Here is a 115,343-nt window from a genome sequence, read left to right as displayed (position 1 = left end):
TTATTGATAAGCGTTCAACATATGATGAGTACCTTGAAAATGATGAAATGGCTAGAAAGCGTACAGTATATAACACTGCTGCTGACGAAGAAGAGGATGACTGATCCTCACGCCATCAATATAGTAACCACGTAAATATCAGCCAGGCTGATATAAATATATTCAACCCATTTAAGGAGGAGCATATTATGCAGGAATTTAGTCCGGTAAAAGAGGGAAAGGTCAGAGAGATCTACGACATCGGGGAAAATCTCATCATGGTAGCAACTGATAGAATTTCAGCGTTTGATGTCATTCTTAAAAACAAAGTTGTTAAAAAAGGTGCAGTTCTTACGCAGATGTCCAAGTTTTGGTTTGATTTTACAAAGGATATCGTAAACAATCACATGATCAGCGTTGATGTGGCTGACATGCCAGAGTATTTTAGAGCCCCAGAATTTACTGGTAACAGTATGCTTTGCAAAAAGCTTACAATGATTCCTGTTGAATGTATTGTTCGTGGTTATATTACAGGAAGTGGCTGGAAGAGCTATGTAGAAAACGGAACAGTCTGTGGTATCAAGCTTCCAGAAGGTCTCAAGGAATGTGGTAAGCTTCCTGAACCAATCTACACTCCTAGCACAAAGGCAGAGATCGGTGATCACGATGAGAACATCGATTTTGACAGAAGCGTTGAAGTACTTGAGAAAGCTTTCCCAGGTCACGGACTTGATTACGCTACAAAGATCAGAGATTATACTATCGCTCTTTACAAAAAATGTGCAGACTACGCTCTCACTCGCGGCATCATTATCGCTGATACAAAGTTCGAGTTTGGTGTAGATGAGAATGGTGAAGTAGTTCTTGCAGATGAAATGCTCACACCTGACAGCTCAAGATTCTGGCCAGTTGAAGGATATGAAGAAGGTCATGATCAGCCATCATTTGATAAGCAGTTCGTTCGAAACTACTTAAAGGCTAATCCAGATTGTGATTACAATCTTCCACAGGATGTAATCGACAAGACTATTGCTAAGTATCTTGAAGCATACAAGCTTCTTACAGGCAAGGAACTTGCATAATTTATCAAACAAAACAGAGGCGCTTTAGCAAATGCTAAAGCGCCTCTTTTATTATTCAATTCATATTATTTATTTAAAGAACTCCATATCTGAACTTAACTTATCAGCGATACTCTTAAGGGAATTAGCTGATCCAGCAAGTGTTGTAACTGTAGCAGAAAGCTCCTGCATTGATGCTCCTGTCTCCTCTGAAGAAGCTGCATTTTCTTCTGAAATAGCTGAAAGAGAACTCATAGCATCTGATACAACGTTCTTGGCACTTACACAGGTTCCTGCATCTGTCTCGATACTCTTTACACTTGATACTGTAGAAGTAATATCTCCGATCATAGCATTTACACTCTGTACTGTATTTCCAAGAACTGACTGCTGTTCGTCATTACCCTTCTTAACATCAGCTGCCATCTGAACTGCTGACTGTGACTCAGCCAAAAGAACATCCATCTCTTTTCTGATATCATCAGCCATCTGTCTTGAGTCTTCTGCAAGTTTTCCAATCTCACCAGCAACAACTGCGAATCCCTTTCCAGCTTCTCCTGCTCTAGCAGCCTCAATAGAAGCATTAAGCGAAAGGAGGTTTGTCTGTGTTGCAATTGATGTGATACCTTCAACCTTCTCATTGATATTCTCAACAGCCTTACTTGTTGCTCCGATTTTTTCAGTGATCTGAACGATATTCTCGCTCATAGCCTCTGAACTTCTCTGGAGATCTGCAAGAGACTGTGCAGATTCTGTACTAACTTCCTGCATTCTAGCTGCAAGATTTGAAAGATCATCTGTGCTGGACTGTACGTTACCAGTAGCTACATCAATATCACCAACAGATTCTGTAACACTCTGAATCTCATCAGCCTGCTGTGTAGCACCAGATGCAATTTCCTGTACTGCATTTGATACATCATCTGCAGTCTGTGATATCTGACTAGCTGCATCTGCAAGTTCTTCAGAAGAATTATGTACTGAAACTGCGGATTCTTTGATATTTGTTACTATTCCACTAAGTACATCCAAAACAGAATTTGTATTTGCGATCATCTCGCCAAACTCGTCTTTTCTATTCTGGAACTTTTCAATCGATACGAACTCACCGCTTGCCAAATGGCTAAGAGCACCATTGATCTCATGGATAGGTCCTGTAAAGGAGTTAGCCATTGCAAAGGATGCAATTACAGCTACGATTGCCATGATAATAGCAAGTCCAACACCAATATTTGCACTTCTCTTAGCAGATGCAAGTGTCTTGTCATAATTTGAAGATACTACTACGATCCATCCAGTAGTTGGTTCCTGCCGATATGATACGATCTGTTTATCAGAGCCCTTACCTGTTACATAAGTACCTGAACTACTACTCTGAGCCATCTTAAAGAAGTCTCTGTCACTTCTATCATCTGGTTCATCCTCTGAACTTATCTCATAATCAGAATGAGCAATTACGATACCAGATTTATCTGTAATGAACGCTCTTTGGTCATTACCAATATTTTCCTTAAGAAGCTTGTGTAATACAGAAAGATCATAACTTCTCTGTACTACACCAATTGGTGTTGAATAACCATAATCATAAACAGGAACAGCAGGAATAATGATTCTTGAACCTGTAGCTTTTGATACGAGGATATCTGAAATATAATCTTTTCCCTTCATCGCTTCCTGGAAATACTCTCTCTCATGAATATCAGAAAGCTTATTTCCATCATCTCTTACTAACTGCTGACCTGTAGAATCAGATATAACAAGAGCATTTCCATCATTATATGGAGCATTTACCTTCTGAAGGAAAGCAATCATTTCGCTTTCATTTCTGGTAGACGGATTCTTAACGTATTCAATAGTATAAGGAGTTTCAGCCACAGCATCTAAAGTTCTGAGCATCTGGTTGATCTCTTCCATAAATGCCCCTTCTACGATTGCGCACTGCTTTGAATTAGTTGTCTCAGCATCTTCAAGGCCTTTGCTGATGGAACTATTAAAATTAATAATCATTGTAATTATAAGTGGTATTGTAACGACTAATACCATTACCAAAACAAGTTTCGCTTTAACACTGTTTAAACCGAAATTCTTTGTATTGTTAGTCTTAGGTTCCTTTTTTCCCATATCGTTTATTCTCCTTAAATAATATGAATAAAACTTTTTAGATTGTTCTAGAAACTAGGCATTTATAATTATACTCCACCGCACTGTAAATGTGCGTTTTTTCGTGTATGCTTAATAAAAATTTAATGAATAATCGTACATTTTATCACTTTGCACCTGTGCTAATCCTCAGCAGAACCTTTTTTTATGAATAAAAATACCGTCACTATTTTCATAGTGACGGTATCTGAATTGTTTTGGATTAAGTTGACCTATTTTAATCTTTAAAGAACTGAATATCTTGATTGAGCTTATCAGCAATTGACTTAAGACTGGTTGCTGATTCAGCAAGTGTTGTAACTGTTGCTGAAAGTTCCTGCATAGATGCTCCTGTCTCTTCTGAAGAAGCTGCATTTTCTTCTGATATAGCTGAAAGAGCACTCATAGTATCTACTACTGCATTCTTGGAAGTTTCACATGTATCAGCACCTTCTGAAATAAGCTGAACACCTCCTACAGTACTTCCGATATTAGCAAGCATTCCATTTACTGCCTGGAGTGTTTCGCCAAGGGCTACCTGCTGGTCATTATTACCCTGCTTAACATCCTCTGCTGCTCCAACAGCTGCCTTACTCTGTTCAAGAAGAACATCCATCTCTTTTCTGATGTCATCAGCCATCTGCTTGGAATCTTCTGCAAGCTTTCCAATCTCTTCAGCTACAACTGCAAATCCCTTACCAGCTTCACCAGCTCTTGCAGCCTCGATTGAAGCATTAAGTGAAAGAAGGTTTGTCTGTGTTGCAATTGATGTAATGCCTTCTACCTTATCACTGATATTGTTAACAGCTTCCTGTGTTGACTGAATTGTCTTTGAGATCTCATCGATCTTTTCTGTCATCTCAGCTGAAGAATCCTGAAGTGAAGCAAGTGATTTACTTGAAACCTCTGATGCTTCCTTCATCTGATTTGCAAGATTTGAAAGGCTTCCTGTCGAACTCTGAACATCACCAACCGCATCACCGATCCTGCCAACATTTTCAGATGCATGCTGAATCTCTTCTGCCTGCTGTGTTGCACCAGATGCAATTTCCTGAACTGCATTTGATACATCTTCTGCTGTCTGTGAGATCTGATTTGCCATATCTGAAAGGTCTTCAGATGACATGCCAACTTCATTTGCTGAAGCTTTGATATTTGAAACAATTTCATTGAGTGTTTTTATTACTGAGTTCGTATCCTTTGAAATCTCACCGAATTCATCTTTTCTTGCATCATGCTTTTCAACAAGTGAAAATCTACCATCTGCAAGATCTCTTAATGAATTACCTACTGCCTTTATTGGTTCTGTAAAGCTCTTTGCCATCATAAATGAAATTGCAATAGCGACTCCAAGAAGTACAACTCCAACGATGACAACAATAAGAGCCGCGCTCCTTGCTGACGCAAGAACTATTTTGTCATTAGTTGCTGTACAGATGCAATAGCCTGACTGAAGCTCTTTTTCATAGGCAACGTATGCATTATAACCTCTACCTGTATCTACGTAGTAAAAGCCCCTATCAAGACCTGAAGTCATGAACTCTGAATTAGCTCTGCTCTCTTCTTCATGAGCGCCTTCGCCGATCTCATACTGAGCGTGTGCTGCAATTGTTCCTTCTCTATCTACAAGGAACGCATCCTCTGATTCTGCTGCAAGCATTTTATGGAAATTGTTTAGATCATAGTTTCTTTGAACGATGCCGATTATCTTATCGCCATCTTTGATTGGACATGCAAAAGTAATGATACGTTTTCCGGTTGTCTTACTAACCTGAACGTTAGACACAAATAGCTCTCCAGCCATTGCTTTTTTGAAATACTCTCTCTCTGATACATCTACAAGATCGCCTTTTGCTCGTGCAATCTGTTTGCCATCAGCCCCTGTAATAACTGTTGTATCGCCATCTGCCATAACCTCATCGCACTCAGCAAGTGTTGCAAGAATAGCGTCCTCAGGAATACCGGCTTCACCCTTTACATAATTGATGATAGTAGGATTACCAGCTATGCTCCTAACCATGTTCATATTCGCATCATAAACACCTTTGAAATTATCTTCGATGTATCTTGCCTGCCATTCCAGCGCTGTTTGAGCATCTGCCAATGCCTTATTTGTAGATGTGATGTAACTTACTATCACTGCAACCGTAAGCGGTATTGCAGCTACAAGTACCATTATTGCGATGAGCTTAGTCTTGATACTGTTTTTAAAGCTTACCCCCCTTTCCTTTTTTGTCCCTTTTTGAGCCTCGTTATGAGCCATTTTTGTCCCCTCCATGTGTGTGTTTTGAGTTGAGTTGCTATGATCATTTAGAGTTTAACCGATTAACAACTTTAATATTATTATCGCCTTTTTTTCTAAAATAGTTTATATTCCATTTGAATTATTTCTAAAATAAATATAAACTATTTCTAAAAAAGCTATAAAAGGACGTCCCTACCTATGAGAAGGTACGGAGACGTCCTTTTTTTGATTTCTTTATAATACTTTAAAGAAGAATATACTTATGCTTTGAAGAATTCCATATCCTTATTGAGTTTCTCAGCAATATCTTTAAGATTGTTTGCAGATCCAGCAAGTGTTGTAACTGTTGCAGAAAGCTCCTGCATTGAAGCTCCTGTTTCCTCTGAAGAAGCAGCATTTTCTTCTGAGATTGCTGAAAGAGCACTCATTGTATCTACTACTGCGTTCTTGGATGTTTCGCAGGTATCAGCGCCTTCTGAAATCTGCTGAACACCGCCTACTGTACTACTGATATTTGTAAGCATTCCGTTGACTGCATCAAGAGTTTCACCAAGAGCAATCTGCTGATCGCTATTACCCTTCTTGACTTCATCAGCCGCTGCAACTGCTGCTTCAGACTGTTCAAGAAGTACCTCCATTTCTTTTCTGATATCATCTGCCATGTCCTTAGAGTCATCAGCAAGCTTGCCAATCTCTTCAGCAACAACGGCAAATCCCTTACCTGCTTCACCAGCTCTTGCAGCCTCAATGCTAGCATTAAGAGAAAGAAGGTTAGTCTGTGTTGCGATAGATGTGATACCTTCTACCTTTTCACTGATAGTATTAACAGCGTCCTTAGTAGCCTGAATAGTACTAGCGATATCATCAATCTTAGCTGTCATCTCTGCAGAGGATTCCTGAAGAGATGTAAGCGATTTACTTGATACTTCAGAAGCTTCCTTCATCTTGCCCGCAAGATCAGAAAGACTACCTGTAGAATTCTGAACATCTCCTACTGCCTCGCCAATCTTTCCTACATTCTCAGAAGCCTGCTGAATCTCATCAGCCTGCTGAGTAGCACCAGATGCGATTTCCTGAACAGCATTAGATACATCTTCTGCAGTCTGTGAAATCTGATTAGCCATATCTGACAGCTCTTCTGATGAATTGCCTACATCACTGGCTGAACGTTTTATGCTGGTAACAATATCATCCAGCTTCTGGATAACTGAATTAGTAGCCTTTGAAATAGCTCCAAATTCATCTTTTCTGGCGTCATATTTTTCTACCATTACAAATCTACCATCTGACAAGGCCACAAGAGAATCGCTAACAGCTTTAACTGGATCTGTATAGCTCTTTGCCATGATAAGAGAAATAATAACTGCAACAATGACCAATACAACTCCTATAATGACTACTATCATTGCAGAACGGATTGCCTCAGCCATGATATCAGATTCCTTCTGAGACACAGCAACAAAATATCCTGTTGTTGGCTCTTTGAACCATGTAGTATATGTCTTTTCACCATTATAGTCCTGCTCAAACATTCCAGAAGTATCAGTTGAAGTCATAAATGGATATGAACTTAAGTCATATTCTTCTTCTGGAGAGATCTCAAACTGTGCATGTGCTGCCATCATACCGTTATAGTCAGCAATGTATGCATCAGATACGTTTTCTGCAAGGAATTTGTGAAGGTTATTAAGATCAAAGCTTCGCTGGATAGTGCCTATAATAGATCCATCTTCTCCATAAATAGGTACGCATATAATGGTAATTCTGTTTCCGGCTGCCTTACTAACAACTACGTTTGATACTGCTGGTTTACCAGTAGATATAGCCTGCTGGAAATATGCTCTATCAGAAATATTAGTAGGATCTTTTCTATCAGTTCTAATGAGCTGATCACCAGAAGTTATAGACAAAATGGTACTTTTATTATCATCATTTATCTTTTCATTTATGGCATCCATGTGAGCCAGCATAACCTCTGTAGGAATTGGTTGCTCAGGTGAACCATAGGTCTGAATATAATTGATCGTACTAGGCGCAGTGGCAAAAGTTTCAAGCGCTATCAGATTTTCCATGACTGTTTCTGCAAACTTTGTCTCTACATACTTTCCTGTTACATTCAGATTATTAAGCGCGTCATTCTTTGCCTTTGAAGTTGAAGTATTATAACTGATAATAACTGCAATGATCAAAGGCACAGCAGCAACCAAGATCATAATTCCAATAAGTTTGGTCTTAATGCTGTCTTTAAAGCTTATCTGGCCACTACTTGCTTTTACCTTTTTTTCTTTCTTTGCCATCTTCTACCTCCAAATTTATACCAAACAAGACAACAACTGCATAAATATAAATAACTAATTATTCAACTTTATTATCATTATTATACTATTTGCATATTCTGTTTTTCGATATAAAATAGTCACTTTATAAACTTTTAATGATTGATATCTACTATGTTTTATTAACTTTTCTAATGCAGGTTCCGATAGAGATATCAAAGGAGACAAGCATGTATAATCTTTCAAAAAAAATAAAGCACCGTCACTGAGGCAGGATCCCGGTGGCGGTGCTTTTTATAATATTGAATAAAAATAAATAATTAATTTTACTTTAAATAATTAATTCAAAGCTTTTTTTATGGCTCCAAGGAGTTCACTATACTCTTCAAAAGCAGGAAGTTCCGGATTATCAGCTTTGATCTTATCTGTTGACTTAAATAAGAATCCGGCCTTACTAGCCTTTATCATAGCAAGATCATTGTAGCTGTCTCCACTTGCGATAGTATCATATCCAATAGACTGAAGAGCTTTAACTGTTGTAAGCTTTGAATTTTCAATTCGCATTTTAAAGCCTGTGATCTCGCCGCTTTCTGCTACTTCAAGCGAATTACAGAATATAGTAGGCCATCCAAGCTTCTCCATAAGTGGAGTTGCAAATTGAGTAAATGTATCGCTAATGATGATCACCTGAGTCATGCTTCTAAGTTCATCCAAAAACTCTTTTGCTCCAGGAAGTGGATCGATCTTGGCGATAGTCTCCTGAATCTCCTTAAGTCCAAGACCATGCTCTTTTAAGATTCCAAGTCTCCATCTCATGAGCTTGTCATAGTCAGGCTCATCACGTGTTGTCTTTTTAAGTTCAGGAATTCCTGAAGCCTCAGAAAAAGCGATCCAGATTTCTGGTACAAGTACCCCTTCAAGGTCTAAACATACTATATTCATAAATCTTCCTCTCAAATCTCTACCTTAGGCAATGTAGCAAAACTCTTGTTAAGCTCATCATCTGTAGGAATATAATCTGTCATTTCTCCGTCATTGAACTTCTGATAAGCAACCATATCAAAATAGCCTGTTCCAGTAAGTCCAAAGAGGATTGTCTTTTCTTCGCCTGTTTCTTTGCACTTTAATGCTTCATCTATAGCAGCTCTGATAGCATGGCTGCTCTCTGGAGCTGGAAGGATACCTTCAACTCTTGCAAACTGCTCAGCAGCCTCAAATACTGCTGTCTGCTCAACAGATCTGGCTTCCATGTATCCATCGTGATAAAGCTGTGAAAGGATTGGGCTCATGCCGTGATAGCGAAGTCCTCCTGCATGATTTGCTGAAGGAATAAAGTTGCTTCCAAGTGTGTACATCTTGGCAAGAGGACATACCATTCCAGTATCGCAGAAGTCATATGCAAATTTACCTCTTGTAAAGCTTGGACAACTTGCCGGCTCAACAGCTATGATCCTGTAGTCCTTCTCTCCTCTAAGTTTCTCACCCATAAATGGAGAAATAAGTCCACCAAGGTTTGATCCGCCGCCGGCACATCCAATGATGATATCTGGAGTAACTCCATATTTATCAAGTGCAGCCTTAGCCTCAAGTCCAATAACAGTCTGATGTAAAAGAACCTGATTAAGAACGCTGCCAAGTACATATCTGTAGCCATCTGTCTTGGTTGCAACCTCTACAGCTTCAGAAATTGCACATCCAAGACTTCCTGTAGTTCCAGGATGCTCTGCATTTATCTTTTTACCGATCTCCGTTTCCATTGATGGTGAAGGTGTAACACTAGCACCATAAGTACGCATAACCTCACGTCTAAATGGCTTCTGCTCATAGGATACCTTTACCATGTATACCTTACAATCAATTCCAAGATAAGCTGATGCCATAGAAAGAGCTGTGCCCCACTGACCTGCACCAGTCTCAGTCGTAACGCCCTTAAGGCCCTGCTTCTTGGCATAATATGCCTGAACAATAGCTGAATTAAGCTTGTGGCTTCCGCTTGTATTGTTTCCCTCAAATTTGTAATATATCTTGGCTGGTGTTCCAAGAGCCTTCTCCAGACAGTAAGCCCTAACAAGCGGCGCTGGTCTGTACATCTTGTAAAAATCTCGGATCTCCTGTGGAATATCGATATAAGCAGTTGTGTCATCAAGTTCCTGCTTGATAAGCTCGTCGCAGAAAACTGGGCGCAGATCCTCAAATCCCATAGGCTGTAATGTAGCAGGATTTAAAAGAGGAGCTGGCTTATTCTTCATATCAGCTCTTACGTTATACCACTGCTTAGGGATCTCATCCTCGCTTAAATATATTTTATAAGGAATGCTTTTTTCACTCATGTTCCCCTCCTCCAATACATGTAAGAATTAATAGCACTTCAATACATTAAAGCACAAAACTTTCATAAGGTCAACCTTGATCATTGGTGCAAGCGGCCTTAATTGGGCCAAGCAATTCCTCAGGTACAAAGAGCTTTCCAAAGCCTACTCCAAGATCTATCTTTTTCTTGTTGGCACCATGGAAGTCAGAGCCACCGCTCACAAGAAGATCATACTTAGCCGCAAGCTCTTTTATCTGGCGCTCTTCCCCAGCTGTGTAAGTTGAATAGATTGCTTCTATTCCCTTAAGTCCAGCGTTTTTGAGCCTTACTACAAGCTTTTCTAACTTCTCATCACTCATATGATACAAGACAGGATGAGCCAAAACAGGAACTCCGCCAACCTTTAATATGCATTCAATAGCCTGCTCAGGACTTATCTTTTCTCTAGGAACGTAGTACTTGCAATGATCTCCAATGAATCTATCAAAAACCTCTTCCTTGCTCTTTGCAAATCCCTTATCCATTATAAGTCTGGCAAAATGAGCTCTTGTAACAACTGCCCCATTTGCAAACGCTGAGAGTTCTTCATAGTTTATAGGTATCCCTGCTTCATTTGTAAGTTTTTCACACATCTTTTTATTTCTGACAGTTCTTGAATCCACAAAATCTGTAAGACTATCAACAAATTCTTTATTGTGATGATCTATGTAAAGACCTACTATATGGACATCTTTGCCCTCATTTACTGTTGAAAACTCAATTCCTGGAATAACCTCCATGTCATCATAAGTTTTCCTGCAATAATCTATTGCCTCATCCAGACCCTTTACTGTGTCATGGTCAGTAAGGGCAATTGCTGCAAGATTCTTTTCATGGGCGTAATCTATCAGTTCTTTTACTGAATAAGTTCCATCGGAACAGGTGGAATGCGTGTGAAGATCAATAGCTCTCATTTTGCCTCCTTAAGATCCATATTTACTATCACATTTTACTATTATCTTTAGCAAAAAAGTAGCCTGTAATAGTGCTATATGATATACTGATATGGTGCTATTTAGTACGATATGTGGCATGACAGGTGCCTTTGAATATTTTTATACAAGTAGAGGTCGAAATGAAAAAGTATATCAAGATTGCAAGATTAGATCATTGGATCAAACAGTTTTTTATTATGCCTGGTGTAGCAGTTGCTCTTCTTTTGACCGAGCACAGCCTTACAGATATTAGTCTTTTCAATCTTTTCTTTGGTTTCTTTGGTACATGCTTTATAGCCAGTGCCAATTACGTTATCAATGAATGGCTGGATGCTCCTTTTGACAAATTCCATCCTGTCAAAAAGAACAGACCTGTTGTTACAGAGAATATGCAGCTTAAGTGGGTATTAGTAGAGTATGCGATCTTCATCGTATTTGGTCTATTTTTCTCATACCTTGTAAATAAGCTCTTTTTATACACATCGATCGTCCTTTTGGTCATGGGTGTTATCTATAACGTTAAGCCTATCCGCAGCAAGGACATCGTTTATTTTGATGTTATTTCTGAGTCTATCAATAACATGCTAAGACTCCTTATGGGATGGTTCATTGTAACTTCTGATTCCATTCCACCTTCAAGCATCCTTCTGGGATATTGGATGGCTGGAGCTTATCTCATGGCTACCAAGCGTTTTGCAGAATACAGAATGATCGGTAATCCAGAGACCGCTGGTCTCTACCGCAAATCTTTTGTCAAATACACAGAAAAGAAGCTCCTTGCATCTTCTATCTTTTATGCTCTGGCTTCTACCTTCTGCCTTGGTGTTTTCCTTGTAAAATACCGAATTGAGTATTTGCTCTGCATTCCATTTGTTTTTCTTCTCTTTGCTTACTACTCAGCTATGTCACTTGATAATGACTCTGCTGCTCAGAAGCCTGAGAAACTCTACAAAGAAAAGAAACTCATGCTCCTTGTACTTCTTATAATCGTATTGTTTATAATCTGTACATTCTTCAATTTTGATTTCTTAAAGCCACTTACATCAAATGCTCTGATTAAGCTTGAGGTCTGACAACATGCGCATTCTGAACTTTTGTAAAAAGAACTTAATATTCATCTGGTGTTTAGTAACAAGCTTTACTATCTTACTTTTCACCAGCAGATCATCATTCTTTTTCCCATATAACAACTGGGATGATGCCAACAGCTATTTCACCATGGGCAAAGGACTGATGAATCACATGGTAATCTATAGGGACCTTTACGATCAGAAAGGTCCTTTTCTTTATCTGCTTTATGGCATCTGCTATCTTATCAGTAATAACAGTTTTAAGGGCGTATTTCTTTTTGAGATAATCGCTGCCACTATTTTTCTTTACTATTCATTTATGATCATAAAACGCCACTGCGATATTAAGATCACCTATATGCTGATTCCTGTTCTTGCGGCAGGAGTATATTCATCAAAGAGCTTTTATTGGGGCGGTGCTGCTGAAGAGTTTTGCATGCCAATGTTCGCCTATAGCCTGTATATTCTTAATAAGTTTTTATATCCAGTTTCTGGGGATAAAAAGATATCAGAAAACACCAAAGAGATTTTTATAGTAGGACTTCTTACTGGAATCACTTCACTTATCAAGTACACCATGCTTGGTTTTTACTTTGCTTTTGGAGTTATTGTGCTGATCCTGATCATTTATAGAGAAGGCTTTGTTAAAGCAATTAAGCCTGCGCTAATCTACTTCCTTGGTATAGTGATCCCATTTATTCCATGGTTCATATTCTTTGGAGTTAATGGCGCATTGGATGATTGGTACCGCTGCTATATCTTTAATAACCTGTTCTTTTATAGCAACATAACAGGCGATAAGATCACTCTTTCAGCTAAGCTTTATAAACTATGCAAGCTGCAGTACTGGTTATTTATCGATAACTTTGAATACTTCCTGTATATTGCTGTCGGCTTTGTAGCTAATCTTTTCACTGAAAAGATCGTACTAAGAAAGATAATGTATCCATTCATGTACTTATGTACTTTTATGTTTATATTCTATGGTGGAGGAACTCTTCCATACTATTCAATTCCACTAATGCCATTTTCGATCATTGGATTTATAGCCATTGGAAAACTACTCAAAAAAATATCTGAACATTATTTAAATGAACACTTCTGGTACAATATTGGAATACTTGCGCTTATCTTCAGCGTAGTATTTGCCAAGAACAACTCCCAGAGCACAAACTACCTTTTCACTGATAAAGATAATTTCTGGCTTACAGAAGCAGCTTCTCACATAGAAGAAGCACCAAACACTACTCTCCTAAACGTCGGAGCCCTGGATGTTGGTCTCTACACAATCACAGGTATAGTGCCAACCTGCGAATACTTCCAAACTAACGGTATCGCACTTCCCACAATGTTCTCCGAACAAGAACGCTACATCAAGGAAGGCCTTACAACCTACGTTATCTCAAGCGAAGGTGAACCAGAACACATCTACGACAACTACGACCTCATCTACCACACCGCCTTCTACGACAACGGCTACGACCAATCCTACTATCTCTACAAACACAGATAGACTTTTAATAAGGCAAATTTTTAGGCTGTAAAGTTTTGGATTTGAGCGATTTCAAAAAAACGAAACTTTACAGCAAAAATGGCAACAAAGAAGCCACCAAAAGTTTAAATAGCGTCCTCTATGAAAGGAGCTAGGCCATCATGGTCATTGTCATCCTTGGTGATCACATCGGCCTTTGATTTGACAAGGTCTGTGGCATTGGCCATAGCAATGCCGCATCCCGCAGCCTCGATCATTGAAATATCGTTCTGCTCATCACCAGCTGCAAAGGTGTTCTCAATGGGCACATTCAAGTATTCTGCAAGTCTCTTAACTGCGCTTCCCTTTCCTGCTTCTGATGGAAAGATCTCAAGGTAATAAGGATTTGAATAAAGAAGTGTCAACCTGTCTCCAACCATTTCCTTAAGTGCCTCTCTAAAACGCTCCTGTTTGTCATGGTCATGGAGCTCAATGGCGATCATCTTGGAAGGAGGTGTGGATATTTCCTTCATGATATCGTCAGTAACTATAAGAGGAGTTTTGATGACCCTTCTATAGTACTCCATGCATTCCCCATTTCTTTTGCTGACAATATGTGTTTCATTATAGGTATGACAGTGAACATCATACTTCTCAGAAAGCTCTATTATCTGTGGCACCAGTTCAAGAGGCACACCTGTCTTGTAGACATATCTGCCCTGATCAACGCTATAAATTTCAGTTCCATTAGAACCGCATAAAAAACTGCCCTTAAAGTTTAGCTGCAGACCATCATAGACAGCCTTGGCACTGTCTATAGCTCGGCCTGTATTTATGCAGAAATAATTTCCTGCATCAGTAAACCTTTTAAGGGCATCCATAGTCCTTTGAGATATTTTCTTGTCTCTGGTCAAAAGGGTTCCATCAAGATCAAAGAAAAATATCTTCTTTTTAGTTTTGTCCATTTTATCCCTCAACGATCAGATATCTGCCATCACCAACATCAAATACTTCGTCAGCTTCAAGCACGTTTGATCCTTCTGTATCAATTCCAGCTTCTTCAAAATACTCCTCAACTTCATCAGCCCCATCAACGACTACAGCCATGCAGTCCTCGAGGAATGCCTCTGCCTCTTCCATATTCTCTGCTACGTTCTCTGGAAAAAGCTGCCCCTGATTCTCTAAAAAGCATCTCAAAACCGCTTCATCATACTCGTGCATAACAAACCTCCAAACTTACAGTAAATTTAATTCTTTCATTTCCTTATAGAGTCTGGCAATTGGAAGTCCTACCACATTGTAATAATCTCCAACAAGACCTTTGATAAAGATTGCGAACCTGCCCTGTACTGCATAGGCACCAGCCTTATCATCAGATTCCCCGGTGTTGACATAGGCCTGTATTTCAGCATCTGTCATAGGCTCTACTTCAACCTTAGTCTCCTCATAAAAGGTGTGGCTAAAGTTTTCACCATCCTTTTGATAAAAAATAGTTACGCCTGTATATACTTCGTGGGAATTACCCTGAAGCATCTTTACCATGGAAACCGCTTCATCTCTATCTTTAGGCTTGCCCAGTACTCTATGATTAAATGATACAATGGTGTCCGCGCCTATTACAATAGAGACCTCTGACTTATCCGTTAAGATTTTGTGAAAAATCTCTGAAGCTTTTTGAAATGACAATTCCTTTACAATATCACAGGGCTCGCTGCATTTAGTCTTTTCCTCTGATACCGCAGGTATTATCTCAAATTCAGGAACTACCTGCTTTAATAGTTCCTTGCGCCTTGGTGATCCTGACGCTAAAACGTAACGCATATTTAAATCCTCTTTCTTTATGTATTATGAGTCTCTGGAACAAAGACTCTTGTGTTCTGAGTTGTAGGAAGCTTGGCCTTCTCTGTTGCTTCTAATCCAAATATCAGCTGAGAATTTATATCTTCACCAAACTCATCATTAGTGATCTTACTAAATTTTCCCTCAGCATCCATGATATGAGCTTTCTTGTTGTCCTTAAGTTCCACATCAAGAATATGCCATATCTTTTTCCTGAGCTTATCGTTTTCAATCGGGAAAAGAATCTCCACTCTTCGCTCAAGATTTCTAGGCATCCAGTCAGCACTGCTTGCATAGTACTCAGGACTTCCCCCATTTTCAAAATAGAAGATCCTGCTGTGCTCAAGAAAGTTACCAACAATGGATCTTACAGTTATGTTTTCTGAGACTCCGGGAACCCCTGCCCTAAGACAGCATATACCTCTGACAATAAGATCTATCTTGACGCCTGCATTACTTGCTCTGTACAAAGCTGCAATTACATCCTTGTGACAGATTGAATTCATCTTGGCTATGATCCTTGCCGGTTCTCCTGCAAGAGCGTGCTCCTCTTCTCTCTTAATAAGGTCAAGTATCCTATCCTTGAGCCACAATGGAGCAATTGACAGCTTATTCCATCCAAGAGGCTCAGAATATCCGGAAAGCATATTAAATACAGCAGTTGCATCTTCACCAAATGCTGGAGCACAGGTAAAGAGGCCTACATCAGTATACTGCTTGGCTGTGGAATCATTGTAGTTACCTGTTGCCAGGTGAACATATCTTTTTATTCCATCTTCTTCTCTTCTGACTACAAGAGTGATCTTGCAGTGAGTCTTAAGGCCCACAAGACCGTAGATAACATGGCAACCAGCTTTCTCAAGCATCTTTGCCCATACGATATTATTCTCTTCATCAAATCTTGCCTTTAACTCAACGAGAACTGTTACCTGCTTGCCATTGTCAGCAGCCTTAGCAAGGGCTGCAATGATAGGTGAATTACCACTAACTCTGTAAAGAGTCTGCTTAATAGCAAGTACATCAGGATCAACAGCAGCTCTTTCTACGAACTTAACTACATTTTCAAAGGTCTCATAAGGATGATGCATAAGAACATCACCTTTTCTGATCACTTCAAAAATATCCTTATCGTTATTAAACTCCGGTACTGCAGCTGGAGCTTTATATCTGTGTTCCTTGAGATGATCAAAGCCTTCAAGCTTGTACATCTTCATAAGGAAAGTAAGATCAAGAGGACCGTTTATGGTATAGATCTCATTTTTTTCAACTCCAAGGTCTTCTGCAATAAGATTAAGGAGCTTAGGATCCATTCCTTCATTTACTTCAAGTCTTATAGCCTGGCCCCACTGACGAAGTTTTATCTGTTTCTCGATCTCTTTTAACAGATCCTCTGCTTCATCTTCATCGATTGAAAGATCCGCATTTCTACCAACTCTGTAAGGAGCTGTTGTTAAAATGTCATAGTTAAGAAAAAGCTTATCCATGTTGTCCTGAATAACCTTTTCAAGAAGAACGATTTTTCTTACCTCGTCTTTTTCCTCATCATAAGGAATCTCGATGATCCTTGGAAGAACGTCCGGCACCTGAACTGTGGCAAAATCAACTCCGTCCTTTCCCTCTTTCTTTTTAAGGAGCGCTCCGATATTAAGAGACTTATTTCTGATAAGTGGAAATGGTCTTGAAGAATCAACAGCCATAGGCGTCAAAACAGGATATACATATTCATCAAAATACCTGCTGACATAATCTGCATCCTTGCCACGAAGTTCACTTGGCTCACAGATTTTAAGTCCGTTATCTAAAAGAAGTGGCAAAAGCTGATTATTGTATATCTCGTACTGCCTGTCTACAAACTTATGCAAATTCTTTAAAACAGCACTTAACTGTTCAGTTGCAGTCATACCTGCAATATCAAGTTTTCTATAATCAGCATTTATCATATCTATAAGTGACGCAACTCTGACCATAAAAAACTCATCCAGGTTACTGGCTGTTATGCTAAGAAACTTAAGTCTTTCAAATAAAGGATTGCTCTTGTCTACCGCTTCTGACAGCACTCTTTCATTAAATGAAATCCAGCTAAGTTCTCTGTTTATGTACAATTTTGGATCATCAAAGTTTTGTTTTTTTGCTTCTTTGTTTTTCCTCATATACGACCTCATTTATAGTGAATCTTAATATATCTTTTTCTGACGGATAACCGGTTTTATCGCAAATACTTCTTCAAAGAAGTTTGCTCTGTTAGTAAAGAGCCCTTTCTCCATTGTAATATCATCTGAAGTATCAACCTTTATTATAAGCTCCTTGCCTTTGATGCTGACATCGACATCCTTAAACTTTTGTTTGTGAGTTCTATCAAGGCCGTTGGCTACTCGTATGATGGCTGTGAGCTTGGCAACCCTCAGATAATCTTCTCTTGAAAAGCCATCAAAGTACTGACTTCCTGTATTGAAATATTCAAAGTCTTCATGATTAAATCTGACTACATTGGCAACGATAGCTCTTTCTATATGGGAAAGACCGATGATCTCCGTAGACATTATTATGTTGTAGGAGCAGTCTCCAAGATACACAAGACTGATATATTTGCCGCAGTCATGAAGAATAGTTGCAATATTTAAAAGAAGCCTGTCTCTCTTAGTGAGGCCATGCAGCTCTTTCGTATTATCAAAAATGTTAAGTGCGATGCTCTGAAGAGTCTCTCTTCTTGATCTGCTTCCCAGAAATCTCTTAGAGATATTCTCAGAACAAGCAATGATGTCCTGTTCGAAATCGTGTGATGACTGAATATATTTCTTTTTCTCAGCGTACTCATAGGCTATTCCATCGCAAAGTGTAACGCCGGGAGCCCAGATATTCTCTGCCTTGGTCATATCAAGAATACATTTGATAAGAAGGCCTGATACATACAAAAGTGGCACATTATCCTCAGGAATATTGAGCTTTTTAGCTACTTCAATGTCGCTCATGGTAGCATATTTTTCAATAAATTTATTGTACTCTTCCTTGGTAGCAAATCCTTCCTTGCCGTTACCAATGCCCATTCTCTGCATGATAGGTGAAACATAGTCATCAATGATGACAATGTTCTCGATCTTTTTATCCTTGACATGCATCTTAGCAAAAACCGAAAGCTGAGAATTTACAAGCTCTGGCACAAGGTCGCTACACTTTGATCTGGTGGCCTGAACCAGTCTCATGGTTGAAAAAAGACGAAGCACACCCATTTTCAGATTCTGGGTGGCAAAAAGTCTTCCCTTTTCAAATAAAGAAATCTGGATACTTCCACCGCCTATATCTACGATGGCTGTAGGTCTTTTGATTATCTTCTCAAAATGATCATGCTTTAAGGCAATTGATTTGTAGTCCAAAAATCTCTGTTCTGAATTACTAAGAACATCAAAATGTATTCCGGTTCTCTGCTCTAAAAGGTCTCTTACAATCAAGATGTCGTTGGTCTCTCTGACCGCACTGGTGCCATAGGCCTGATAGTGAGTAACCCCGTAGCCCTTCATTATCTTTTTGAATTCACCAAATATCCTGATCATCTCATCCACATGATGACTTGAGATCCTTCCGGAAGCATATGTCTCACTTCCAAGATCCATCCTGTGTCTGACATGATCAAGCTCACGTACTCCGTTCTTCATTGACAGCTCAAAGATCTTGAGCGCTATCTCATAAGAACCAACGTCAATTGCTGCAAATATTTCACCACCCATAAGATACCCCTGTGTTTTTAATAGTTCCCTAAGATTCTAAGTAACTTAGCTTCTTCTCTAAGACCTCTAAGCGCATTCTTGACTGCGCTATCTGAAAGATTACCTTCAAAATCAATAAAGAATCTGTATTCCCAGTTCCTGTCCTCTATTGGTCTTGACTCGATCTTGGTCATATTAAGTCCATTATAGATAAAATGTGACATCAGATGATACAGTGCTCCTGTTTCATGAGGGATTTCCATACAGATGCTGATCTTTGATGCACTCTTTAAAAATACCTTCTGATTAGTAACGATGATAAACCTTGTTGAATTTGAATCAGCCTGGTTTACGCCTTCCTCTATAACTTCAAGGCCATAAACATCAGCAGCTCTTTTGCTTGCTATAGCAGCCTGTGACTTATCACCATCTTCTGCTACTTTCTTGGCTGCAAATGCGTTGTTCTTCATACTGATCTGACTGATATTACTGTGATCAGACAAAAACTTTGCGCTCTGCATAAGTGACTGAGGATGTGAATAAACAGTCTTGATATCCTCAAGCGTTGCTCCTGAAACTCCCATGAGGCAATGCTTAATCTCGATTATCTGCTCTCCAACAATGTAGTGCTCATATTCTGCAAGAAGATCATATATCTCGCTCACAACACCTGCTGTGGAATTCTCAATAGGAAGAACTGCGTAGTCGCAGCTGCCATCCTCCAATACAGCCATGGCATCTCTAAATGTTTCAACTGCGATACTGTTGACATCTTCTCCAAAAAATCTTTTCATGGCTTCTTCAGAATAAGAACCTGCTGCGCCCTGAAAGCATACTCTTGAATTTGCTTTATCTATAGAATCTATCTCAATAAATGGAAGCTTACCTGAAGCTCCTGCTTCTGTGAGTTTTTGATACTGGAGTTTTCTGCTCATGGACATAAGCTGTGAAAAGAGCTCTTTTACCCCGACCTTGTTAAACTCGGAAGTTGTCATATCCTGTACTGCCTGAAGCTTAACCTCTTCTCTTTCTCTGTCAAAAACCTTTTTTCCGGTAGCTATCTTATAATCAGCAACCTGTGAAGCAATATCCATTCTCTTTTCAAAAAGCTCCACTATCTGCTTGTCAACTATGTCAATTTCTGACCTTAGATCTTTTAAATCCATACCATCCTCCGCGTTTTTCATTAATAAGAGTTTAGAACAAATACCGCTTGATAGCAAGAAATAACGCGCCTATAATAGTATTAGTAAATTCGCGGGGGAACATATGAAAAAAGGATATATATTTATTAGTTTTATTTTACTCATACTTGCAGGAGCTTTTATAGCTTTCCACATCTACAGAAATATTATCCCTATGTCTCCTTATGACACTGGCAATTCTGCCGGCAATCTCCACAATTATGGATTAGTCTTTGAAATGGGTGACAAAGTTTATTTTGCCAATCCTTATGATAGTAACTGTCTCTATTCCATGGATCCTGACGGAACACATTCAAAGAGACTTACAAATATGGGCGTCAAATATATAAGCGGTGCTAACGATATCCTTTATTTTTACATGGATTCCAGCAACACATCAGGTCAGGTCACTGGCCTTGGTTCTGCTACCAATCAATATGGTGTGTATAGATTAAATACCAAAACAGGGGATCTTAAGTGTCTTGCAAGAGAGATGTGCGGCGAGGTTCAGCTTTGCGGCGAATATCTCTATTATCAGGTCAAGACTGATGGAGGATATCTCGAAAAGATAAAGGTCAACAAGACAGATAAAAAGGTCGTTTATGATGAAATGGCTTCTCCAGTTTGCTACGACAACGGCATTATCTTCTACTCCGGTGTTACCAAGGATCACAGCATCCATATGCTCTATACTCAAAACGGTGATTACACAAGGGACTTCCTTACTGGCTACTACTTCTTCCCTGTTGTAAAAAATGGATATATCTATTTCATGAATGGCGAATCTAACTACAGCTTGTGGCGTGCCAGCCTCCTTACAGGCATTCCTGAGCTTGTTACATCAGATAGAATCGACTTCTATACTATGGATGAAAGATACATCTACTACGCATACTCTAGTGAAACTAATCCAGCTCTGAAGAGATGCAATCTTGATGGCAGTGATCCAGTTATTTTATTTAACGGAATCGTAAACAGTCTCAACACAACTTCAAAAGAACTGTATTTTAAAGTTTACGGAAACGATGAAATGATGTATCATATGCCTTTGGATGGATCACGTCCTGCAGAAGTATTTTTACCGCAGTAATAATCCAAACATAAAATTATATATATAAGAGGAGATTGTATGAATAGTTTGCGTCACATGATGAACCCTCTGGACTTCACAGTTGATGAGCTAGAGGACCTCTTCGATGTTGCCAAAGATATCGAAGAAAACATGGATGCCTACTCCCACAAATGTGATGGGAAAATAATGGCTACATGTTTCTATGAACCCAGTACCAGAACGAGGCTCAGTTTTGAAACAGCAATGTTAAGGCTTGGTGGCAAATGTTTAGGTTTTGCCGATGCCAGCAACTCATCAGCAGCCAAGGGAGAAAGTGTTGCTGATACAATTCGTGTTATTTCTTGCTTTGCAGATATTTGTGCAATGCGTCATCCAAAAGAAGGTGCTCCAATGGTCGCAGCTTCTAAGTCTTCTATTCCAGTAATCAATGCAGGTGATGGTGGTCATCAGCACCCCACACAAACTCTTACAGACTTACTCACTATCAGATCTTTATATGGTAAGCTTGGTGATTTCACCATTGGCCTTTGTGGCGATCTTAAATTTGGTCGAACAGTTCATTCTCTTATAAATGCTCTTACCCGTTACACCGGGATTCATTTTATTTTCATTTCCCCAAAGGAATTAAAAGTTCCTGATTACATCACAGAAATGCTTGATTCTAAAGGCATTACATATGAAGAAGTTATTAAACTTGAAGACGTTATGCCACGTCTTGACTTCCTATACATGACACGTGTACAGAAAGAAAGATTCTTCAATGAAGAAGATTACATCAGACTCAAGAACTTCTATATCCTTGATAAAGCCAAGATGGAACTTGCCAAGGAAAAGATGTACATTCTTCATCCACTTCCAAGAGTTAATGAAATTTCTGTTGAAATTGATAATGATCCAAGAGCTGCATACTTCAAGCAGGTTCAATACGGACTGTATGTACGTATGGCGCTTATCTTAACTCTCCTTGATATGACAGATGCCCACATGAATGAGGGGCTTCTTAGAAAATTTTGATCAGCACATTAAGAAAAGAGGTTATTCATGTTAAATATTGGAAAAATTGAAGAAGGCTTTGTTCTTGATCATATTCAGGCTGGTAAGGGAATGCAGATATATCGTCACCTTGGTCTTGATAAGCTTGATTCAACAGTTGCTATCATCAAAAATGCAAAAAGTAAGGTAATGGGCAAAAAAGACATCCTTAAAGTTGAATGTGATATTGATACTCTTGATCTTGATATCCTTGCCTTTATCGATCACAACATTACAGTCAATGTTATCAAGGCTGGAGAGATAATTGAAAAAAGAGCTTTAGTGCTTCCTAAAGAGATCACAGGAGTGATCAAGTGTCACAACCCAAGATGCATCTCTTCTATCGAGCAGGAGCTCCCTCAGATTTTCTATCTGGCCGACGAGAAAAAAGAAATCTATCGTTGCAAATACTGCGATGAGAAGTACTCTGAAGGTGCAGGAAATAAGGAATAAATAAAATGGACCTAGGGGACGGGGTTAGTGGTTCAAAAAATGAACCACTAACCCCGTCCCCTAGGTCCAAAATTTTTTTATTTAAAGAAGCATGCATCACCAAAAGAGAAAAATCTATAACGTTCCTTGATTGCTTCTTCATAAGCGTTTAAAACATGCTCTCTTCCAGCAAGAGCTGAAACAAGCATAACAAGCGTTGATTCTGGTAAATGGAAGTTTGTAATGAGCTGGTCTAAAACCTTAAACTTATAACCAGGGTAGATGAAGATTGATGTATCTCCACTACATTCTGATAAGTGACCATTCTCATCTGCTGCGCTTTCAATGGTTCTGCAGCTTGTAGTTCCTACGCAGATGACTCTGTGACCCTCAGCCTTGGCTTTGTTGATCTTATCAGCAGCTTCCTGAGTTACCTGATACCATTCTGTATGCATGTGATGTTCTTTTACATTATCCACTTTTACAGGTCTGAATGTACCAAGTCCTACGTGAAGAGTTACAAAGGCCATATCTACGCCCTTTGCCTTAATATCTTCAAGAAGCTTTTCTGTAAAGTGAAGTCCTGCTGTAGGAGCTGCAGCTGAGCCCTCGAACTTGGCATATACAGTCTGATACATGTTCTTGTCCTGAAGCTTGTGTGTAATATATGGAGGAAGTGGCATTTCTCCAAGCTTATCAAGTACTTCTTCCCAAATACCATCATAATAGAATTTAACGAGACGGTTACCCTCTTCTACTATGTCCAGTATCTCAGCTTTTAATATACCCCCGCCAAAAGATACTCTGGCTCCCGGTCTAAGCTTTTTACCAGGCTTAACTAAAGTTTCCCATACATCAGCTTCTTTTCTCCTTAACAGAAGGATCTCTACGGCAGCGCCTGTTCCTTCCTTCTCTCCAAGAAGTCTTGCAGGAATAACCTTTGTATTATTCAGAACCAGGCAATCACCTGGCTCTAAATAATTTATGATCTCATTAAATTTATGATGTTCTAATTCTCCAGTATTTTTGTCTACCACAAGGAGTCTGCACTCGTCCCTCTTTTCCATAGGGTCCTGTGCAATAAGCTCCTCAGGGAGATCAAAATAATAATCTGAAGTTGATAATCCTAATTCTGACATTTAATTACTCGTTTCTAAAATCAATGTTCTGAAGGAATGCTACGTAACCTCTAAGTGCTTCATAAAGGTCAGCCTTGTCGATTACTTCCCATGGTGCATGCATGTTAAGAACTGCTACACCAGCGTCGATAACATTCATTCCGTAAAGTGCAAGGATGTAAGCGATTGTTCCGCCGCCACCTACGTCAACCTTACCAAGTTCTGCTGTCTGGTATACAATACCTTCTTTATCAAGAGCACGTCTGATCTCAGCAATGAACTCAGCGTTAGCATCATTTGATCCGCTCTTACCTCTAGCACCTGTGAACTTGTTAAATACAAGACCTTCGCCAAGGAAAGATGCGTTCTTCTTCTCGAAGCATGATGCATATGAAGGATCAAAGCCAGCACTTACGTCAGATGAAAGCATGCATGAATTAGCAAGACATCTTCTAAGTGCAAGATCATTAAATCCTTCCTTTGTAAGAGCCATGAGCTCTGCTACTGCATTCTCAAAGAATCTGCTGCGCATACCAGTTGCACCAACTGATCCGATCTCTTCCTTATCAACAAGGATACAGCAAGCTGTTCTCTTGAGGTTCTTGGCTTCCATGATAGCTCTCATTGAAGGGAATGCACATACTCTGTCATCATGTCCATAACCCATGATCATTGATCTGTCAAAGCCAGCGTCTCTTGACTTACCAGCAGGAACGATCTCAAGCTCTGCAGAAATGAAATCTTCCTCTTCAATTCCGTAAAGGTCATTGAGAATTGCAAGGATTCCTCTTCTAACTGCTCCTGATACCTTACCGCTCTCTGCCTTCTCAGCCTTCTCAGCTGCAATTGCATACTGCTGACCAGCTGTAAGCTTTGCATCCTTCTTCTCAGCCTTCTCTTTTTCTTTGCTCTCAATTACAAATGGTCTGTGACCAATGATAAGATCAAGGGCCTCACCTTCGATAACATTAGAAGCTTTCTTGCTGAGCTGATCCTGTGCAAGGTGGATCAAAAGATCTGATACGAAGAATACTGGATCATCCTCGTCCTCACCTACGTTAAGCTGAACTGTTGCGCCATCTTTTTTAACAAGTACACCGTGAATAGCAAGTGGCATTGCTACGTAGTGATACTTCTTGATACCACCATAGTAATGTGTATCAAGGTAAGCAAAGCCGCCATCTTCATAAAGTGGATTCTGCTTAACATCAAGTCTTGGAGAATCGATGTGTGCACCAAGAATATTAAGACCATTCTCCATTGGCTCTGAACCCATCTGGAAAATGGCGATTGACTTGTTCATCCATACTGAATAAACCTTGTCGCCCTTCTTAAGCTTTGTCTTGCTACCAATAAGAGTATTAAGCTCTCTGTAGCCTGCAGCCTCGATCTCGTTTACGATAGTATCGATAGCTTCTCTTTCTGTCTTGGACTCATCAAGGAACTTCTTGTAGTCCTCTGCAAACTGATCAACTTTCTTGAGCTGAGCAGCACTATAGGTTGTCCATACATTCTTTCTATTCATATATACCTCCTAAATATTTGGTCATAAAAACTCTTACCTAAAAAATCTTGTGTAACAAGTAAAGAGGATGATGCAAATGCATCATCCCCAACTTTATTATTCGAAGAACAATCTTCTCTTTGCCAAATATGATTGTAACATATTATGAACGAAGTTCAATATTAAGAGACTCAAGTCCATTTAATATTTTCTTCATTGCAGCTGCAACTTCTTCATCCTCAAGGGTCTTTTCCTTATCTCTAAATGAAAGAGAATAAGCCATTGACTTGAAGCCTTCCTTGATCTGTGCTCCTTCATAGATATCAAAGAGCTCAAGGCTTTCAAGCTTCTTGCCGCCGCGCTGTCTGATCATCTTCTCGATATCTCCAGCAAGAACGTTCTTTGGAACTACCATTGAAAGGTCTCTTGTAACTGCAGGGAACTTGGCAATTCCTGTGTAGATAGTATCAAATTTAGCATGTTCAACAACATGAGGCATATCGATAACTGCTACATATACTCTTGTATCAATGTCATAGTTATCACATACAGCTGGGTGAACTTCACCCAGATATCCGATAACTTCTCCGTCATAAACGATATTAGCCTGTCTTCCTGGATGAAGGAATGGCTTACCTGCATTTGGATCATAAGTAAGCTTATCAAGCATATGCACGCTGTCAAGGAATTCCTCAACTGCACCCTTCATGCTATAAAAATCGCCTTCTCCATAGAATCCAAGTGTGAGCTGCATTCTCTCATCTGGAAGCTCTGTAAGAGGAAGACTCTTTGGAACATAGATGTTACCCATCTCATAGAGTCTTACATCTTTATTTCTACGATTGTAGTTTGTAGCAAGGCTGGTAAGGATTCCGTTAAGAGAAATAGTTCTCATGATTGAGAAATCTTCTCCTAATGGATTAGAAATCCTGATTGCCTGTCTCTCTTTTGCATCCTCAGGTAAAAGAAGCTTATCAAATACCTTAGGGCTCTCAAATGAATATGTATATCCCTGTGAGAATCCGCAGAACTGAGCAACCTCTCTTGCTTTCTTCTCAACTCTCATCTTGAATGAGATTCCGCCTGTAGTTGCGCTGTTCTTTGGAAGAGTTGTAGGGATCTTGTCATATCCAAAGAATCTAGCAACTTCCTCAGCGATATCACACATCTGGTTAAGATCCTGTCTGAATGAAGGAATGATCACTTCATCAGTCTTTGCGTCATATTCAACTTCTTCTCTCTTAAGGATCTCAACCATCTCATCCTTAGAGATATCTGTTCCAAGAAGCTTATTGATCCTATCTGCTTCAAGAGGAATTCTCTTAAGTGGAGCAATTGGAAGTCCAACCTGAACTACTCCAGGAACTACTTTACCGCAGCCAAGCTCTACAACAAGCTGGCAAGCACGGTTGATCGCATCAAGTGCATTGGCTGGATCAAGACCTTTCTCGAAAAGGCCTGATGCATCAGTACGAAGGCCTACTCTCTTAGCAGACTTTCTGATATTTGGTCCATTAAATGTAGCAGCCTCGAAAAGAACTGTATCAACACTGTCAGTGATCATTGAGTTCTCACCACCCATGATACCAGCGATGCCAACTTCTTTCTCGCCGTCACAGATCATAAGAACGTCCTTATCAAGCTTTCTCTCCTGACCATCAAGAGTAACAAATGTATCTCCATCATTAGCTCTTTTAACAACGATCTTGTTACCGGCAATAGTACTCATATCGTAAGCATGCATTGGCTGACCATATTCCATCATTACATAGTTTGTGATATCTACGAGATTGTTGATTGGTCTGATACCAACACTAGCAAGTCTTCTCTGCATCCATTCAGGTGAAGGAGCAATCTTGATATCCTTAACGACTCTTGCGCAATAATTTGTGCAAAGGTCTGTATCCTTGATCTCAACGCTGATCATATCCTTAGCGTTTCCATCAGCTTCTTCTTTAACTTCTACTACTGGAGCCTTGAAAGGAAGCTTGTATGTAGCTGCAGTTTCTCTAGCGATACCAAGAATGCTATAGCAATCAACTCTGTTAGAGGTTACTTCAAACTCAAATACAGTGTCATGAAGTCCAAGTACTTCAACTGCATCTGCGCCAACTTCTGTATCCTGAGGGAAAATATAAAGGCCTTCCTCTGGAGCTTCTGGATAGAAATCTCTAGTAGAACCAAGCTCTTCGATTGAGCACATCATACCAGCTGATGGTACTCCGCGGAGCTTACCGGCTTTGATCTTGATTCCTCCCTCTGGAAGTGGGCCGCCGTCATGACCGCCAGCTACTCTACCGCCATCAAGAACAACAGGAACCTTATCTCCCTCTTTCATATTATTGGCACCAGTAACAATCTGTATAGTCTCTGTTCCAATATTGACCTGGCAGATAACAAGCTTATCAGCGTCTGGATGAGGCTCGATCTTGTCGATCTGACCAACTACGATCTTGTCAAGATTCTTATCAAGTGGTTCGTATGTTTCTGTCTTGGTACCAGAAAGAGTCATTGCATCAAAGAATTCCTGATCTGTGCAATTTAAATCTGGTACATATGCTTTAATCCATGATTTGGATGAATTCATTTTTTTATCCCCTTTTCTTAATCTGCTAAATCTATTATTAGAACTGATTCAAAAATCTGATGTCATTCTCATAGAGAAGTCTCATGTCATCGATCTCATACTTAAGAAGTGCGATTCTCTCAAGTCCAACACCGAAAGCGAAACCTACATACTCGTTAGGATCAATTCCACTCATCTCTAATACGTGAGGATGTACCATTCCACAGCCAAGGATTTCTATCCATCCCTCTCCCTTACAGAAACGGCATCCCTTACCGCCGCACTTAAAGCAGCTTACGTCCATCTCAGCAGATGGCTCTGTGAATGGGAAGTGATGTGGTCTGAACTTTGTCTTGGTATCTGGTCCAAAGAGCTGCTTTGCAAACTCTGCAAGAGTTCCCTTAAGATCAGCAAATGTAATATCTTTGTCAATTACAAGGCCTTCTACCTGATGGAAAGAAGGTGAATGAGTAGCGTCAACTTCATCAGCACGGAATACTCTACCAGGAGCGATCATCTTGATAGGAATACGACCCTTTTCCATCTCATGAACCTGTGTAGAAGATGTCTGAGTTCTAAGAAGAAGATCTCCTGTGATATAGAAAGTATCCTGCTCGTCCTTAGCTGGATGATCAGCTGGAATATTAAGAGCTTCGAAGTTGTAATAATCCTTCTCAACTTCTGGTCCTTCTACTACTTCGTAGCCCATTCCTGTGAAGATTCTCTCTACTTCTTCAAGAGCTACTGTATTAGGATGTCTGTGTCCAACCTTATTCTTCTTGGCAGGAAGTGTTACGTCAATAACCTCTGCCTTAAGCTTAGCATCACGTGCTGCAGCTTCCATCTTGGACTTAGTCTCTTCTAATACCTTTTCAATTGCTTCTCTTGTCTCATTAACAAGCTGACCAACCTTAGGTCTGTCCTCTGGAGCAACATCCTTCATGCTCTTAAGGATACTTGTAAGTTCACCTTTTTTTCCAAGAACATTTACTCTGATCTCATTGAGTTTCTCAAGACCATCAGAACTCTCTATCTGTTTAAGAGCTTCCTCTCTGATCTTATCAAGCTGTTCACTAATCATCATCATTCTCCTTTTTTTGTAATAAAAAACGCCCCTAGTGTTTGTTCAACACAAGGGACGATAATATACCGCGGTACCACCCAAGTTCCTGCAACTAAATGCAGACTCCTTAGTCGTCTGTAACGTAGACTCACGATCCTAGCTACAAGAATCCTTCACTAGGACAGCTCCAGTGCGAAATTTCCGTATATAGTATTGCCCTAAGAAGCTCTCAGCCGATGACTTCTCTCTCTGAAAGGGATGCTACAACATCTCTAGGCTCTCGCCTAACACCATCAAAGCATTTAACATATTTTTACTTAGATAATTTTAAGTTTGTAAATAAAAAAAGTCAACCCATAATTACAGGAAAGAACTGATAAAAATCTCAAGTCCTATTCCTATAAGAATGACACCGCCTACGATCTTTGCATTTGACGCAAGTTTTGTTCCGAATTTATTGCCAAGTTTAAGGCCAATGTAACAGATAACAAATGTAACAATGCCGATTATGAAAGATGCACCAAGCGCCATAACCGTCTTGTAATCTGCAATAGTAAAGCCTACTGAAAGAGCATCTATTGATGTGGCAATTCCCTGAACCATAAGGCATTTGAAATCCAGCTTATTGGTCTTAGGGTCAAGGCCGCATCTTGGGCACTCTTTATTGGTACAATCCTTGCAATTGCCATCCTCTGAGCATTTTTTTTCCTCTATAGCCTCTTTTATCATCTTGCCACCGATAAAAGAAAGAAGTCCTAAAGCTATCCATGGAATGAACTTCTGGAAACCATTAAAAAGCTCTGCAGCATTATGGACTAAAAACCATCCGATAACTGGCATAAGGAACTGAAAACCTGCGTAGATTCCAGCAATATACGCCTTTCTTTTTCTCTTCATCTCTGGTTCAATAAAACCATTTGCCAAAGAAACAGAAAAAGCGTCCATAGCAAGTCCAACGCCAAGCATGATGCTATTGAACACAAACAATACGTATTTTGCCATTTAAAATCTCCTAAACAGATAAATAAAGGAACTGCTTAATGCAGTTCCTTTTAGCTATTAAAGATTGTATTTTGCAGCGATAAGTGGAGCAACCTTAGATGATCCGATTCTGCTGCATCCAGCCTCTGCATATGCAAGAGCATCTTCTATTGTACGGATTCCGCCTGCGGCCTTGATCTTAACATCAGGTCCGATATGCTTTTTGAAGAGCTCGATATCCGCAAGTGTTGCACCAGCTGAACCAAAACCAGTTGAAGTCTTGATGTAATCAGCCTTAACTTCTGTAACAATCTTGCAAAGCTCGATTTTCTCTTCTTCTGTAAGATAGCATGTCTCGATGATGACCTTAAGGAGCTTATCTCCACAAGCTTCTCTGATCATCTGAAGTTCTTTTCTAACTTCATCATATCTATGATTCTTGACATCGGTGATATTTACTACTGTATCGATTTCCTCTGCACCGTCTTTGATAGACTCTTTTGCTTCTACTACCTTAGAAGCTGCGCAGTTGTATCCAAGAGGGAAGCCAATTACTGTGCAAAGCTTTAAGCTGTCGCCGTACTTGTCATGTACTCTCTTTAAATATGTTGCAGGAATGCAAACTGTAGCTGTGCCGTATTTAACAGCCTCATCACAAAGAGCCACAATTCCTTCCCATGTAGCATCTGCCTGAAGCAGAGTATGATCAATAAGTTTTAAGATTTCTTTTTCTTCCATTACAATATTTCCTTTCTGAATATATAACACTAAATATTATATACTAAATATTCTGATTGTAGAACCCTATCAGTATATACGTATTTTTAGCGTTCATCAACAGGAATATATTCCTTACGTGGTTCGATGGCCATATATGCAGGACGAATGATCTTGCCGTTATTAGCAAGCTCTTCCATTCTATGCGCACTCCAGCCAACGATCCTTGCAATGGCAAAGATAGTAGGATAAAGCTCTTCTGGAAGATCAAGCATTCTATAAACAAAACCTGAGTAGAAATCCACATTGGCACTTACGCCTTTATACATAGTGCGCTCTCCACTGATGACCTGTGGTGCAAGGCGCTCTACGAGTTTATAGAGTTCAAACTCTTTTTCTTTTCCCTTTTCAACAGCAAGTTTTTCTACAAAGCTCTTTAAGATAACAGCTCTTGGATCAGACTTTGAATAGATAGCATGTCCAATACCATAGATCAGTCCTGCTCCATCAAAGGCTTCTTTGTTAAGGATCTTATCAAGGTAGGCTCTGACTTCTTCTTCGTCCTCCCAATCCTTAACATTGGCTTCAATATCATCAAACATGTGAACCACTTTGATATTAGCCCCACCATGTCTAGGTCCTTTAAGAGATCCAATCGCAGCAGCAATCACAGAATAGGTATCTGTCATACTTGAACTTACTACGTGTGTGGTAAAAGATGAATTGTTACCACCGCCATGCTCCATATGGAGCACGAGACAGATATCAAGAAGCTTGGCTTCAAGCTCTGTATACTGACTATCCGGTCTTAAGAGATAAAGGATAGTCTCTGCTGTTGATAATTCCTCCAGCGGAGGATGGATAATAAGTGAATTACCCTCGTGATAATGATTGTATGCATGATATCCATAGATTGAAAGAAGCGGAAACATGCTTATCAGCTGAAGTGACTGACGCAGTACATTTGGAAGCGAAACATCATCAGCATGATCATCATAGGAATAAAGTGTGAGTACACTTCGCGCCAGCGTATTCATCATATCGCGGCTAGGAGCCTTCATTATTACATCTCTAACAAAGCTTGGTGGAAGGCTCTTATAAATACCAAGCAGCTTTTCAAACTCGAAAAGCTCTTTGCCAGTTGGCAACTTATCAAATAATAGCAGGTATGTACATTCCTCGAATGCATATCTGTTTTCCCTGACTGCAGCATCTATCAGCTGATGAACGTCATATCCTCTAAAAAAGATCTCACCATCTGCTGGCACTTCCTGGCCATCAACTACCTTTTTGGCTACAATCTCAGAAATCCTTGTCAGTCCTGTAAGTACACCCTTACCATTTAGATCACGAAGCCCTCTCTTAACGTCATATTTTAAAAACAGATCATTTTCAATAAGATCAGCTTCTCTAGAAAGATTGGAAAGTTCAACAATCTCCGGCGTGTTTTCTGAATAATATCCCTTACCTAAATCCATACGCACCTCCTTATAATTGTGTTTTAATAAAATCTAGCTTTCCCCTTTTCGATAAAAACATTTCCGATCACATAGAAAACCAAAACACCTATGTAAATATAGACGTGTAAATCTCCTCTGCTGTATAGATCGCAAAAAATGCCGGTCATACCAAGAAGTACAAGGATAAAGCCCTGAGCAAAATGCCTTGGGAAAGCATATTTCTTGAAGCCTTCCCTGTCCTTAAGCTTGTGCACATTAACCTTTGGAGAAATCATAAAACCGACTTTGATCAAATCATTTACTCTCATCTGTTCTGCATAGTAAATGAGTAGAGCGCCGCCGAGAATTATCAAAATATCTGCAACATTACTAAATGAATCCATTTATCTCACCTCAGATTCCAAGAAAGTTCTTTACTGCCTTTTCCATTTCTGTTCTATCTACAACAGTCTTGTGTCTGATCTCGGCTGTTCTGATAGATGTGACAGCTTCTGGAATATCTACCTTAGAGATAGCTGAAAGTTCATCAGCAAGAGCAAAATCATCCTTAGAATCATCACCATGTCCAAGTGCATTCATAACGCTTCTTGTGAACTTAAATGGACTTGCTGTTGAAGCGATAACTGTTACCTTATCATCTCCTGTTTCTTTCTTGTATTTATCATAAACAGCGCTTGCAACAGCTGTGTGAGTATCAATAAGATAGCCTGCACCATCAAATACTTTTTTGATAGTTGCAAAAGTCTCTTCCTCTGTAGCATATCCGCCATAGAAAGAATCTAGTTTTGCACGCATATCATCTGTTATTTCATACTTGCCATCATTTGAAAGCTTAGCCATAAGATCTGCGTCCTTAGCAGAATCATTGCCGGCAATATGATAAATAAGCCTCTCAAGGTTAGATGAAATAAGAATATCCATTGAAGGTGATGATGTTAAAACAAAATCACGGTTTCTGTCATATTCACCTGACTTAAAGAAGTCAAATAATACCTTGTTTGAATTGGAAGCACAGATAAGCTTAGCAATTGGTACGCCCATATTCTTGGCATAATATGCAGCAAGGATATTGCCAAAATTACCTGTAGGAACTACAACGTTGATCTCATCACCGTCAGCAATCCTGCCCTCTTTAAGCAGCTTACAATATGCATAAACATAATATGCGATCTGAGGAACAAGTCTTCCAATATTGATAGAGTTTGCTGAGGAAAACTGGAATCCCTTGCTATCCATAAGTTCTGCGAGAGCCTTATCAGTAAAGAGCTTCTTAACTCCAGTCTGAGCATCATCAAAGTTTCCTTCGATACCAATAACGCAAGTATTGTCACCCTTTTGTGTTACCATCTGTCTTTCCTGAATAGGGCTTACGCCGTGCTTTGGATAAAAGACAATGATCTTAGTGCCAGGAACATCTGCAAATCCTGCAAGTGCAGCTTTACCTGTGTCTCCACTGGTAGCTGTAAGAATGACAATATCATTCTTTACTGCATTCTTCTTGGCAGCTGTAGTCATAAGATATGGAAGGATTGAAAGAGCCATATCCTTGAATGCAATTGTTGATCCGTGATAAAGCTCAAGATAGAAAGCTCCGTCTGCTTCTGATAATGGAGCAATCTCCTGTGTATCAAACTTAGAATCGTATGCGTGAGAAATGCAATACTTAAGTTCCTCTTCGGTATAGTCTGTAAGAAGAAGCTTCATAACTTCGTAAGCTGTTCCCTGATAATCAAGATCTGCAATTTCTCTAAGTGATTTTTCAAGATGTGGAATATGGTCAGGAACATACAAGCCACCATCTCCAGCGAGGCCTCTAAGTATAGCCTCTGACGCTTTAATATTCCCCTTTTCCCCTCTAGTACTACTATACAAAACTTCCTTTGCCATTGCTTTTACTCCTCATTTATTGGTAAAATAATAATAAGTATACCATAATACTCTAGGAAATATCCACTTTTATTTTAACGCTTTGAATCATTAAAGTTTTTCTTAACTGGGGGATCTATTGAATAACAAGAAAATCGTTGGAGTATATTACACCTCTTTAAAAGATGGCACTCCGTCCTATAGAGCTTCTATAACCTACTGCGGAAGGCATATTGCCCTTGGTTCCTTTGACAATGACAAGGACGCTGGCAAGGCCTACCAAGACGCAAGCAAGGTTCTGAACAATCCAAAATATGACATAAATTCATACAATAAAAAAATGACTCTTCCTTTCGATAAGTATGTCTCTTTGGTCAATTACAGAGACAAGGGTATGTACATTTCAAACCCTATCTATCTGGAAAAGAAGTATTTTTTGTATTACCTGTCTCCTGATCTGGTCCTTAAATTTGATATTGATGACCTCTTTTACTATTCATCTCACAAGATCATGAAAAGAGGTTCTCATCTTTTCGTAGCTGATTACGGAAGCCAGCTTTCAGTTCTACAGCGCTACGGTATCAAGAGCTACGCAGTTTTGGGAAGAGATTATAGATTTGCCAACAACGATCCAACGGACCTTAGATACGAGAATATTATTATTCTCAACAGATACCACGGTGTAAGACAGTTTGCAGAAAAAGGCTTTATCAGATATAAAGCTGTCATACACGTAAAAAGCAACTATGTTATAGGCAAGTATAACTCAGAGGCAGAAGCTGCCATCGCCTACAACAAAGCTGCTGATATGCTCATAAAACAAGGTATAGATAAAAACTATGAACTAAACTATATAGAAGAGCTCACTGCTTCACAGTACGCTGACATCTATATGAAAACGAAGATCTCTCCAAAGATCAGTACCATTACTGGATGATCAGTCACGAGGTTTCATGTAGAAGTTACCCATGATCTCTTCTGTTCTGATAGAATTGATAAAGGCGTTTGGATCAAGGGACTTTATCTTTGGAATAAGCTTTCTGATATCTGAAGCGCTTACTATTGAGTAAACGATCTTTTTATTCTTGTGGGCAAAAGAGCCCTCTCCATCAATAAGTGTTGCTCCATGTCCGCACTCAGCATATATCATGGCGCATACTTCATCTGGCATATCCGTGATTATGAAAAGTGTACGTTGCTGGTATGTCTTGTAGAGCATGTGAAGTGCCTGTGTTGAAACATACTGGTAAATTATGGAATAAAGTGCTTTATCCCAACCAAACATAAATCCTGCAATTGTAAGAAGTACTACATTACCACCAAGAATTATGGGGAATGCGTCCATTCCTTTTTTCTGTGAAAGGAAAATGGAAATAAAATCTGTACCGCCACTGGTTGCATCAACTTCAAGACACATAGTGATAGCTATAGAGTTCAGGATACCACCAAATACTGCTACAAGAAGTGAATCATGAGTTACAGTCATAACTGGAATAAGGTCAACGAAGAAACCGTTGAATATAACCATGATCATTGAGAACAAAGTGAACTTCTTGCCTATATAACGGAAACCTATATATACAGGTATCGCATTTAATATGATATTGATCGGGGTGTAAGCAATCTGAATGCCACAATACTTGGCTGCTGCTCTCTGAATAACAATAGTAAGACCCTGCGCACCGCCAGGGATAAGTCCGCCACCATTGATGAAGGTCTGTATATTAACAGCCATAAGAAAAGCTGCTAGTAATACAACTATCAGCCTGATGGTGTCTCTTTTAAGAGTTGAGATGATCCTTGTTTGTTTCTCTGACATAAATATGCCCTTTACATTTATATATTTTACGAGCTTAGTATAACTCTTTATATGTAAACTGGCTAGATTTTTTTTTGATTTATGTAAACAAATTCAAGGAAACGTCAGCCTACGATTTCATCTACTCTGTCAGCATACTTGATCCTGTATATCCTGATCAAAGACTCATTGATCCTGTCTTCTGAAATTTCTCCGCTATTAACTGCTGATAATAGGCCTTCATAAGCTGCTGTAAAATCTTCCGGACAATAGATCATGTCAGCGCCAGCCTTGATGGCTTCTACGGATGACTGCTCAGGAGTATAGTACTCTGTGATCGCGCCTTCATTCATAGCACCTGTTATTACAATCCCTTCAAATCCAAGTGCTCCTCTAAGCTCATCATCTATGATGACTTTTGAAAGTGATGCAGGAGTGTTATCTCCAGCAACCTGAGGGAATGAAGCATTTGACATCTGTATTGCGCTGATATTAGCATTATCAATTGCATTTTTAAAAACTGTATACTCTCCGGTAACAAGTTCCTCTTTGCTCTTATCTACAACTGCCATCTGCTTGGATGTATCTGCACTTGCTGGAAATGCCACTGCGCAGGCACTTACTCCAGACTCCTGAATACCATTTACCAAAGAAGCAGTGATATCCTGGACTGCAGCTATATCTGTACCGTAATCTCCACTCTCAGTTATATCCATGTAAGGAGCAAGATCAAAGTTAAACCCATAGCCAAACATAGCAGTACCAATGGCTGAACCTGCATTATAAGCCGCATCAGAACTATCTATGTCTGAAACGCCCTCAATACCGATAGCACTAGTTATAGCACCATTACCATTTTCATTAGTCATAGTAAAAAGAGGATACTTGCTCATAGACGCTGTAGTACTAAGCATCTCTGAAATCTGCTCTGCGGATTTGATATTCTTTTTGGAATATACGATTCCTCCAACAGCATAGGTAGAAAGGGCATCCTGTGTACCTGATCCTGCCTTGATCGCTGTATCAACACCTGTAAGCTGTTCTGGTGTTACTATGAAAAGAGCTGCCACCTTATCTTCAATTGGCATCTCACTTATACAACCGTTAACAACCTCATCCAAAAGGTCTTCTTGCGTCATTTCCTGAGGTTCCTGCTCAGTTTCAGGAGTTTCTATAACAACAGACTGCGCACTTGCTTCTTCTGCAGCTTTCTGTTCTTCTTCTGCCTGTTTTTCTACTTTATGACCATCAAATACTTTTTTGACACTTATAATGCCAAAAGCTCCTGCTCCAAAAATAACAAGAACAAAAACTGCCAAACAAATATATGCTATTAACTGGCTACGCTTTCTTCTTTGTCTACGCGCCAATCTCTTTTCATCAAAATCCTGTTCTTCGATCCTACTCATAATATCCCCATATCAAAACTTAATTTCTAGTCATATTTTAGCATATATTAGTACCGTCTGCACAAAAAATCAGGGCAGAAGCTTCATCATATTACCTGCTTCTGCCCTTATACCGAGTACTCATCTTCTAAACTAAATATTTCGTCCAATGGACTGTTCCTCCGAATTTCTCAGCCATTTTTTCCATTTACTTTTGCATTCATATGCTGTGGCTGCAAGGTATTTATATTGCAATTACCACCGATCATGTACTCAAATCGCCGTATTACTACTTCTTTTGAACTTAGAACTTTTGATTAAATAGAACCTATTACTTAGTCTGGTGGTCCGTACCATCCTTTCTTCGAATATTTTAACTACCTATCCCTTTGGAGTGTACCTACCTTTCTTTCTCCCCGTCCCCAATTGTATATTTCGACTGGAGAAGTATTCTTTATGTTATTTTCTTGATGATTTTATTATAGATATGCCTCTATGATTTGTCAATACACTTTCTTGTTTTTGTTTAATTATTTTGAATATATCGTGCTAATTGTAAAATATTCTGCGTATTTTTATAATTGTATATGCTTTTTATATAATTCTGCAGACTTTATATCACCAATCTCAAATGCAGAAAATAAGAGGATCTTCAGGTTATAAAATTTTTATACTTTTCACTTTTTGGTTAAAAAAACAAAAGGGCTGTAATTAGAATTGTTTTTCTTTTTAAAACAACTTCTAATCACAGCCCTAAATTATAGGAGTAAAAAATCGATCAATCTAAAGGATATTTATCAGTAAGAGTCTTGATGATAGCGCGGGCTTCATCGTTCTTTTCGCCCTTGCTCTTGATGACTACTGCTATTGCTTCTGCAATCTTATCCATATCATCAGTATTCATGCCTCTTGTGGTAACAGCAGGTGTTCCAAGGCGGATTCCACTGGTTACAAATGGAGACTGCTGCTCATTTGGAATAGTATTCTTGTTTGCAGTGATATGTGCATCATCAAGCCATGCCTCAACCTCTTTACCTGTAAGACCATAATTTGTAAGATCTACAAGCATAAGGTGGTTGTCTGTTCCACCAGATACGATCTTGATGTCTCTCTTCATAAGACCATCGCAAAGAGCTTTCGCGTTATCTACAACATTCTGAGCATATGTCTTAAATTCAGGAGAAAGAGCTTCTTTAAAGCAGACTGCCTTAGCAGCAATAACATGCTCTAATGGTCCTCCCTGTATTCCAGGGAATACTGCCTTATTGATCTTGAACTTATCCTGTGCTTCCTGATTCCAGAGAATAAGTCCGCCACGAGGTCCGCGAAGTGTCTTGTGAGTAGTTGTAGTAACTACATCAGCATATGGGAATGGGCTTGGATGAACGCCAGCAGCAACAAGTCCAGCGATATGTGCCATATCTACCATAAGGATTGCACCACAGGCATCAGCAGCTTCTCTAAATTTCTTGAAATCTATTGTTCTGCAGTAAGCTGACGCACCAGCAATGATAAGCTTAGGCTTATGCTCTACAGCAAGCTTGTACATAGCATCGTAATCAAGCACACCGTTCTCATCTACTCCGTAAGGTACAACTTTAAAATATGTACCAGAGATGTTAGCTGGGCTTCCATGAGTTAAATGACCGCCCTGGCTCAGGTTCATTCCCATGATAGTATCACCAGGCTGAAGAAGCGCAAACTGAACAGCAAGATTTGCCTGTGCTCCTGAATGAGGCTGAACATTTGCGTAATCACAATTAAAGAGCTTCTTTGCTCTCTCAATAGCAAGCTTTTCTACTTCATCTACTACATAACAACCACCATAGTATCTTTTACCTGGAAGTCCCTCTGCGTATTTGTTAGTAAGTGGACTGCCCATAGCTGCCATAACAGCCTTACTGGTCCAGTTCTCTGAAGCGATAAGTTCAATATGATCATTCTGTCTTGATACTTCTGCTTCGATCAAAGATGCAATCTCTGGGTCTACTTTTCTTACTTCTTCAAGCGAATACATTTCTTACTCCTCCCACTATTCAATTCTACAATTTAATGTGTTAAAGTCACATCTCGCATATCGTACCATACTATCCAAAAAAATGCTATAATGTTTTCGATTAATTCTTTTAACAGGAGTGTCTTATGTATTACTGCATAGTGAATCCTTCAGCCCGCTCAGGAAAAGGAAAAGAAATCTGGAACAAACTCGAGTACAAATTCTTAGAAAAAAAATTAGACTATAGACCTTACCTTACTAAGGGACCTGGTGACGCCACAAAGATAGTCAGAAATCTTATGGAACACCCGGATGAAGGTATAGAAGCACCTTTTAAGATAGTAGTCCTTGGAGGAGACGGAACGCTTAATGAGGCTATCAACGGAATAACTAATTTCGATGATGTACTTCTTGGCTACATTCCCATCGGATCTTCAAATGATTTTGCAAGGGATCTGTCTTATCCTAAAGATGTGGATGAACTGTTGGATTCAATTATAAAGGGCGAAAAGACAAGATCTTTGGATCTCGGAAAGCTGACATACAACAATATGACCAAACCTTTATCAAGGCTGCATGACGACACAGTATCAAACACAAGATATTTTGATGTAAGTTCAGGAATAGGTTTTGATGCAGCTGTATGCGAGGAAGCTTTATCTTCCGGAACCAAGAACTTTTTAAACAAGATTGGTCTAGGTAAGCTCACCTATGGTCTCATAGCTATCAGACAGCTTCTTAAGGCTGATAAGATACCCTGCGACATCGAACTTGATGACGGCACTACCGTGCATTTAAAGCGCTTTATCTTTATTGCTGCCATGGTACACCACTACGAGGGGGGCGGTTTTAATTTTGCACCAAAAGCTGACCTTACAGATGGTAAATTCGATCTGTGCTACGCAGGTGATATGCCTCCAGCAAGGATGATGTTTGCTCTTCCATTTTCATTTTTTGGCAATTACTACTGGATCAAGGGCATAGGCCATCACGTAGTTCAAAAAGCAACGATCAAGACCATGATTCCTATGTGGGTTCATACAGATGGCGAAGTATCTGTTAAATCTGACAATATTACAGTTGAATGCCTTCAGCAGAAGTTATCAATGATGTGCTGATAGACACTAAATATAAAAACCGGTATGAGTAATCTCATACCGGTTTTAAAATGTCATATCTGTTTAATTGTAATACGCAAGCTTTTCTTCTCTCTTCTTGCAGAAGGCTTCCATGAAGGATGTGTGATATATCAAAAGATAGAACACAGTAGCCATTATGAAGGCTGTGATCACATCATACATAGAATGCTGCTTGATGAAAAGAGTTGAAAGAATGATTGAAACTCCAATAAAATCACTTATTGCCTTTGCAGGCTTATTAAATCTCTTACTGCGATGAATTGCTATCATTGTTCCAAGAGAATTATAAACATGGATACTTGGCCACAAATTAGTTGGTGTATCACTAGCATAAATAATGCCAACCATATGGGTAAAGATATTGTCTCTTGGAAATACCGCAGGTCTAAGCTGGTGCATATTAGGAAAGACTGTAGAAATAACAAGGAAAATAGTCATTCCAGTAGCTAAAAAAATGAAATTCTTGTAGTAATCTTCTATGTCACACATCAGCATAAAAAATACCAATGTAAGAGACACATACAAAAACCACATGTAGTACGGGATAACAAAGACCTCAACAAATGGAATAATATCATCTACTGCTGTATGGATCACTGCATAGTGAGCAAATCTATGTCTCTCTATACAGATAAACCAGATCATGTAGATTGGAGCATAGATCATGATCGGTTTAAAAAGCATAAGCAGATCATGGAAGTACTCCATGTCAAGCGGCCTTCCTATCCATCTTTCGATTTTTTCTTTCATAATAATATTGCCCCTCATGTAACAAAAACAAAACAAATTCGTTTGGAACTACTCTAGCACACTTTAATTATTAATTAAAGTGAAATATTTTCTGAAGAAGTTTATATCCTGCTAAAGTAATCTTTCTTCCGCCCTTTCCTGGAAGATAGATATATGTTCCTTCGATACTGTATCTGATCTTGACATAGAGCCAGAAATTCTTTTCCTTTATATAGTCAAGAAGTTCTTTTCTCTTAGCAAGATTTTCCTCTGTATCCTCAGTAATAAGGAGTACAGATGAAATAGCTGTAATGATCTCGAGATAGTTGAACATGTACTTATGTCTTTCTCTCTGAGAACGGATCATTCCATAATTTTCTACATAATAGTCGATCATAAGCTTGTTAACTCTAAGCTGCTGATCAATTCTTGAAAGCATGATCTTCTGGTTAACAGACTGATCTTCACGTCCAATGTAGTAATAATAGAAATTAACATCAAGGTAATACATTGTCTTAACAAATGGCAATGGATTGAAAACATAGATGTTATCCACATAGAATGTGTGCTCAGGAAGCTTTAGTCCACAATCCTTCAAAAGCTTTGTTCTAAAGATAACAGAATGCATTAAAAGGTAATGTCCCTTAGGTGTTCTCTTAACATCTTTCCATGTAAAGAGCTCCTCAATAGGGAACATAGTGTTATAGCGCATTACCTTATGTCTCTTCTCTCCAACCTTGTTATAAACAAAGTTACTGATAAGAAGGTCAAGCTGTGTCTCTCCACCAGCAAGCTCTGCCAGTGTTGAAAGGATCTTTCTGTAAGCTATCTCTTTTACCCAGTCATCAGAATCTACAACCTTAAAGAAAAGACCTGTAGCATTCTCAATTCCGGCATTAACTGCACTTCCATGTCCGCCATTTGGCTTATGAACTGCTTTAACGATGGTAGGATATTTCTTGGCATATTCATCGGCAATCTCTGCTGTTCTATCCTTTGATCCATCATCTACAATTATGATCTCGACTTCTTCTCCACCTACTAAAAGTGAATCAATACACTTGCTCATGTAGGCTTCAGAATTGTAACAAGGTATCGCAACTGAAAGTAATTTCATTATCTATTAACTCCTTAATCTAGTGCTTTCAAATTTTTCCATTGTTGTAAGGCAGGTACGAAGGTCTGCATATCTGTCATAGACATCGCCCTCTTCTACAACCACACCAAGAGACATGGCCATGATATCGATCATATCGTTGGTGATAACAGGTCTTAACTTGGATAAGATGTCATTTTTATCCGCAGCAAGATCTGCATCCATGAACTCTATAACAAGTGGATCAAGATTGAGTTCCTCGGCTTCAGCATCTACTGTCTTATCCATTACCTCAGAATGTTTGTATGGCTCGTTTCTAAACTGTTCTCTTATAGTCTCAGTAGTTGAATGGTTCACTTTCTTTTCTTCTGCCTTGACTTCAGCCCCGCTCTCAGGCATTTTCTCGGTCTTTGGCTGTTCAAGCAAAGCCTTCTCAACCTTTTCAAAACGATATTTCTGTGTAACTTCAGGATACTTGACCCTGTCTACTTCAGACATAAACATTGAAAGAGGTCTGCAATATGTCTTGTAGTCGCCATAGAGCGCCTGGTAAACAACCAATTCCTCTCTGGTCTCTGAATGTATCGCTATAGTGACGATCTGATACAGATTTCCCTTAAAATGTCTGTATATCTCCTGTGGTATTGGTCTTGGTCTATCCACTGTGCTCCTCCTATAAAAACATTTTGCACATCTACCTAGTATAACCCTATAAATATCTTTTTTCAAATTAAGCCTTAGGTCTCTTGGTTGTGCATCCTATTATCACTATCTCAACGCAAATAACGTAATCAAGCTTACCCGTCTTAACTGCCTCATCATTGGAAGCACAAAGTTCCAGTGCATCACGAAGCTCGTTAAAACTAAATTCTCTTGCCCAGTTCTGATATTTTCCAACAAGGAAAGGCGCTATTCCTGCAGCACTTGCTATCTGTCCCTTCTCCCTATGGTTATCAGTCATTTCCTTTATCTGTAGCATAAGATTAAACTGTCTTGTAATAAGAGCCAGAATCTTGGCTGGTGGTTCCTTTAACGCAAGAAGATCATAATACAGGTCGATAGCTCTTTTTTGATTTCTGTCAGCTATAGCATCTGTCATTGCAAAGATCCTGCTGGTGATCCAGTTAGCACATACTGCTTCAATGTCCTCTTCTGTAACTTCGCTCCTATCTATGCAATAGCACACAAGCTTCTCTATCTCGCTACTTATATTGGACATATCAGTTCCAACACGCTCTATAAAAAAGGAAAGCGCTCTGCCTGATATATTCTTGCCATCAGACTTAAACTTGCTGTAAACCCACTTTTTAAGGGTTTCTTCATCCTGCTCGTCGCATCCCATCTCAAGTCCTAACTTAGAAGCCGCCTTAAATATGTCTTTTCTCTTATCTACTTCTTTCTCAACAAATATAAAGAAGGTTGTCTCTGTTGGAGCCTTAAGATATTCTGCAAGCTCAGCACATCCGCTCTTAAAAAAGCCGCTGTTCTCAACAAGAATGACTCTTTTATCTGATAAAAAAGGAAGTGTCTCAGCCATATCAATGACTTCAGCTGGATTGATGGAATCTCCCTCATACCTTGTAAAGTTCATGGAATCAGCTCCGCCTCCAAGGGCTTTAACAAGCTTGTCCCTATTCTGTAATCTAAGGTACGCTTCCTGTCCATATATCAAATAGCACTGCTTAAAAGTACCATTCTTGATGTCTTCATTAAGTTGTCTTTGCTTAGCAGGAAAGTCTGATGTCTTTACAGCCATTTGTCTAATCTCCCAAAAAACTTGCTTCAGGAATTATTCTAACAGATATGGAAGATCTAATGCAATAAACATGGTTTTAGTCCAAAAATGCACGGATATTCATTTTATTGCCGTTGATCATTACAGTAATATTACCTGATTCATCTGTTCTATATATCCTGGTCCCTGAATTCTTCAGCCTTTCAAGAAGCTCAGCATGTGGATGGCCATAGGAATTACCTTCGCCGCAGCTGATACATGCAACTTTTGGACTTAAAAGTTCTATAAATTCAGTATCTGTAGTATATCTGGATCCATGATGAGCAACCTTAAGTAATGTCAGATCCTCATATTCAGCTTTATCTTTTTTGATGTCTGCCACAAGGTGCTCCTGCCCTTTTCCTTCAACATCTCCTGTAAAAAGAGCTTTGAACTGCCCATACTTTAGATAAAGAACCGTAGAATACTCATTTGCTCCTTCTACTGTCATATCTTTTTGTGGATTAAGACAGGTAAGTTCAAGGTCCTTGAATGCTATTTTTTCGCCGCAGCTGATGTAACTAACAGGGATTCCCAGCTCTTTTGCTGCCTCCTCAAGTTCCAGATAGCCCTTTTTCCTGCATAACTTATACACATCTGGAAGTATCAGATTGTTGATAACAAAATCATCTTTTTTCACAAGATCAAAGATCTCTAATATGCCTGAAATATGATCTAAATCTTCATGAGTTATTACCACAGCGTCAAGTTTCCCAATGCCTTCATAGGATAAATATGGAATTATAGAGTATTTTCCGACTTTCTTTTTGCTTGTACTACCTCCGTCTATCAAAATGGTTTCATGGTGCGTTCTTAATAAAATGGAGTCTCCCTGGCCAACATCTATCATAGATATCTGAAGGTCCGGGAGATTTTTATATAAAAGGATGACGGTAGCTGATATCAAGACTAACCACTTCCCACAATATCTATAACGAAGAACCTTATTATTTGTCTTCAATTTTGGAAATATGATAATAAGTGCCACAAGCACATAATACAAAACTATCTTCCACTTCTGAGAATGCCCAAGATAAAGGATTTTTCCTGGAAGAATGCCGGTTCCAAGACATAGTGTACTGTAGATCTTAAGTATCACATGTATCAAAAAAGCCTCTATATCAACAAATATCCCTACTCCCATTCCTAAAAGAGCCATAGATACAATGGAAAGCAGAAAATATGCTATGCAGCCAGTAAGTAATAAAATGATCCCAAGAATCATAAGTGGTTCCATTAATGGCAACACAACAATATTTAGAAAAAATGAGTATATCGGAAATGTATAATAAAAGCTGACATAGACTGGAAGCGTCATGATAGTGACACAGATTCCTACTTTCATACTCTCCACGGCTTTATCAGCATATCGTTTAATAAAGCCATCTTTCTTATCATCAGCAAACCTCATTTCTCTTAGCCTTTTCCCATCATTTTGTGAAAAGAGATTTGGCTTAATAAGTGCTATAGCAACTACCGCAGCAAAAGAAAACAAAAATCCACTGTTATACAGATATAATGGCTGATCAAAAATAAGAAGCAGTTCTGAAAGAGCCAGGGCTGAAAGAACATCATAGGTCCTTCCTAACACCTTTGAAAGTATCATGACCACAAACATGCATATTGCTCTAAAGGCTGATGTGCTAAGACCACACATACTACCATAGAGAAACATTATAGCTATAGATATTGATGTTCCTAACACCATAGGAAGCTTTAGCTTTTTTAGAAGTTTATACACTCCCATTCCCAGTATAGAGATGTGGAGACCACTAACAGCTAAAACATGCATAATACCACTGTTTTTGTATAGTTCTTTTACCTCCTCATCCATAAAAGCCTTGTCTCCCAAAAGAACAGCCTTCATGATAGAGGAATCATTCTTATCAAGCCTGTTATCCAGTATATTTTCCAGGAAGCGTCTAAGCCTATAAAGATTTTCCTTGATGAAATCTCTTTTGCCATCTGAAGCATAAATCCTGGTATTATACAATCTATATGCAATTTTTAATGACGAATAATACAGACGACTGTCGAACTCTCCAGGATTTCTGGGAGATGAGAAGGCGCTTACTTTGCCGCCCAAAGAAACCATCTCTCCAACAGAAGGCTTAAAACCATCATTTTCGAGATAGCATTCAACATATTTAAAATTTCCTTTTAACCTATCACTGGGAATCAGATAGATAACTAGAACTTCTTCTCCTGTAAGCCCCAATCTGACTTCCTTCTCGGAAACAATTCCTGTCATTTCAATGAAGGAGCCATCTTCCGCCACAGGAGAATAGTTCGTTAATGTAGAAACAGAAAATTCAAGATAGATAAAGACAATCGCCGTAATGATCAAGGAAATGAAACATAACGGCCGTTTCATAAAAACAAAACTCCTAAAACTTATTCTATAATATCCAGATTCCTCTCATATGAACCCGAAATAACAAAATCCATGTAAGTGAATGTAAGCTCACCGTTTACGGACAATACAACCTTATTCACATTCGAAAACTCAACGATGGAGTTTACTACTGAGTAAAGTGCAACCTCAGCTGTTACATTATTGGGCTGTGTCAAAAATGCCGAGTCAAAGTCTACATAACAGACACCATCTTTGATGCTGATACTGTTAAGCTTACAATCCTTGTTGATAGTTGGAAATGCTATGTTAGTATTGGGTCCGCCAATAACCTGCTCTACCACAAGCCTCTCCATGGAAATATTACTGTTGTATACTACAGATCTATAAACAGGAACAAGCTTGTCTCCTGTTTCATTTGCAAAATAAAGCTTAAGCTCGATCTTTTCATAGGTGTTGATCTCATTACCAACATTATAGATGAACTGATCTGCAGACATATTGCCAATGATATTGCCATAGTGGTCAGTAAGCGGCGTTCCTTCAATCTGAAATGTTACGTAATCAATAAAATCAAGCTGTGAGAAGGTTCTTACTATTGCAGCTCTGTTTAGTATCTCAATAGTTCTTCCAAGCTCGTTGTAGTTTCTTCCAAAATTAAGTGTAAGTATCTTATCCTGTAAAGAATAACCTGAAAGCGTGACATTCTTGATAGGTGCCACATAATCACGCTTGTCTGAATCCGTCTTTAGCACATCAAGAAGTTCATTTATTATGCCTTCTATATCATCTTCACCAGCTTCAATATTGTAGACCTTTGAAATGATGCCGGTCTCCTCTGGATTGATATAATATACCTTAAAGTTTTCTTCATCTTCGTGGCTTCCATTTCCACAGGATACCATGGACATAAAAAGGCTGACACAAAGACCTAAAGATATTATTTTTTTGATTTGATGTCTGATCTTCAACTTCATAATACTTTTGAGCCATTACTGATAAGAGGAATCTTAACAGTAAATGTTGTCCCTTCATCAACTGTACTGGTAACATCAATTGTTCCTCTGTGCATGAGCACAGCATTTCTAGCAATAGCAAGACCCAGACCGGTTCCACCGATTTCTCGTGATCTGGACTTATCTACACGGTAGAATCTCTCATAAATATGATCCAAAGAATCTCCAGGAATACCAATACCTGAATCCATAACCTTCACTGTGAAATACTGGTGATCAGCGTCAAGCTCAACCTTAACCCAACCATTGTCTCTATTATATTTAATGGCATTTTCAACAAGGTTCATGATAACAAGTGATATCTTAACTTCATCGATCTCAGCAGTGATAGTCCTCTTACTCTCAAGTGTAAGATCTATGTTGCGTCTCTGAGCTATAGGTTTCATCCTCTTAAGAACCACCTCTGTTAAAAGAACTACATCTACAGAAGTAATATTAAGTCCAGAAGCCTTTTTATCCATCTTAACAAGAGCTAAAAGATCATTGATGATCTTATCCTCTCTGTCAATCTCAGCTCCAATATCCTGCATGAACTCTCTATAGACTTCATTTGGTACATCCTGCTGAGATAAAAGAGAATCAGCAAGAACCTTGATGGATGTAATAGGTGTCTTGAGCTCATGAGAGACATTTGATACAAATTCCTGTCTTGAATCATCCAAAACCTTCATTCGTCTCAAAAGAGCATTAAAAGCATTGATGATCTGTTCAGTCTCATAATAGTTAGGGCCAATAACAGGGTCATCAGTATAACCAGCCTTAACATCATTGATAGCTGCTGTAATCCTGTCGAATGGTTTAAGAAGTGCCTGTGAAACAAGTACTGCAAATACAAGGATAACTAAAACAATGATAGTTTCAAGTGTTGTAGCTCTTTTACTAAGGATAGACAAAGTAGTATCAATAGTATCTGTTGATACACTTGTAAGTAAAACACCTCTTACAACCTCATTGGATGTTGAACTGCCGGTAACATCGCCCTCTTCTATCATCTCTGTTGTAATGATAGGCGTGATCATCTCAATATAGCCATTTGCACTGTCATATTTTGAGACTGTTCCCTTTGATCCAGTCTTAAGGCACTTAACAACTTCCTCAGAGATAATAGTCTTTCCCTGACTTATATTATAAGTATCCTTTACAACCTTAAGATCGTCGTTGATAACCATTACACGACCATCATAAAGATTGGCAAGCATATCAAGTTCTGCATTTATAACTTCTGAAGAGGTATCCTGGAGATAATTATATGTGATCAAATGATTTGCCAGGATTCTGAGCTGAGTTTGAATCTCAGACGATCTAACATTGACAGCACGATCTTCATAACTATCCAAAATAAGGGTATGCATCGCAAAACATGACGCAAAACCTGTTATAAAGACAATTATGAAAAATCGTACTCGTAGACTTTTTAGTATATTTCGAATGTTGATTTGTTTAAAAAATTCGGCCATATCGCTAGTTGAAATCATCCCTGGAAATAGTATCCGCTTCCCCACTTAGTTCTCACATATCTTGGCTCACTTGGATTAACTTCAAGCTTTTCTCTAAGTCTTCTGATATGTACATCTACTGTTCTCTCATCGCCTGGATACTCTGAACCCCAGATAGTATCAAGAAGCTCTTCTCTTGAATAAACCTTTCCAGGATTGTGGATAAGAAGTTCCAAAAGCTCATATTCTCTACTTGTAACGTTGATCTCTTTTTCCTTAACGAATACTCTTCTATAAGCCTCATTAAGTTTAAGGTCTCCAAAGATCAGGCAATGCTCATCTGAAGGAGCTTTTGTTGTTCTACGGATGATTGCTTTGATCCTGGCCTTTACCTCAAGAATATTGAAAGGCTTGGTAATATAATCATCTGCTCCATACTCAAGGCCAAGGATCTTGTCCATGTCATCGCCCTTAGCTGTCAACATAATGATGGGAACAGTTGAAAATTCACGAATCTGCTGGCACACTTCAAAACCAGTAAATTTAGGAAGCATAACATCAAGTAAAATAATGTCATACTCATTGGCCTTAGCCATATCTATCGCTTCCTGACCATCATATGCACAATCAACAACCATACCATCCTGTTCAAGGCTGAATTTGATTCCTTTTACTATTGCTTTCTCATCATCTACTACTAGTGCCTTCTTACTCATTCCCTCACCACTTTCTATACAGTTATATGATCCTTTATCTTAGAAAAAAGTTTTTCTTTTATTCCAGATACTTTCATAATATCTTCAATGGTACTAAAATTCCCATTTTGCGTGCGATAATCAATTATCTTATTGGCTATCCCGTCGCCGATGCCAGGAATAGTCTTCAGTTCTTCCTTGGAAGCTCTGTTGATATTAACAAGCCCTGATCTTGGATCAGAATTCGAAAAGCTATCTGATATTTCGGGCTGTAAAGTACTTACTTCTTGAACTGTTGGAATCTGTATCTTGATACCATCTGAGATAGGTTCAGCCAGATTAACGTAGTTATGATCAGCTTCTGCAGAAAAACCTCCCGCAGCCATCACTGCATCATTTACTCTACTCCCCGCAGGAAGCTCATAAACTCCAGGAGATACCACTGCTCCACAGATATAGATAACCATTGTAGTTTCTACTAGTGTATTACTGGCGCCCTCATTTGAGTCACAAAGGTCAGAAACCGAAGAATCTGAAGATGTTTCATTCTCCGTAACCTCTGTAAGAATTATGTCAGAACCGTTGTTAGCATTAGTGCACCCAGTCAAAAGTAGTCCCAGTGCTACGATCAGTACTAAAAATTTACGCATGTTTCCTCCAAATAAGAGGACCCCGCCATGCATTATTTTATTCTAGACGATTGTAAAAAAATTCGCAAGTGATAACAGATCAATCACTTTCTTCTGTAAGGCCTTCTGTAATAGACCCATCATCAGGATCAGGAAGAGTCTCCTCAGTATAAGCATCACCTGTAACCTGAGTCATGATATTCTCAGAAACAGCCTTAAGGATGCTGTTACAATCTCCACCGTTCCAGATATCTGTAAATGCTATCTCAAGCTGCATCCACAGGTTGCTTGTCTCAATAGTCTTAGGCATAGGAACCGAATTGCTATATACTTTAACAAATGTGTCAAGGTTGGCATTATCATAATTTACACCATTGTGAGCTGCGACTTTACCGCCAAGCGTATAGATATCTCCTGAATCATCGTTGAGAAGATACTTGGCAAAAGAGTTTGCTTCAGAAGGATGCTCTGAATAACCATTAACCACGATACACTGAGTAACGGACATTGTCCTTGTACTAAACTTCTGTGAAAGAGCTGGAATCTCAGCTACCGCAAATTCATACTTGCAGTCTCCAGAAGCCTGAGCAGCCTGTATCTTTGCAAGAATATCTGTTGTTGCTACTGTAAATACAATTTTACCATTAATGAAATCATCTGTAACCTTATTGTAATCAATATCATCTGCATCGATAGCAAAGAACTGATTAAGAAGCTGATAAATCTTCATACAGCTGATGGTATCTGTATTGTAAATATCAATCTGATTAACGTCATCACCGGCTTCGCCGCCTACGTTCATATAATTACCTACAAAGAAATAATTATAAAATATATCTGTAACATCCCATTTAAAAATAGCATCAACGCCGTCTGGTACATTGTAGCTCAAAGAGAATTTCAAAATATCTGCAATTGAACGAGGAAGTGAATCATTTACATACTGATCGATCTGCTGCTGAGAAATCTCTGTTTCTGACGCTTCTGCATCAGCATCTGTTGATGCAGAAGTTGATGCTGAATCTGAAGATTCATCAGCCTGTTCCTGAGCTGCCTCTCCGTCTGCCTTATCAATCTCAGCCGCAATATTCTCTCTTGCCATTTCATCAAGATATGTCTTGTTATAAACAAGAGAACTAGTCTCAAAATAGAATGGGTAAGCTATGAGCTTATCCTTGTAAGTAACAGAATTAATAGCTGCTGATGGAAATACTTCCGGATTAAGATAAGCAGCGCCGTTGTCAATTTCAAGGGCAAGACCTGCAAGATAAGCTTTTTCAAGCGAATCGTTTGTTATTATAAAAAGATCTGGGTAATTATCATCTTCCAAAGAAGCTTTGTTGATGTTTTCAAGATATTCAAGACCTGAAACAAGAACAGGTTCGATCCTGACTTTTTTGCTAGATTCAGAATAAGCTACTGCCCTACTCTGGAGGTATGGAGTGAGTGCATCATCCGTATACCATATTCTGACAGTAGTCTTTTTCTTTTCAAAGAATGATCTATCTTCAAAGACACTCTGTCCCAGGCGGGCATAGATCATAGTGCCCACCAAAGTACAAAGTATTAATATTACTGAAAAAATTCTAATCCTTGCTTTCATAAACTCCCCAGACATGAGTCTAAGATTTCTATCATGTCATCCACGTTTTTCTTTGTAATTACGAGGGGTGGCACAAATCTTATGATCTCAGCGCCTGCGTTTATCAAAATAAGGCCTTTTTCAAGAGCTTTATTGATAACTTCAGCAACAGGTCTGTTAAATACAAGTCCCTGCATCAGACCTACGCCTCTTCTAGTTAAAATAAAGTCATATTTATCAACAAGTTCATCAAGGCGCTTTTCAAGATATGGTGCTACCGCATTCACATTCTCTATTATATTGTCCTGCTTAAATAAATCAAGAACTTTGTTAATAGCAGCGCATGCAAACGGGTTTCCACCATAGGTTGTTCCATGATCTCCTGCAACAAGTGAATTGGCTCCAACTTTTTCAGTCATAAGGAAAGCTCCAACTGGTACTCCACAGCCCAAAGCTTTGGCAGTTGTCATGATATCCGGCTTGATACCATATCTCTGCCAGGCAAACATAGAGCCTGTCCTTCCCATTCCGCACTGGATTTCATCAAGGATCAGTAAAATATCCTTCTCGTCGCATAATTTTCTTACTTTAGTAAGGAACTCTTTGTCTGCAGGGAAAATACCGCCTTCTCCCTGGACAGTCTCCATTATAATAGCACATGTTTTTTCATTTACGCAGGCAAGAACGCTATCAAAGTCATTTAGATCAGCAAATTTTATGTTTCCGATCATTGGTTCAAAAGCTTCTCTATAATGTGGATTGCCTGTTACTGATAAAGCTCCAAAGGTCCTTCCATGGAATGAATGATTCATGGCTATGATCTCATGATCATTTTTACCATCCTTAAGATATGCATATTTCCTCGCTGTCTTAAGCGCTCCTTCCACTGCTTCTGCTCCACTGTTAGTAAAGAACACCCTGTCCATCTGGGATACTTCCTTAAGCTTTTTGGCTGCCTCGATGGCCGGAACATTATAATAGTAATTAGATGTATGAAGAAGCTTATCTATCTGATTTTTCAGAGCATCATTATAATCTTTGCAGTTGTAGCCAAAAGCAAACACAGCGATTCCAGCCACAAAATCAAGATACTTTTTTCCATCAAGATCATACAGATATACACCATCACCTTTGTCCAAAACTATCTGATATCTGTTATATGTATGAAGAAGTGCCTTTTCAGCTTCATCTATGTATTTCTTCATTGTTTCGCTCATGTCACTCTCCTTAATCCTGGATCATTCATTTTCATCAAGGTCATCATTATCAGGCATAAACATGGTTCCAACACCCTTATTAGTAAAGATCTCAAGCAAAATACAATGCGGGATCCTTCCATCAAGGATATGCACTCTGTTAACACCTTCCTTTATGGCATCTGTGCAGTTGTTGAGTTTTGGAAGCATTCCTCCACCTATGTTGCCGCCTGCGATCAGAGCATCCGCCTCTGAACATGTAAGTCTTGAAATAAATGTAGACTTATCATTTATGTCTTTGTAAACACCTTCAATATCAGTAAGGAATGCAAGCTTATCAGCTCCAACTGCCTTAGCAATAGCACACGCAGCGTCATCAGCATTGATATTGTAAGTGTCAAAATTATCATCAAGTCCGATAGGTGCAACGATTGGAAGATAATCATTATCAAGAAGATCGAATAATACCTGCGGATCAACCTTATCAACCTCTCCCACAAAGCCAATGTCCTGGCCCTCGGAGTATTTCTTTGTGACATGCAAAAGACCTGAGTCCTTGCCACTTATGCCAATTGCCTTAACTCCAAGTTCCTGAACCATTGTCACCAGCTGCTTATTGACTCTTCCAAGGACCATCTCAGCTATTTCCATGGTCTCCTTATCAGTTACGCGAAGTCCGTTGACAAACTGTGCTTCTTTACCTACCTTTGTTACCCAAGAGCTTATGGCTTTGCCGCCGCCATGGACGATAATAGGTTTAAGTCCTACCAGCTTCAAAAGAGTGACATCAGTTATCACATTCTTTTGTAGTTCCTCATTACTCATGGCACTTCCGCCATATTTTACTACTATGATCTTCTTGTTGAATTTCTGAATATAAGGAAGAGCCTCTACAAGCACCTCCGCTTTTTTTAGTACGCTTTCCATATCCTTATCCATAGTCGTCTCCTTAGCTTCTGTAATCAGCATTTATCTTGACATAATCATATGTAAGATCGCATCCCCAGGCTGTAGCTTCTTCATTTCCTTCATGCATATCCACAAAAACAGTTACTTCATCAGCCTTCATAATATGAAGTGCTTTATCTTCATCAAATTCAAGGGGAGTTCCTTTATGAAAAACTTCAAGTCTACCATTCTTACTTTCAAAGAACAGCTCCACATCGTTTTGATCAAAATCAGCACCAGAATATCCCATAGCGCACAGGAATCTTCCAAAGTTCGCATCGCAGCCGTAGATAGCAGCCTTTGACAGATTAGAACCTACGATGGATCTGGAAAGTGTCCTTGCATCAGCCTTGGACTTAGCATTCACAACCTTTGCTTCAAAAAGCTTTGTTGCGCCTTCTCCATCAGAAGCCATCTTCTTTGCAAGGAAGGTACAAACAAAGGAAAGAGCTTCTTTGAATGTTTCATAGTCTTTTCCCTTATCCTTGATGCAACTATTTCCTGCAAGGCCATTTGCCATGCAAAGAAGCGTATCATTTGTGGATGTGTCTCCGTCAACAGTTATCATGTTAAAAGAATCCTCAACAACGCTGCTTACTGCCTCCTGCAAAAGACTCTTTTCTATAGAAATGTCAGTTGTAAGAAATGCGAGCATTGTGCACATATTAGGATGGATCATTCCAGAGCCTTTGCTCATTCCACCAAGAGTAATGGTCTTTCCATCAATATCAAGTGTTACTGCAATTTCCTTATTTACAGTATCTGTAGTCATTATAGCCTTTGATGCATCTGTTCCAGCGCCTATACTCTCATCAAGCGTTTTACTCATCATTCCAACACCAGCAACAAGCTTGTCCACAGGAAGCTGCATTCCAATAACTCCCGTAGAAGCAACTGCAACAGATGTGTATGGAACCTTAAGGCTCTCTTCTACTGCCTTAGCAGTAGCTTCGCAGGCATCAAAGCCTTCTTTGCCGGTACAGGCATTGGCAATTCCTGAATTGATGACAACTGCATGCATTGCATCTCCAGACTTTACTATTTTCTGATCCCATTTGACACAAGCTGCTTTAACAACATTTGTTGTAAAGGTTCCTGCGCAGACACAGGGCTCTTTAGAAAAAACAAGCGCCATGTCAGTTCTGTCTTTGTACTTGATATTTGCCTCACAGCTACTTGCTGCAAATCCCTTCGCTGCAGTTACGCCGCCTTCGATAATATTCATACTCTCATCTCCCATTATTCATTAAAGATAGTAAGATTGTCCTCATTCAAAACAAAATCGTAATAGTTCATGTCGCTTCTCATAGACCATCCCATCTTTTGCCAGAACTTATTACCTATCACGTTTGTAACAAAAGCATTAAGGCACACCTTATTAATATGCTCTTCCTTTAGCTTTGATACGCAAAATTCCACCATTTTCTTGCCTATTCCATGCATTCTGTACTTTTCACTTACGCATACATGATAAAAGCAAGCTCTCCTTCCATCATGGCCGCATAAAATGGCCCCAACTATCTTTCCGTCTTCGACATCTACCGCGCTTGTGTCAGGATTTCTTTTTAAAAATCTCTCAACGCCTTCCCTGGAATCATCTATAGATCTGATGCCAAATCCATGGATTGACATCCAAAGCGAATACACTTCATCATAATCATCGATAGTCATTACACGAACCATAGTCTCACCTGCTGTCTTTCTAATTATGGGAAAAGAGGTACTATCTTAAGTCCTGTATCCTCTTTAAGGCCAAACAGAATGTTCATATTCTGAACTGCCTGTCCAGCTGCGCCCTTTACCAGATTATCAATAGCGCCCATCATTATGATCCTTCCAGTGCGCTCATCGATCTTAAATCCAATATCAACATAGTTACTGCCCTCAACCCATCTGGTCTCAGGATATACACCATCACCAAGAATTCTGATGAATTCCTCATTTCCATAGTACTTTTCATATGCAACCTTGATATCTTCTGCCGTTGGAAGGCTTCCATCTTTCTTTGGCAAAAGAGTTGCATATTCCGTTGCCAGGATTCCTCTGTTCATAGGAACCAGATGAGGTGTAAAGTTTATAAGGATCTCTTTTCCCGCTGCATATCCCAGCTGCTCTTCAATCTCAGGAGTATGTCTGTGATTAGTAACTCCATAAGGCTTGCAGCTCTCATTGACTTCGCAGTACAGGTTATTTACCTTTGCGCCTCTTCCAGCTCCAGAAACACCGCTTAAGGCATCAACTATAAGAGTTGTTGTATCTATAAGTCCCTCTTTTACAAGTGGGTATGCTGTCAATATAGAACAAGTTGTGTAGCAGCCAGGATTAGCAACGAGCCTTGCATTTTTGATCTTGTCCCTGTTTATCTCACAAAGTCCATACACTGCTTCATCTATATATTCAGGGGCCTTGTGCTCTATCTTGTACCATTTCTCATATATTGAAACATCCTTAAGTCTAAAGTCCGCTGAAAGATCAATGATCTTTACCTTACTAAGAATCTCTTCATTAACAAGGCTTGCGCACAGTCCCTGTGGTGTTGCCGTAAAGATGACATCAACTTCTTTTGCAAGCGCATCCATATTGTCATCCAGACATTTAGCATCCACCATCTTAAAGAAGTTTCCATAAATGCTGCTGTACTTTTCATCTATGTAGCTTCTAGATCCGTACCACGTAACCTCTGCATCAGGATGTCCCATAATAAGTCTTACTATTTCAGCACCTGCATAACCAGTTGCTCCAATAATCCCAACTTTGATCATTTTATTCATCCTTCCTTTATATGGAATTTTTGTAAAAACAAGCTAAAACCCTTGTATAAACAAGCTCAGTATACGACCGCAAAAAAAATAATGCAATAGCTTTTTAAATATTTATGCAGAAATTTTGTATTTTTTAAATATTTATGCATTTTTCTATTGCATTTTATGCATGAGTGTTTTATATTATGGTCAAGTGCTACTAAACGTGCACTAATAAAACAGATTATCGAAAAATAACATAAAGAAAGATGAGGAGAAATGATATGGCAAAAGAAAAGGTAATTCTAGCTTACTCTGGTGGACTTGATACAACAGCTATCATCCCATGGCTCAAGGAAAACTTCGATTATGAAGTTGTATGCGTATGCATCGACTGTGGTCAGGAAGAAGAACTTGATGGTCTTGAAGAAAGAGCTACAAGCTGCGGCGCAAGCAAGCTTTACATCTTAGATGTAGTTGATGAATTCTGCGACGAATATGTAGTTCCTTGTGTTATGGCACATGCTGTTTATGAGAATAAGTACCTTTTAGGAACATCAATGGCTCGTCCACTCATCGCAAAAAAGCTTGTTGAGATAGCAAGAAAAGAAGGCGCTGTTGCAATCTGCCACGGTGCTACAGGTAAAGGAAATGATCAGATCCGTTTTGAGCTTGGTATCAAAGCCCTTGCTCCAGATATCAAGATCATTGCTGCTTGGAGAAACGACAAGTGGACTATGGATTCTCGTGAATCTGAGATTGAATACTGCAAAGCACATGGAATCAATCTTCCATTCTCTGCTGATTCAAGCTATAGCCGTGACAGAAACCTCTGGCACATTTCTCATGAAGGTCTTGAACTCGAAGATCCTTCAAAGGAGCCAAACTACAAGCATCTCTTAGTTCTTGGAAAGACCCCTGAAGACGCTCCTGACACTCCAACAACTGTCACAATGACATTCGAAGGAGGTATCCCTAAGTCAGTAAATGGCAAAGAGATGAAGGTATCTGATATCATCAGAACCCTCAATAAGCTTGGCGGAGAAAATGGTATCGGTATCGTTGATATCGTAGAAAACCGTGTAGTAGGCATGAAATCACGTGGTGTATATGAAACTCCTGGTGGAACTATTCTCTATGAGGCACATCAACAGCTTGAGGAGTTGATTTTAGACCGCGATACCTATACAATGAAGAAAGATATGGGCAACAAGTTTGCTGATATAGTTTATGAAGGGAAATGGTTCACTCCTCTTCGCGAAGCACAGCAGGCATTTATTGAGTCAACTCAGAAATATGTCACTGGTGAAGTTACCTTCAAGCTCTACAAAGGCAACATCATCAAGGCTGGAACCAAGTCTCCATATTCTCTCTACAACGAGAGCATTGCTTCATTTAAGACTGGTGATCTTTATGACCACCACGATGCAGAAGGCTTCATCAACCTCTTTGGCCTCTCATCCAAGGTTCGTGCTATGAAGATGCAGGAAGTGGAAAACAATAAGTAATCCATGAATTCACTTTTTTACATAATAATATATTTTGTAGTTGTAAATATTTTTGGGTTTGCCTTAATGGGAATTGATAAAAGGAGGGCGCGAAAAAGCGCCTTCCGCATTCCTGAGGCGACCCTTTTTTCTGTAGCAATCATAGGTGGCTCCTTAGGTTCTACTATTGGGATGTTTTTCTTTAAGCACAAGACCAAGCACTGGTACTTTAAGTTCGGTCTGCCACTTATTTTCCTTATTCAGATAGTTATTATTGTTGTTCTTTTCTTTTTACCGCTTGAGATCAGATTTATCTAAAACAACTGTGAGGTACACTTATGCATATAGCCGTATGTGATGACAACATTGCTGATAGAAAGCAAACAGAAAGATTATTAGGAAGACAGTCTGACCGTATTTTCAAAGAATCCGGTGAAAGGCTCTATATAGATTCCTATGGAAATGTGGATGCCTTCATGATCCATCCTCAGATGTACCATGGTCTTTTTGTCGACATGACATCCAGTGAAAAGAATGGCATTGAGATTGCCAGGATGCTATTAGAATGCGGTGTGACCAAGCCGATCATTCTCTGTTCTTCTACCATTGATTACGAGCAGGAAGCCCAAAAATCAGGTTTGACAGAGGAAAATATCCTTTTTCTAAATAAACCGATCAAGGTAGCTGAACTTACTGAGGTAATGGATAAGATCAAGCTCATGATGGGGGATCCTATCAAAGTTTTGGAGCTTCGCGGTCAAAAGGACACAATTTACGCCAAGGGCGATGATATCATCTGCGTAAAAAGGAAAGGCTCAGAGCTTGAGATCACTCTCACAGAAGGTAGGTCTATCTCTATCATTGCTGATATCTACAATTTCTACGATCAATGTGCCATTTTCCCACAGATCTGTCCTGTTTCAGATGCAGGTCTTATTAATATCAACCACATTGCCTCTACCTCTTTTGGCAAAGTAACTCTTGATAATGGCATGGCACTATCTATCTCACTCATTTACAGAAATTCGATCAAACAGGCAAAAGAACTCTTAAAAGAACTCCAAGAGCAGGCAAATTCTGACATGGATCAACGACATAAATAATTCATTATTCTAAGGTTTACCTGTCGATTTTATCGTGGTATCATCAGTATGTAGTATTTAATACTACGTCCAATAACATTACCTGGAGGACCTATGAGTTTTAAAATTGTAGTAGACAGCTGTTGTGATCTACCAGCTGAATACAAAAAAGATCCTAGATTCGAAGTTGTACCGCTTATTTTACAGGTGGATGAGCACGTAATAGTAGACGATGACACTTTTGACCAGCAAGACTACCTTTCTAAGGTTGCTGCTTCTTCTGAATGTGCCAAGACTGCATGCCCATCTCCTGAATTATATATGAAAGCATTTGATTGTGACGCAGACGATATATATGTTATCACTCTTTCTTCCAAGTTAAGTGGTAGTTATAACAGTGCCCTTCTTGGCAAGAATCTTTATCTTGAAGAGATCGGTGAAAAGAACATCCACATCATTGACTCTTTATCAGCAAGTAGTGGTGAAGTAAATATTGCCTATAAGGTCGTTGATTTTGCCGAGTCAGGTCTTAAATTTGAAGATGTTGTTACTAAGATTGAAGAATATCGTGATGAAATGAGCACATTCTTTGTTTTGGATTCTCTTGAAACCCTTCGCAAGAATGGACGTCTTTCAGGCATGAAGGCTTTAGTCGCTACTACTCTCAATATCAAGCCTATCTGCTACGGCACAAATGGATCCATTGACCAGCGCGGCCAGGGAATCGGCATGAAAAAAGCCCTCGTAAAGATGGCTGACATTATTGCCGCTGAAGTAAAAAATCCAGAAGAAAAAAGAGTTATGATCGCTCATGTTAACTGCTATGAAAGAGCTTGTGTTGTCAGAGACCTTATTCTCAAAAACACTCCTTTCAAAGAAGCTGTCATCTTAGATACAGCCGGCGTTTCAACAACATATGCCGGAGATGGTGGAATTATAGTTACATACTGATCATATCGGAGAGCTAAATGATCGCACTAAAAGTAAAGCAGCAAAAAGTATTTATGGCTAAGCTTCTCACAACAGAAGCTTTTGATGATTTCCTTGTAACAGAAGCCACGATAGATACCTATAACACCTTTCATATCGATGGCAAGATCAATAAAGAGTTCTATCATGACGGCGAGCTTCCAGATACAGATTATTCTAAATGGTCTACTATCCGCCCTATCGCTTTAGAACTCATCAAAGGTAAGATAACTCCTTTAGGTTTTAAGTTTGTTCTTCAGTTAGATTCCAAGAGAAAAGAAGAACTTCTTAAAAAAAGCGACGCCGATCTAAATCCTGATCAGGTAAGCCTCGGCATCAATATTCGCTTCGCAAATGGAGAAGTTATCATCACTACAGGAATCTCCTATAGCCTTTTTACTCTTGATAAAAGTGCAGAAAAGGCTTGGGATGAATATATCCCAAGCCTTTTAGATTCATATGATATTCCTAACGATATTCTATAATTATCTCAAGTATTATATTTCTGCAAGATAGCAATAAGAGCGTCATACTTTGGCTTTATCTGGTTATACTTCTCTTCATAGCCATCCATAGAGCCCGCTCTTAATATCTCTGTAAGCTCACAGACCGGAGTAATAAATCCCTTAAGTCCCAAATTGGCACCAACGCCCTTTAGAGTATGTACCGCTTTAAATGCCTCAGAAACATTACCTTCTCCAAGATACCTGGTAAGGTCATTCATACTCTGATCATTCAGAAACTTAAACATAAATTTAGCGATCAGATCTTCATTACCCATGAATCTGTCAAGGATTTCGTCCCAATCAACGCCCCATTCAATTAGTTCAGCTTTAAAACCAGCGTCCATAGCTCTCCTACTTGTTTACGACATTGTGCAAAAACGCTTAACCATGTATTAATTTTACACCATTTGGTACAACGCTTCAACATATCAATTTCAATTTAATGTGGTAAGCTTCTCAGCCTGATCAGCGGCAATAAGAGAATCTATCAGCTCATCGATATCTCCATCCATGATCTGGTCTATCTTGTAAAGAGTAAGATTGATTCTGTGATCAGTTACTCTTCCCTGATGGAAATTATAAGTTCTGATCTTCTCAGATCTGTCTCCGCTTCCTACCTGGCTTCGTCTAAGCTCTGCTTCATCGTTATGCTGTCTTGCAACTTCCATCTCATAGAGCTTGGCTCTAAGGACCTTAAGAGCCTTTGCCTTGTTTTGCTGCTGGCTCTTCTCATCCTGACAGGAAATGACGATTCCTGTAGGAAGATGCGTAAGTCTTACAGCAGAATCTGTGGTATTGACGCACTGGCCACCATTTCCTGATGCTCTAAATACATCAAATTTGCAGTCATTCATATCAATATCCACTTCTACATCTTCTACTTCCGGCATGATAGCCACAGTGATTGCAGAAGTATGTATACGTCCGCCTGACTCAGTGGCAGGTATTCTCTGAACTCTGTGAACACCGCTTTCAAACTTAAGTCTGGAATAAGCGCCGTTTCCCTTTATCATGAAGCTTACAGCCTTAATGCCGCCAATACCGATATCTTCTATACTCATGGTCTCGACACGCCAATTATGTCTCTCGGCATATCTCGTGTATACCCTGTACATATCAGCTGCAAAAAGCGCTGCTTCATCTCCGCCTACGCCTGCTCTTATCTCAACAATAACGTTCTTGTCATCATTAGGATCTTTTGGTAAAAGAAGTATCTTAAGTCTTCCTTCTATCTCAGGAAGCCTGTCCTTTGCTTCAGAAAGCTCTTCTCTGAGCATTTCCTTCATATCAGGGTCTGACTCCTCATCCAACATAGAAAGAGAATCCTCTATAGTCTCTTTACACTTCTTGTATTCTGTATAGCACTCAACAAGAGCCTCCAAGCTCTTTTGTTCCTTCATAAGGTCTCTGAACTTATTCTGATCCGAAACAACAGCAGGATCATTAAGTTCCATAGTAATATCCTCAAAACGCCTTAATATATCTTCTAATCTATCAAACATAGTCCTATCCTCGCATATTAGTATTAACTGTTACAAAGCTACTCAGCTAATAAAAACATGCGCTTACGACTCTGTCATTACCTGCATAATCCTTAAGTACCGTAATATCATGGAACTTACCATTAGCTTCCATAAGTTCCTTAACAGCCTCAGCCTGATCATATCCGATCTCAAGGAAAAGATATCCATTAGAATACAGATAATCTCCGATATTTTCTATGATTCTCCTATAGAATGTAAGCCCATCTGCATCCCCATCAAGAGCAAGTCTAGGCTCATAATCCTTTACTTCAGGAGCAAGTGTCTCAATAACATCGCTTGCGATATAAGGAGGGTTTGAAACCACTATATCAAACTTCTCTCCCTTAGCTGGGAAAAGATCTGCCTTAATGATCTCAGTCCTTTCACCAAGTCCCAGAAGCACCGCATTTTCTGTAGCAACAGCTAAAGCAGCATCTGAAATATCAGTACATACTGCCTTGGTATCATTGGTGTAGTTCAAAAGGCTAAGGGCAATGCACCCGGAACCTGTACAAAGATCTAAGACCTTCATTCCGTCTTCAAAGAATCTAAGAGCCTCTTCTACCAGTATTTCTGTGTCCTGCTCGGGAATAAGCACGTTTTCATTAACAGAAAAAGTAAGGCCCATAAAATCCCATTTTCCAAGAATATAGGCAACTGGTTCTCTCTTAGATCTTCTTTCAATAAGTTCCTGATATCTGCTACTTTCAGCGTCAGATATCTCTCTATCTGGATGAGCGAATAAAGTGCTATGATCTGTGTTACATACGTATTCCAAAAGGAGTCGGGCATCCAACTTAGCTTCTGGAATTCCGACTCTCTCTAAAGTATCTGTTCCTTTTTCAAACAAATCCTTGTAAATCATAATTACTTACTCTTCATCAATACTAGCTGTGCTATCTTCTAACTCAAGTTCAAGGTCATCTGTAGCCTCGTCATCGTCAGAAGATGGCTCATCATCATTTAACCAACTATCATCAATTTCATAACCAAAAGAGTCCTTAAGGTACTGCTTCCAGTCAAATACAGCCTCAACAGACTTGATAGCAACCTCTATCATGCTATCATCAGGCTCCTTGGTTGTAAGCTTCTGAAGCCATAATCCTGGAGCAGAAATGAGACTGACTAAAATGAAATCTGTCCTACCTGCAAGTCTGATGATCTCATAAGAAATACCAGAAATAACAGGGATAAGTGCTATTCTAACCACTACTCTAAGTACATAAGAGTCAACTCTTATAAAGAAGAAAAGCACGATACTAACAAGCATTACGAAAAGAATGAAGCTGCTTCCACATCTTTTGTGAAGTCTTGAGCTCTTTCTGACATTTCCTACTGTAAGAGGTCTACCCTTTTCAATACAGTTGATGCATTTATGCTCAGCTCCATGATACTGGAAAAGTCTCTTGATATCTTTCATTCTGGAAATAAGAAGAATGTAAAGAATGAAGATCAAAATACGAATAACACCCTCAAAAATAGCTACTAAAGAAGTGTTTCTTACGAACTTAGCCAATACTTCTGATAATGCATATGGAAGCACCATAAACAACGCGATGGCAAACACAAAAGATAAAAGTGTTGTAACCACCATAAGGAATGTATCCTCGTGTCCACCTGAAACCTGATCAAGTCCTTCATCAAGCTTGGATGGCTTTTCTTTTTCTTCTTCATAAAATGAAGAAGAATAGTTTAAGGATTTAAGTCCAAGTATAAGAGAATCAATAAAAACAAATATTCCCCTGATAAAAGGTATGTTAAGGAGCTTGCTACCATAAGCGATACCATGGTACTCATCTATCTCCACTGCAATATCACCGTCAGGCTTTCTGACAGCAACTGCATACATATCCTTATTCCTCATCATTACACCTTCAAGAACTGCTTGTCCGCCAATTCCTGAGTAATGCTTAACTTTACGTTTTTTCATAGTCACCTCTGCATAAATAATGGAAAAAGAAAAAGGTTGAGGCCCTAGCCTCAACCTCTCTTATTCTACATTTCTATGAATTACTGGTTGTTCATGCCGTATTTCTTGTTGAACTTATCAATACGTCCACGAGCAGATGTAGCCTTCTGCTGGCCAGTATAGAATGGATGGCACTTTGAGCAGATTTCTACGTGAATCTCACTCTTTGTTGATCCAACTGTGAATGTGTTACCGCAGTTGCAAGTAACAGTGGCCTGATGGAATTCTGGCTGAATATCCTGTCTCATCTCTTCTCACCTCTCTATATACAAAGAATCTTCTTATTAACTATAGTTACCGCTGTAACAACAGCTATATCAATATAGCATTACCAGAAATAAAAGTCAAGGGTTATTTTCATTTCCTATTCAGATACTTTTTCAGTTTGTGCCTTATTCTCTGCATAGCATTATCAGTTGACTTTTCATCTCTTCCAAGAACGGCAGATATCTTTTTTACACTCATTCCCGTAATATAAAGATCTAAAACCTGTTTTTCCAGGGAACTAAGCTCCTTATCAATTGCATTTTCAAGAGCCATCAGATTTTCTTTATCAATGATCTGCTGTTCAGGTATATTGCTGGAATCCGATTCCAGGACATTTTCTAACAGTCCGGTATCGTCTTCATCACCCTCTCTGTTAGAATACAGAGAAATATAGCTATTTAATGGAGCATGCTTTTTTCTGGCAGAAGCCTGTATTGCTGAGTACATCTGCCTGGAAATACATAGGTCAGCAAATGTCATAAAGCTGGCGTCTCTGCCTATATCGTAATCTCTTATGGCCTTAAAAAGCCCGATCATGCCCTCCTGGATCAGATCATCACGATCTGCCCCAAGAATATACATGGATCCAGCTTTCTTTTTAACCAGATTCTTGTACTTATTCATACAATAATCGATAGCATCTGGCTCTTCGCCATCATGGATCCTTAAGATAAGCTGCTCATCTGTAATATCTTTAAACTTGTTTTCACTCATATCAATCAGTTCAGTCTCTGTCTGACAATCTCAAAAGCGAGAACTCCAGTTGCAACAGAAGCATTAAGAGAATCAATATCGCCCTTCATAGGAATTGATGCGATCATATCACACTTTTCCTTAACAAGCCTTGAAACTCCGCTTCCTTCATTACCAATAACAAGTCCTATAGAGCCCTTGAGATTAAGCTTGTACATAGTCTCTCCGCCCATATCTGCGCAAACAAACCACATACCCTTATCCTTTAATTCCTCAATAGTCTGGGCAATATTAGTCACCTTAGCTACTGGTGTATAATTTATCGCTCCTGCTGAAGCCTTTGCCACTGTAGCTGTAAGTCCTACTGCTCTGTGCTTTGGAATGATAACCCCATGAGCACCAGCAAGGTTGGCAGTACGAATGATAGCACCAAGATTGTGTGGATCTTCGATATTATCAAGAATAATGATAAAAGGATCCTCATTCTTATCCTTAGCTCTCTTTAGAATATCCTCCACTTCAGCATATTCATAAGAAGCAGCATAAGCAATTACGCCCTGATGCTTGCCAGTTTCAGAAAGCTGGTCAAGGCGCTCTTTTTTAACAAAGCTTATGACAGTATCCTTATGTTTCCTAGCTTCTCTTAATATAGTCTGTACAGGACCATCCTTACATCCATCAAGGATAAAGAGCCTGTCTATTGTCTTGCCTGAGCGAAAAGCTTCAAGTACGGCGTTACGTCCTTCTACGATTCTGCTCTCAAAATTTTCTTCCATTGTAAATCCTCATCTTTATAGAATATCAAGCTCAAGCTTCTCAATACCAAGCTTGACCAAAGCACAGGCTCTATCCATATCATTTTTCAGGTAAAGATAGCCCATTACCGCTTCAAAACCTGTAGCCTCCAAATAGTCCATAGTAGTGGCATTTTTGGCCTTGGTATGTGGCTTGGAGTTACGGCCTCTTCTGTAGATATCTTTCTCATCCTCTGTAAGCTCATCCATAACTGCAGCTACAATCCTGGCCTGTGTAGGCGCCTTAACAATGCTGCTGGCTCTGGTGTGAAGCTTATTGACCGCAGTATTGCCCTTGTTTACCAAAATAGACCTGATGATCACATCAAAGATAGCATCTCCGATATACGCCAGAGTCAGAGGAGAATAAGTCCTGATATCCTGGGCCTTAATATTAAACTGTTCGTTTAAATAATCATTTAAACCAGCTGCCATTTTACTCCTTCTCTTGTATCCTTGATCTCTACTCCCTTTGCAAGAAGCTCGTCACGGATAGCATCAGCTGTTGCAAAATCCTTAGCCTTTTTAGCCTCTGTTCTGCGTGCAATAGCATCAAGAATATATGCCTCAAGCTCTGGATCAACAGAAACGCCCTCTTTAAGAGCCTTTGCATGTCCAATAAGATCAAGTGAAAGAACCTTATCAAAGCTCTCAACAAGTGCAAGCTTAGTTGCATCGTTAGTTTCAGCCTTGAGTGCATCATATAAAACAGTAATAGCCATAGAAGTATTAAGGTCATTGCATACAGCATCGAGGAAGCTAGCCTCAAACTTAGCCTTAACAGCCTCATCTACTGCTCCATCCTCTTTGAGTTCAGAAACTCTCTTTACAAGCTTGTTATAAACAGCTACTACCTGGTCAAGAGCATCAAAAGAGAACTCCAAAGGCTTGCGATAATGTGACTGTAAGCAGAAAAGTCTGTAAGCAAGCGGATCATAGCCCTTTTCCTTTAATACTGATACTGTGAGAACAGCACCCTTTGACTTGCTCATCTTGCCTGCTCTGTCATTTAAGTGATTGCTGTGGAACCAGTAATTGCACCACTTATGTCCAAGGTAGCTCTCAGACTGCGCAATCTCATTGGTATGGTGAGGGAAGATATTATCTACACCGCCACAGTGAATATCAATATACTCTCCAAGATGCTTCATTGAAATGCATGAGCACTCAATGTGCCAGCCTGGATATCCCACTCCCCATGGGCTATCCCATTTAAGAGCCTGATCTTCAAACTTAGACTTTGTAAACCAGAGAACAAAGTCAGTCTTATTCTTTTTGTTTACGTCCTCTTCTACATCATCACGAACACCTATCTGCAACTGCTCTTTTTCAACTTCAGAAGAGAAAACATAGTAATCATCGAGCTTGCTGGTATCAAAATAAACGTTACCACCTGCAACATAAGCAAATCCCTTATCAAGAAGGACCTGCACCATGTTGATAAACTCAGGAATGCAGTTTGTAGCTGGCTCGATCACATCAGGACGCTTATTGCCAACAGCATCAAAGTCAGTAAAGAAAGCGTCTGTATAGAACTTTGCGATCTCCATAACTGTCTTGTGCTCTCTCTTAGCACCTGCAAGCATCTTGTCTTCACCAGTATCAGCATCAGATGAAAGGTGTCCAACATCAGTGATATTCATAACACGCTTAACATCATATCCAGCATACTCAAGTGACTTGATAAGTGCATCCTGCATGATATATGTACGGATATTTCCGATATGAGCATAGTGATAAACAGTAGGTCCGCAAGTATACATTGCTACCTTTCCTGCTTTCTTAGGAACAAAATCTTCTACCTTCCTGGATAAGGTATTATAAAAGTTAAAATCATGAGCCATTTCGTATATTTCTCCTTTACCTCTATTACTGGCATCCTCCACAGCAGCCGCCCTTTGGCTCGCCTGCCTGGAAGGTAACATTCTGAGAATGAAGTTCTATAGGACTTGTCAAAAGACATATCGCCTGTGAGGAAATTCCCTGTCCTTCACCTGTAAAGCCAAGTCCCTCTTCTGTTGTAGCTTTAACATTGATCTGAGCCAGTTCGATATCAAGAGCATCTGCAATATTCTGTCTCATTTCATCAATGTAAGGTCTCATCTTAGGAGCCTGAGCTATTATAGTAGCATCAATATTCTCAATTAGGAATCTGTTTTCGTCAAGCATCTTCCCAACCTCTTTTAAAAGAGCTATAGAATCAGCACCTTTGTACTTTGGATCCGTATCAGGAAAGTGCTTTCCAATATCTCCAAGAGCTGCCGCTCCAAGGAGAGCATCCATTATAGCATGTAAAAGAACATCCGCATCTGAATGTCCCAAAAGTCCCTTTTCGTAAGGAATCTTAACTCCTCCGATGATAAGGTCCCTGTCTTCTACCAGACGATGTACGTCATATCCCATTCCAATATGCATAATTACCTCGCATCAAAAAACTAATATAAAAATACTACCTCATAGCATATCATCTTAAAAACAATTCCACAACAAAGGCAGTAATGCAGGCAAAACCTGCAACTGTAAGAAGGCTCTTTTTCTCAAAAGCCAAAATAAGCGCAACAGCAAAGCCGACAATCGCTGAATATAGATGATCGGTTGCTGAAAGAATTCCCGGAAATGTCATGGCTGCCAGCGTAGCATACGGTACGTAATACAAAAATGACTTTATAAAAGGACTCTTTATCTCTTTTCTGATAAGTGTAAGAGGCAGCGCCCTGATAAGATACGTAACACCTGCCATAAGCAGTATATAAAGATATACTCTACTCATGCTCTTCCTCCTTAACTGGCGCATAGACTGCGGCTATAGCTGCCACAAACACCGTAATGATGATAATTCTAAATCCGGAAGAAATAGCCTTTAAATATGGAGCAAATGTAAATATAGTAGACAGGGCCATAGCAGCTATTACAACCATAAGCACTGGTTTACTGGTTCTGGTATCTGGAATGATGATTGCAATAAACATTCCATATATTGCAAGTCCCAGACAGCTAATGATCCTTTGAGGCATTATCTGTCCAGCAAAGGCTCCAAGGCCTGTGCCAAGAACCCAGCCAAAAACAGAGATAAATATAAGGCCATAGGAATATAATGGATAAAGCTTACCCTTTTTTAATACAGAAAGTGCAAAGATCTCATCAGTAACTCCATAGGATATTCCCAGTCTGTAGCCTGTTCCAAGCTCTGGATCAAGCTTCTGAGAAAGAGCCGTACTCATGAGCATATATCTAAGATTTATGATAAGCTGCAATATAGCCAGCTCAATAAAGCTTCCATTTCTTGCTATGATCTCAAGAGCTGAGAACTGACCTGCGCTAGTGACATTTAAAAGCGATGTCATGATAGCCTGAAATACACTCATTCCAATCTTGGAGCTTTCAATCCCAAAGGCAAAAGACACTGCGATATATCCCAGACATACTGGAATCGCATCTCTGCATCCATCCCTAAAATCTACTATTGTACCTTTTTTCATAATTTTCCTCTTATGTCAAAACCTTAAAGCTGCTCTAATTTATTTAACAGTTCCTGTACATTTAGCTTTTCTATGCTTCCCTGGATCATCTTGGCGTTTCCACCGCCTCTGGCCGCAAATTCATTCTTTAATAATTCCTGAACAGCCTTAAGATCCTTTCCTAAAGCTCCCGTGGAGATTATATACCTGTAGTTTTCCACATCGTCGCCGGCAAAGACACCGCAATATCCACCATGAGCCTGAGAAAGCGCATTAACCATCTTGCGCATAGTGTTGCCATCATATGTGGAAGGCTTGAATAAAAAGACGTCCTCCTTTGATGGATCTATCTCTTTTAGTTCATAACCAACAAGCTCATCCATGGCTTCTGCCAGCTTCTGTTTTGAGCTTATGTTTTCATCTGATAGCTTTTTAACTGAATCTACTATCTTTTCTTCAGAGGTGGTAAAAATAGAAACCAGCTCTTTTACTATATTCTGCTGGGAATTTACATATTCAAGAGCTCTCCCTCCGCATAAAATATTAACTCTGACGCCGCCCTTGTAATTCTGAAGGCCAACGACCTTCAAAAGGCCGATCTCTCCTGTCTTCAAAACATGTGGCGCGCAGCAGGCGCAAACATCGTAGCCGGGAATCGTAACTATACGCACATCTCCTGACAGTTCCTTCTTGCTCCTGTAATCTATAGTGCTAAGCTTATCAGCATCAGGAAATTCACAGATAACTTCCACATTAGCCCAAATAGCCTTGTTAACCTCAAGCTCAATGTCCCTGATGTCTTCTTCCGTGAGGACACCGCTGTAATCCATGGTAACTTCTGAATCGCTTAAGTGAAATCCAACGTTTTCAAAGCCATATCTTGAATGAACTATTCCTGAAAAGATATGTTCTCCTGTGTGCTGCTGCATATTGCTAAATCTGTGTTCCCAGTCAATACAGCCGTGGACTTTGGTTCCTTTGGCTATTGGTGAATCTGTAATATGCCTTATCAGGCCTTCACCAGATGATATAGACGTATGTAGCACCTTGTGTTCTTTTTGCTCCTCATCAATAAGGCATCCTATATCAGACGTTTGTCCACCCTGTTCAGGGAAAAAAGCTGTTTTATCAAGAACAACCTCGTACTTAGCGTTATTTCCTTCCTGACAGGAAATAACCTCAGCGTCAAATTCTTTAATATATGCACTTTCATAATATAGTTCTAATGTATTATCCATGGGGAATATTTTAGCATAAAACACACTTTACTGCACTAATTAAGAATAGTGCAATGCAACATATTCTTATTTTTCCTGCAAAATAAGAAAGAGACTGCAATCATGCAGTCTCTAATGGTAATTGTGATAGCTCATAGACAACTCTGCTCTTTACTTCATCTTTTTCTGTTTTAAGAGCAAAGGCCATTTCAGTATAAAGAAGCTTTTCAGCTATATTTAAGTATCTCTCATTTAATGCAGCAAACTTCTTACCTTCAGCCTCACGAATAGCCTTGATTTTGTGTAATGCTTTGACAAGGCTCATCATTTCGTCAGCAATATTTCTTTTGACTACTTCAGCGATAGCGGGCTCAGCTTTCTTGCCCTCCGGAAGATCCATTTCCTCGATCACATCAATTTCGTCAATCAATCCTTCGGCGTCATCAGCGCTCATAACTTCACGAACCTTGTCCTCAGCACCATCAACTGGCACATAGAGAACACTGCCCGCATCAACGGCAGAAACCATCATGTAATACTGCTTCTCATTTCCCCTCTCAAGAAACGATGGTACAAGAATCTCTTGTACTCTACACAAACCATGACTACCGTAAATTACGCACTCTCCTACATTTAACATATTGTTCCTCCTTCTGAAAAAAACAATCTGCCATGATGTCATGAAAGCGCTTTCACCTTAAAGGATATAAAAAATTCCAACTTTCTCGGAATTTTGCGGCGTAGCATCATTATACCATAATCTTAATTATTTTGTAATAGTTAATCGTTTAATTTTTTCCACCTATCTAAGGATATAGCGTTGATGTACTCTATTCTTTCTTCTTCTAACATAAGGACTTTTACGTGAGGCTCTACGTGGTGAAAAACAAAACCACACTTCTCCTGAACACGCTCAGAATTGTGGTTTCCCAAAAAATAACCGCAGTATATCTGATGAAGCCTTAAGTCTTCAAAACCGTGACGTAAAAGTTCCTTTACAGCCTCAGGTGCAATGCCCTCTCCCCAATGCGGATAGCCTACCCAGAATCCTATTTCGCCTTCACTCTGTCCAAGCTTTTTATTTTCATTTCCATAGAGATCAAGATTAATACTGCCTATAGGCTCGTTTTTATGTCCCTTAAGGCAGATAGCATAGGTCTCCGGCTTTTTTAACACAGTCCTGATGATGGCCCTAGAATAGCCTTCATCCAGGTGTGGTATCCAACCAGCACTATACGCCACTCTTTCATCACTGGCATACTTATAAAGACTGGCAGCATCTTCATCCTGCCAGCCTCTTAGTATCAGTCTGTCTGTCTCCAACGTCGTTATCATATCACTGACTCATGTAAGTAAAACCAGTCTTTGCAGTGAACACTTCAAAGGCTTTTTTGAACAAAGTAAAGTATGCCTCCTCCTTGTACATTGCTTCTGGTGACAGGAAGAAAATAACCTGTCCGCTCTTGATATCCCACTCTATATCATGTCTTGGATCAAGTGCGTCTATATCCTTGAAAGAAAGGCCATATTTGGCTCTACAATATTCATCACGGTTTTCCATATCCATGGTAGCCTCGATGATCTGAGCTTTAGTCTTTAAAAGGTGATCAAGCTGCTCAAGCATGATCTGATGAACAATGTTAAGTGGTGTAAGCTCATAGCCCACAAGCTTCATGTCGCCAATGATCCTATCGAAATCCACCTGGCAGTACATAAATGGATCCACCTTCTTTTCTCCGTAACAAAATACCGCTTCGTACAATCCCTCGTTCATCTTTTTTCTCCTTTCAAGTCAGTCAAGAATTTAATGTATTCCTTTTCAGGGATTGGTCTTGAATAATAAAATCCCTGTAAGTACTCAACACCATTTTCTATAAGTATTTCGGCTTGTTCTAGAGTTTCTACACCCTCTGCCAAAATATGAAGGCCATAATCCTTTAAGAATTTAACCGTATACTTAAGCATCTTCATATTTTCCGGTTTGTTCTTATCAAGACAGTTCCATATGAATTCCTTGTCCATCTTAACTATCCTGTAATCCATCTTTAGTATCTCTAACAGATTCGAATATCCTGAGCCAAAGTCATCCATGGAAAATGTACTTCCTTTTTCCTTTAGCTTACGCACATTTTCTTTGAATGCTTCATCATTATTGATATACGCTGTCTCTGTGATCTCAAAGTTTATAAAGTTTGGTGGAATATGGTACTTTTCCATTTTCCTTATAAGTCTGTCATAAGCCTGGAAATCAACCACTTCATTTCCAGAAAGGTTTACTTCTATAGCCTTTATGCCGTAGCTTGAAAGATTATTCTCTGCAATAAATGAACATACCTTTTCAAAAACAAGATCATCAATTTCAAGAATGAGTCCGCATTTTTCAGCAATTGGAATAAAGTCTTCAGGAGATATATAGTTCTCAGAATTGGTTCTCCTTAATCTGACAAGGGCTTCAGCTGATGAAAAAGAGCCATCTTCCACCTTAAGAATTGGCTGATAATAAACTTCAAAAGCTTTCTCCTTAACTGCTTTTCTGACTACGTCCTCAATAGTGTTCCTATAGAGCATTTTGTCCACTACAGCTTCTGTTATTACAAGATTAGGTGAAGACTGGGTGTTAATATATTCACAGGAAACATAGCTAAGTATCTGCAGAGTCTCATCTGCTTTTTGAGAGTATTTCGGAATTTCAAGTATAGAAAAAGTAAGCTTGTAGTTGCCGCCTCCTCCATCATAGTTATTGATAAAATCCATGAACTCTTCTATGCGTTCTGTTTTTTTCACTATAAAGCTTAGAGTGTTCCAATCAGTAAGATACGCAGAGGTTCCAAGTCTGACACGTCCATAATCTGCTATTGTTTTCTGCACTGCTCTGAGTTCTTTGGTATCAGAAGCACTAAGAACATTTGTCTTTCCTGTAAAAATAACAGATATTATGTAAAATTTTCGCTTGAGTCCAAATAGTTCAAGTAATAGAAGTGTAAATGCATCCTTGGTCTTAACATTTATAATGGACTTTTCATATAGCTCTTTTGGATTCTCTATGACCAAAAAAAGAATGAGTCCCATGAGCATCATAGCTATGGATGATACCTGCACTCCTTTTTTCAGACTCTGCAACAATCCAAGGAACACCCACAATATAAGTGCTCCTTCCAGAGCAAAAAAGTCTTCTTTTCTTAGTCTGCTCCTTTGGATAAAGACAGATATTATAGTAACGATGATGTAGGTAAGACCTATAACATAGCAAAGAGTTATCATCGGACCATAATTATAATAATATCCGCTCTTACTTCTTCCATATTCTATCTTGCCAAAAAACAGTGTAACAACGCTGATAAACATAGGGATCGCCGTTAGCACAACCAACACATTTGAAACTATCCTGTTCTTGGTGATCTTGGAATATGCATATATCCATATACTATAGATAGAAACCAGCGTAGATGAAGCATAAAGCCATTGCATAGTCTTACGAAGCGACTTAAATGCTCCAGTCGTGTCTGTAAACACAAAACATTCAATTATTTCTATAAGAACATTTATAAATGCCACCACCAGAAAGCCAAAAAATAACCGCGCTGAATAAAGCTGCGGCACTGTCTTCCTCAGGTAAACTAAGATCAATATTCCTAATACCAAAATTGCAACAATTGGTGAACGTATTTCCATGTATAAATTATAATATATTTTCTTTCCTGCAACAACAATTTACGTGCAAAATCGCGTCATTTAAATATGCAAAAGATATCCTGTATATGGTGGAATATCAAGGCCTCCTCCAAAATCTATCTCGTTTCCTGATATCATATCTGTCGCCTTGTCAGCCCTTGCGTTAAAGTCCGCATGAAAAGAGTTTTCATCGGCGTTTATCACAACGATCACTCTATCACCATCTGTCTCCCTCTCGAATATGCACTGCCTGTTTGTTAAAAGAAGTGACGCAAAGCCTCCATAACTAAGCGCCATAGACTTCTCTCTGGCTTTGCAAAGTGCTGCTATGGTATCAGTAAGGTCATTCCACTTAGGGCTATCAAAACAAGGCCTAAGGGCAGGATCTCCCTGGGATTTGTCAGCTTTTTCTCCCCACTCACTGCCATAATAGATCGTAGGTATTCCAGGCATTCCAAACATAAGAGTATAGATGAGTTTTAAATGTTCTGGTCTGTTTAATACACTGGCAATCCTGCTCACATCATGGTTATCCACAAAAGAGAGGAGATGTTTGTCCCTATATAAGGTCCAGTTCTCCGGTCCAAACTGTCTAAGGAGCGAATGAATGATCTCAAATAAGTTCATGCTGTTAAGGGCCGAATACATTCCCTTATAGCACTCATAGTTTGTGGCGCTGTGGCAGAGCTCATCTCCCATTATCCTGTTGTAGTCTCCACCTATCATTTCTCCCATAAGGAAGAAATCTTCCTTGAACTGACCAGTCTCGTAGCGAAGCCTCTTTAAAAAGTCTGTATCTACGCAATATGCAACATCAAGTCTAAGGCCATCGATTCCAAATTCATCGATCCAGAATTTCACACTGTCTATGAGATAATCCGCAACTTCAGGATTTCTGAGATTTAGCTTTACAAGGTCATAGTTGCCTTCCCAGCCTTCGTACCACAAGCCATCATTGTAGTTACTGTTACCGTCAAAGTTTATATTAAACCAGTCCTTATACCGGGAATCCCACCTGTTTTTAAGTACATCCTCAAAACCAAAAAAGCCTCTTCCAGCGTGATTAAATACTCCATCAAGAACTACTTTTATACCCTCTTTGTGAAGTGCTTTGCAAACCTTCTTAAAATCCGCATTGGTTCCAAGGCGCACGTCTATCTTTTTATAATCCCTGGTATTATATCCATGAGTATCAGATTCAAATACAGGGTTAAAGAGAATTGCACCCACTCCAAGCTTCTTAAAGTGAGGGATCCAATCTATTACCTTTAGAATCCTGTGTTCAAGTTTTCCATCATTTTCAAAAGGTGCTCCGCAGAAGCCTAGCGGATATATCTGATAAAAGCTGGTTTCATAAGCCCACATAGTCAACTCTCCTTTACATAATTTTGATATATTATTAATCTTAACACATATAAAGAATCGTAGTTTAGATAACTTATGTTCGACCAAGAATTCATGGGCATCTTTTTGAAAAAAAATATAAAAAATCTGTTGACAACATCATTAGTATTGAGGTATATTATGTTGGTCGGCTGCGTGAGGCAGTCAGGCGAGGCAACATATGGCGAGGTAGCTCAGCTGGCTAGAGCACGCGGTTCATACCCGCGGTGTCGAGGGTTCGAGTCCCCCTCTCGCTACTAAAAAGGAAAGCAATAATTGCTTTCCTTTTTTGTTGCCCTGAAATGGACCTAGGGGACGGGGTTAGTGGACCATTTTTTGAAAAAATGGTCCACTAACCCCGTCCCCTAGGTCCATTTCCGTCATCACATCAACACGCAAAAGAAGCGATGCACCAATATGCACCGCTTCTCTTCTCAGTTTTCAACTATCATCAGATTAGTATAAGTATAGTTAATTTGTTTTATTCTACTGTAACGTCTACAGTATCTCCGATAGAACCTGTTCCCTGGACGCCAAACTCTGCAGAAGCACCTGGCTCAAGATTTGAATTCCAGAAAAGTGGTGTGATCACATAGTAATCATCAGTTTCTTCAATGTTTACGCACCAGCTTGTATCTATCTTTACGTCTTTTTTGCTGACCTTTACAGTCCAGCCTTCTATCTTGCTATCAGATTCATTCTTAACCTTAATGACTACCTGATATCCTGATCCCCAGTTGTGGATTGTATAATCAGCCTTAAGTCCTTCTCTGCCAGGTGCCTGAGCTGGTGATGGCTCTGGATCTGGATTTTCAGGATCCGGCTGTGGTTCTGGCTGTGGCTGTGGATCTGGCTGAGGCGTTGGAACCTTGTTACCATCGATAGTAGCAGGTGTTCCATCAACATGCTTCATGATAGCTGTGATGATCTCAGGATCTGCCCATGTAAGACTCTTTCTATCAAGATATCTATGGCACTCTCCGTTTGAACCAGAAGCATCGTTATCATAGAAGTTGTTGTCCCAGAGACACATAGCAAGATTGCTGTACTTAGAAGCTGCTGACCAGTAATAATCAGCCCACTTCACTCTGTCTGCTGTATTATTCCTGTTAGAAGCACTTGTCTCTCCTACAACTACAGGAATACCCTTTGACATGAACTTTGAATTAAGATCATTGAAGAACACATCAATATCTGTCTTGTTGCTCTGGTCAAAGTTTGTGATGAATGAATCACTTGCAAGAGCAAAGTTATAAGGAATATAAGCATGTACTGAAAGGATAAGTCTGTTAGATGCTGAATCCTTTGGCATCTTGAATCCATCTGTCATGCAGCCCTCGATTGAAGCATCGTAGCCAGGAACCATTACGCATCTGTCTGCGTTATTTCCGCCTGTTGCTCTGATAGCATCAAGTGAAACCTGGTTGTAATCATTGATGCATTCAATAGCTTCCTGAATATCGCTGCTAGGATTATTTCTTGGGAACCACCATTCCTGACCGTGTCCTACAAGTCTTGGCTCGTTCATTGTCTCAAAAATAAGATGATAATCATAATCCTTGAACTCATTAGCGATCTGTGTCCAAACAGACTTAAAATATGCCTCAGAGCGGCTCTTATTTGCGTTGTTTGGTACATAGAAGCAATACTCAGAAGTAATATCATGATGTGTATTAAGGATTACATACATATCATTTGCGATACAATAATCTACTACTTCTTTTACTCTTTCCATGAAGAAATCAGGAATCTCGTAGTTATCTCCTGTAGTGTACTGGCCCCATGAAACCGGGATACGTATTGTATTAAAGCCAGCCTTAGCTACTTCATCGATCATCTCTTTGGTTGTCTTTGGATTTCCCCAAAATGTTTCAAGTGACATAGTGTAAGGAAAGCTTGATTTCTGTCCAACTGAGTCCAGAGTGTTTCCAAGGTTCCATCCTACTGTCATATCTTTTACAACTTCTGTAGCAGTTTTACTTGTACCGCCAGCAGCGTGAACTGTCTGTACAGGAATAGCTGTAAAGAATAAAAATAATGCTAATAACAATGTAAGTCTTCGTGTTCTGCGTTTTATATTTTGCATTATTACCCTCCATATATTCTGTCGCGACAACATTATAATATGTGAGGCTGGCTCTTACGTCAATAGATTTTTGACATTTTTTGTAAATATTTGTAATTTCTTGTAATAATCTTTTCATTGCTTTTATATGTTATACTTAAAAGATAACCACAGTAGTAACTTACGATATTTTTTAATCTTTATATGAGGATAGTTTTATGGAACAAGAAATATTTGATAACGAGCAAAAGCACCTGACCAAGACCTACAATAAGCTCCTTGATATGAAAAAAGACTTAGAATCTCAGATCATGAACCTTGACGCTAAGGCAACTGATGAAAAAAACGATATTCGTGACAATATCCGTTTTGACTATGCTGATGCAGAGACCACCATGGAAACTCTTGGTGAGATTGAAGTCTGGAACAGATATATCGACACCTACAATATTGAGAGCAGTTCCCTTGGTAAACGCCTTGGCATAGTAAAAAAACTCCTGGAATCACCATATTTTGCCAAGATACAGGTTCAGTTTGATCCTTCAGAGCCTGTTGAAGATTATTACATCGGCCGCGCTGCCATCTCAGAAAATGGCTACGACCAGATGGTGATCGACTGGAGATCTCCTATTGCAGAAGTTTATTACAACCAGGAAAGTGGTCATACAAGCTATAAGGTTGAAGACAGAGAAATTCCTGTAGACTTAAAGCTCAGGAGACAGTTTAGTCTTAATAAAGATAAGCTCATCTCCTTCTTTGATACTCAGATTGCTATCGAAGATCCAATGCTTCTTAAGTCTCTGTCACAGACTCACACAGACAAGATGCAGGCCATCACCGCTACTATCCAGAAGGAACAGAACACTGTCATCAGATATCCTGATGTCCCAGTTCTTTTAGTAAACGGTATCGCCGGAAGTGGTAAGACTTCTGTACTCCTTCAGCGCATAGCATATCTCTTTTTCCAGAAAAGAAATAGCTTAAGACCTGATCAGGTATGCCTCATGACACTTAATCCGGTATTTAGGGACTATATAGACAACGTACTTCCAGATCTTGGTGAGTCCAATCCTCTCACCATCACCTGGCAGGAATTCCTTGAAATGGTCCATGTACCATTTGAGGCAAAAGAGATTGATTCTACCGAAGCGGAAAATCTTAAAAAGATCCATGAAGTACTTCCTACCTTGATTCCAGAGGCTGAAGACTTCCATGATATCAAGCAAAAAGAAACACTTGTGATGACCAAAAAAGAAGTTCTATCAGTAATAAAGATGTTCAAGCAGTTCCCGATGGGAATGAGGCTTATCCAGACAGCATCAGATGAGCTGGAGCTTAGAGCCAAAAACTCATTAAGAAACATGGATAGAGACACTGATGATGAGACAACTTCAGTATCCAAGTCAGATTCAGCTGAAAACAACAGGATTGAAAATGACTTTGGCGGAGCTCTTAGAGATATCAAACACTGTAGCTTTGTAAATGTTACTCACATTGCCCAGAGAATTCTAGGAACTAAGCGCATAACTCCTTGCGAGTGGCTCTTTACCAAAATGGAGCTTACAGGAATGTGCGATAGGAACATGCGCTACGTAATGATAGATGAAGTTCAGGACTACACCAAGGCTCAGCTCCTTGTATTTAAGAAATACTTCCCTAATGCAAGATTCATGCTGCTTGGAGATGAGTTCCAGGCTATCAGAGAAGGCACTATTTCTTTTGACGAGATAAAGGAAATGGCAAAGGAAGATAATAAGAGCTTTGTAGAGCTTCCACTTATGACAAGCTATAGAAGCTCACCGGAGATCACAGATATGTTCGCAGCTCTTTTACCTGAAGATAAAAAGCTGATGGTATCATCTGTGCAGCGTCCTGGCGAAGCAGTCACAATCAAAGCCTGTAAGAATGATGCCGAATATTATAAAGAGTTAAATGATAAAATAAAAGAGTTTGAGAAAAATGATGGCCTTACTGCTATTATCTGCAAAAAGCAGTCTACTATCGAGAATATTATCGTTAATCTTGGAGAAAAGGCACCTGTCATTGTATCTGGTCACGACTCTCTTCCAAAGGAAGGCGCGTTTATCATAGAGCTTCCTCTCGCTAAAGGTCTTGAATTTGACCATGTTATCCTGGCAGATGCTGATTCAGAAGGGTACCCTGATGATGAACTTGGAAAACACTGCCTGTATACTGCAATGTCCAGAGCAACTCAAAACCTCGCCATCTTATCAAATGGTAAGCTGTCACCAAATATTAACTAAATAAGCTCAAAAAGCCCTTGCTCACTCTATGTAAGCAAGGGCTTCCTTATTATCTTCTCAAATTATTACGCATTCTTTTGCTCTTCTTTGTCTTTTCTTAGCTTGCCATAAACAGGTGCAAGGATAAACAAGAAGAACAATATATTCTGAACTAGCATGATAGGGAGCATTCCCCATGTAACTGTCTGGTTCTGAAGAACATTAGCATCACCGCCAGCAAATACAGCGATCATGTTATTGTTGATATAGTGCATGATTGAAATTGCCCATATGTTCTCTGTCTTCATAAATGCATAGCCAAAGAAGATAGCCATAGCAACGCATGTAATGATCTGGCTTACAAACATCTGAAGACCTGTCTCTTTTGCATAGAAAAGATAATCAACAAAGATGTGCCAAACTGCCCATACAAGACCAAGGAGTAAAACACCAAGTCTTAAGCCAAATTTCTTTTGCATAATGGGCTGAAGATAATATCTCCATCCATACTCTTCACCCATAAATGCTATGAATGTAAGTGGGAAGTTGATAGCAAGTGCAATGAGCACTCTGATTATAGTAGGGTCCATCAAAGAGCCGCTTAATGTATCAATATTTGATCCGCCTGTAAGGGCATCAAACATAAGACTTGAAATAAGACTTCTAAGTAAATATAAAACGATAAATAAGAGTACAAGCAGGATACTAAGCTTAACCTTATTTCTGCTAAGTCCTGCGTTTGCTCTCTTTTCTTTGCCACATACCCAGAAAAGGATATATGCCACAAAGCTTCCTGCTATGAGCACATACTGTGAATAGATATTCCAGTTAGAATACTCTGTAATTCCATTATCAATCATCACTTCTGGAAGGAAAACTGAGAGAATAGCAAGTACCATCATAATGGCTGTTGTCACAAGAACTGTAATATATCCAGCCATAGGGAGCTTTTTGTCTTCTTCCCTAAAGAAAAGCTTACCTAAGATGACACCGCACATAGGGTAAGCCATCTGAACATTGACAAAGGCTGTGAGATCCTTGCCGTTGTTCTTGCCAACGATCATAAGTAAACTCATTACCACTGTCACACCGTAGGCAATGGCAATAAACATCCAAAGCCTCTTTTTTTCAATACTTTTCATACCTTTTCTCCTACTATAATTGTTTTTTAGGAAACCACCTTGTGGATCCATTTGTTACTTTTAAATCTAATGGTAAAGATGATACCTCTAACGCCCCAATCAGCGAACATTCCGATCCATACGCCCATTGCACCAAGTCCTACCACCCTGATAAGGAAGGTAGCAAGGGTAACTCTCAAAAGCCACATAGTAAGCGTAGCAACTATCATTGAGAATTTAACATCTCCTGCAGCCCTCATGGCATAAGGAGTAATAAATGATGGTGACCATAAAAGCGGCTTAACGATAGTGATCCAGCCCAACATAAACAAGCAAAGCTTCCTACTTTCTGGTGCCATACCTGCAAGTATCGTCACAGGGCCAGCAATTGCATAGGTAAAAAGACAGCTAACGAGTATTGCTATATATCCCCATCCGATCATCTTCTTGGTGTAATATATAGCCTCATCCTTGCGTCCGGCGCCAAGGCACTGACCTACAATAGTCATAAGCCCGATTCCTACGCCAATTCCAGCAACACCATTAACATTTTCAAATATATTAGTCATGGACTGAGCTGCAATAGCTGCTGTTCCAAGGAGTGAAACAGATGACTGAATGGCAAGCTTACCAAATTGGAACATAGAGTTCTCTATTCCATTTGGGATACCCATTGCAAGGATTCTCTTTATCTTGCCACCATCTGGTCTTATCTTGTGATAATCCTTTACAAATATCTCAAGCTTATCATTTCTTAAAAATGCCAAAAGAACTATCGCTGAGAATATACGTGAAATAAGTGTAGCTAAAGCTGCTCCATAAACCCCAAGTCCAAAGCCCCAGATCAAAAGCGCATTACCAGCCACATTTAATATATTTGAAGCAATTGCGATATTCATCGGAAGTCTTGTATTGGACTGAGCCCTGAAAATAGCACTTCCAGCCGCTGCAAGGGCCACACCAGGATAGGATAATATCGTCAAAAGAAAATAGATGCCTGCAGCTTCCATAACGTCAGCATCAACAGTACCAAAGATAAGTCTTAACAGCTGCATCCTGAAGATAAGACCAAGTATCATCATGGTAACTGAAATACAGGTAGACACAAGAAGTACCTGCCTTGCTGAATCTCTTGCTCTTTCTCTATCTTTCTGACCTATATAGGTAGAACAGATAATGACTCCACCTGTAGCCATGGCGTTAAATGCCTGTACCACTAAATTGTTGATGGAATCAACAAGAGATACTCCTGAAAGAGCCGCTGCTCCTACGTTACTAACCATCATAGAGTCAGCCATACCCATAAGGGAGTTCAGAAATTGTTCAGCTATAATAGGAATCAGCAACAGAAAAAGCTTCCTGTTGCTGAAAATGTGTTTGTCTTCCATTTTTCCACCATTTAGAGCGATATACGGATTGCTCCGCTTCGCTCTCGCAATCCTACGTCCATTCGGAAATCAATCCGCTCGCTATGCTCGCGTATCTTTTTTCCTCATGTCCGTTCAGTCTTCAGAAAAATCCAAATCTCTGTGCAAGCACAGATTTGGATTTCCCTTCATCCTTATATCGCTTACATTCTTTCAGGAGCACTGAATCCTAACAGATCAATACCTGTTTCAAGGATCTTGAGTGTTGTAGCAAGAAGTGCAATATAGCTGCTCTTCTTATTTTCATCAGCTTCTGCAAGAATCTTGGTTCCATGGTAGAAACTGTTAAATGCATTACTAAGGTCATAGATATATGCACAGATTCTGTTTGGTGCAAGGTCTGCTGCTGCACTCTCTACTGAATCTGCAAATCTTGTAAGAAGGAGCATAAGTGCCTTCATAGCGTCGCTATCAGGGTTATCAAGCTTAGCATCCTTGACCACTCCACCTTCTGCCTCATATTTCTTGAGGATAGACTTGATACGAACCATTGTATAAAGGATGTATGGGCCTGTATCTCCTTCAAATGAAGTGAATTTATCAACATCAAAGATGTAATCCTTAGAAGGCTGATTAGAAAGATCACCATACTTGATAGCTGAAAGAGCTACCTTGTGAGCTGTATCTTTAGCCTCTTCGTCGCTGATATCAAGGTTTCCCTCTTTGATTCTTGCATACATCTTTTCATCGATCTCAGCAATAAGATTCTCAAGACGCATTACGCCGCCCTGTCTGGTCTTGAATGGCTTGCCATCGCTGCCATTCATAGTACCAAAGCCTACGAAATGAAGCTCTGTCTCTGGAAGAACAAGCTTGGTCTTGCGTGCGCATCTAAATACCTGTGTGAAGTAAAGTTCCTGTCTCTTATCTACAACGTAGATAAGTCCCTCTGGATGGAACTCTTCCATACGTTGCTTGATAGTTGCAAGATCAGTTGTATTGTAAAGAGATGCTCCATCTGACTTAAGGATCATGCATGGTGGGATCTCTTTGGTATCTGTCTCTTCTGCTACGTCAACAACAAGGGCGCCCTGGCTCTCATGAGCATATTCGTGCTGCTTCATGTAATCTACCATTCCAGGAATAACCTCATGGACATCTGACTCACCTCTCCAGAGGTCAAAGTCTACAGAAAGCTTCTTGTAGTTATTTTTAAGATCAGCAACAGAAACATTTAAAATATGATGCCAAAGAGCTCTGTATGGCTTATAACCGTCCTGTAAGAGCTTGGTTGCTTCCATAGCTTCTGCCTTGAACTGCTCATCTTCTTTTGACTTCTTGCTGGCTGCAGGATAGATCTCTTCAAGCTCTGATACTGTAAATGGAGCCTCTTTTGGATAAGCTCCCTGATAATCAGGATCAAAATAACAAAGATCTGGTTTTCTCTCTTTGAGACCTGTGATAACAAGGCCCATCTGAAGTCCCCAGTCACCAAGATGAATATCACCGATAACCTTGTGTCCTGTATATTTAAGAATTCTCTTGATACTCTCACCGATAACAGCTGAGCGAAGATGTCCTACATGAAGAGGCTTAGCAACGTTAGGTCCGCCGTAATCAAGGATAAATGTAGGCTCATGACCTGGAAGAGTAACTCCCATGTGCTTTTCATGAAGCATCTTAACGATGTAGCTTCTAGCAAAGTCTCCACTTACGATAATATTCAAAAAGCCTGGCTTAACAGACTCTACCTTATCAAACATCTCGTTATTCTGAAGCTTCTCAGCTACTTCATCAGCAATCATAAATGGCGCCTTACCATATTTCTTGGCTCCAGCCATAGCACCGTTACACTGATATTCACAAAGATCAGGTCTGTTTGAGATAGTTACCTTTCCAAGCTCCCTATCATATCCGGCAGCTTCAAACGCATCTCCAACCTCTTTTGATATAAGTTCAAGTACCTTTTCCAAAATTCTTCCTTCTTTCAATCAATTTGATTATTTTTCGTTAACGTAAAAGATTTTATCAAAATAAAGCTTTTCTATCAATGGCAAAAATACATAGTAATAAAGCAAATGTTACAAGGCATGCTCCCTGATTAAAAGAGATGATCTGCTCTACATGAGTATCCCTTAAAAAATCTAGTAAAAACTTAAGCACTGTGCAGACCATCACTAATACCCCAGGCTTAAAAGAGTCTTTTTCCACCAGATAAACAGAGATCAAAAACAATACTATAAAGCTGATAGCCTCTACCATCTGAATAGGAAATCTATCTCCATGTATGGATAGTCCGCCGCAGCATCCCTTGTAAGCGCAGGCAAGCTTACCAATTCCATATACAAGTGGCATGAGCAAAAAATACGACCTGTAGATATCTTTCTTGGCAAGAGGAACTATTCTGCCCATAACAAAGCAGGCAAGTATCATTCCCAACGCTCCGCCTGTGCTGTCACACTTGACGGCCCTAAAGCCCGATGACAAGTACCCGCACATAACTGCAAAGTATATACCCATGCTCAAATTTAACATCACAGAAAACCCGATGACCTGCCTGGATACTTTGGCCTTATGAAGTTCAAAGCAGGCTCCTCCTATTCCAGAAAAGCCTGCTAAAAGTATCAGAAAAATATACATAGTTATTATCCAGGAATGCCTGAGCACACAGACTCAACAAGGTATACAAAAGCAAGAATAGCTACCACAATCAAGACAACTCTCAAAACAAGATCGACTATGTATACCCACATAAGTCCCTTACCAAATCTGTTCTTTGGATACTTGATCCTGACATAGATCATAAGTACATAACTGGCAATTCCTGCAAGTCCGATAAGTGCCCCTGGAGCAAGTCTGGTATAGTCTTCGCCATCAAGCGATGAAAAAACATAGCCAAGGCTCCATCCGCCAATCCTGCTGATGATCCAACAGATAAGAGATGACCAGCATAACTTCTTGGCCGTAGGATTGATATTATCAGGATGCTCTACCTGATTCATGTCTGGCTGAGGATACTGCTGATACTGCGGCTGATACTGTTGTTGTTGATACTGCTGCTGTTGATACTGTTGCTGTTGATACTGTTGCTGTTGATACTGTTGCTGTTGATACTGTTGCTGTTGATACTGCTGTTGCTGATACTGCTGTTGCTGAACCTGAGGTTCGATTACTGGAACCTCTACCGGCTCTGGCATTATAGGCTGTCCTGTCTCAGGATCATGCCCCATTCCACTAAAAACTCCATTTTCATTGCTCTGCTGATTATCCATTTAATTCCCCTTCTCTTTCCTTCTTTTCCTTTTCTCTCTGAGCCTTAGAAAAACTGCATCCACAAAAATCCTGTCTGTATAGCCCAAACTTTTGTGAAAGCTCTATAGAGCGCTTATAGCCGTTCTTTTTCTTAAAATCAGATGGTAAAAAAGTGATAGTCTTGCCTGATTTTTGTGACATGTCCCTTGCAGCCTCTTCTCCAACTTCATTTAGAACGTCGGCGTTCTTTAAAGGGCTGATAGTAAGCGTAGTTGTAAAAAACTCAAATCCGTTTTCTGCTGCGCTCTTTGCAGTCTCTAAAAGTCTAAGTTCAAAGCACTTTCTGCATCTTTCTCCGCCCTCTTTGCAGTCTTCATAGCCCTTAACTGCATCATAGAACACTTTAGGATCATGATTTCCCTCGATAATACCAATCTTTCTGGCATTCTCATCAGAGTTCATACCATCAAAGCATCCTTCATCTATCTGCCTGTTGTATTCCTCTATAAGCCTCTTTTCTTCTGCAACTCTTTTGCTATATTCACCCTCAGATGTGATATTGGGATTATAGAAAAAGACTGTCACATCAAAGAACTCTCTTAGATACTCAAGGCAATAGGACGAACACGGCGCACAGCACGCATGTAATAAAAGCCTTGGATACTCCTTCTTTTTCTGAAAATCAGATATTTGATTTTCTAATTCCTTTGCATAATTTCTTTTGTTCATCTAATTCCCAATTTATCAACTATCTCATTAACTACTTCTTGGACAGTCTTATTATCTGTATCTACCACAATATCTGCGGCATCTTCATAGGCTTCCATTCGGGACGCCATCAGCTCTTTTATCTTAGAAAGAGGATCCTCGCACCTAAGAAGCGGTCTCTTGTCATCGCCTTTTACTCTCTCGTAAATGGTCTCAGGACTAGCTTTCAGGAACACGATCTTGCCGGCTTTTCTAAGAAGCCTTCTATTTTCCTCTCTAACAGGCATTCCACCTCCAAGTGATATGACGAATTCTCTCCAATGATCTCCTGTTATAGCTTCAAGAAGGTCTGTTTCCATGTCTCTAAAAGCCTTCTCACCCTCTTTTTCAAAAATCTCATTTATAGTGAAGCCTTCTGTTTCCTCAATGATCTCATCTGTATCGACAAGCTCCATACTAAGCTCATCAGCCAAAAGAGCTGAGACAGCGCTTTTGCCGCTTCCCATAAAACCTTCAAGTATGATATTGCTGGCTCCTACTACATCCAGCATAAGTGATCTATAGACAACGTCGGCCTGCTCCTTTGTGACCTTTATCCCGTCATCAGCATGCCAGAGCTCATAAGCATCGATTCCCTGATAAAGAAGCATCTTAAGACCCGAAAAGGTCCTAGCACCAGCTTCCTTTGCAAGCTTCATGAACTTGGTTTCCAGAGGTCTGTACACCTCATCAAGTGCACAGCTAATATGCTCGAAGAACTCTTTATCCTCAATAACTGCACTGTTCACATCCGGGAAAAGACCTACAGATGTGCACTGAAGGGCAATGAACTTATCATGTGCCATCAGCACTCTCTTGTAATCTTCAAGCTTCATTGGTATAACAACGTCTGTACCAAGAGCTGTGTTTACTTCGTCTGCTACACATTCAGCCTTTTCAAAGGTTCTATTAAGTATGTAGACCTTTTTAGCGCCTTTATCTGCACACAAAAAAGCTGTTGGTCTGGCAACTCCACCAGCTCCCAGGATTACCACCACTTCTCCTTCAAGATCAATGCCTTCATCCTGCATAGCGTGATATAAACCTGTTACATCAGTGTTGTAGCCCTTGAATCCGCCATTTGCGGTCCTTACAAGGGTATTAACAGCGCCTATACTCTTAGCCAGGGGATCTATATCGTCAAGATAAGGAATTACCTCACTCTTATAAGGAACCGTCACATTAAGGCCCTTTATATCAAGCGCAAGAGCACCCTTGACCGCCGCCTTAACATCATTTTCATTAACTTCAAATGGCACATATACCATGTTGATGCCAAACATATCAGACAACGAATTATGAATAAGTGGAGATAATGTATGCTTAACCGGATTACCTATAAGTCCGCAGATCCTAGTATGTCCATCAGTGTAGTTCATGTTTTCCCCCTTTATGGCTCTTTTAGTGTAAATTTTACAAGGAAAAATCTTTTTAATCAATAAAGAATGTCATAAAAAAACCTCGACCAGTATCCGCTTTGGTCAAGGTTTCTTAATACTTTTTTCATTTGGATTAAAGTTTAATTACAACTCCGTCCTCTGTTCCGGCAATCACATTGCTGTCCTTACCTGTAAGGTCTTTACTTCCTACAAAATACTGATACTCATGAAGTATCTGATCCTTCTGCATTCCTGATATCGCACTCTTCATGTTATCAGAAGCAAGTCCATTTCCACTAAAAAGATCTATCGAAGTATTATCGTACGTTCCAAAAGATATAGCCACATTCTCGATCGAAGCGTTGTTTTCTCTTTTTGGAACTTCAACAGTAAGGTCTAACTTATTATCTTGTTTAGGTTGTTCACCTTTAAGGTCGCTACTTATCTGTCCCTGAAGATTCTTTGGGTCAGAAAGCACTTTATCGCCGGCGGCTGGTATATTATATGCATCATAGCCTTGCATGAAGCCAATTCTATTTACTGCCATAACATCCGCCCCCTTTCTATAAAAAAATTTATTTCCCCTAGATAATTAAAATATCGGATTTTTACTCAATAACTTAATACCATTATATTAAAAAAAGTCCCAAAACCTCAGTATTTCTGAGAATTTTAAGACTTTTTTAGAGTTTTTTTATTCTTTTATTCCTGCGGCTTTAAGGAGCTGTTTAGTATACTCCTGTTTAGGATTTTTATAAACCTCTTTAGTTTTTCCATACTCCACAACTCTGCCATTTTTCATGATCATAACATGGTCACTTATCTGATAAACCACTCTAAGATCATGAGAGATGAAAATGATAGAGATTCCAAGATTCTTATGGATCCTTGATAATAGTTCCATTATCTGGGAGGCTATCGTAACATCAAGCGCTGAAACCGGCTCATCTGCTATGAGAAGCTTTGGATTTCTCATAAGAGCAATTCCTATGCACACCCTCTGCCTCTGACCACCTGAAAGCTGTGATGGGTACCTGTCAAGCATCTCAATAGGAAGCTCGATCTGAGCCATGATCTCCTCAACTCTCTTCTTTCGCTCTTCGGGAGTCCATTTTTTCTTTTTATCAACCCTAAGAGGTTCCTCTAAAAGCCAGCCAATCTTCTTGGAAGGGTTAAGCGAATTGTAAGGATCCTGGAATACCATCTGCGGTCCCTCGTACTTTTGCCACATGGCTCCCTCATAATCCTTGTTGATGCCTACGATTGCTCTTGCAAGAGTAGATTTACCACATCCCGATTCGCCAGCTATTGCCAGCACTTCACCTTCATCCATGTCAAAAGACACATCAAACAATGCCTGAACCTTCTTTTTGCTGGAAAAGAGCTTTCTCTTTCTATTCTTATAAAAAACATCTAAATGTGATACTTTAAGTACCTTTGTTTCTTCCATCTAAAATGCCTCACTCGCCAATATCGATCTTTGGTATAGCTGCAATCAGTCTCTGAGTATATGGATGCTTTGGAGCTTTGAATATATCTGCAGTCTTGCCAGACTCAACAATGCTGCCCTTCTGCATAACGATAACCCTCTCGCAGAGCTGATTTACAAGGCTAAGGTCATGGGAAATGAAAATAATTGATGTACCCATTTCCTTATTTAACTTTTTGAGTAGTTCTACTATCTGTGCCTGAACAGTCACATCAAGAGCCGTAGTAGGCTCATCTGCAATAAGTATCTGTGGACCTCCAATCATGGCTGCTGCTATCATAACTCTCTGTCTCATACCACCAGAAAGCTCATGAGGATACATGTAATACACTTCCTCTGCATTTGTCAGTCCCACGTCCTTTAGCATGTCGATAGCTTTTTGTTTTCTTGTCTTTTTATCTATCTCAGGATGATGGATATAAAGAGATTCCTCAACCTGCCAGCCAATCTTTTTTACTGGATTAAGACTTGTCATAGGTTCCTGGAAAATTATGGATATCTCGTCTCCCTGATAGGTACGAAGCTTACTTCTATCAATTGTCAGAAGGTCATCACCATTAAACATGATCCTTCCTGTCTTTTTCATAGATCCTCTGTTTAAAAGCCCTGCAATAGCAAGGGCACTCATACTCTTACCAGAGCCTGATTCTCCAACGATACCAACTATCTCACCCTTCCCAAGCATAAGATCAAAATCATCCACAGCTATAGTAGGTGTGTCGCCATCGTGAAATTCTATATGAAGATCAGTTACATCAAGTATTATTTCCATCTTCTAATTCCTTCACCTAAAAAAGAAAAACCTAAAACGATCAAGACGATCACAATACCAGGACACAGACAATAGCTTGGTACTGTAAACATATACTGCTGAGCATCTGAAAGCATCTTGCCAAGGCTGGCATATGGAGGCTGAGAACCTACTCCAAGGTAGCTAAGACCTGCCTCTGCCAAAACCGCATTATTAAAACCGATAAGGATTGATGAAGCAAGAACTCCCTTGATATTAGGAAGGATATGTACAAATATCATCCTAAACTGTGATACTCCCTGAAGTCTTGCGCTCTCAACATAGTCCATTCCCTTGCATCTAAGGACTTCGCCTCTAACGATCCTTGCATAACTTGGAATAAATGCTATTCCAAGAGACATAAGAAGCTGAGCCCAACCTGTTCCAAACACACTGACTATAACAAGTGCCAGCAGGATACTTGGAAAAGCAAACATCGCATCAATGATCCTCATGACTACTTCATCAAGTATTCCGCCAAAATAACCTGTAAGTGCACCTATGATAGTGCCAAGTACAACACCAATAGTAACTGTACCAAGAGCTATCAAAAGCGTAATCCTGCTTCCGTACATAACTCTACTGAACACATCTCTTCCCATATTGTCCGTACCCATGATGTGCTTCACAGAAATGCCCTGAAGCTTCTCACTGGCATTCATCTTGGTAGGTTCATATGGCATCCAAAAGAGGCCTACTATAACCATAAGGACTATAAGTCCAGTTATAATAAGTCCCGCTATCATATATGGATTTTTCTTAAGTTTTTTCAAAAAAGCCTTCATTAGTCTGTTATCTCAATTCTTGGATCAATGATCCTGTAAATTATATCCACTAAAAGATTTATTATTATTACAATAGCAGCTACGCCCATGATAATGGCCTCTACTACCGGATAATCTCTATTACTGATACTGGAAAGAAGTATTCTGCTGATACCAGGAATGCTAAATACCTGTTCTATAACAATACTTCCTGCAACCATGTCTGCAAGCAACATTCCAAGGAATGTGATTACCGGGATCATGGCATTTTTAAGTACATGTCTATATAAAACACCGTTGGTGTTATTTCCTCTGCTAAACGCAGTCCTTGTATAATCCTTGGCTGCTTCATCAATCAAACTTCCCCTGAGCATCTTAACTGTCATTGCTATCTTTGGAAGTGCAATAGCAACAGAAGGGAAAATAAGATATCTCAAAAATCCCCCAAAATCCTCTGTATAGGACACAAAACCTCCCGGGGTAAAGAGCTTAAATATCATTCCAAAAATAAAAGTGATTATGATTCCTGAAAAGAAAGGAGGAATCGCCATTATGATCTGGTTGATCATAGTAATAGCCTTGTCAATAAAGCCATTTTCATATTTAGCTGTAAAGATTCCAAGTGGAATAGATACAAGTATAGTAAGAACAAATGACATAATAGCCATTGTAAGTGTGATAGGCACCTTGTTAAGGACCATGCCTGCGACAGGAACATTGTAATTGTAGGATGTTCCCATATCTCCATGAATGAAAGATGTAAACCAGTTAAAATACCTGACAATAAGAGGATCATCAAGTCCCATCTCATGTCTCACCTGAGCGATAAGCTCTGGAGAAGCTTCTGTTCCAAGCTTTCTAAGAGCAGGATCACCCGGTATTACATTAAAAGCGAGGAATACACAAAATGAAACCACCACCAAAGTAATGATCATAGAAAAAAACTTTTTGATGATATATTTCATATGCATATTCCTCGCAAATCTTTAAATTACTGAGCAGGTCTTATCTTTGCAATATCCTGAACATAAAGAGGATAGAAAACATAACCTGTAAATTTCTTGTTAAGTGCTACAAAAGCTGGAAGATCCTGAATATATACGTTAGCAGCATCTTCTGAAAGGATCTTAAGGCACTCTTTATAATATTTAGTCTTCTCTGCGTCGTCATTAGAAGCTACTGCCTTGGCATATGCCTCGTCATAGGCAGCTGAGCTATAGTTAAATGTGTTCTTGCTTGAAGTAGATACATATCTTGCAAGAAGGGCTGATGCAGAAAGTGTTGAAGCATCAAAACCAACTACTGTTGACTGATACTTCTTTTGCTTATAAACTTCATCAAGCCATGTGTTCCACTCAACTTCCTGAATATTAGCTGTAACGCCGATATTCTTGAGTTCTTCAGAGATAACCTGTGCTGTATCAATATGCTGAGCATAGTTTGATGGAACTGTGATAGTAAACTCAAATCCATCAGGGTAACCAGCTTCAGCAAGAAGAGCCTTAGCCTTTTCTGTATCCTGATTGTAAGTGTCGTTAAGACTTGCATCATAATACTTAGTAAATGCAGGGAACATAGCACTACCAATCTCTGTTCCTGCACCATCTGATACAAAGTTCATGATCTCCTGTGGATCAATAGCGTAGCAAAGAGCCTGTCTAACTCTTACATCATCAAATGGCTTCTCGGCATTGTTGAGGTAAAGAGCCTGTACAAGGTTCATTGTTCCTTCGTAAATCTCAAACTTATCAGAAAGCTGAGCTGCCTGAGTACTTGTAATTCTGGCGATCATATCAATAGAGCCGCCCTCAAGGTCCATAACGATTGCATCGCTATTAGCCTCTACCTTGAACACTACATCCTTGATATATGCCTTATCGCCCCAGTAATCATCAAATCTGGTTACCACGAAATTCTCCTGTGGAGAACGTGACACAAACTTGTATGGGCCTGTACCAATAGGATTTGTATTTAAATCCTTGTTAGCCTCTGGAACAATTGCAACTGTAAGAAGTGGAAGGAAATCTGAATTAGCTTCCTTAAGCACTATCTCTACGTGACTGTCATCAATAATATTCACACTGTCAATACTGGAAAATGAAGAAATGAGTGGCTCACTGCCATCTGCTCCTCTATTACGATCAATAGAATACTTAATATCCTCTACCGTAACTAAACTTCCATCGTGAAATTTGATTCCATCACGAAGTGTGAATGTGTATACCGTACTATCATCCGAAATCGTGTAATCACTGGCTACAGCAGGGATAAGATTACCGCTCGCATCAGGCTTGACCAAGCCTTCATAGACATTAAACAATACCTCCTGAATACCTGCCCCTGTTGCTGTGTGGGGGTCAAGCTCGCTGATGTCCTGAGGTACTCCAACGATAAGCTTAGAAAGATCATCTGACGTATTGGTAACATCTGTATCGGCTGTGCTAGTCACTGTTTCAGTGCTTGCCCCTGTGCCCTGGTTACCTTCCGTAGATTCTCCTGCCTTGTCACTTGAGCATCCGCCCAATGCAACAGTCAGTGTTGTTAACACGACTAGTAATAATGAGGATACACTCCTTTTCATAAAACTCCTCTTAATCATGTTAAAATCTTCCTCCTATATTAAATTGTCTAGCTCTTGTTGAGCTCAAAGAAATATTATAGCCTTGACAACTTATTGTCAAGGCTATTAGCTTACTCTTTCTTAAGAAGCGGAATGTTATTATCAGCTGAATTAGATATGGTTCCATCAGCCTCTTTCTTGAGAACTGATTTAAGTTCATCCATAAATGTATTCACATCCTTAAACTCTCTGTAAACTGATGCAAATCTTACATATGCTACAGGATCAAGATCCTGCATCTTATCCATTACTATCTCACCGATAGCTCTGCTTGGAATCTCTTTCTGTTCCAGGTTGAAGACTTCTGTTTCAACCGCATCCACCATCTTGGTGATCTGCTCTGCACTTACAGGTCTCTTGTGACAAGCTCTGAACACACCTGCCTCAATCTTGGCCCTGTCATATGGCTCCCTGATATCACCTTTTTTAATAACAATAAGAGGAATAGTCTCTACCTTTTCATATGTGGTAAATCTTTTTCCACAGGAATCACAAACTCTTCTTCTCCTGATAGACGTATTTTCGTCAGCAGGTCTTGAATCAATTACTCTTGTATCATCCTTACCGCAAAATGGGCATTTCATAGCATTTCCTCCATTTTTATAAAAGTGATATCTCCACTATATCTTGGCTGCCATATTATGCATCACACAATTTATTGTAGCATTATTTTTACAATAATTCCACACTAAATAACGTTTTGTGCAGGAACAATGGGTTATAAAGTGGCATTTTTTACGCAAAATGCTCTTTTTTGAATAAAAAAGCCCTACTCCAATGCTGGAGTAGGGCTAAATGCCGATAAATCAATCACTTTCTCTGTAAGAAATCTGGAATCTTAAGAGATTTTGGTTCAACTGTGCTCTTGATCTCAGTTGGTCTATTGATTGTCATATTAGGTCTAGGAGTAGTTGCAACACCTTCAGTTGCAAATCCAATTGTTGAAACACCAGGCTGTGCCTGCGCGATTGGTGTAATTGGAGTAACTGGTGTAACAGGAACTGTAGTTGTATGAACTGGAGTTGCAGGAGTAACTGGGGTAGCTGTAGGCTGTGAAACAGGTGTAGCAACCTTATTTATCCTACTATTCTGTGTACCAGTTGCTGCCTTGTCATCAATTCCTGTAGCAATTACTGTAACTGTGCAAGAATCTGTCTTGCTCTCATCATACATAGCACCAAAGATAACGTTAACATCATCTCCAGCGAGGTTACGAACATAATCGGAAGCCTCCTGTGCATCTGTAAGTGTGATGTCACCAGAAATGTTAATAATAACATCTGTTGCACCATTAACCTTTGTCTCAAGAAGTGGACTCTCTACTGCCATCTTAACAGCATCAGAAGCCTTGTCATCACCCTTACCAGTACCGATACCGATATGAGCAATACCCTTATCCTTCATGACTGTCTGTACATCAGCAAAATCAAGATTGATAACTGCTGGTACATTGATAAGGTCTGTAACACCCTGTACAGCCTGCTGAAGCACTTCATCAGCTTTCTTGAGTGCGTCAGGCATTGTAGTTCTTCTGTCAACTATCTGAAGAAGCTTATCGTTAGGAATAACGATAAGTGTATCAACATTTGTTCTAATATTAGAAATACCAAGCATAGCGTTCTGCATACGAACACGGGCTTCGAAACTGAAAGGCTTTGTAACAACACCAACAGTAAGGATACCCATCTCCTTAGCAAGCTTAGCTACGACAGGTGCTGCACCAGTACCAGTACCGCCACCCATACCACAAGTAACGAATACCATATCTGCACCCTTAAGAGCTGCAGAAATCTCCTCTGAACTCTCCTCAGCAGCCTTCTGTCCAATTTCAGGCTTTGCACCAGCTCCAAGGCCCTTTGTAAGCTTCTCACCAATCTGTAAAAGCTTAGGGGCTTTGCAAAGCTGAAGCGCCTGTTTATCAGTATTAATACCGATGAACTCGACACCAGTAATATTCTCGTCTACCATTCTATTTACAGCATTATTACCTGCACCGCCAACCCCGACGACGATAATTCTGCAGGCGTTTTCTGCTTCATTTGACTTAATCTCCAGCAAAACAACTCCTCCTTCATAATCCTAAAGACTCCTATATGCTATGATACGATTTTTTTTGTTAATTATCAACCTGTTTTTTTTGAATAAATTTGTACCATTTAGTATACAATTTACTGCTTTTTCTCTTCGAAAGTAACATTTTTAGTGTCTTCATTAAAGTCTTTCATCTCCAAAATTCCACTCTTTCCTTCTAGGTTTGGCAGAATGTATTGAAGCTGGATTATTTTTTCATCAATGTAATCTTTTGTTCCTATGCTTACTTCAATACCATCGAAATACAGATAAACATTATACTCACTATCGAAGAAAATTTTGTTCGCGTGAAGATTATATTTCGATAACAATTGAGTGATATCAAGTATTTCTTCAAAAACCTCCTGTTTTTCCACAGGAAGCTTTTCATGGATGATCACATAGTTAAAGCTAAGGCCCAACACTTCAGGAACATTACTTGAAGCCTCAAGTGAACTTTCTACCACTATTCCATCTCTGTCAAAGTACATATATCTTCCCAAATATGAGATATATCCGGCAACAGCCTTTTCATAAACATTTATCCTGACAGTCTCTGGAGATACGATCTCAACACTCATCTTCTCAATAAAAGGAACACCTTCAATAGATTTATTCCTGTACTTCAAAGAAAGATAGATAGAGTTATCGCACATCTTATCTGTCATGACCATATCTATGATCTCTTCATTCGTATAATGGGTATTACCAGAAACATAGATATTTTTGATGGTATAGTTGTCCCTGATATAGATCACTCCAAGAACACCCGCGATAAGCACCGTGATCACAATGGCCATAATAATATAAAGACTCCTGCTGTATCGTAAGGAGTCCTTTATTATGTCGAAGATGCTTCTTCTATTTCTTTTTGTTTTAACTTTTTTGATCTTTCGTCTTTTTGCCATCAAAAACCAATCATCCTATATTTTTAGCTACATTAAGAGCCATTCCAATCTCTGCAAGCTGCATGATAACAGCTGAACCTCCGTAACTGATAAACGGAAGTGTGATACCTGTGTTAGGGATAGTATTAGTTACAACCGCAATGTTAAGAACAACCTGAATTGCAATATGTCCCATAACTCCAATGACCAAAAGAGCTCCAAACATATCAGGAGCATTATTGGCAATGATCATAAGTCTCCAGATAAGGAGCATGAACATAAGCATAACAGCTATTGCACCAAAAAGTCCAAGCTCTTCACAGATAATAGAAAAGATCATATCATTCTGAGCCTCAGGGATGAATCCCATCTTCTGCATGCTTTCACCAAGACCTTTACCGAATATTCCGCCTGAACCAATGGCATAAAGAGCCTGTATAGTCTGGAAACCTTTTTCACTGGCGTAGGCTGCAGGATCAAGCCAAACCAGGATACGTTTAAAACGATAGTTCATACCACTTGAATTAGCTGAGTGAGCAACTATCAAAACGATCACAGTTGCCAGCGCAAGAACTGACAAAGCAGCGATCACATACTTTTTGTACCCGGGTGTTGAGATAAAAAGCATGACAACAGCGATTCCCATAATGATGATAGCTGAACTGAGGTTTTTGGTAATACCATATACCATCAGTGCCAAAAGAGCCGGAAATCCAAGAGTCGTAAAATACCCCTTTGGATCAAGGAGCTTACGCTTAAGTGTAACAATAATCGTTGCGGTAAATACAATAACCGCAAACTTTGCGACCTCTGCCGGCTGGATGGATATTCCCATGATGAAGATCCATCTTTTAGCGTGGTTAATCTCTCTTCCAAAAGGAATGAGAAGAAGCAACAGGACCGCTGCACCAATATAGATAGGAAATGCTAATTTTTTCAGTAGTCCATATGGAAAATAGGACATAACGATCATGAGTGCAAGGCCAATAAGCGTCGGCACAAGCTGATGTTTGAAATAATAGGCAGAATCCCCATAATCAAGATTAGCTTCGTATGAACTTGTAGAATAAAGCATTACAAGACCAAAGGCCAGTAAGAATAAAATAATAAAGATAAGGCTATAGTCAACGTATGATTCAACCTTTGGTTTTTTCAAAAATCTGGTCTTTTCCACTTTTACCCCTCAGACAATAAGTTAATCAGATAATTTATTTACATACTCCTTAAATCTCTTGCCTCTGGTCTCATAGTTAGGGAACATATCCCAGCTAGCGCAGGCTGGAGAAAGAAGTACTGCATCCCCTGGTTCCGCTGACCTAGTGCAGAATTCAAGAGCTTCTTCATAGGTATCTTTAAATACATACTTAGTAAAACCATGCTTTTTAGCACACTCTGCTATCTTTTCTCTGGTCTGGCCAATGAGAACAAGAAGCTTAACTGTATCTCCAAAGCACTCGATCCACTCATCGTACTCACTACCCTTGTCATAGCCACCGCCAATAAGTATAGTTGGCTTACTCATAGCTCTGATACCCTGGATAGCAGCATCTGGATTGGTGCCCTTAGAATCATTATAATAATCAACGCCCTTCTTGGTAGCCACATACTCAATCCTATGTTCAACTGCCTTAAAGGTTCTGATAACTTCAAGTATTGTAGCAAGAGGAACTCCCATAGCAAGTGAAATTGCTATAGCAGCCATTACATTCTGAACATTGCACTCTCCTACAAGGTTCATATCATGAATATTCATGACTTTCATAGAACTTCCAGCTGTACTTAAGAAGATTTCTTCTCCATCAAGATAGAAACCATCCTGTAATTTTTCCTTAGTTGAGAAGAATACTACTTTTGCCGGGCAACGACTTCCAAAATCTCTTGTATATTCGTTGTCATAATTAAGAACGCAGGTATCATCCTTAGTCTGTCTGTTTGTGACATTCTCTTTCATGGCTGCGTAGCATTCCATGGTGTGATGTCTGTTAAGATGATCTGGTGTGATATTAAGGATTGCTGATACATTGGCATGGAAGTTATCCACAGCTTCTAACTGGAATGAACTGATCTCACCAGTTGTAACTGAATCCTCTTTCATCAAAAGTGCGCTCTCAGCGTATGAAACACCAATATTACCAACAACATAAGTATCTGCAAAATGAGCTTTCATGATCTCGCCCACAAGAGTTGTTGTTGTTGTCTTTCCGTTTGTTCCAGTGATAGCAATAACCTTACCCTTTGCAAAATTATAGGCAAGCTCAATCTCACTCCAGATAGGAATATTCTTTTCCTTAATTCTCATAACTGTAGGAGCATCAAGTGGTACCGCAGGGCTAGGAACTGTGAGAGCTATTGTATCAAGAACTTCATCTGATATCCCACCAATGATGATCTTAGTTTTGGCTCTATCCTCTTCGTGGAGCTTAGCTCTTATATCGTCTTCTGTAACCTTTGTGTTTTCTTCAAGCATCACAGGAACAGCTCCAACCTGATTTAAAAGTCTTACTGAACCAACTCCTGACAAACCTGATCCAATTACAAGTACATTTTTTCCAATGATATCTGCTGCTTTCATTTACTTCTTCCTTATTGTATCGTTCGTTATTTTATAGTCCCATATATGCTATAAGGCACAGCAACAATGTTACTGTGGTGAATACATTAACAACCTTAGTCTCAGACCAGCCACCTTTTTCAAAATGATGGTGAATAGGCGCCATTCTAAAAATTCTTTTACCATGTGTAATCTTAAAGAATGAAACCTGAAGAATAACTGAGATAACTTCAAACGCATAAATAAATCCAACGATTACGATAAAAATAGGCATATGCATAACATACGCTATTCCTGTAACAAATCCTCCTATTGCAAGAGAACCTGTATCGCCCATCATAACCTTACCAGGATATACGTTATATACAAGGTATCCTAAAAGAGCTCCCATCATAGCAGAGGACATAACCTCTGCTCCTGTTGCTCCGTAGAACATACCGGCTATTGCGAAAAATCCTGCCACTACAGCAGTTACAGATGCGCAAAGGCCATCTACACCATCTGTAAAATTTGTTCCATTAACTGTTCCAAGTGTAATAAAGAAAAGGATTGGAATATTCCAAAAGCCAAAATCTACCATTCTATCTGTAAAAGGAATCTTCATAGCAAGGGAAAGGTCTGTGAACTGTTCAACGTAAAGTGCAAAGATAACAGTTACAATAAACTGACCAGCCATTTTCTGCCATGCACGAAGACCAAGATTATGCTTTTTGACTACTTTGATATAGTCATCAATGAATCCGATAAAGCCAGAACCAAAGGTTAATATCAGAACAGGAATGACCTCTTTATGAAATGCTCCATAGAACAGTCCTATAACCAGAAATGGAATAAGGAAAATAATACCGCCCATAGTTGGTGTTCCTGTCTTTTTCTGGTGGGATTCAAGGCCTTCCTCACGCTCTGTCTGTCCAGCCTTGAGCTTTCTAAGCATTTTTATGATACTTGGTCCAATTAGTACAGATGCTGTAAAAGATCCAAGTACAGGTATAAGTGTTCTAAGTAAATAACCGTTCATTTCTATAACCTCAAATAATTAATTACTGCTTGCTGATGACGCAGCGTTTGGTGCTTCATTAAAATCTGGAAGATCATCTCCTCCAAGAACAGCTCCGCTATCGGGATCCACCATGTTTCCGCTATTAGGATCAACAAGATATCCTGTTGAAGGATCCTTTGAGAATGACTCCCATATTGAAGATCTGTCCTTTTCTTCTACTTCTTCAGAAGAGCTCTCGGTAGCTGCCTCATTTTCCTCTTCAGTATTCTCTGCTGTCTCTTCCTCAACATTTTCTGAAACATATGTTGTAACAAGCTGTTCACGAAGTTCTGCAAGTTCTGCCTGCTCTTTCTCAGAAAGTTCCTCTGTCATAGGGAAGTTGAGATAAGGAAGAGCCTCTGTAAGGATTGCTCTAACAATCCTTGTAGCATACTTGGCATCAGCCTGATATGTAACATTAGGTCTGTCAACTACTACATAGATTGCAATCTGTGGATCATCAGCAGGTGCATACCCCATAAATGATACTACATACTGATGATTTCCACGAGGAAGTGTCTGTGCAGTTCCTGTCTTACCGCCAATCATGTAACCGGCAGGTCTGGCAGTCTTACCAGTACCCTCTTCACCTGCAACTACTTTGTTGCAATACTGAACAATCTTGTCTGATGTACTCTGTGATATAGTCTGCCTTAATATTCTAGGTTCAATATTCTTAATAGTAGCACCGCTACTTGAAACAATCTTTTTCACGACATGAGGTTCATAATAATAGCCACCATTTATCAATGAACAAAATCCAGTGATCATCTCGATCATATCTACGTTGAAGCCCTGTCCAAAAGAGTTAGTGGCAAGGTCAGTAGGCGTCATGTTGGCTGCGCTGTATGTAAGGCCTTCTGTTCTGGCCTCACCTGCAAGGTCAATGTTGGTCTTAAGGCCAAAGCCAAAGTCTTTCTGGAACTTTGTAAATGTATTAACACCTGTAGCCTGTGCAACGTACATCATAGCTACGTTACAAGAAATCTCAATACCTCTTTCTACTGAAACTGCACCGTCACCATATGTGTTATGACACTTGATCTCCCATCCACCAACTTCCAAAAATCCTTTACAGTTATACACCTCATCACCTGTGATAGATCCACTTTCAAGGGCAGTTGCAACTGTAAATGGCTTGGCGACAGATCCAGGCTCATAAGTATCTGAAATACAGTAATTCTTCCACAATGCATTGTAGTTCTGATAAAGTACTTCATCAGAGAAGCCATCTATCATCTCCTGAGTAATATAAACACCCGAATCATAGACAGATTCGCCCTTAACCTTATTTCCTTTCTCATCAACAGAAGGCATGCCAATAAGTGCTGATGTATCCCTTGGATTGTTTAGATCAAAAAATGGATAGCTGGCCATAGCAAGAATCTCGCCAGTGTTGACATCCATCATGATACAGCCTACGTTATTGGCACCATTACCCTGTCTCGCATTATTGGCGTAGGTATCATTAAATTCCTGAAGATGTCTCTCTACTATATTCTGAAGATTACCATCGATAGTAGTTACGATGCTGTCTCCATCAGTAGCAGGAATTGTTGTTCTCTCAAGGTTAGAGTCATCATCAAGATAACCATATTCTCTACCAGGTGTTCCGCTAAGCACACTATTATAGTACTCTTCCAGGCCGTACATACCGTTATTATCACTTGATGTAAATCCGATGATATCGCAGGCAAGAGTATTGTTTGGATACTTTCTGATATAACCAGCTTCAAACCAGACACCCTGGATGTTCTCATCATAAGTGTCAGATCCGATCGTTATAAGACCTTGAAACTCGCTTATCTGATCATAAGTAAGTTTCTTGGCAAGAATATAATACTGTGAACCAGGGTGATCCTGAAGATATGATCTGATCTCACCAGCATCCAGATCAAAACACTTTACCAGTGCCTTGATGGTTGGTTCAACATATTTATCGTTTCTAAGAAGGAGCTTGGCATCCAGAATAACGTTGTAAACCTTCTCACTATACGCAAGCACAGTATTGTTAGCATCTAATATCTCTCCTCTTCTAAAAGGGAGCGTAGTAGAGTCATATTGCTGCTGTGACAGTACCTGCTTTTGGTATTCTTCACCATTATTCTTGGTAATAAGGATAAGCCTAACCCCTAACCCAACGAAAGCCAGTAGTACTAATACAAAAAGTACCACCAGCTTTTTCTTCATTCCTATAGTAAATTTCTGCGCGTTTCTAACTTTCCTTTGTTTCATTACAACATAAAATCCTTCCAATCACACCTATCAATTATATCCACTTTTCATAGGTTGTGGCAACTTTTTTAATTAACTGTTTCCTGTGGGATTGGAGCAAGCTGACGAACGTAGTCATTTCCGCCTCCATCGGAGTATGTTACGATCTGTCCTTCAGTAGCATAAGTCATTCCATACTCTGAAATAGCTATTCTCTTTACTTCCTCAAGATCAATGCTGCCGTTCGCTCTATTATATGCCTCATCGTTATCTTGCTTAAGAGTGTTGAGCTGACTCTCAAGTTTAGCGATGTTTTTTACAGAATTCTGTACCTGTGACTGCAAGGAAATATACCATGCAAGTGTTCCAACCATCATCATCATTGCCAGTGAGAGGAACACGAGGTACCCAAAGCTCATGTGATGTCTTTTTCTATTTGGCTGAGGCTCATGAACATGGACATGCTCTCTTCTTCTATCAGGCTCATTTACTTTTCTAACTGCGTTTCCGCGAATATACTCGTTAGCCATGTCGGCCTCCTTTCTCTTTTTCGTATTTCGTATCAGGCTTTTTCAAATACTCTCAGTTTAGCGCTCTGAGATCTCTTATTTTCTGCAAGTTCTTTTTCTGAAGGTAAAATAGGTTTTCTTGTTATTACCTTTCCCTTAGATACCTTGCCGCAAACACATACTGGAAAATCAGGCGGGCAAGTACAAGGGTTTTCGTTTTTTCTGAAATTGTTCTTGGTAATTCTATCTTCCAGAGAGTGGAATGTTATTACACAAAGCCTTCCGCCTGGATTTAAAAAATCTATGAATCCATCAAGTGAGTTCTGAAGTACATCCAGTTCTCTGTTAAGTGCAATTCTGATTGCCTGATAAGTTCTCTTGGAAGGATGCCCTCCCTTTTCTCTCATCTTGGCAGGTATGGCAGCCTTAATGATGTCGTTTAGCTGTCCTGTTGTCTCAATTGGAGCCTTAGCTCTCTCTATACAGATATGCTTGGCAATATTCTTGGCGAATTTATCCTCACCGTAATCTCTTATAATATGAAAGATCTCTGTTTCTGAATAATCATTAACAATATCTCTTGCTGTAAGAGCCTGTCTCTGATCCATTCTCATATCCAGGGGAACATCTTCTTTATAAGTAAAGCCCCTCTCAGCGTTATCAAGCTGATAGGATGAAACTCCAAGGTCGAGCAATATTCCATCTACGCCCTTAACTCCAAGTTCCTTAAGTCTCGTAACTGCATTTTCATAATTATCTCTGATGATCGTGACCTTATCCCCAAAAGGTTCAAGTCTCTTAGTAGCTGCTGCTATTGCATCCTCATCCTGATCTGTTCCATATAGATGCCCGTTTTCACCAAGTCTCTCAGCAATGTGTGATGAATGCCCTGCACCTCCAAGGGTTCCGTCAAGATATATTCCATCAGGCTTGATATTCAGATTGTCCAGACATTCCTCAAGGAGTACCGAATAATGTTTAAATTCCATTTATCTTCCTTATATACTCAATCCGTACTCACTCATTTTCGCAGCGATACTATTGATGTCATCAAAGGTACTTGCCTTCTCCCACTCAGCCTTACTCCAAATTTCAGCTCTGTTACCAACACCTGCGATAACGGCTTCTTTTTCTATCTTGGCATGTTGTAAGAGGTTGGCTGGTAAAAGAATTCTTCCCTGCTTGTCAGTTTCTGCATCAATTGCACCTGCAATGAAGAATCTTCCAAGCATTCTGGCTTCTGGCTTATCCATAGGTAGTGACTGGAGTTTAGCTTCGAACTGTTCCCAGCCCTCTTCAGCAAACACAAAAAGGCATCCGTCAAAGCCCTTGGTAACTACGAATTGGTCACCCAGAAGCTCGCGGAATTTAGCAGGTATTATGAGTCTTCCCTTAGCATCGATGGAATGACTATATTCGCCTTTGAATGCTGTTCCCACTTATCTACCACTTTCAACCACTTTTTGCCACTTTTTACCACCTGAGATTATTATAAACTAACTTTTTCCTTAAAACAATAGATTTTTCCTAGGTTTCTATAAAAAAAAGATAAAGTCTGTTATTTGTGTTTTGGCAAAAAAATAACCACAAATAATTGTGGTTGGAAGGAAAAATAGGTGAAAAAAATGAGCCCTAGGGACGGAGGTTATGGCTCATTTTAAAAAATGAGCCATAACCTCCGTCCCCAGAGCTCAATCTTTGTTCTTATTTAATTATTCTTCAGTGTTTTCTTCAGAACTTTCTTTTTCTGCCGCTTCTTTTGTCCCAGCTTTTTTGAGTCTAACCCTTACTACCACTTCTGCTACAACTGCAAATATCACAAGGCAGATAGCAAGCATCTGTGAAACAGGAAGTCCTGTGGTATGCATAATAAGCTGATCTGTTCTAAGCCCCTCGATCCATGCTCTTCCAAGTCCATAACCACCAAGATACATAAGCATTATCTCGCCATCAAATTTCTTGTGCTTTAAATATAGAAGAAGAAGGATCAAAAGTCCCAAATTCCACATACTCTCATACAGAAATGTTGGGCTCACCTGAACGTAATTTGTAGCGGCACTCATATGCTCTTTCATAAGCTCTGTTATCTCGCCGCTTCTCACCATTTCAACAGGAAGTCTCATAGCAAAAGGGCCATTTGTATACTCACCAAAAGCCTCTCTGTTAGTGAAGTTTCCCCATCTACCCATAGTCTGTCCTAATAAAAGTCCATACATACAGGTATCAGCCATCTTGAGGAAGCTGGTCTTCTTTATCTTGCAATAAATAGCAGCTGTGAGAAAGCCTGCTATAACACCACCATAGATTGCAAGGCCGCCATTTCGTATATTCAGAATGCTGATTGGATCGTCTTTGTAATAATCCCAGGCAAAAAATACATAGTATAACCTGGCACCTATTATAGAAAAAACAATCACATAAGTTGCCACATCCCAATATGTATCAGGATTCTGACCAGTCCTTTTAGCTACATTTGTGATCAGTATTAGCGCAAGGAAAAATCCAAAGCCAATGATCACGCCATAAAGAGCTATGGTAAAACCAAAAATAGAAAAACTTTTAGGGACATTCTCTAAATATATATTCAGATTAGGAAAAGCAATGTCCATCTTTCCCATTATATCTGGCATAAAATCCTCCTATTAGACGTTGAATCTAAACAGGATCACATCTCCATCCTGAACAACGTACTCTTTTCCTTCCATACGTACAAGGCCTTTTTCCTTAGCTGCAGGAATTGATCCTTCACGAAGAAGATCCTCATAATTGATAACTTCAGCCTTGATGAATCCTCTTTCGAAGTCTGTATGAATCTTACCAGCTGCCTGTGGAGCCTTAGTTCCAATCTTAATTGTCCAAGCTCTTGTCTCATCTTCACCAGATGTAAGGAAGCTCATAAGTCCAAGTGTTCTGTAGCTTGCTGCAATAAGCTTATCAAGACCTGACTCGGAAAGTCCAAGGCTCTCAAGGAACTCAGCCTTCTCATCCTCATCAAGCTCAGAAATCTCAGCCTCTATCTGAGCACTGATAACAAACACTTCACTACCAGACTTAGCTGCAAGCTCTCTTACAGCTGCAACATACTTATTAGAAGCGCCATCATCTGCAAGGTCATCATCCTTAACATTAGCTGCGTAAATAACTGGCTTCCATGTAAGAAGATCAAGACTGTTTACAAATGCCTTATCATCTGGATCTTCGATCTCAAGTTCTCTAGCCATCTTATTATCTTCAAGGACAGCCTTAATCTTTTCGAGAATCTCAAGTTCTTTGGCTGCAGTCTTGTCCATTCTTGCAAGCTTAGCAACCTTGGCAATTCTACGCTCAAGAACCTCAAGGTCAGCAAAGATAAGCTCTAAGTTAATTGTCTCGATATCTCTTGCTGGATCAACGCTTCCATCAACGTGAACTACGTTAGTATCATCAAAGCATCTAACTACGTGAACGATAGCATCTGTCTCACGGATATTAGCAAGGAACTGGTTTCCAAGACCTTCACCCTTGGATGCGCCCTTTACAAGTCCTGCGATATCAACGAATTCGATTGTAGCTGGTGTAACCTTCTTGGAATGATATAAATCTCCAAGAGCCTTAAGTCTCTTATCCGGAACTGCTACTACTCCCACGTTAGGATCTATTGTTGCAAAAGGATAGTTTGCAGCAAGCGCTCCAGCGTTTGTAAGTGAATTAAAAAGTGTGCTCTTACCTACGTTAGGTAATCCTACGATTCCTAGTTTCATTTTCTATGTATCTCCTTTTAAAAATGCTTTATTTAAGCCATTTGTTATCTCAGCTTATTGTACCGAGTACCACGCCGGGCACCATTTATCTATTATGACATAAAAATAGTCCTGACACAGCGAATATATATTACCATGTCAGGACGGATTTGTAAAAACGTGCAGTAATGGACCTAGGGGACGGGGTTTGTGGTCCATTAGAAAATTAGTTTTGCCACAACATCATCTTCATTCGTATACATAAGCAGATAAGAAAAACAACCATTTCACTTTACGTGGCTTATGCTTCACGAGCGGCAGGAATAGTTGTTACGTGAAAAAATAGCATCCACAGCAAAGGTGACGACGTTTCACCGAAGCCTAGGGATGCTATTATTTTATTCAGATACATTCATTTAGATTTACACTGTTCTATGTAATAGGCGGTTATTATATTTCAGCTTGAACGATATGCCCGAAGTTCAACTCATCTTTGTATAAATCATAAATATAAGCAGAGCTTTCACGATAAAGCCCTGTTTCTACATCTTGAAGCTTATCAAAAACCTCTGATTCATAAAAGAAGTTCATAGCCTCGTCATATTCTACGTTCTGATCTTTCGAGATCATTTCAACAATATCCTGAATAGCATACTCTATTAGTTGCTTTTTCTCATTCATGACTAATTTTCCTCAATAATGAAATAGCTGCAGGTGTATGGAATGAATACTGTGAAGATGTCTTTTTATATATCATGCCTTTAAGAAGCGTATCAAAATCTATAACTTCTTCTTCATATTGTCTAAACAGCATTGCCATATTATCATCCGCAACAGGTCCAATTACAATATCATACTTAGAATCGAAGTTGCACAATGAATCTGAATAATTCTCAAAGCCTCTATTCCTATTATTCATTACAAAACGAGCCCAATCTTCCGTTGTTTCTTCACCAAAATTTTTGATTCTAAGACTAGAGGAATCCAAAAAAGAATCATCTATCTCATAAATATTGAGTACAGGTTCACCACCGTAAATCCTAGCAACTCGTTCTGCCATGCGCTCAGCCTGTTCCGGAATATCTGTTAAATAGAATCCCCTACCAAAATCCTTATATGGCCTGCAAGCTGACAAGCTGATATTTTGTATATCAACATTACTACCATGATAAAGAATCATATAGTTCCTCCATTTCTCCGGCAAAGAGCTTGTAAATCTTCAACCACATTATCAAATGATAAAAGATGCTCTTCCTCATAGAAATCCTTCAGGAACTCTATTCCCTTGAAATCTCGAAGATATCTATATGCTTCTTTAACATTCAAATTAAAAGCTTCAGCAAACTCATTAACACATGCAACTGTATAATTTATCAATCTTCTCTGATAGCTCATAGCATTTCCTCTTCTAACAACCTTCTATTTAATAATACCATTACCTATTGTATTTATCTACTTGTTTGGTCTTTCTTCAATCATCAAAAAGCAGCTATCTCTCTCGAAATAACTGCTCCAAAAATCAAAACCACGGGTGAAACTATCAATCCTAGGCTTACCAAACTATAAAGGCGTAGGAACACTTCTATGTACCAAATTTGTGCCAACTATGTACCAGCATGAGCAGCGTCTCACGTAGACACTTTCAATATCATGCTTGTTGCTCTATCACATCTTTTTCTTATCTAAATGACATTGGGACGGGGGTTGTGGTCCATTAGAAAATTAATTTTGCAACAACATCATCTTCATTCATGGCATCACGATTCATTTTATTCTGACTATTTTCTCGCCACCAAATGCATTCTAAACTTTTTACATGCCTCCAGATTATCAATCGATAACCCCGCTTTTTCACAAAAAGCTTTCATCTCATTTAATGAATATGCTTTAACATCTCCATGACCAAAAAGATTAGAAATTGGCATTTCTGTATGATTCATTAACCAAAGAACTACACTTGGCGCTGTATAATCCTGCAAAATCAATCTTCCATTTGGTCTCAACACACGTTTAACGCTATAGAAAAATTTCTGTGGATTAGGATAATGATGAAAGCTATTGGAACAAATGATTACATCAAAGGAGTTTTCCTCGAATGGTAAATCTTCACAGTCCCCAACTACCCAATCTACACCGCTAAGATTCTTTGCCTTAGCTACCTCTATCATTCTTGGAGTAATATCCAATCCAGTATAATGTTTTTTTGAGTCCATTTCATGTAAAAGAGAAATCATTGGACCTGTACCACATCCGCAGTCTAACAAATCGTGATATTCTTCTTTATCTAATTCAGCTGCAATATATGGATAATCATCCTTACATATTTCATATATACCAGCCTGGTCAGACTCATATACATCTGCAGCTTTGGTAAATTCTTTAATTGTCATATTTTTGTATTCTTCCGCTGTCCTCATAATAAAGCCTTTCACATATGTATTATTATTTTCTATTTGTTCCTTATCTTTTTAACATTATGATTCATTAAATGCCTTCCAATGTGCTTGTACCCAAATGCTTTAAGTGGTGACATCTCCTGATGATGCTCTACAAGCAGATTGTCGGGACAATCATATATTCCAAAATCCTGATTTATCCCTTCGCTTTGAATATACGTATTATTCCTATTAAAATCTAAGACAGGATTGCGAAAATCTTTAACTGCGACTCCATATCCACAAAAAGCACCTGAACAATCAGAAAACTTTTTCTGAAGCCTGTCTATATAGTTCTTATCAAGAATAAACGCTTCCAACTCATACCACTCCTCCTCAAAATATACTTCCACCCAACTGTGAAAAATATTTTGTGGAGCATTTTTATAAACAAATCCTGTCATTGCTCCTTTTTGCAATTCTTTATTGATAGTAAATCCATGAACTCGACAAGGAATACCACAGGCACGAAGCAACGCCATAAACAACGTTCCTTTTGTGTTGCATTGACCATAACCATCGCTAAGAACTTTTGATGCTGGGATATTGTCGTCAACATTGTATCCAAAAAGTATTTCATCCCTTACAAAATCGTAGATAGACTTTAAGCATTCATACGTATCTAATTCTTTCCATCCTCTATTTTTGATCAGATTTTGAATACTCTCATCTGAATAATTTATCATTCGTGTTTCCTTCAAGTATCTTTCCATGATGCCTCCAATTTCTTCATAACACAAACCTACATCTCTACATCATCTAGTATAAAATTTCTCCAGCCATCAATTAGATGTTCCATTGCAGGTTTCATAAATTTTAGAGCTTCTCTCTCATCTTCAAAATGGGTTAAAGCATGAACAAACGACATTATTGACAAGTGTGATAACCAATGAACCATATAATAATTCACTCGCTTACCTTGAACTGATTCAGCATATTTTTCTGCCAAATCACCAAGTCGTAATTCTACCTGAGAAATTAGATCATCTATCACATTTTCAAATTTTGAACCTGTAGATTTAGACAACAGAAGCACCACTGCATCATAGTCCTGATATAACGCGTGAACCAACTCTTCAACAAAAGAGTCATGGTCTCCAACCTCATGCATATGAGTGGCAAATCCTTCCGAAGACATTTCCTTCATATGATTTCCAATCGTTTGCATAACACTTTGATACACGTTATCTACTAAACCTGTAAGCAATCCTTCTTTATCTCCAAAGAAACAATAAACTGCACCAGTTGTTACTCCCGCTTTGCTGCAAATCTTTCGAAGTGAAGCATTTTGGAAACCTTTTTCCATGAATTCTTCTTTTGCGCTTCTTAAAAGTTTCTCTCTAGTCCCATTATCTGTTTTCATATTTCGCACCACTTTTTCTTTGATAACACTGTTACGTAACACTGTTATTTTACTTCCAATAATATATACTGTCAATACAGGAAACTAAAAAAGGAGATCTTTTACTGCTCAAAATGAGCGCAAAAAAGCAGCTACCTCGATTGAGATAACTGCTATGTAACGTTCAATATTCAATTTAAAAGCGGCAAGTCTATGTAACTTACCGCCCATAATCATCAACTTATCTTCTTTGCAACGATGAGATATCTGTGGATTGTACCTTCTACAAATCCATTCTTATCAATCTCTTCCTGCATTTCAAGAAGCTTGTCAAAGCATTTATCTACAGAAAATCCTGGGAACTCCCATTCTATGATGTGAGCAAACCAGACAAAAGCACCAACATCATAAAAGCGAATTGGTCTGAATGCTTCCTCTGCTCTGACAACCTGTAGTCCTGCAACCTCGAACTTTTTCTTCTGAATAGATAGTTCAAGCTCTGGGAATGGCTTTGGCACATCAGGCAGGACCATCTTTACAAGGTCTCTGTCATTCTCACCGCCCACCTGCTCAGTAATGAATAATCCGTTTGGTCTCAGCAGTCTGGCTGTTTCTACAGGATCAAAGTCGCCATGTCTATTTATAATCATGTCAAAAGAGCTATCTGCAAAAGGAACCTTTGAAGCATCATCACAAGACTTGAAATCAATTCCAAGCGGCAGCAATTCTTTCTTGCATAGCTCAACATTTGGTGCGTAACCTTCTGTAGCCGCAGTGTTGCTATAAGGATGTCCAAGGGATAAAAGGAACTCTCCACCGCCTGTATCAAAATCCAACAGTTTCATACTGTCTATGCGATTCTCGTCAATTATCTGCTTATAGTTCCAAGGAAGATCTTCCTCCTCTTCATATCTGTCATGAATATGAGAAAAATCCCAACCATGTATATGAGCTATCTTCTCCTCTGCTTCCCAATCTTTTCTTAATTCTGTTATTCTTTCTGTATTCATATCTGCTCCTTTTCAAATAATTGTTTATAGTCTTATTTGTTCGGTGCAGTATGTGACAGCAAAACTTTTCCATTAACCTCGGTACAACCTGCTGTCAGCACTAAAACTGCACCGAGTAGTTATCTCGTATTCTCATGATTACCTCCCATATGACCTCTGTTTATCCAGATTGTCACAACAATGAATATTATACTAAGCTCAAAAAAAGTGCAATTACTTGTTTTCTGAAAATCTTTAGGCGTTTATACTGAAATATAATTTGCCTCTAAAAATATCGATTTGTTAACTTCACTGCCTTACATTATATTAATCCACATCCATCATGGAATACACAATTCGAAAGCAGAAAAAAGAACAGCTATCTTTTTCAACGTAGCTTTCCCTCTCTGATAATATTTTCCGATTCTTACAACGATTCAATAAATTCTACAAGTTTCTCAGCTATTATATCTTGCCTAAAAATATGTACATAATGACCACAATCCAGTTCTATAACTTCTGCATTTGTAAGATCTGAAATATAATCACTTTGAATATCTATCCATTTTTCAACACCTGTTTCATGTCCATCTGATACAAACATGAGCATTGGTATATCAGGCTTGGGCTTTCTATCAATTTCTGTTACTGCATCCGAAATTGCCAAACCCTCATTTATGATACAAGTATTTACTGCTTTACTTGCAGCAAGCGCCCTATAAATCTTCTTTTCTTTGTCTGTAAGTTTTTCCGGAAGCTGACTATCAGAATAAAATAACCTAACTATCCCTAGTTCACGAGCAAAAGCTGCAAGCCTTTCCTTTTTAATTGTACTGTCCCAGTCCCAATTATCGTAGGCTCTCGGAAGTACCATATCAAGACCAACAATAGCTTCCACTTCATCTGGGTAATTTTGAGCCCACATTATTGCTTCAATTCCTGACATAGAATGTGGACAAAGAATATACGGGCCTTCTATTCCTGCCTTGGTGAGTGCTTCCCTATCTTGTCTAAGAATAGTTTTAAAAGATCTCTCACTATCGACTACATCACTAAACCCATACCCAAATTTTTCGATAACAACTATTTTATAATCGCTACTCAAAAGAGAATACAAACTTTTAAAATCAAGAACCGGTGCAGCAGTGCCAGACCCTGAAAGGAAAAGAAGTGTATGGCATCCTTCGCCTTCGGTGTATAAATTCATCTTATGACCATCCACCTCGACATATTGCCCAATAGGTTTCTCTATTAGTGCCTCTTCAGACGTAATCATAATCTTGTTATAGATAAAAATTCCACCAATAAGAAAAACCAACACTATAAATAGTAGTAATAAAATCTTCCCAGTAATTCTAAGTATTTTTTTCATTTTTTCTCTTCTCTTTTATATGTTTCTTCTATTGATATAAATATTTTATTCTTCTTCACTATTTTTCCTATTTCCCATAGCCATTCCAAGAATCATTCCGAATATCATACCAACACACATCCAAGTTCCAACTCTATCTGTAGCTGATCCAATAACAGCTCCAACAACCAACCCTGTACCCATGCCGATAGACATTCCATATGACATTCGTTCAGACCTTCTCTCATCTGCTTTAACGTATTTACGAACTATCTCAAGCCCGCCCATAGGAACGCAGAACTTCTCATCCCTTGGTGGCTGGCATGCCTGATACACTTCCTCTAGGTCGAACCACTCTACGCTGTCCAGTTCTTCCTTTTGGATGGTAAGGTTATCAATTCCCACCTCCTCGTCATAGACATAGACGAATGCGATTTCATTATCCTTAAATGGCTTGCCATGGAACTCCTTTTCATACTGAATTGGAAATGTCCCTGCAAAATGCAAATCATCAGGATCAGCCTGAATACCAAGCTCCTCCGACAATTCTCTAACAGCAGATTCTAATGGCTCATCCCCAGCCTGAATATGCCCAGCTGATGAAGTGTCATATCTGCCTGGAAAAGAATCCTTATTCATAGCTCTCTTCTGTAAGAGAATCTCTGTCTTATCTCCATTTTCACGTACCACCCAAATGTGAGCAGTTCTATGTCTAATGCCTTCAGCGTGCGCCTGCGATCTAGTCACTGTTTCTCCTGTAGGCTGCCCGTTTTCATCTACGATATCAAAAATTTCTTCTGCCATGTTGCTCCCTTTTATTCTCATTCTTTTGCAAGTATCTTAAGTCCTGCAATTCCAACTACAATAAGAATAACACATATGACTTGTGGAACCGACAGTTTTTCATGAAAAAGAAATACGCCATTCCTCCACCTGCTAAGACCTAACGGTAAAGGAATGACGTGAATCCCACTACTCTGTAGCAATGGGTGTCTGTTTGTTTAATTGATGTGACGATAACTCATTGATACAAGACTTGTCGAGACATTATCATTTTTTTAAAACATCACCACTAACTTTATTATAATAATTATTTCATAGTCTGCTCTACATTAGATATCATAATCTATTATTGTCTTTCAGTATGTTCTGTCTCTTTTGCTTTCTCTTTCTTTTCTTCTTTCATGATTTCATAGCTTTTAACTGAGAAATATCCTATAAGAAGAAATCCTGCAATAGCTGCGATGACATTAAGTCCACTTGGGAAAATGTGAGCGATACCACATAATAATATTCCCAAAATAAATAAAGTAAGTAACTTCTGCTGCTCTTTTGAAAATTTCATTTTTATATCCTCCAATGTTGGTTGTTTTCGTTTAAATGATTATTTGAATAACAGAATGAGTGCTGCACCTATGCCACCGCATACCACTGCAGCTATAACGCCTGACAGTATTGCAAATAAAGCTTTCTGATAAGGTCTTTTTGCCTCTTCTCTTATCTGATCTTCTTTAGAAAGCGCCTCTCCCTTTGTAAAAGCTACAATCTCCTTATAAGTTTGGACATTATACTCCTTTTTGCACTTTTCAATTCTAGTGGCAAAATACATTGTGCAAGCAAACAGCAATACAAATGGTATGAAAAACCAAAATCCAGTTGTGAATGCCAATACTGGCGTAGAGATAAGAAGTGCTACTATAGAAATCAGCATTCCTATCGCGTAGGTATTCATCTTGTTAATGTCTGCCTGCGTTTGTTCTGTGATGATTCTTTCCATCTTTTCAACATCTCCTTTTAATAGTTGGTCTACGGAAACATTAAAGATTTCACTTAGAAGCAATACGCTCTGAATATCAGGATAGCTTTTGTCATTCTCCCAATTTGAAATTGTCTGTCTTGAAACAAATAACTTTTCAGCCAATTCATCCTGGTTAATATTTTGTGCTTTCCTTAATTCTTTGATTCTGTTCCCAAGTTCCATTCTTATGTCTCTCTTTCCACCTCAGAATACCGAGATATTGATTTCGTCGCCATCAAAAGGCTTTGACATTTACGCTTTTTAGCCATGTCAAAATCTTTTTACATGCCGTAAAATAGGCATTTCTACGCACTTTTATAATCTTACCATATTACGAATGTTAAAAGAATAGGCATAATAATAGACCAGTACTGTTTGGGCGTCCCCAGGGTACTGGTCCATGTAAGATTATATTCAAATCAACAAACTCGAAGTTAACGTTCTTCTAGTATCCTTGCCAGCTTGACCAAGAGTATGTATATAGTGTTTGTATTTGTTGGAACCCAATCCCATCCCTTTGATGCATTAGCATGAGACTTTGTCCATGTCGTCTTCTGTAATAACGATTCATTACTAATCAGCGACTTCATCTCCTCTACAATATAATCTCTTTCTTGTTTTGTACTTTCGACGCTAATGCCTTTTTGTTCCATTTCATCAACCTTTTCGAACTCAGTTATTATGTAAGCGCTAAATAATTAGGTGGGTAGCGCTACCACCACATATATGTTATTGGGTACAAGGGCTTTTGCCCATAAATATACCCCAGCCTCTTATGAGACTGGAGCACCTTGACAATTCACATATGATTAAGATCACATCGCATCGAAGATTTCCTTTTGATGCTGCCTGTGAAGATCTTCCAGAGCTTCCTTACACTCTGGATTCCATGGACAGAGCTTTTCTAGTTCTTCATCACTTGTTTGTGATGTCGGAGTTTTGAGAAGCAGGTACTTTAGGTAATAGTAAACATCTACATTGTTTGCCTTGGCTGTTTCGACCAGT

At 39.3% G+C, this 115,343-nt stretch carries 110 protein-coding genes and 1 tRNA gene (1 of these 111 running past the window's edge); 16 read left to right on the top strand and 95 right to left on the bottom strand.

Annotated elements, in window-relative coordinates:
* Together BUA02_RS07085 and BUA02_RS07080 are read left to right on the top strand one after the other, a co-directional pair.
* Positions 1 to 104: the 3' end of an ABC-F family ATP-binding cassette domain-containing protein gene (locus tag BUA02_RS07085; RefSeq protein ID WP_072702179.1), read on the top strand. 1,537 nt of this gene lie to the left of the window's left edge; only the last 104 of its 1,641 coding nucleotides appear in the window; the start codon falls outside the window, past its left edge; the stop codon is at positions 102 to 104.
* An 84-nt stretch (positions 105 to 188) separates the two neighbouring features.
* A complete protein-coding gene (locus tag BUA02_RS07080) occupies positions 189 to 1,061 on the top strand; it encodes a phosphoribosylaminoimidazolesuccinocarboxamide synthase (RefSeq protein ID WP_072702177.1) in 873 nt (290 codons plus the stop codon).
* Between the two features lie 69 nt (positions 1,062 to 1,130).
* Here the strand turns inward: BUA02_RS07080 and BUA02_RS07075 are convergent, their stop codons facing one another.
* The 6 genes from BUA02_RS07075 to BUA02_RS07050 all read right to left on the bottom strand — a co-directional run bounded on the left by BUA02_RS07075 (position 1,131) and on the right by BUA02_RS07050 (position 10,964).
* Positions 1,131 to 3,161 carry a methyl-accepting chemotaxis protein gene (locus BUA02_RS07075; protein ID WP_072702174.1) on the bottom strand — a complete coding sequence of 677 codons (2,031 nt, stop codon included), beginning with the start codon at positions 3,159 to 3,161 and terminating at the stop codon, positions 1,131 to 1,133.
* A gap of 256 nt (positions 3,162 to 3,417) precedes the next feature.
* Positions 3,418 to 5,442 (bottom strand): methyl-accepting chemotaxis protein, encoded by a 2,025-nt coding sequence (locus tag BUA02_RS07070; protein ID WP_072702172.1) that lies wholly within the window; start codon positions 5,440 to 5,442, stop codon positions 3,418 to 3,420.
* Between the two features lie 242 nt (positions 5,443 to 5,684).
* Positions 5,685 to 7,721, bottom strand: a complete 2,037-nt coding sequence (locus tag BUA02_RS07065; RefSeq protein WP_072702169.1) for a methyl-accepting chemotaxis protein — start codon at positions 7,719 to 7,721, stop codon at positions 5,685 to 5,687.
* A 318-nt stretch (positions 7,722 to 8,039) separates the two neighbouring features.
* Positions 8,040 to 8,642: a bifunctional phosphoserine phosphatase/homoserine phosphotransferase ThrH gene (gene thrH / locus BUA02_RS07060; RefSeq protein ID WP_072702166.1), complete on the bottom strand. Its 603-nt coding sequence runs from the start codon at positions 8,640 to 8,642 to the stop codon at positions 8,040 to 8,042.
* Positions 8,643 to 8,653: 11 nt separating this feature from the next.
* A complete protein-coding gene (locus BUA02_RS07055) occupies positions 8,654 to 10,030 on the bottom strand; it encodes a TrpB-like pyridoxal phosphate-dependent enzyme (RefSeq protein ID WP_072702163.1) in 1,377 nt (458 codons plus the stop codon).
* A 70-nt stretch (positions 10,031 to 10,100) separates the two neighbouring features.
* Complete coding sequence (locus BUA02_RS07050) at positions 10,101 to 10,964, bottom strand: PHP domain-containing protein (protein ID WP_072702160.1); 864 nt, start codon at positions 10,962 to 10,964, stop codon at positions 10,101 to 10,103.
* Between the two features lie 161 nt (positions 10,965 to 11,125).
* Between BUA02_RS07050 and BUA02_RS07045 the strand changes: the two genes are divergently transcribed.
* Together BUA02_RS07045 and BUA02_RS07040 are read left to right on the top strand one after the other, a co-directional pair.
* A complete protein-coding gene (locus tag BUA02_RS07045) occupies positions 11,126 to 12,058 on the top strand; it encodes a UbiA family prenyltransferase (protein ID WP_072702158.1) in 933 nt (310 codons plus the stop codon).
* A 4-nt stretch (positions 12,059 to 12,062) separates the two neighbouring features.
* Entirely contained in the window at positions 12,063 to 13,568 is a 1,506-nt protein-coding gene (locus BUA02_RS07040) for a glycosyltransferase family 39 protein (protein ID WP_072702156.1), read from the top strand.
* A gap of 104 nt (positions 13,569 to 13,672) precedes the next feature.
* On the opposite strand, the gene BUA02_RS07035 is transcribed toward BUA02_RS07040, so the two are convergent.
* The 6 genes from BUA02_RS07035 to pheA are packed head-to-tail and all read right to left on the bottom strand — an operon-like array spanning position 13,673 to position 20,232.
* Positions 13,673 to 14,491 (bottom strand): Cof-type HAD-IIB family hydrolase, encoded by an 819-nt coding sequence (locus BUA02_RS07035; protein WP_071176326.1) that lies wholly within the window; start codon positions 14,489 to 14,491, stop codon positions 13,673 to 13,675.
* Position 14,492: 1 nt separating this feature from the next.
* Entirely contained in the window at positions 14,493 to 14,747 is a 255-nt protein-coding gene (locus BUA02_RS07030; RefSeq protein ID WP_071176327.1) for a glyoxalase, read from the bottom strand.
* A 15-nt stretch (positions 14,748 to 14,762) separates the two neighbouring features.
* On the bottom strand, positions 14,763 to 15,347 hold the full coding sequence (locus tag BUA02_RS07025; protein WP_072702154.1) for a nucleoside triphosphate pyrophosphatase: 585 nt from the start codon (positions 15,345 to 15,347) through the stop codon (positions 14,763 to 14,765).
* A gap of 17 nt (positions 15,348 to 15,364) precedes the next feature.
* Positions 15,365 to 17,515 carry an RNA degradosome polyphosphate kinase gene (locus tag BUA02_RS07020; RefSeq protein ID WP_072702152.1) on the bottom strand — a complete coding sequence of 717 codons (2,151 nt, stop codon included), beginning with the start codon at positions 17,513 to 17,515 and terminating at the stop codon, positions 15,365 to 15,367.
* A 24-nt stretch (positions 17,516 to 17,539) separates the two neighbouring features.
* The gene (locus tag BUA02_RS07015) at positions 17,540 to 19,087 is read right to left on the bottom strand and encodes a Ppx/GppA phosphatase family protein (protein WP_072702150.1); all 1,548 of its coding nucleotides are present in this window, start codon (positions 19,085 to 19,087) and stop codon (positions 17,540 to 17,542) included.
* 17 nt (positions 19,088 to 19,104) lie between these two features.
* Positions 19,105 to 20,232: a prephenate dehydratase gene (gene pheA / locus BUA02_RS07010; RefSeq protein ID WP_071176331.1), complete on the bottom strand. Its 1,128-nt coding sequence runs from the start codon at positions 20,230 to 20,232 to the stop codon at positions 19,105 to 19,107.
* 103 nt (positions 20,233 to 20,335) lie between these two features.
* Between pheA and BUA02_RS07005 the strand changes: the two genes are divergently transcribed.
* The 3 genes from BUA02_RS07005 to BUA02_RS06995 are packed head-to-tail and all read left to right on the top strand — an operon-like array spanning position 20,336 to position 22,807.
* Positions 20,336 to 21,340, top strand: coding sequence for a DUF5050 domain-containing protein (locus BUA02_RS07005; protein ID WP_072702148.1), 1,005 nt, complete (start codon positions 20,336 to 20,338; stop codon positions 21,338 to 21,340).
* Positions 21,341 to 21,388: 48 nt separating this feature from the next.
* Positions 21,389 to 22,336, top strand: a complete 948-nt coding sequence (pyrB, locus tag BUA02_RS07000) for an aspartate carbamoyltransferase (protein WP_072702458.1) — start codon at positions 21,389 to 21,391, stop codon at positions 22,334 to 22,336.
* A 27-nt stretch (positions 22,337 to 22,363) separates the two neighbouring features.
* Positions 22,364 to 22,807 carry an aspartate carbamoyltransferase regulatory subunit gene (locus tag BUA02_RS06995; RefSeq protein ID WP_071176333.1) on the top strand — a complete coding sequence of 148 codons (444 nt, stop codon included), beginning with the start codon at positions 22,364 to 22,366 and terminating at the stop codon, positions 22,805 to 22,807.
* Positions 22,808 to 22,884: 77 nt separating this feature from the next.
* On the opposite strand, the gene queA is transcribed toward BUA02_RS06995, so the two are convergent.
* The 9 genes from queA to thrC all read right to left on the bottom strand — a co-directional run bounded on the left by queA (position 22,885) and on the right by thrC (position 34,082).
* Positions 22,885 to 23,925 (bottom strand): tRNA preQ1(34) S-adenosylmethionine ribosyltransferase-isomerase QueA, encoded by a 1,041-nt coding sequence (gene queA, locus BUA02_RS06990; protein ID WP_072702146.1) that lies wholly within the window; start codon positions 23,923 to 23,925, stop codon positions 22,885 to 22,887.
* A 4-nt stretch (positions 23,926 to 23,929) separates the two neighbouring features.
* On the bottom strand, positions 23,930 to 25,429 hold the full coding sequence (locus BUA02_RS06985; protein WP_072702144.1) for an aminopeptidase: 1,500 nt from the start codon (positions 25,427 to 25,429) through the stop codon (positions 23,930 to 23,932).
* 142 nt (positions 25,430 to 25,571) lie between these two features.
* Complete coding sequence (pheT, locus tag BUA02_RS06980; protein WP_072702142.1) at positions 25,572 to 27,995, bottom strand: phenylalanine--tRNA ligase subunit beta; 2,424 nt, start codon at positions 27,993 to 27,995, stop codon at positions 25,572 to 25,574.
* Between the two features lie 37 nt (positions 27,996 to 28,032).
* A complete protein-coding gene (gene pheS / locus BUA02_RS06975) occupies positions 28,033 to 29,055 on the bottom strand; it encodes a phenylalanine--tRNA ligase subunit alpha (protein ID WP_330393331.1) in 1,023 nt (340 codons plus the stop codon).
* A gap of 342 nt (positions 29,056 to 29,397) precedes the next feature.
* Positions 29,398 to 30,039: a manganese efflux pump MntP gene (locus tag BUA02_RS06970; RefSeq protein ID WP_072702140.1), complete on the bottom strand. Its 642-nt coding sequence runs from the start codon at positions 30,037 to 30,039 to the stop codon at positions 29,398 to 29,400.
* Between the two features lie 57 nt (positions 30,040 to 30,096).
* Entirely contained in the window at positions 30,097 to 30,756 is a 660-nt protein-coding gene (gene deoC / locus BUA02_RS06965) for a deoxyribose-phosphate aldolase (RefSeq protein ID WP_072702138.1), read from the bottom strand.
* 86 nt (positions 30,757 to 30,842) lie between these two features.
* Positions 30,843 to 32,213: a citrate/2-methylcitrate synthase gene (locus BUA02_RS06960; protein ID WP_072702135.1), complete on the bottom strand. Its 1,371-nt coding sequence runs from the start codon at positions 32,211 to 32,213 to the stop codon at positions 30,843 to 30,845.
* Positions 32,214 to 32,236: 23 nt separating this feature from the next.
* Complete coding sequence (locus tag BUA02_RS06955) at positions 32,237 to 32,578, bottom strand: hypothetical protein (protein WP_072702133.1); 342 nt, start codon at positions 32,576 to 32,578, stop codon at positions 32,237 to 32,239.
* 10 nt (positions 32,579 to 32,588) lie between these two features.
* On the bottom strand, positions 32,589 to 34,082 hold the full coding sequence (gene thrC / locus BUA02_RS06950; RefSeq protein WP_072702131.1) for a threonine synthase: 1,494 nt from the start codon (positions 34,080 to 34,082) through the stop codon (positions 32,589 to 32,591).
* Between the two features lie 118 nt (positions 34,083 to 34,200).
* Here thrC and BUA02_RS06945 point away from each other — a divergent pair, with 118 nt between their 5' ends.
* Positions 34,201 to 34,998, top strand: a complete 798-nt coding sequence (locus BUA02_RS06945) for a hypothetical protein (RefSeq protein WP_083572689.1) — start codon at positions 34,201 to 34,203, stop codon at positions 34,996 to 34,998.
* Here the strand turns inward: BUA02_RS06945 and BUA02_RS06940 are convergent, their stop codons facing one another.
* The 3 genes from BUA02_RS06940 to glyA form a co-directional block, all read right to left on the bottom strand.
* Positions 34,999 to 35,880, bottom strand: coding sequence for a YitT family protein (locus tag BUA02_RS06940; RefSeq protein ID WP_071176342.1), 882 nt, complete (start codon positions 35,878 to 35,880; stop codon positions 34,999 to 35,001).
* 104 nt (positions 35,881 to 35,984) lie between these two features.
* Positions 35,985 to 37,268 carry a glycoside hydrolase family 3 N-terminal domain-containing protein gene (locus BUA02_RS06935; protein WP_072702129.1) on the bottom strand — a complete coding sequence of 428 codons (1,284 nt, stop codon included), beginning with the start codon at positions 37,266 to 37,268 and terminating at the stop codon, positions 35,985 to 35,987.
* Positions 37,269 to 38,025: 757 nt separating this feature from the next.
* A complete protein-coding gene (glyA, locus tag BUA02_RS06930) occupies positions 38,026 to 39,264 on the bottom strand; it encodes a serine hydroxymethyltransferase (protein WP_072702127.1) in 1,239 nt (412 codons plus the stop codon).
* Positions 39,265 to 39,389: 125 nt separating this feature from the next.
* On the opposite strand from glyA, the gene BUA02_RS06925 reads away from it, so the two are divergent.
* Positions 39,390 to 40,361 carry a diacylglycerol/lipid kinase family protein gene (locus tag BUA02_RS06925; RefSeq protein ID WP_072702125.1) on the top strand — a complete coding sequence of 324 codons (972 nt, stop codon included), beginning with the start codon at positions 39,390 to 39,392 and terminating at the stop codon, positions 40,359 to 40,361.
* 63 nt (positions 40,362 to 40,424) lie between these two features.
* On the opposite strand, the gene BUA02_RS06920 is transcribed toward BUA02_RS06925, so the two are convergent.
* The 15 genes from BUA02_RS06920 to argC form a co-directional block, all read right to left on the bottom strand.
* Positions 40,425 to 41,132 (bottom strand): phosphatase PAP2 family protein, encoded by a 708-nt coding sequence (locus tag BUA02_RS06920; protein ID WP_072702124.1) that lies wholly within the window; start codon positions 41,130 to 41,132, stop codon positions 40,425 to 40,427.
* A 70-nt stretch (positions 41,133 to 41,202) separates the two neighbouring features.
* Positions 41,203 to 42,228, bottom strand: a complete 1,026-nt coding sequence (locus BUA02_RS06915) for a glycosyltransferase family 2 protein (protein ID WP_071176347.1) — start codon at positions 42,226 to 42,228, stop codon at positions 41,203 to 41,205.
* 6 nt (positions 42,229 to 42,234) lie between these two features.
* Positions 42,235 to 42,870: a DUF1653 domain-containing protein gene (locus BUA02_RS06910; protein WP_071176348.1), complete on the bottom strand. Its 636-nt coding sequence runs from the start codon at positions 42,868 to 42,870 to the stop codon at positions 42,235 to 42,237.
* Between the two features lie 67 nt (positions 42,871 to 42,937).
* On the bottom strand, positions 42,938 to 43,963 hold the full coding sequence (gene holA / locus BUA02_RS06905) for a DNA polymerase III subunit delta (RefSeq protein ID WP_072702122.1): 1,026 nt from the start codon (positions 43,961 to 43,963) through the stop codon (positions 42,938 to 42,940).
* A 76-nt stretch (positions 43,964 to 44,039) separates the two neighbouring features.
* Entirely contained in the window at positions 44,040 to 46,355 is a 2,316-nt protein-coding gene (locus tag BUA02_RS06900) for a DNA internalization-related competence protein ComEC/Rec2 (protein ID WP_083572688.1), read from the bottom strand.
* Positions 46,356 to 46,375: 20 nt separating this feature from the next.
* Positions 46,376 to 47,245, bottom strand: coding sequence for a GerMN domain-containing protein (locus BUA02_RS06895; RefSeq protein WP_178297617.1), 870 nt, complete (start codon positions 47,243 to 47,245; stop codon positions 46,376 to 46,378).
* Between the two features lie 62 nt (positions 47,246 to 47,307).
* The gene (locus tag BUA02_RS06890; protein ID WP_330393192.1) at positions 47,308 to 48,687 is read right to left on the bottom strand and encodes a sensor histidine kinase; all 1,380 of its coding nucleotides are present in this window, start codon (positions 48,685 to 48,687) and stop codon (positions 47,308 to 47,310) included.
* A gap of 134 nt (positions 48,688 to 48,821) precedes the next feature.
* A complete protein-coding gene (locus BUA02_RS06885; RefSeq protein WP_072702114.1) occupies positions 48,822 to 49,502 on the bottom strand; it encodes a response regulator transcription factor in 681 nt (226 codons plus the stop codon).
* 14 nt (positions 49,503 to 49,516) lie between these two features.
* Entirely contained in the window at positions 49,517 to 50,131 is a 615-nt protein-coding gene (locus BUA02_RS06880) for a helix-hairpin-helix domain-containing protein (protein WP_072702112.1), read from the bottom strand.
* A gap of 79 nt (positions 50,132 to 50,210) precedes the next feature.
* On the bottom strand, positions 50,211 to 51,713 hold the full coding sequence (locus BUA02_RS06875; protein WP_072702110.1) for a sugar ABC transporter substrate-binding protein: 1,503 nt from the start codon (positions 51,711 to 51,713) through the stop codon (positions 50,211 to 50,213).
* A complete protein-coding gene (locus BUA02_RS06870; RefSeq protein ID WP_330393330.1) occupies positions 51,710 to 52,909 on the bottom strand; it encodes an aspartate aminotransferase family protein in 1,200 nt (399 codons plus the stop codon). Before BUA02_RS06870 ends, BUA02_RS06875 begins: the two co-directional genes overlap by 4 nt.
* Before the next feature lie 21 nt (positions 52,910 to 52,930).
* Positions 52,931 to 53,827, bottom strand: coding sequence for an acetylglutamate kinase (argB, locus tag BUA02_RS06865; protein WP_072702445.1), 897 nt, complete (start codon positions 53,825 to 53,827; stop codon positions 52,931 to 52,933).
* 10 nt (positions 53,828 to 53,837) lie between these two features.
* Complete coding sequence (argJ, locus tag BUA02_RS06860) at positions 53,838 to 55,061, bottom strand: bifunctional ornithine acetyltransferase/N-acetylglutamate synthase (RefSeq protein ID WP_072702441.1); 1,224 nt, start codon at positions 55,059 to 55,061, stop codon at positions 53,838 to 53,840.
* Positions 55,062 to 55,075: 14 nt separating this feature from the next.
* Entirely contained in the window at positions 55,076 to 55,519 is a 444-nt protein-coding gene (locus tag BUA02_RS06855; RefSeq protein WP_072702108.1) for a GNAT family N-acetyltransferase, read from the bottom strand.
* Positions 55,520 to 55,542: 23 nt separating this feature from the next.
* The gene (gene argC / locus BUA02_RS06850) at positions 55,543 to 56,598 is read right to left on the bottom strand and encodes an N-acetyl-gamma-glutamyl-phosphate reductase (RefSeq protein WP_072702107.1); all 1,056 of its coding nucleotides are present in this window, start codon (positions 56,596 to 56,598) and stop codon (positions 55,543 to 55,545) included.
* Between the two features lie 263 nt (positions 56,599 to 56,861).
* On the opposite strand from argC, the gene BUA02_RS06845 reads away from it, so the two are divergent.
* The 5 genes from BUA02_RS06845 (at position 56,862) to BUA02_RS06825 (ending at position 60,600) form a co-directional block, all read left to right on the top strand.
* A complete protein-coding gene (locus BUA02_RS06845) occupies positions 56,862 to 58,085 on the top strand; it encodes an argininosuccinate synthase (RefSeq protein ID WP_072702105.1) in 1,224 nt (407 codons plus the stop codon).
* A 3-nt stretch (positions 58,086 to 58,088) separates the two neighbouring features.
* Entirely contained in the window at positions 58,089 to 58,382 is a 294-nt protein-coding gene (locus BUA02_RS06840; protein ID WP_071176358.1) for a DUF1294 domain-containing protein, read from the top strand.
* A gap of 20 nt (positions 58,383 to 58,402) precedes the next feature.
* On the top strand, positions 58,403 to 59,167 hold the full coding sequence (locus BUA02_RS06835) for a response regulator transcription factor (protein WP_072702103.1): 765 nt from the start codon (positions 58,403 to 58,405) through the stop codon (positions 59,165 to 59,167).
* Positions 59,168 to 59,260: 93 nt separating this feature from the next.
* Positions 59,261 to 60,097, top strand: a complete 837-nt coding sequence (locus BUA02_RS06830; RefSeq protein ID WP_072702101.1) for a DegV family protein — start codon at positions 59,261 to 59,263, stop codon at positions 60,095 to 60,097.
* Between the two features lie 17 nt (positions 60,098 to 60,114).
* The gene (locus BUA02_RS06825; protein WP_072702099.1) at positions 60,115 to 60,600 is read left to right on the top strand and encodes a DUF5721 family protein; all 486 of its coding nucleotides are present in this window, start codon (positions 60,115 to 60,117) and stop codon (positions 60,598 to 60,600) included.
* Between the two features lie 5 nt (positions 60,601 to 60,605).
* Here BUA02_RS06825 and BUA02_RS06820 read toward each other — a convergent pair whose 3' ends face one another.
* The 18 genes from BUA02_RS06820 to BUA02_RS06735 form a co-directional block, all read right to left on the bottom strand.
* The gene (locus BUA02_RS06820; RefSeq protein ID WP_071176362.1) at positions 60,606 to 60,965 is read right to left on the bottom strand and encodes an Hpt domain-containing protein; all 360 of its coding nucleotides are present in this window, start codon (positions 60,963 to 60,965) and stop codon (positions 60,606 to 60,608) included.
* Between the two features lie 90 nt (positions 60,966 to 61,055).
* Positions 61,056 to 62,123, bottom strand: coding sequence for a peptide chain release factor 1 (gene prfA / locus BUA02_RS06815; RefSeq protein WP_071176363.1), 1,068 nt, complete (start codon positions 62,121 to 62,123; stop codon positions 61,056 to 61,058).
* Positions 62,124 to 62,169: 46 nt separating this feature from the next.
* Entirely contained in the window at positions 62,170 to 63,009 is an 840-nt protein-coding gene (prmC, locus tag BUA02_RS06810) for a peptide chain release factor N(5)-glutamine methyltransferase (RefSeq protein ID WP_072702097.1), read from the bottom strand.
* Positions 63,010 to 63,015: 6 nt separating this feature from the next.
* Entirely contained in the window at positions 63,016 to 64,074 is a 1,059-nt protein-coding gene (locus BUA02_RS06805) for a DUF1385 domain-containing protein (RefSeq protein ID WP_072702095.1), read from the bottom strand.
* Between the two features lie 80 nt (positions 64,075 to 64,154).
* Positions 64,155 to 64,361 carry a 50S ribosomal protein L31 gene (gene rpmE / locus BUA02_RS06800; RefSeq protein WP_026488091.1) on the bottom strand — a complete coding sequence of 69 codons (207 nt, stop codon included), beginning with the start codon at positions 64,359 to 64,361 and terminating at the stop codon, positions 64,155 to 64,157.
* A 109-nt stretch (positions 64,362 to 64,470) separates the two neighbouring features.
* Positions 64,471 to 65,094 carry an RNA polymerase sporulation sigma factor SigH gene (sigH, locus tag BUA02_RS06795; RefSeq protein WP_072702093.1) on the bottom strand — a complete coding sequence of 208 codons (624 nt, stop codon included), beginning with the start codon at positions 65,092 to 65,094 and terminating at the stop codon, positions 64,471 to 64,473.
* 5 nt (positions 65,095 to 65,099) lie between these two features.
* Complete coding sequence (gene rlmB, locus BUA02_RS06790) at positions 65,100 to 65,849, bottom strand: 23S rRNA (guanosine(2251)-2'-O)-methyltransferase RlmB (RefSeq protein WP_071176367.1); 750 nt, start codon at positions 65,847 to 65,849, stop codon at positions 65,100 to 65,102.
* A gap of 15 nt (positions 65,850 to 65,864) precedes the next feature.
* Positions 65,865 to 66,302 (bottom strand): Mini-ribonuclease 3, encoded by a 438-nt coding sequence (locus BUA02_RS06785; RefSeq protein ID WP_072702091.1) that lies wholly within the window; start codon positions 66,300 to 66,302, stop codon positions 65,865 to 65,867.
* Positions 66,287 to 67,711, bottom strand: a complete 1,425-nt coding sequence (gene cysS / locus BUA02_RS06780; protein WP_072702089.1) for a cysteine--tRNA ligase — start codon at positions 67,709 to 67,711, stop codon at positions 66,287 to 66,289. The genes BUA02_RS06785 and cysS overlap by 16 nt, the downstream gene beginning before the upstream one ends.
* Positions 67,712 to 67,736: 25 nt before the next feature.
* Complete coding sequence (ispF, locus tag BUA02_RS06775) at positions 67,737 to 68,282, bottom strand: 2-C-methyl-D-erythritol 2,4-cyclodiphosphate synthase (protein ID WP_072702087.1); 546 nt, start codon at positions 68,280 to 68,282, stop codon at positions 67,737 to 67,739.
* A gap of 49 nt (positions 68,283 to 68,331) precedes the next feature.
* Positions 68,332 to 68,637 carry an AzlD domain-containing protein gene (locus tag BUA02_RS06770; RefSeq protein WP_072702085.1) on the bottom strand — a complete coding sequence of 102 codons (306 nt, stop codon included), beginning with the start codon at positions 68,635 to 68,637 and terminating at the stop codon, positions 68,332 to 68,334.
* Complete coding sequence (locus tag BUA02_RS06765) at positions 68,630 to 69,346, bottom strand: AzlC family ABC transporter permease (RefSeq protein WP_071176372.1); 717 nt, start codon at positions 69,344 to 69,346, stop codon at positions 68,630 to 68,632. Before BUA02_RS06765 ends, BUA02_RS06770 begins: the two co-directional genes overlap by 8 nt.
* A gap of 23 nt (positions 69,347 to 69,369) precedes the next feature.
* Complete coding sequence (locus tag BUA02_RS06760) at positions 69,370 to 70,563, bottom strand: alanyl-tRNA editing protein (protein WP_072702082.1); 1,194 nt, start codon at positions 70,561 to 70,563, stop codon at positions 69,370 to 69,372.
* 100 nt (positions 70,564 to 70,663) lie between these two features.
* Positions 70,664 to 71,182, bottom strand: coding sequence for a CarD family transcriptional regulator (locus BUA02_RS06755; RefSeq protein WP_071176374.1), 519 nt, complete (start codon positions 71,180 to 71,182; stop codon positions 70,664 to 70,666).
* A gap of 140 nt (positions 71,183 to 71,322) precedes the next feature.
* Positions 71,323 to 71,877, bottom strand: a complete 555-nt coding sequence (locus BUA02_RS06750; RefSeq protein WP_072702080.1) for a GNAT family N-acetyltransferase — start codon at positions 71,875 to 71,877, stop codon at positions 71,323 to 71,325.
* A 1-nt stretch (position 71,878) separates the two neighbouring features.
* Positions 71,879 to 72,316, bottom strand: a complete 438-nt coding sequence (locus BUA02_RS06745; protein ID WP_072702078.1) for a hypothetical protein — start codon at positions 72,314 to 72,316, stop codon at positions 71,879 to 71,881.
* On the bottom strand, positions 72,313 to 74,142 hold the full coding sequence (locus BUA02_RS06740) for an EAL domain-containing protein (RefSeq protein WP_072702076.1): 1,830 nt from the start codon (positions 74,140 to 74,142) through the stop codon (positions 72,313 to 72,315). Before BUA02_RS06740 ends, BUA02_RS06745 begins: the two co-directional genes overlap by 4 nt.
* Before the next feature lie 132 nt (positions 74,143 to 74,274).
* Positions 74,275 to 75,579, bottom strand: coding sequence for an alpha-amylase family glycosyl hydrolase (locus tag BUA02_RS06735; RefSeq protein ID WP_072702074.1), 1,305 nt, complete (start codon positions 75,577 to 75,579; stop codon positions 74,275 to 74,277).
* Positions 75,580 to 75,780: 201 nt separating this feature from the next.
* Here BUA02_RS06735 and BUA02_RS06730 point away from each other — a divergent pair.
* A tRNA-Met gene (locus tag BUA02_RS06730) sits at positions 75,781 to 75,854 on the top strand.
* A 224-nt stretch (positions 75,855 to 76,078) separates the two neighbouring features.
* Here BUA02_RS06730 and BUA02_RS06725 read toward each other — a convergent pair.
* Positions 76,079 to 77,683, bottom strand: a complete 1,605-nt coding sequence (locus BUA02_RS06725; protein WP_072702073.1) for a cellulase family glycosylhydrolase — start codon at positions 77,681 to 77,683, stop codon at positions 76,079 to 76,081.
* A gap of 197 nt (positions 77,684 to 77,880) precedes the next feature.
* On the opposite strand from BUA02_RS06725, the gene BUA02_RS06720 reads away from it, so the two are divergent.
* Complete coding sequence (locus tag BUA02_RS06720) at positions 77,881 to 79,926, top strand: HelD family protein (RefSeq protein ID WP_072702071.1); 2,046 nt, start codon at positions 77,881 to 77,883, stop codon at positions 79,924 to 79,926.
* Between the two features lie 65 nt (positions 79,927 to 79,991).
* Here BUA02_RS06720 and BUA02_RS06715 read toward each other — a convergent pair whose 3' ends face one another.
* From BUA02_RS06715 to BUA02_RS06525, 37 genes are all read right to left on the bottom strand, one after another.
* Positions 79,992 to 81,047 (bottom strand): CPBP family intramembrane glutamic endopeptidase, encoded by a 1,056-nt coding sequence (locus tag BUA02_RS06715; protein WP_072702069.1) that lies wholly within the window; start codon positions 81,045 to 81,047, stop codon positions 79,992 to 79,994.
* Positions 81,048 to 81,073: 26 nt separating this feature from the next.
* The gene (locus BUA02_RS06710) at positions 81,074 to 82,414 is read right to left on the bottom strand and encodes an MATE family efflux transporter (protein ID WP_072702068.1); all 1,341 of its coding nucleotides are present in this window, start codon (positions 82,412 to 82,414) and stop codon (positions 81,074 to 81,076) included.
* 182 nt (positions 82,415 to 82,596) lie between these two features.
* Complete coding sequence (argS, locus tag BUA02_RS06705) at positions 82,597 to 84,366, bottom strand: arginine--tRNA ligase (RefSeq protein WP_072702065.1); 1,770 nt, start codon at positions 84,364 to 84,366, stop codon at positions 82,597 to 82,599.
* Positions 84,367 to 84,421: 55 nt separating this feature from the next.
* Complete coding sequence (locus BUA02_RS06700; protein ID WP_072702063.1) at positions 84,422 to 85,033, bottom strand: prolipoprotein diacylglyceryl transferase family protein; 612 nt, start codon at positions 85,031 to 85,033, stop codon at positions 84,422 to 84,424.
* 5 nt (positions 85,034 to 85,038) lie between these two features.
* The gene (locus tag BUA02_RS15825) at positions 85,039 to 85,665 is read right to left on the bottom strand and encodes a hypothetical protein (RefSeq protein WP_178297615.1); all 627 of its coding nucleotides are present in this window, start codon (positions 85,663 to 85,665) and stop codon (positions 85,039 to 85,041) included.
* A complete protein-coding gene (locus tag BUA02_RS06685) occupies positions 85,658 to 86,374 on the bottom strand; it encodes an epoxyqueuosine reductase QueH (protein WP_072702057.1) in 717 nt (238 codons plus the stop codon). The genes BUA02_RS15825 and BUA02_RS06685 overlap by 8 nt, the downstream gene beginning before the upstream one ends.
* Complete coding sequence (gene aroE, locus BUA02_RS15820) at positions 86,371 to 87,771, bottom strand: shikimate dehydrogenase (RefSeq protein WP_072702055.1); 1,401 nt, start codon at positions 87,769 to 87,771, stop codon at positions 86,371 to 86,373. The genes BUA02_RS06685 and aroE overlap by 4 nt, the downstream gene beginning before the upstream one ends.
* A gap of 133 nt (positions 87,772 to 87,904) precedes the next feature.
* A complete protein-coding gene (locus tag BUA02_RS06675) occupies positions 87,905 to 88,318 on the bottom strand; it encodes a hypothetical protein (RefSeq protein ID WP_072702053.1) in 414 nt (137 codons plus the stop codon).
* A 147-nt stretch (positions 88,319 to 88,465) separates the two neighbouring features.
* Entirely contained in the window at positions 88,466 to 89,221 is a 756-nt protein-coding gene (locus BUA02_RS06670) for an ABC transporter ATP-binding protein (RefSeq protein ID WP_072702051.1), read from the bottom strand.
* A 10-nt stretch (positions 89,222 to 89,231) separates the two neighbouring features.
* The gene (locus BUA02_RS06665) at positions 89,232 to 90,032 is read right to left on the bottom strand and encodes an ABC transporter ATP-binding protein (protein WP_071176403.1); all 801 of its coding nucleotides are present in this window, start codon (positions 90,030 to 90,032) and stop codon (positions 89,232 to 89,234) included.
* The gene (locus BUA02_RS06660; RefSeq protein ID WP_330393194.1) at positions 90,023 to 90,823 is read right to left on the bottom strand and encodes an ABC transporter permease; all 801 of its coding nucleotides are present in this window, start codon (positions 90,821 to 90,823) and stop codon (positions 90,023 to 90,025) included. Before BUA02_RS06660 ends, BUA02_RS06665 begins: the two co-directional genes overlap by 10 nt.
* A gap of 11 nt (positions 90,824 to 90,834) precedes the next feature.
* Positions 90,835 to 91,779 carry an ABC transporter permease gene (locus tag BUA02_RS06655; RefSeq protein WP_071176405.1) on the bottom strand — a complete coding sequence of 315 codons (945 nt, stop codon included), beginning with the start codon at positions 91,777 to 91,779 and terminating at the stop codon, positions 90,835 to 90,837.
* 26 nt (positions 91,780 to 91,805) lie between these two features.
* The gene (locus BUA02_RS06650; protein ID WP_072702049.1) at positions 91,806 to 93,395 is read right to left on the bottom strand and encodes an ABC transporter substrate-binding protein; all 1,590 of its coding nucleotides are present in this window, start codon (positions 93,393 to 93,395) and stop codon (positions 91,806 to 91,808) included.
* Positions 93,396 to 93,505: 110 nt separating this feature from the next.
* Positions 93,506 to 94,018 carry a transcriptional regulator NrdR gene (gene nrdR / locus BUA02_RS06645; protein WP_071176407.1) on the bottom strand — a complete coding sequence of 171 codons (513 nt, stop codon included), beginning with the start codon at positions 94,016 to 94,018 and terminating at the stop codon, positions 93,506 to 93,508.
* A 226-nt stretch (positions 94,019 to 94,244) separates the two neighbouring features.
* Positions 94,245 to 95,492 carry a cell division protein FtsZ gene (ftsZ, locus tag BUA02_RS06640; RefSeq protein WP_072702047.1) on the bottom strand — a complete coding sequence of 416 codons (1,248 nt, stop codon included), beginning with the start codon at positions 95,490 to 95,492 and terminating at the stop codon, positions 94,245 to 94,247.
* Positions 95,493 to 95,602: 110 nt separating this feature from the next.
* Positions 95,603 to 96,304 (bottom strand): cell division protein FtsQ/DivIB, encoded by a 702-nt coding sequence (locus tag BUA02_RS06635; protein WP_236845901.1) that lies wholly within the window; start codon positions 96,302 to 96,304, stop codon positions 95,603 to 95,605.
* A 118-nt stretch (positions 96,305 to 96,422) separates the two neighbouring features.
* The gene (locus BUA02_RS06630) at positions 96,423 to 97,565 is read right to left on the bottom strand and encodes an FtsW/RodA/SpoVE family cell cycle protein (protein WP_072702046.1); all 1,143 of its coding nucleotides are present in this window, start codon (positions 97,563 to 97,565) and stop codon (positions 96,423 to 96,425) included.
* A gap of 21 nt (positions 97,566 to 97,586) precedes the next feature.
* Positions 97,587 to 98,963, bottom strand: a complete 1,377-nt coding sequence (gene murD, locus BUA02_RS06625; RefSeq protein WP_072702044.1) for a UDP-N-acetylmuramoyl-L-alanine--D-glutamate ligase — start codon at positions 98,961 to 98,963, stop codon at positions 97,587 to 97,589.
* Between the two features lie 31 nt (positions 98,964 to 98,994).
* Positions 98,995 to 99,960: a phospho-N-acetylmuramoyl-pentapeptide-transferase gene (mraY, locus tag BUA02_RS06620; RefSeq protein WP_072702042.1), complete on the bottom strand. Its 966-nt coding sequence runs from the start codon at positions 99,958 to 99,960 to the stop codon at positions 98,995 to 98,997.
* Positions 99,961 to 99,978: 18 nt separating this feature from the next.
* The gene (locus BUA02_RS06615) at positions 99,979 to 102,216 is read right to left on the bottom strand and encodes a peptidoglycan D,D-transpeptidase FtsI family protein (RefSeq protein WP_072702041.1); all 2,238 of its coding nucleotides are present in this window, start codon (positions 102,214 to 102,216) and stop codon (positions 99,979 to 99,981) included.
* A 68-nt stretch (positions 102,217 to 102,284) separates the two neighbouring features.
* A complete protein-coding gene (locus BUA02_RS06610) occupies positions 102,285 to 102,725 on the bottom strand; it encodes a cell division protein FtsL (RefSeq protein WP_071176414.1) in 441 nt (146 codons plus the stop codon).
* A gap of 32 nt (positions 102,726 to 102,757) precedes the next feature.
* Entirely contained in the window at positions 102,758 to 103,693 is a 936-nt protein-coding gene (gene rsmH, locus BUA02_RS06605; protein ID WP_072702039.1) for a 16S rRNA (cytosine(1402)-N(4))-methyltransferase RsmH, read from the bottom strand.
* Between the two features lie 9 nt (positions 103,694 to 103,702).
* Complete coding sequence (mraZ, locus tag BUA02_RS06600; protein WP_071176416.1) at positions 103,703 to 104,143, bottom strand: division/cell wall cluster transcriptional repressor MraZ; 441 nt, start codon at positions 104,141 to 104,143, stop codon at positions 103,703 to 103,705.
* A 273-nt stretch (positions 104,144 to 104,416) separates the two neighbouring features.
* Complete coding sequence (gene lgt, locus BUA02_RS06595; protein WP_083572684.1) at positions 104,417 to 105,334, bottom strand: prolipoprotein diacylglyceryl transferase; 918 nt, start codon at positions 105,332 to 105,334, stop codon at positions 104,417 to 104,419.
* A 12-nt stretch (positions 105,335 to 105,346) separates the two neighbouring features.
* Positions 105,347 to 106,444: a redox-regulated ATPase YchF gene (gene ychF / locus BUA02_RS06590; protein WP_072702037.1), complete on the bottom strand. Its 1,098-nt coding sequence runs from the start codon at positions 106,442 to 106,444 to the stop codon at positions 105,347 to 105,349.
* A gap of 429 nt (positions 106,445 to 106,873) precedes the next feature.
* Complete coding sequence (locus BUA02_RS06585) at positions 106,874 to 107,104, bottom strand: hypothetical protein (RefSeq protein WP_026490285.1); 231 nt, start codon at positions 107,102 to 107,104, stop codon at positions 106,874 to 106,876.
* Complete coding sequence (locus BUA02_RS06580; protein ID WP_072702034.1) at positions 107,097 to 107,603, bottom strand: DUF3990 domain-containing protein; 507 nt, start codon at positions 107,601 to 107,603, stop codon at positions 107,097 to 107,099. Before BUA02_RS06580 ends, BUA02_RS06585 begins: the two co-directional genes overlap by 8 nt.
* Complete coding sequence (locus BUA02_RS06575; RefSeq protein ID WP_026490284.1) at positions 107,600 to 107,818, bottom strand: DUF3791 domain-containing protein; 219 nt, start codon at positions 107,816 to 107,818, stop codon at positions 107,600 to 107,602. The genes BUA02_RS06580 and BUA02_RS06575 overlap by 4 nt, the downstream gene beginning before the upstream one ends.
* Before the next feature lie 383 nt (positions 107,819 to 108,201).
* Positions 108,202 to 108,840, bottom strand: coding sequence for a class I SAM-dependent methyltransferase (locus BUA02_RS06570; protein ID WP_072702032.1), 639 nt, complete (start codon positions 108,838 to 108,840; stop codon positions 108,202 to 108,204).
* 32 nt (positions 108,841 to 108,872) lie between these two features.
* Positions 108,873 to 109,571: a transglutaminase-like domain-containing protein gene (locus tag BUA02_RS06565; RefSeq protein WP_072702030.1), complete on the bottom strand. Its 699-nt coding sequence runs from the start codon at positions 109,569 to 109,571 to the stop codon at positions 108,873 to 108,875.
* Positions 109,572 to 109,600: 29 nt separating this feature from the next.
* Positions 109,601 to 110,221: a TetR/AcrR family transcriptional regulator gene (locus tag BUA02_RS06560; protein WP_072702028.1), complete on the bottom strand. Its 621-nt coding sequence runs from the start codon at positions 110,219 to 110,221 to the stop codon at positions 109,601 to 109,603.
* A 215-nt stretch (positions 110,222 to 110,436) separates the two neighbouring features.
* The gene (locus BUA02_RS06555; protein ID WP_072702025.1) at positions 110,437 to 111,210 is read right to left on the bottom strand and encodes a methyltransferase domain-containing protein; all 774 of its coding nucleotides are present in this window, start codon (positions 111,208 to 111,210) and stop codon (positions 110,437 to 110,439) included.
* A gap of 406 nt (positions 111,211 to 111,616) precedes the next feature.
* The gene (locus BUA02_RS06550) at positions 111,617 to 112,561 is read right to left on the bottom strand and encodes an alpha/beta fold hydrolase (protein ID WP_072702023.1); all 945 of its coding nucleotides are present in this window, start codon (positions 112,559 to 112,561) and stop codon (positions 111,617 to 111,619) included.
* Between the two features lie 45 nt (positions 112,562 to 112,606).
* Complete coding sequence (locus BUA02_RS06545; protein ID WP_072702021.1) at positions 112,607 to 113,344, bottom strand: NUDIX domain-containing protein; 738 nt, start codon at positions 113,342 to 113,344, stop codon at positions 112,607 to 112,609.
* 325 nt (positions 113,345 to 113,669) lie between these two features.
* Positions 113,670 to 113,885 carry a hypothetical protein gene (locus BUA02_RS06540; RefSeq protein WP_072702019.1) on the bottom strand — a complete coding sequence of 72 codons (216 nt, stop codon included), beginning with the start codon at positions 113,883 to 113,885 and terminating at the stop codon, positions 113,670 to 113,672.
* 39 nt (positions 113,886 to 113,924) lie between these two features.
* Complete coding sequence (locus BUA02_RS06535; protein WP_026488959.1) at positions 113,925 to 114,521, bottom strand: helix-turn-helix domain-containing protein; 597 nt, start codon at positions 114,519 to 114,521, stop codon at positions 113,925 to 113,927.
* Between the two features lie 632 nt (positions 114,522 to 115,153).
* A partial coding sequence (locus tag BUA02_RS06525) for a transposase domain-containing protein (RefSeq protein WP_143147392.1) occupies positions 115,154 to 115,343 on the bottom strand: 190 nt, incomplete at its 5' end.

Origin of the sequence: Butyrivibrio hungatei DSM 14810, from assembly GCF_900143205.1 — a bacterium.
GTDB classification, from domain to species: Bacteria; Bacillota; Clostridia; order Lachnospirales; family Lachnospiraceae; genus Butyrivibrio; species Butyrivibrio hungatei.
This window is presented reverse-complemented; position numbering and strand designations above follow the sequence as displayed.

Bases quoted from the DNA above. Each gene is read 5' to 3' on its own strand.
- BUA02_RS07080 (WP_072702177.1), top strand. From the start codon at position 189: ATGCAGGAATTTAGTCCGGTAAAAGAGGGAAAGGTCAGAGAGATCTAC.
- BUA02_RS07075 (WP_072702174.1), bottom strand. From the start codon at position 3,161: ATGGGAAAAAAGGAACCTAAGACTAACAATACAAAGAATTTCGGTTTA.
- BUA02_RS07070 (WP_072702172.1), bottom strand. From the start codon at position 5,442: ATGGCTCATAACGAGGCTCAAAAAGGGACAAAAAAGGAAAGGGGGGTA.
- BUA02_RS07065 (WP_072702169.1), bottom strand. From the start codon at position 7,721: ATGGCAAAGAAAGAAAAAAAGGTAAAAGCAAGTAGTGGCCAGATAAGC.
- thrH (WP_072702166.1), bottom strand. From the start codon at position 8,642: ATGAATATAGTATGTTTAGACCTTGAAGGGGTACTTGTACCAGAAATC.
- BUA02_RS07055 (WP_072702163.1), bottom strand. From the start codon at position 10,030: ATGAGTGAAAAAAGCATTCCTTATAAAATATATTTAAGCGAGGATGAG.
- BUA02_RS07050 (WP_072702160.1), bottom strand. From the start codon at position 10,964: ATGAGAGCTATTGATCTTCACACGCATTCCACCTGTTCCGATGGAACT.
- BUA02_RS07045 (WP_072702158.1), top strand. From the start codon at position 11,126: ATGAAAAAGTATATCAAGATTGCAAGATTAGATCATTGGATCAAACAG.
- BUA02_RS07040 (WP_072702156.1), top strand. From the start codon at position 12,063: ATGCGCATTCTGAACTTTTGTAAAAAGAACTTAATATTCATCTGGTGT.
- BUA02_RS07035 (WP_071176326.1), bottom strand. From the start codon at position 14,491: ATGGACAAAACTAAAAAGAAGATATTTTTCTTTGATCTTGATGGAACC.
- BUA02_RS07030 (WP_071176327.1), bottom strand. From the start codon at position 14,747: ATGCACGAGTATGATGAAGCGGTTTTGAGATGCTTTTTAGAGAATCAG.
- BUA02_RS07025 (WP_072702154.1), bottom strand. From the start codon at position 15,347: ATGCGTTACGTTTTAGCGTCAGGATCACCAAGGCGCAAGGAACTATTA.
- BUA02_RS07020 (WP_072702152.1), bottom strand. From the start codon at position 17,515: ATGAGGAAAAACAAAGAAGCAAAAAAACAAAACTTTGATGATCCAAAA.
- BUA02_RS07015 (WP_072702150.1), bottom strand. From the start codon at position 19,087: ATGGGTGGTGAAATATTTGCAGCAATTGACGTTGGTTCTTATGAGATA.
- pheA (WP_071176331.1), bottom strand. From the start codon at position 20,232: ATGGATTTAAAAGATCTAAGGTCAGAAATTGACATAGTTGACAAGCAG.
- BUA02_RS07005 (WP_072702148.1), top strand. From the start codon at position 20,336: ATGAAAAAAGGATATATATTTATTAGTTTTATTTTACTCATACTTGCA.
- BUA02_RS06995 (WP_071176333.1), top strand. From the start codon at position 22,364: ATGTTAAATATTGGAAAAATTGAAGAAGGCTTTGTTCTTGATCATATT.
- queA (WP_072702146.1), bottom strand. From the start codon at position 23,925: ATGTCAGAATTAGGATTATCAACTTCAGATTATTATTTTGATCTCCCT.
- BUA02_RS06985 (WP_072702144.1), bottom strand. From the start codon at position 25,429: ATGAATAGAAAGAATGTATGGACAACCTATAGTGCTGCTCAGCTCAAG.
- pheT (WP_072702142.1), bottom strand. From the start codon at position 27,995: ATGAATTCATCCAAATCATGGATTAAAGCATATGTACCAGATTTAAAT.
- pheS (WP_330393331.1), bottom strand. From the start codon at position 29,055: ATGATTAGTGAACAGCTTGATAAGATCAGAGAGGAAGCTCTTAAACAG.
- BUA02_RS06970 (WP_072702140.1), bottom strand. From the start codon at position 30,039: ATGGCAAAATACGTATTGTTTGTGTTCAATAGCATCATGCTTGGCGTT.
- deoC (WP_072702138.1), bottom strand. From the start codon at position 30,756: ATGGAAGAAAAAGAAATCTTAAAACTTATTGATCATACTCTGCTTCAG.
- BUA02_RS06960 (WP_072702135.1), bottom strand. From the start codon at position 32,213: ATGGATTTAGGTAAGGGATATTATTCAGAAAACACGCCGGAGATTGTT.
- BUA02_RS06955 (WP_072702133.1), bottom strand. From the start codon at position 32,578: ATGGATTCATTTAGTAATGTTGCAGATATTTTGATAATTCTCGGCGGC.
- thrC (WP_072702131.1), bottom strand. From the start codon at position 34,082: ATGGCAAAGGAAGTTTTGTATAGTAGTACTAGAGGGGAAAAGGGGAAT.
- BUA02_RS06940 (WP_071176342.1), bottom strand. From the start codon at position 35,880: ATGTCAGAGAAACAAACAAGGATCATCTCAACTCTTAAAAGAGACACC.
- BUA02_RS06935 (WP_072702129.1), bottom strand. From the start codon at position 37,268: ATGAGTAGGATCGAAGAACAGGATTTTGATGAAAAGAGATTGGCGCGT.
- glyA (WP_072702127.1), bottom strand. From the start codon at position 39,264: ATGTATTCGCTTGAAGAAGTAAGAAAAGTAGACCCAGAGATTGCATCT.
- BUA02_RS06925 (WP_072702125.1), top strand. From the start codon at position 39,390: ATGTATTACTGCATAGTGAATCCTTCAGCCCGCTCAGGAAAAGGAAAA.
- BUA02_RS06920 (WP_072702124.1), bottom strand. From the start codon at position 41,132: ATGAAAGAAAAAATCGAAAGATGGATAGGAAGGCCGCTTGACATGGAG.
- BUA02_RS06915 (WP_071176347.1), bottom strand. From the start codon at position 42,228: ATGAAATTACTTTCAGTTGCGATACCTTGTTACAATTCTGAAGCCTAC.
- holA (WP_072702122.1), bottom strand. From the start codon at position 43,963: ATGGCTGTAAAGACATCAGACTTTCCTGCTAAGCAAAGACAACTTAAT.
- BUA02_RS06900 (WP_083572688.1), bottom strand. From the start codon at position 46,355: ATGAAACGGCCGTTATGTTTCATTTCCTTGATCATTACGGCGATTGTC.
- BUA02_RS06895 (WP_178297617.1), bottom strand. From the start codon at position 47,245: ATGTCCATGGTATCCTGTGGAAATGGAAGCCACGAAGATGAAGAAAAC.
- BUA02_RS06885 (WP_072702114.1), bottom strand. From the start codon at position 49,502: ATGAGTAAGAAGGCACTAGTAGTAGATGATGAGAAAGCAATAGTAAAA.
- BUA02_RS06880 (WP_072702112.1), bottom strand. From the start codon at position 50,131: ATGCGTAAATTTTTAGTACTGATCGTAGCACTGGGACTACTTTTGACT.
- BUA02_RS06875 (WP_072702110.1), bottom strand. From the start codon at position 51,713: ATGAAAGCAAGGATTAGAATTTTTTCAGTAATATTAATACTTTGTACT.
- BUA02_RS06870 (WP_330393330.1), bottom strand. From the start codon at position 52,909: ATGAGCGAAACAATGAAGAAATACATAGATGAAGCTGAAAAGGCACTT.
- argB (WP_072702445.1), bottom strand. From the start codon at position 53,827: ATGGATAAGGATATGGAAAGCGTACTAAAAAAAGCGGAGGTGCTTGTA.
- argJ (WP_072702441.1), bottom strand. From the start codon at position 55,061: ATGAATATTATCGAAGGCGGCGTAACTGCAGCGAAGGGATTTGCAGCA.
- BUA02_RS06855 (WP_072702108.1), bottom strand. From the start codon at position 55,519: ATGGTTCGTGTAATGACTATCGATGATTATGATGAAGTGTATTCGCTT.
- argC (WP_072702107.1), bottom strand. From the start codon at position 56,598: ATGATCAAAGTTGGGATTATTGGAGCAACTGGTTATGCAGGTGCTGAA.
- BUA02_RS06845 (WP_072702105.1), top strand. From the start codon at position 56,862: ATGGCAAAAGAAAAGGTAATTCTAGCTTACTCTGGTGGACTTGATACA.
- BUA02_RS06840 (WP_071176358.1), top strand. From the start codon at position 58,089: ATGAATTCACTTTTTTACATAATAATATATTTTGTAGTTGTAAATATT.
- BUA02_RS06835 (WP_072702103.1), top strand. From the start codon at position 58,403: ATGCATATAGCCGTATGTGATGACAACATTGCTGATAGAAAGCAAACA.
- BUA02_RS06830 (WP_072702101.1), top strand. From the start codon at position 59,261: ATGAGTTTTAAAATTGTAGTAGACAGCTGTTGTGATCTACCAGCTGAA.
- BUA02_RS06825 (WP_072702099.1), top strand. From the start codon at position 60,115: ATGATCGCACTAAAAGTAAAGCAGCAAAAAGTATTTATGGCTAAGCTT.
- BUA02_RS06820 (WP_071176362.1), bottom strand. From the start codon at position 60,965: ATGGACGCTGGTTTTAAAGCTGAACTAATTGAATGGGGCGTTGATTGG.
- prfA (WP_071176363.1), bottom strand. From the start codon at position 62,123: ATGTTTGATAGATTAGAAGATATATTAAGGCGTTTTGAGGATATTACT.
- prmC (WP_072702097.1), bottom strand. From the start codon at position 63,009: ATGATTTACAAGGATTTGTTTGAAAAAGGAACAGATACTTTAGAGAGA.
- BUA02_RS06805 (WP_072702095.1), bottom strand. From the start codon at position 64,074: ATGAAAAAACGTAAAGTTAAGCATTACTCAGGAATTGGCGGACAAGCA.
- rpmE (WP_026488091.1), bottom strand. From the start codon at position 64,361: ATGAGACAGGATATTCAGCCAGAATTCCATCAGGCCACTGTTACTTGC.
- sigH (WP_072702093.1), bottom strand. From the start codon at position 65,094: ATGAGTGAAAACAAGTTTAAAGATATTACAGATGAGCAGCTTATCTTA.
- rlmB (WP_071176367.1), bottom strand. From the start codon at position 65,849: ATGGAAGAAAATTTTGAGAGCAGAATCGTAGAAGGACGTAACGCCGTA.
- BUA02_RS06785 (WP_072702091.1), bottom strand. From the start codon at position 66,302: ATGGCAGCTGGTTTAAATGATTATTTAAACGAACAGTTTAATATTAAG.
- cysS (WP_072702089.1), bottom strand. From the start codon at position 67,711: ATGGCTCATGATTTTAACTTTTATAATACCTTATCCAGGAAGGTAGAA.
- ispF (WP_072702087.1), bottom strand. From the start codon at position 68,282: ATGCATATTGGAATGGGATATGACGTACATCGTCTGGTAGAAGACAGG.
- BUA02_RS06770 (WP_072702085.1), bottom strand. From the start codon at position 68,637: ATGAGTAGAGTATATCTTTATATACTGCTTATGGCAGGTGTTACGTAT.
- BUA02_RS06765 (WP_071176372.1), bottom strand. From the start codon at position 69,346: ATGAAAAAAGGTACAATAGTAGATTTTAGGGATGGATGCAGAGATGCG.
- BUA02_RS06760 (WP_072702082.1), bottom strand. From the start codon at position 70,563: ATGGATAATACATTAGAACTATATTATGAAAGTGCATATATTAAAGAA.
- BUA02_RS06755 (WP_071176374.1), bottom strand. From the start codon at position 71,182: ATGTTAAATGTAGGAGAGTGCGTAATTTACGGTAGTCATGGTTTGTGT.
- BUA02_RS06750 (WP_072702080.1), bottom strand. From the start codon at position 71,877: ATGATAACGACGTTGGAGACAGACAGACTGATACTAAGAGGCTGGCAG.
- BUA02_RS06745 (WP_072702078.1), bottom strand. From the start codon at position 72,316: ATGAACGAGGGATTGTACGAAGCGGTATTTTGTTACGGAGAAAAGAAG.
- BUA02_RS06735 (WP_072702074.1), bottom strand. From the start codon at position 75,579: ATGTGGGCTTATGAAACCAGCTTTTATCAGATATATCCGCTAGGCTTC.
- BUA02_RS06725 (WP_072702073.1), bottom strand. From the start codon at position 77,683: ATGCAAAATATAAAACGCAGAACACGAAGACTTACATTGTTATTAGCA.
- BUA02_RS06720 (WP_072702071.1), top strand. From the start codon at position 77,881: ATGGAACAAGAAATATTTGATAACGAGCAAAAGCACCTGACCAAGACC.
- BUA02_RS06715 (WP_072702069.1), bottom strand. From the start codon at position 81,047: ATGAAAAGTATTGAAAAAAAGAGGCTTTGGATGTTTATTGCCATTGCC.
- BUA02_RS06710 (WP_072702068.1), bottom strand. From the start codon at position 82,414: ATGGAAGACAAACACATTTTCAGCAACAGGAAGCTTTTTCTGTTGCTG.
- BUA02_RS06700 (WP_072702063.1), bottom strand. From the start codon at position 85,033: ATGTATATTTTTCTGATACTTTTAGCAGGCTTTTCTGGAATAGGAGGA.
- BUA02_RS15825 (WP_178297615.1), bottom strand. From the start codon at position 85,665: ATGGATAATCAGCAGAGCAATGAAAATGGAGTTTTTAGTGGAATGGGG.
- BUA02_RS06685 (WP_072702057.1), bottom strand. From the start codon at position 86,374: ATGAACAAAAGAAATTATGCAAAGGAATTAGAAAATCAAATATCTGAT.
- aroE (WP_072702055.1), bottom strand. From the start codon at position 87,771: ATGAACTACACTGATGGACATACTAGGATCTGCGGACTTATAGGTAAT.
- BUA02_RS06675 (WP_072702053.1), bottom strand. From the start codon at position 88,318: ATGGCAGTAAATAGAATTGGCTTCATGCAAGGCTATGATGCATATAAT.
- BUA02_RS06670 (WP_072702051.1), bottom strand. From the start codon at position 89,221: ATGGAAGAAACAAAGGTACTTAAAGTATCACATTTAGATGTTTTTTAT.
- BUA02_RS06665 (WP_071176403.1), bottom strand. From the start codon at position 90,032: ATGGAAATAATACTTGATGTAACTGATCTTCATATAGAATTTCACGAT.
- BUA02_RS06655 (WP_071176405.1), bottom strand. From the start codon at position 91,779: ATGAAATATATCATCAAAAAGTTTTTTTCTATGATCATTACTTTGGTG.
- BUA02_RS06650 (WP_072702049.1), bottom strand. From the start codon at position 93,395: ATGAAAAGGAGTGTATCCTCATTATTACTAGTCGTGTTAACAACACTG.
- nrdR (WP_071176407.1), bottom strand. From the start codon at position 94,018: ATGAAATGCCCATTTTGCGGTAAGGATGATACAAGAGTAATTGATTCA.
- BUA02_RS06635 (WP_236845901.1), bottom strand. From the start codon at position 96,304: ATGGCCATTGTGATCACGGTGCTTATCGCGGGTGTTCTTGGAGTGATC.
- murD (WP_072702044.1), bottom strand. From the start codon at position 98,963: ATGAAAGCAGCAGATATCATTGGAAAAAATGTACTTGTAATTGGATCA.
- mraY (WP_072702042.1), bottom strand. From the start codon at position 99,960: ATGAACGGTTATTTACTTAGAACACTTATACCTGTACTTGGATCTTTT.
- BUA02_RS06615 (WP_072702041.1), bottom strand. From the start codon at position 102,216: ATGAAACAAAGGAAAGTTAGAAACGCGCAGAAATTTACTATAGGAATG.
- BUA02_RS06610 (WP_071176414.1), bottom strand. From the start codon at position 102,725: ATGGCTAACGAGTATATTCGCGGAAACGCAGTTAGAAAAGTAAATGAG.
- rsmH (WP_072702039.1), bottom strand. From the start codon at position 103,693: ATGGAATTTAAACATTATTCGGTACTCCTTGAGGAATGTCTGGACAAT.
- lgt (WP_083572684.1), bottom strand. From the start codon at position 105,334: ATGCCAGATATAATGGGAAAGATGGACATTGCTTTTCCTAATCTGAAT.
- ychF (WP_072702037.1), bottom strand. From the start codon at position 106,444: ATGAAACTAGGAATCGTAGGATTACCTAACGTAGGTAAGAGCACACTT.
- BUA02_RS06585 (WP_026490285.1), bottom strand. From the start codon at position 107,104: ATGAATGAGAAAAAGCAACTAATAGAGTATGCTATTCAGGATATTGTT.
- BUA02_RS06580 (WP_072702034.1), bottom strand. From the start codon at position 107,603: ATGATTCTTTATCATGGTAGTAATGTTGATATACAAAATATCAGCTTG.
- BUA02_RS06575 (WP_026490284.1), bottom strand. From the start codon at position 107,818: ATGAGCTATCAGAGAAGATTGATAAATTATACAGTTGCATGTGTTAAT.
- BUA02_RS06570 (WP_072702032.1), bottom strand. From the start codon at position 108,840: ATGAGGACAGCGGAAGAATACAAAAATATGACAATTAAAGAATTTACC.
- BUA02_RS06565 (WP_072702030.1), bottom strand. From the start codon at position 109,571: ATGGAAAGATACTTGAAGGAAACACGAATGATAAATTATTCAGATGAG.
- BUA02_RS06560 (WP_072702028.1), bottom strand. From the start codon at position 110,221: ATGAAAACAGATAATGGGACTAGAGAGAAACTTTTAAGAAGCGCAAAA.
- BUA02_RS06555 (WP_072702025.1), bottom strand. From the start codon at position 111,210: ATGAATACAGAAAGAATAACAGAATTAAGAAAAGATTGGGAAGCAGAG.
- BUA02_RS06550 (WP_072702023.1), bottom strand. From the start codon at position 112,561: ATGAAAAAAATACTTAGAATTACTGGGAAGATTTTATTACTACTATTT.
- BUA02_RS06545 (WP_072702021.1), bottom strand. From the start codon at position 113,344: ATGGCAGAAGAAATTTTTGATATCGTAGATGAAAACGGGCAGCCTACA.
- BUA02_RS06540 (WP_072702019.1), bottom strand. From the start codon at position 113,885: ATGAAATTTTCAAAAGAGCAGCAGAAGTTACTTACTTTATTTATTTTG.
- BUA02_RS06535 (WP_026488959.1), bottom strand. From the start codon at position 114,521: ATGGAACTTGGGAACAGAATCAAAGAATTAAGGAAAGCACAAAATATT.